Here is a 110,516-nt window from a genome sequence, read left to right on the forward strand (position 1 = left end):
CGCCGGCGGTCGCCGCGGCGGTGACCGTCACGGCTTCCCAGGCGCAGGAGCCCGCCATACCCACGGACTTCGTGGACCTGCCCACGAGCCCCCTCCGGGCCGACGCCCCCCAGGAGTTCACCGTCACCTACCGCAACAACACGCCGACGCCCACGACCGTCGCCCCGCAGCTCCTGGTGACGTCCCCGGACGCCGGGCCGTACCTGGCGCCGTCGGACGTCAAGGTCGAGCGGCGCACGGGACATGACTGCTGGATGGCCGTGCAGCCGGGCAGCCAGACGGGGACGCTGTTCACGGATCTCGTGGGCGCGCAGCGGACGTTGGGGGCGGGGGAGCAGCTCAAGGAGCGGTACCGGGTCACGGTGGTGAACCCCGAGGCCCGGGGGACCGTGTTGCCGAGGGTGGCCTTGTACGGCTGAGTCGCACCAGCGCCATACGACAGCCGGTGCACCGCGCCCTACTCCCAGGTCGCGGTGTCGGGGTCGATGCCGTGGGCGCGAGCATCGGCGTCGATGATTCGACGGAACCACGTGGCAAGGCCGGGGCGGATGCCGTCGTAGTGGGCGGCGAATCCCGGATCGGCCTCATGCATGCGGCCGAGACAGACCTGCATCTGCCTGGTGAGGGGAAAGTACGAAGCAAAGACTTCGCGGTGCCACTCGACGAGTCGATTCGCTTCCGGGCTGCCAGGTGTGACGCCGGCGTCCACCGCCTCCCCGAGGGCGCGCTCGAAGCCGGCAATGGCGTCGGCGACGGCCTGCCATTCCTCCGGACCACGAGAGGCCGAGCGCTCGGCGTACTGCCGCCATTGCGTCGTGTCCCCGTAGCGCTGACGGGCTTCGGCGGGCCAGTCCGGGTTCCACTGGGGGCCGAAGATCGCGGCCTGCTGCTCGGCGGTCAGCAGCAGGCCGCGCTCGTGGGCGTCGATCATCCGGTCCAGTCCGGCGCTGAGCTGCTGGAGGCGGTCGATCCGTTCGGCGACCTGGGCGCGCTGCGCGCGCAACGCGCCGGGCACGTCTGCCGCCGAGTCGTCCAGGATGGCCTGGATCCTGTCCAGGCCGAGACCGACCTCACGGTAGACGACGATGCGGTGCAGGCGTTCCAGATCGCCGGCGGTGTAGAGCCGGTATCCGGCGGCCGTGCGCAGCGAGGGTCGCGCCAGACCGATCTCGTCCCAGTGGTGCAGCGCGCGGACCGTCACGCCCAGACGCCCCGAGACCTGACCGACGGTCAGGCCATCGGCATCAGTGACATCAGGCATGCTCCTCATTGTCGCCGCGATCGAAACCGGGTGGGGTGATCCCGACGGCTGCAAGGTCCCGCGCCTCCTGACTGGCCGGATCGAGGGGCTTGGCCGCGGTGAAAACGATCCGTGCGTTCTCCGGGGTGATCACCTCCACGTCGCGGGTGGTCCAGGGAGTGTCCCGTGGACCGTCGACCGAGTCCGGGCGCAAGGCACGACAGGCCTCGACAAGGGAATCGACCTGGCTGAGCACGCACGAGAAACTGACGCTCATCTGCGGTGCCTGCTCCGGAACGCTCGGTGCCGGGACGAGGAGTACGTCCTGGAACGCCCACCGGCGCAGGTGCACAACCCTGCCGGGGATGCTGAACAGCTCGATGAACCCGAGCCCGCGAACCCAGAAGTCCACCGACGCCGCCAGATCGCTCGTGGGGATCGTCACGAACGCGGGCATTCCATAGATGCCACGGAGCGGCTCCGGCGGAACCGCATCCGGGCCGGGAGGGGGCACGGGACTCATCTCGAACGCGTCGTAGTAGTCGCTCATGCACCCCACCTTCCGGCCTGACGCAACGTGAGGGTCAAGCCGGATCCGTGAATCTCCCCCAATGCGGCCCCGTCACGACGGAGGACCGCCCCCTCGGCCCCGATACGCCGCCGCGACCCGCTCCCGGAACGGCCGCCGGCCCACCGCCTGCGCCACCTCCCTCAGCAGCTCCCCCAACGGCATCGACAGCTCCGCGTCCAGCTCCGCCATCGCCGCCACCGTGGCCTCCCACTCCGCCTCGATCCGCGGCAGCAGGGCGTGGGCCTTCGGTGTGAGGCCGACCAGGCGGCGGCGGGCGTCCAGCGGGTCGGGGGTGTGGGTGACCAGGCCCGCCCGGGCCATCTGCGCCGCCGTCTGACTCGCGGCCGAGTGCGTGACACCGACCGTCGCGGCCAAGTCGCGCACCGACAGCGGGCCTTCGGCCAGGAGTGCCCGTACGACGGGGGAGAAGCGGGGCCGGTACTCGGTGAGGCCCTGCTCCTCGTAGACCTTGGCCACGTCGCCGTCGAGCAGCTCCAGGACGTGGCGGAGCAGAGTGCCTACGGCGACCGGATCAGGCTGATTCCTCACGCTGTTCACACTGCTAATCTAACAGCGCTGTTATATCTGCGGACGCCCCCCGGGGCCCCGAGGGCCGAGGAGAGTGCGTCTGGCATGACCGAGCTCTATCCCCCCATCGAGCCGTACGAGCACGGCATGCTCGACGTCGGCGACGGCAACCGCGTGTACTGGGAGAGTTGCGGGAATCCGGCAGGCAAGCCCGCCCTCGTGCTCCACGGCGGGCCCGGGTCCGGGGCGGGGCCGTTCTGGCGTCGGCTGTTCGACCCGGCGGCGTACCGCATCGTCCTCTTCGACCAGCGCGGGTGCGGGCGCAGCACACCCGACGCCGCCGATCCGCGGACCTCGCTCGACGCCAACACCACCCCGCATCTGATCGCCGACATCGAACTGCTCCGGCGGCACCTCGGCATCGGGGAATGGCTCGTCATCGGCGGTTCCTGGGGCGTGACCCTCGCGCTGGCCTACGCCGAGCAGCACCCGGGACGCGTGTCCGAGCTGGTCCTCTTCAGCGTCACCAACACCACCCGCCGCGAAGTGGAGTGGGTCACGCGGGACATGGGCCGGATCTTCCCCGAGGAATGGGCCCGGTTCCGCGACGCCGTCCCCGAGGGGGAGCGCGACGGCAGTCTGGTGGAGGCGTACGCCCGGATGCTCGCCGACCCCGATCCGGCCGTACGGGAGCGGGCCGCGCGGGAGTGGTGCCGGTGGGAGGACGTCCACGTGTCCACGCACCCCGGGCACAAGCCCGATCCCCGTTACGAGGACCCGCACTTCCGGCTGCGCTTCGCCCGCCTCGTCACGCACTACTGGCGGCACGCCGGCTTCCTGGAGGACGGGGCGCTGCTGCGCGACGCCGGGAAGCTCGCCGGCGTCCCGGGCGTGCTGGTCCACGGGCGGATGGACATCAGCGGCCCTCCGGACGTCGCGTGGCGGCTGGCCCGGGTGTGGCCGGACGCGGAGCTCGTGCTGATCGGCGAGGAGGGGCACGGGCTGTCGGGCGATGCCCTGACGGAGGCGGTGCTGGCGGCTACGGACCGGTTCCGGTTCCGGCCGGGCCGCATCCCATGAGGAGTGCTGCCGGTTCGGTGCGGACGCCGGTGCCGAAGCGACCCGTCACCGGCTGCCTGTCATCCGCCGCCTGTCATCGGCCGCCTGTCATCCGCGCCTGTAACCGGCCCCCGCCCGACCGCTTGGCGCCGCACGTCGCCAGACTGCACCACCGCCGCCGCCCGCTCTCGTCGAGGAACAGCCAGCCGCAGTCCCGGCTGGGGCAGCCGCGGACGGTGAAGCGCCTCGGGTCGGCGAGCAGTTCGCCCGCGCTGCGGGCCACCGCGCAGACGGGCAGGCGCAGACCGGCGGAGGGCGACGGCTGCCAGCGTCCGAGACCGTCCTCGCCACGGCTGAAGACCGACAGCCGGGCGGCGTCCTCCACGACCCCGGCCACCGCCTTGAACGCCCGGCCGTCCTGCGGATCGGTCAGGCAGGCGTACAGGTCCGTACGCAACCGCCGGGCCTCGTCGAGAACGGCGGCGGCCTCGGCCGGTTGCCGCAGGGCCTGTTCGCGCAGGCGGGTGACCTGCCGGTCCTCGATCAGGTCGAGGTGACCGGCCCACACGGCGAGCGTGGCGTAGCCGCGCAGCCAGTCCGACCCGGGCAGCCGCTCCCCGCCCCACCCGGCGTAGGTGTTGCAGAACTCCAGCGCCGGGTGTCCGCTCGTACTCCACGGCAGCCACTGGTCGCCGACCCGGGCCGCGTAGACGGGCCCGGGGGGCCGGTCCAGACGGGGATCGCCGAGCAGCATGCGCTCGTGGAGCGTGCGCAGTTCGCGCCCTGGCTCGATGCCGAGTTCGTCCGCCAGCAGGTCGCGGGTGCGGCCGTACAACTGGAGCGCATCGGCCTGGCGGCCCGCGCGGTACAGGGCGGTCATCTGGGCGCCGACCAGCCGCTCCCGGGTCGGGTGCTCGTCCAGCAGTGGCGTCAGGTCCGCCACGACACGATCGTGCAGACCCATGGCGAGCTGGGCCTCAGCTCGCCGCTCCCCGGTGGTCAGGCGCAGTTCGCCCAGCCCGCCGCCGAGGCGCGAGCGCAGCCGGTCGTCGGCCACGTCCGCGAGCAGCGGGCCGCGCCACAGCCCGAGGGCCTGGTCGTACAGGCGGATCCGCTCCGCCGGGTCACCGGCATCGGCCGCCTGCCCGACGAGCCCGACGAACTCCTGGGCGTCGATCCGGTGGGGGCCCTGCTCCACGCCGTAACCGTCGTGCCGGGTCTCGAGGGACACCCCGTGTGGCCTGAGCGCGGCGCGCAGGCGGCCGACGTAGGTGTGGACGGTGGCACGGGCGGAGGCGGGCGGCTCGTCGTCCCACAGCAGGTCGATGAGGCGGTCCGTCGGGACGGCGCGGCCCGCGTGCAGCAGCAGCACCGCCAGCAGGCACCGCTCCTGGCGGCGGCCGCCCACCGGCACCTGCCGCCCCTCGTGGCGGGCGGCGAACGGACCGAGCAGTTGGAACTCCATGACTGTCCGGCAGCCTAACGGGACGTCGATGGTCAGGCTTTGGTCAGAGGCCGGGGAGAGACTGGCATACGCCACCTCCTTCCACACCTCTGCCCAGGGAGAACCATGCGCCGAACCGCCCTCGCGACGCTGACACTTGCCGCCGTGCTCCTCGGGACGCACCCCGCGTCCGCGGAGACGGTCGCCGCGCCGGCGAAGGGCTGGGAACCGGCACCCGCCGCGCCGTGGGACGTCGGCGCCGGCGTGCGGTGCGACTTCCCCGTCCACGGCGAACCGGTCGTCGACGAGGTGGTGCGGCGCGTGCTGAGCACCTACCCCGACGGCTCCGTGCGACGGGTCGCCTACAAGGGCGATCTGGTCGTACGCGTCACGAACACCGGGACCGGCGCCTCCTACGACGCCGACGCGAGCGGCTCGGCCGTCGTCGAGCACCGGCCCGACGGCTCCCAACTCTGGGCCGTGCACGGGCCGGTGCTCGTCGGGGTCGGCCAGGACCAGGGCAGTCTGCCGCGCGGCCTGTACCTCGTCGACGGCGTCTACACGATGGAGATCAGCCCCACCGGATACAAGTCCGTACGACTCCTCCACGGGACGACGGACGACCTGTGTGCGCGCATCGACTGAACGGGCCTGCCCTCCCCGACGACCGACAGGGCTCAGTGCGCGTCGTAGATGCCCTGGTAGTGGGCCAGCGCCGTCTCGCGGACCTTCTGGTGACTCCAGGAGGAGAAGCGGTCGGGGGCCAGCCGGTCGGGGTCGACGAACAGGTCGCCGGTCTCCAGCAGCATGTTCGCGAGCTGGCGGCCGACACCGCCGACGTGCGTGACCCAGGACGCCTCCGCGAACCACAGTCCGGCCAGGCCAGAGGCGGGGCCGACCAGCGGGAGTTCGTCGGGGGTCATGGCGAACACGCCGTTGAGGTGGCGGCCCCTCGGCGCGGTGCGGAAGGCGGGTACGAGGCTGGTGGCCTCTTCGAGGGCGGCACCGAAGTCGGTCTTGGAGAAGGGGAGTTCCGCCGAGACGAGCGCGGCCGACGGGGTCAGCGGGAGGGGCGTGTGGGCGTAGCTGCCCAGTCCGTAGCGGCGGCCGTGGCGGCGGGTGCAGACGGTGTGCTCGGGGTAGCGGACGATCGGTGCGTCGATGGGGGTGTCGTAGAGACCGGGCAGTTCCTCGGTGAACAGGTACGGGTGCTGGACGGCCACCATGGGCAGTCGCAGCCCGGCCTCCGCCGCCAGCACCGGCCCCCAGATCCCGGTGGCCAGCACGACCCGGTCGGCCCGCAGCAGCCTGCCGTCCTCGCCCGCTCGCACGCCGACGACCCGGCCGGCCTCGGTCTCCAGCGCCCGTACCGGCGTGCCGAAGTGGAAGCGCGCTCCGGCCTTCTCCGCGGCCTCGACGAGGACGTGGGTGAGGCGGCGGGGTCGGCGGCGCCGTCGGACGGCATGAACAGCCCGCCCAAGGCGCGGTTGGGGTCGACCAGCGCGGGATCCAGGGCGACGGTCTCGGCGGCATCGAGGACCCGCGCCTCCAGCCCTGCCCGCCTGCCCTGCTCGACGTCCTGGTGAGCCTGTTCCAGGCGGGCCAGGCCGGTGGCGACCTCCAGGCAGCCGACCTGCCAGAAGACCGGTGCGGGTGCGGGCTCCGAGAGCGCGCGGTAGGCGGCGACGCTGTCCTTGGCCAGCACCGTCAGCTCCGGGGTGGTGCTGAGCTGGCCCACGAAGCCGGGCGTCAGGCCGGTCGATCCGGAGAGTACGGCACGCTCGCGGGCGTCGAGCACCGTCACGCGGTCGTGTCCCAGCCGGGTGAGGTGATAGGCGACCGAGGCCCCCACCACACCGGCCCCGACGATCAGGATCTCTTCGCCGATTCGCTTCCCCGTGCTCGAACTCACCTCTAACCCCTCCGACTTGACTGCACCACGGCCCCGGCATCTCCGGCCCTGAGCATCCTCGGAGACAGGACGACGAACGACCAAGCTGGCAGCGAACCCGACGACAGACGGCCGACCCGCCCGGCCCGTCCGACCGCGCGTCCATCGGCGTGCCGGGCTGGACGGGCGGGGCGGGACGAATGGCCGCTGTTACCGTCTGCCGCCCGCGTCATGGTGCCGCCGGTCTCCTCGCCGGCGACGGTGGCAGCGTGGCAAGCGAAGAGTGCCTGTGCGCTGCGGAAAACCCCCGTTTCTGCCTGGAGGCCTCCCCCACCTCAGGTCGGCGGTCAACCGCATGGTTTCCGTGGCCGCGCGGCAGGAGCCTTGGATCATGACACGGCATCGGACCGCCATCGCTCTGACCTTGCTCGTCACACTCGGCGCCGTCGCGGTCGGCGTCCCGGCCGTGGCTGTGCCGGCCGGCCCGGCAGTCACGACCAGCGCACTGACCAGCGCACCGACCACCGCACATGTCACCGAATCCGCCACCACCGTCGTCGACGCCCTCGATCGCGCCTCCCACCGGTTGCGCACCGTCGAACCGGGTGGGGACACCCGCGACCTGCGCCGCCTCGACCGCATGATCGGTGACGCTCGGGTCGTCGGCCTGGGCGAGGCCACCCACAGCTCGCACGAGTTCTTCGCCCTCAGACACCGCGTCTTCCGCCACCTCGTCGAGGAACAGGGCTTCCGTACCTTCGCCCTGGAAGCCCCCTGGAGCACCGGCCTGCGCCTCAACGCCTACGTGCTGCGCGGCGAGGGGGACCCGCGGCGCATCATGCGCGAGGAGTTCCAGCGGGACTACCTGTGGTGGAACAACGCCGAGTATCTGGCCCTCGTGGAATGGATGCGGTCGTACAACCGCCGACACCCCGACGACCCGGTCCAATTCATGGGCGACGACTTCGCGTGGGCCGGCCCCGAGCTGTACGACGAGGTCACCGGCTACGTGGCCCGCGCCCACCCCGGCCTCCTCGCCCGCTTCACCTCGCTGTACCGAGGACTGCGGCCCACGATGGCGGCGGGCGCGTACATCGAGCAGTACCTGCACATGCCGTACGCCGAACGAAAGGAAAGGGCGGACCGGACCGGTCAGGCTCTGAAGCTGCTGAAGCAGCAGGCGCCGGGTGCCGACCGGGCAGCGTATGACTGGGCGGTGCGGCACGCCACGGCCGTCGACCAGACCGCGCGCGGCTACGCCTTCGACTTCGAGGACTCGGAGCAGCTCCGGGCCGCCAGGCGCTTCCGTGACTCGGTCATGGCTGACAACGTGGCCTGGTGGGCGGAGCACACGGGGGACAAGGTCCTGCTGGCGGCGCACAACGCACACATCGCCTACGTTCCGGACGACCCCGTCCACTACCCGAAGATGCAGGGCGCGTTCCTGCGCGATCGGTTCGGCGACGCGTACGTCAGCATCGGTCTCACCTTTGCCCGCGGCTCGTTCAACGCGACCGGACCCGAGGACGAGGTGCGGCAGTTCACCCTCGGCCCGGCGGGGCCCGGCACCAACGAACGGACACTCGACCGGGTGCGCCACCGGGACTACGTCGTCGACTTGCGGAGCGCGCCGCAACCGGCCCGGAGCTGGCTGCGGGAGGCCCGGCCGACCCGTAGCATCGGCACCGCATACCCGGAGCCGGAGCACGACGTAGCACTTGCCCGCAGCCATGACGTGCTGATCCACCTGCACCGCGTGGAGGCGGCCCGCCTGCACGACCGGTGACCGGCGTCCGGCTCGGCGGCCGGAGTCCGGCCCTGGGCAGTAACACCGCTCCCACTCCCACACAGGCCCGGGTGACGGATCCCTCACGCGCCCCTCGCGCAAAGGAGTGGACTCGTCCCCGCCCCCGGCGCGATCGTGGGCGACATGGACGATCACCGCATGGCAGCTGCCGCGCCCACTGACGGTGACGCGTCCACGATCGCGGAGGCCGGTGAGGTCCGCCGTTTCCGGGAGCGGCTCGGGCTTCCCGGGCTGGTCGACGTGCACACGCACTTCATGCCCGAGCGGGTGCTGCGCAAGGTGTGGGGCTACTTCGACTCGCTCGGGCCGATGACCGGCGGGCTGGAGTGGCCGATCACCTACCGGAAGGAGGAGGCGGAACGGGCCGCCATCCTACGGGAGTTCGGCGTGCGGGCCTTCACCGCGATGGTGTACCCCCACAAGCCGGGCATGGCCCGCTGGCTGAACGGCTGGGCGGTCGACTTCGCCCGTCGCACTCCCGACTGTCTGCACACCGCGACCCTCTACCCCGAACCGGGCGTCGAGGCGTACGTCCGGGAGGCCGTCGAGGCGGGTGCGCGGGTCTTCAAGGCGCATGTGCAGGTGGGGGCGTACGACCCGGCCGACGAACTCCTCCAGCCGGCGTGGGGGCTGCTGGCCGAGGCCCAGATCCCCGTGGTGATCCACTGCGGCTCCGGGCCCGCGCCCGGCAAGCACACCGGGCCCGAGCCGATCGCACGGGTGCTGGCCCGGCACCCCCGGCTGCGGCTGGTCGTCGCGCACCTGGGGATGCCCGAGTACGAGGAGTTCTTCGGCCTGGCCGAGCGGTACGGGGAGGTCCGGCTGGACACGACGATGGCGTTCACCGACTTCACCGAGGGCCTCATGCCGTTCCCCCGCCGGGCCCTGCCCCGGCTGGCCGACCTCGGCGACCGCGTCCTGCTCGGCTCCGACTTCCCCAACATCCCCTATCCGTACGTGGAGCAACTCCACGCCCTGGAACGGCTGGACCTCGGAGAGGACTGGCTGCGGGCGGTGTGCCACGACAACGCGGCGGAGTTGTTCGGGGTGTGAGGGCCGCCTGCGCCTGACCGGCCGAGGTCAGGAGGACAACGCGGCTCGCTCCGATTCCGCCAGCAGCACGCAGAACTCGTTGCCCTCCGGGTCGGCGAGAATGACCCAGCCCCGGCCGTCGGGCTTGCGGAGATCGTCGACCAGCGAGGCGCCGAGCCCTAGCAGCCGCTCGACCTCCGGTTCCCGCGAGGTGTCCGGGCGCAGGCAGAGGTGAATCCTGTTCTTCCCCGACTTCGGCTCCGGAACCTCGTTGAAGTACAAGGCCGGGCCGCCGGGCAGCATGACCTCGGTCTCCTTGTCACCCGGCTGATCCTCGGGATGCAGCGGCTGTCCGGTCACCTCGCTCCAGAAGAGTGCCAGCCGATAGGCGTTGGCACAGTCGATCGCAATGTTCTCCACCGTTGAGGTCATGCGAGCGATCATCGACGAGAGGCACCCCGCCCGCCACCGGAATAGGGCCCTGGCTGCGGAGTGCTCCCAGCGCAACGCCCCCGGCCCTGCCGGCACCGTGCGGCGGCGGCAGGCGGGGGCGTCGGACAGGGCGTACGCCTCGCGAAGTGCTAGCTGCCCGTCACATCCGTGACCTTCCAGCGCTGGTTGGACCCGGAGTTCGGCTGCCAGAGGCCGACCCGGGCGCCTTCGTTCGTGGACTGTCCCGCGACGTCCGGGAGCTGGCCGGTGGCGGCGTTGACGAGGGTCCAGGTGCCGTCGCCGGTCGTGGACGTGATCCACTCGGTGGCCTTGTCGCGGCGGCCCTCGTCGGGCTCGGCGACCAGGGCGCCGTCGCGGACGGCCAGGCGCTTGTCCGAGGCGGCCTCGGTGAAGACGTACCGCTTGCGGTTGTCCGTGCCGCGGATCTGCTCCACCCGCCACTGCTGACCGCCGGGGTCGGAGGCGTTGGCACTCTTGATGACCAGACCCGTGCCGTTGTCGGCGAGGGAGAGGTCCTTGCCGCTCTGGACGCCGGTCAGCCGGTAGGTGTGGCCCTTCTTCAGCTCGGCCGCGTCCTTGGCGACGCCGGACACGCCCTTGACGAGGAGGGACGTCACCGACTGGGCGGGCACGGTGACCGTGGCCTGCCTGCCGGAGACCCGGACCGCCTTCTGCTTCTCCAGCTTGCCGTCGGCGCTGGTCACCACGGGGGTGACGGTGGCGTGGGAGGAGACCCGGCCGAACTTCGACAGGTCGAGGGTGACCTCGCGGGACTCGGTGGTGCTGTTGACGTGGACGACCGTCGCCGCGTCGCCCTTGCGGGAGATCGCCGCGGTGCTGGAGGTGTCGTCCGTCTTGATCAGCCGGTCGCCGGGCTTGATGAAGTGCGTGAAGTTGCGGGCCGTGTCGAACTTGGTGTTGGTGTAGATCGGGCAGGTTTCGAGGGTGTCCTTGGAGGTGCAGCTGAACGGGAGCTGGATCTCGCCCCAGTTGCCGCCCTTCGCGGACTCGCCGCCCGGCTTCATGTTGTCGTAGTCCTCGACGGGCTGCCAGAACACCCAGGCACGGGGCTCCAGTTCACGCAGGTCGTCGACGATGCGCTGGGCGAGGCCCAGACCGGGCCGCATGTCCGTGAAGCTCTGGCCGTCGCCCCAGTCGCCCTCGACCTCGCTCATCCACAGCGGCTTGTCGGCGGCCTTGGCCAGGTCGCGGACGGTGGTGCGCTGGCCGGTGCCGTAGGTGTGGACGTTCATCTGGGCGACCAGGTCGCGGACCTCCTGGGGGTAGGAGTTCCAGTTGGTGGCGAAGGTGCCGGGGTTGGTCTCGTCCATCGCGGATATCTCCGCGCCGCTCCTGGACTTCTCCAGGACCGGGGCGAGCGCGCGCAGCACCTTCTGCTGGAGCTCGGGGCCCATGTGGGCGCCCTCCTGGCGGCCGCCGGTCGGCTCGCCGTCCGGGCCGAGCTTGGTGCCCCAGTAGTTGGTGTTCGGCTCGTTGAACGGGTCGAGTGTGTCGACCTTGATGCCGTGCGCCTTCTCCAGCCGCTCGGTGGCCCCCACCAGGTACTTGGCGAAGTCCTCGACGGACTCCGGCTTCAGCTGGTCCTTGGCCGCGTCGAAGTTGCCGGAGACGTAGCCGCTCTCGGTCATGAACCAGGGCGGGGAGTTGCTGAAGGTCTCCCAGTGGGTGATGTCCTTCTTGATGCGGTCGACCCACCAGCGCTGCGTCTTGTCGGCGTGTCTGTTCCAGTCGGCCGGGTCCTCGGCGTCCCACCAGTCGACGTCCTCGCGGGTGGTGCCCGCCGGGGCCTTCCACCAGCCCTCGACCGCCCCGCCGGCCCGCAGGTAGTCCTTGACGTCCGGGGCGTTGCCGCCGCCGATGTTGTAGCGGGCGATGTTCAGCGCGAGGCCCTCGTCGCCGAAGAGGAGCTTGTAGAGCTTCTCGCGGACCGCGGGCGGGTAGTCGCCGGTGGCGTTGGCGAACCAGACCAGGCTCGTGCCCCAGCCCTCGAACTTCTCCTGCTGGTAGGAGGGGTCGGGGCGGACGGTGACCCCGGCCGCCTGAGCGGTGGGCTCGGCGTGCGCGGCGGGCAGGGTGGTGGTGGCCAGGATGGTTCCGGTCGCCACGGCGGTGACGCCGATGGCCCCGAGGAGCCTCCTCTTGCGGGTGCGGTGTGCCATCTCGAGTACTCCAGCTCTTCTGCGTCCGCGCGTCCCGGCGGGGGGCAGAGATCGGGGCCTACGGGTGCGAGTTGTACTGGTTAGCGGCCTTCTCGTGCGATTTCGACTAGGCAATGTTTACGTAAACATCCACTGGCGGGATGTCTACACTGTCCGAATCTCAGGGGTCAAGGAGTCGTTCCGGACCGAATTCTGCGCCGGTCGCGCAGCGAGGGAAACGAGGGGCAGGTGGGCACAGTGGACGGTGAGAGACAAGCCATGGGCACGAGCCGTACGAGAAGGCGTCCGGCCCGCCCCCGCCAGGGCGCGTCCATGGCGGACGTCGCCCGGCTCGCCGGTGTCTCCTCCCAGACGGTCTCCCGTGTCTCCAACGGCTTCCCGGGCGTCACGGAGGACACCCGCCGGCAGGTCCTGGCCGCGATGCGGGAGCTGGGCTACCGCCCCAACAGCGCCGCACGGGCGCTCAAGCGCGGCGAGTTCCGCACCCTCGGCGTGATCACCTTCTCCCTCTCCACCATGGGCAACATCCGCACCCTGGAGGCCATCGCCACCTCCGCGGCCCAGCACGGCTACGCCGTCACGCTGCTGCCCGTCGCCGTGCCCACCCAGGACGAGGTGAACGGCGCCTTCTCCCGCCTGGGCGAACTCGCCGTGGACGCCGTCATCGTCATCATGGAGATCCATCTGCTGGACGCGGCTACGGTCTCGCTCCCGCCCGGCGTGCAGGTCGTCGTGGCCGACTCGGACGCCGGCGACCGCTACACCGTGGTCGACACCGACCAGGCGGGCGGAGCCCGGGACGCCGTACGGCACCTCCTGGACCTCGGCCACGACACCGTGTGGCACCTGGCAGGGCCGGAGGGCTCCTTCGCCGCCCAGCGCCGCGCCAACGCCTGGCGCGACACGCTCACCGCGGCCGGCCGTGTCCCGCCGCCCCCGGTCCGGGGCGACTGGTCGGCCGAATCCGGCTACCGGGCCGGGCTGCGACTGGCCGACGAGCCGGACTGCACGGCGGTGTTCGCGGCCAACGACCAGATGGCCCTGGGTCTGCTCCGGGCCCTGCACGAACGCGGCCTGCGCGTCCCGGGCGACATCAGCGTCGTCGGCTTCGACGACATCCCCGAGTCCGCGTCCTTCCTCCCGCCCCTCACCACCATCCACCAGGATTTCGCCGAGGTGGGGCGGCTGTGCGTGGAGGGCGTCCTGAGCAAGATGCGGCAGGACGGGGAGGAGCACGGGACGACGCTGGTGCCTACGCGGTTGGTGCGGCGGGAGAGTACGGGGGCGCCGCGGACTCGGGCGTGAGCCCGGCCGCGGTGGGCCCCTGCGGTTCCGGTTCCGGTGGGCAGGCGGGCGGCCGTATCTCCGTGGCAGGAGAGACGCCGCTCCGGCAGCCGGCCGACCGGATCGGTTCACCGACCGGCGAAGTCGTCGGCTCGGCCGTCGCCCGGGCGGTCACACTCCGCGAGAGTCTGACGGCGCAGACCGATACCTGACAGACCCTGCCGAGGCGGATGTTCCGCCCGTACCGTCGGGCGGTATGAGCCGAAGTCGGGTGCTGGCGTATCTGCTCGCAGGCGCGGTGGCCGCGGTGATCGTCGTTCTCGCAGTCACCCAGGGGCCGTCGGACACAAAGGGCACGGACACGCCGGGCACGGGCGGGGAGAAGGGGACGGGACCCTTCACCATCGCCGTCGTCACCCGCGACACCGGCCAGGACCGTGCCGGTGCGGCCCGCGTCGCGCTCGCCCAGTTGCGGGACCTGCTGCGCACGAACAAGGCGGAGGGCGAGCTGCCGCTGGAGTTCGTCGGTGTGGCTCCGCGGGACGGCCTGACCATCGACACGCTGCGGCGGGACCATCCGCGGCTCGTGGCGGCCATCGCGGACGACCCCGGCCTGGACGGCATGGACGCGCTCAGCGAGCAGGTGCCGGTGGTCGGGACCTGCCGCTGGGAGAACCCGCCCGGTCTCAGCCGCAGCTTCCGGTGGACCGTCGCCCCGGAGATCACCGAAGTGGGCTGGCAGGTGCGGGCCTACCTGGGAAAGAAGCACCGCACGCAGCAGCTGGTCGTCTTCGGCGCCTACGGAACCGACGCCGCCGAGGCAGAGCAGCTGGGGAAGGGCAAGGCCGGCCCGGAGTGGGACGGCATGCACTCGCCCCCGACGTCGGTGCACATCGACAGGCCGGGCCAGATGTCCGCCCGGGAACTGCGCTCGGCCCTCTCCGGCGGGCGTGGTGACGCCGTGTATCTCGCCGGCTCGCGCTCCTCTCTCACGGACGACCTGAGGGCCCTGGCCCGCGCCGGCTTCCGCGGCCCCGTACTGCACACCCCCGGGGTGCTCAACACCTGCCTGAGGGCGGAGCGTGAGGATCCGGGCCAGGTCCCGGACGGCATCACCCTGTACCGCGTCGGCACGGCCGGGCCCGGCGCCGTACGCGCCGAGGACTGCCGCACAGGAGACACGGAGCACTGCCCGTATTTCCTGCGGCTGCCCGACGGGCCCGGCGCCCTGGAGGAGTACGAGGCGGCGCAGACGCTGATCCGGGTGTACCGGACCGTGTGGGTCGAGGGCCGTGGAACGGTGCCGTCCGACCCGGAGGAGGTGGCCTCGGCGCTCCGGAACAGCCTCAGCGGGCAGATCGTGCGCGGCATTTCGGGCTGGTTCGAGGTGGGCGGCCCGCCCGTATACAGCTACACGTTCGGTTTCGGACACGACATATGGCTGGAGCGGTGGGCGGCCGGCAACGGGCGCTGGACCGTCCTCGGACCCGTCTCCGCGGAGTACGCGTAGCGGCGGGCGTCGCGATCGGCTGGATGATCAGTTGACCGTGTGCGTGCCCACGTTCGGCGCGGGACTGGGCGGGCCCATCGAGGACGAGTACGCCGGCTTTGGCGACACCACGGACACCAGGGTGCCGGCCGAGCGGCTGGACGAGGGCCTGGAGCTGCTCCGGCGTTACTGGTCGGGCGAGCCGGCGCACCACGACGGACGGCACGGGACCCGTGCTGTGATCGGCCCGTTGGCCGAGGCGGGAGCCACCTGGTGGGACGTGCGGCAGATCCAGACCAGCGAGGCGATCGACCGGCTCGCACCGGTGCTGCGCCGGATCGAGCAGGGCCCGCCGAACCTGTGGCAGATCACCTCAGCCGCTCTCCCCCGGCGTCACCAGCCCCGCCTCGTACGCCACGATCACCGCCTGGGCCCGGTCACGGAGTTCCAGCTTGGTGAACAGGCGGTTGATGTGGGTCTTGACCGTGTGGTCGGTGATGGTCAGGCGTTCGGCGATGTCGGCGTTGGAGAGGCCTTGGGCGATGAGGAGGAGGACCTCCGTCTCGCGGGCGGTGAGGCGGTCGAGGAAGGACTTGGGGGCGGTGGCGGGGCGGCGGGGGGCGAACTCGGCGATGAGGCGGCGGGTGATGCCGGGGGCCAGCATGGCGTCGCCGGCGGCCACCACCCTGACGGCGTGCAGGAGTTCGGGGAAGGTGGCGTCCTTCAGGAGGAAGCCGCTGGCACCGGCCGCGAGCGCGTCGAAGACGTAACTGTCGAGGTCGAAGGTGGTGAGCATCAGCGCCTTGGTGGCACCGTCGGTCTCCCGGAGGATCGTGCGCGCGGCCTGGATGCCGTCCAGCCTGGGCATCCTGATGTCCAGCAGGGCCACGTCCGGGCGGTGGGCCAGGGCGAGGGCGACGGCCTGTTCGCCGTCCTCCGCCTCGCCCACGACGTCGATGTCGTCCTGGGTGGACAGCAGGTTCACGAAACCGGTGCGTACCACCGCCTGGTCGTCGGCCACGATCGCCCGGATCGGTTGCCCCGCAGTCACTCGTACACACCCTCCGCGAAACTCTTCGCGCCCGCCCGCAGCGGGAGTTCGGCCTCGATCAGGAATCCGCCCCCGGGACCGGCAGACCCCCAGGTCAGACGTCCGCCGACCAGGTTCGCACGCTCCCGCATGCCGCTCAACCCGTGCCCGGCCGAACCGAGTCGGGGGGTGCGAGGGCCCGGGCCGTCGTCGGTGATGCGCAGTCGGACTTCGTCCTCGGCGTAGGTGAGACGGATGTCCACCGCGGCGCCTCGTGCGTGGCGGCGGGCGTTGGTCAGGGCCTCCTGGACGATGCGGTAGACCGTGAGTTCGAGGGAGGGTGGGAGCGCCGGGGGGCGGGTGCCCGTCGTGTGCAGGGTCACCTCTGCGCCGCCCGACCGGTGGGCTTCCAGCAGCGCCTCCAGGGAGTCGAGCGTCGGTTGCGGCACGACGGGTGCCGCCTGCTCGGCTCCGGCCTCGTCCGCGCGCAGCACGCCGAGCAACTGGCGCAGTTCGGTCAGGGCCGAGCGGGCCGAGGCGGCGATCTGCTGGAAGCCGTCGCGCGCGGGCGGGGACAGGTCGGGTGTGGTGTACGTGGCGCTCTCCGCCTGGACGGCGATCACGGACACCGAGTGCGCCACGATGTCGTGCAACTCCCGTGCTATGGCCGTTCGTTCCTGGGCCGCGGCATGCCTGCGCTCCATGGCGATCAGTTCCCGCTGGGCCGCCTCGCGCGCCTGCCGGGACTCCTCCCGGCTGCGGGTGGCGTCCGCGACACCGACCGTCGCCACCACGCCCACGGCCAGGACGAACGACTCCGTGAAGTACGACAGCGAGCCGTCGGCGCCGACGGCGGGCGCCCGGCCGCCGAGGTCGTACACGCCCATCGCCACATGGCCCGCGTTGACGAGCAGCGAGCCGGTGATCGCGCCCGCGCTGAGCAGCGCGGGGTGCAGCACGCGGTGGCGGGCGAGCGTGTAGAGGCCCATGACCCCCGCCACCGCCGCCGTCATCAGCAGCTCGGGCCGGAACAGGAAGTTCAGCAGCGCCGCCGGCACCACCAGGAGCCCGATGCGGGGCTCGCGTTGCCGCAACAGCAGGGGGAGCACCACGAAGGGCAGTGTGGCCAGGACCGTCGTCGAGGTGATGCGGGCGTGCAGGGCCTCGGCCGCGGCCAGGACGACCAGCAGGACGCCGCTGACGTAGGGGTAGTGGGGGGAGCGCGGCCAGGCGGTGGGGCGCAGGGACGACTGACGCATCCCCGCATTGTCGGCCGCAGCCGTCCGGGCCCGCGTCACCGTACGGGTTGATCCGGGTGCCGGACGAGTACCAGGGGTTGACTCCCAGGATCGGTGCCCGGTGTGACGCTTCCCGTCCGCCCCTTGCGAAGACTTGCCGGAAGGACGGAAGGAAGGCCGGCCGACCGGCGGTGGACAGGGGGAGCGGGATGCGGGGGCGTTCACGGGGGCCGCTGTTCGGCTCGCTGGTGCCGGACTCGGCGGCGGCCGTGCGTAGCGCCGCACCGGTAGGCCTCACCGTCCCCGTCTCCCTTCCGCCGTCGGGGCCGAGCACCGGCCGCCGCTGGGAGACCCTGTGCTGGGCCGCCTGTGCCGTCTTCGCAACTCTGCTGTGTCTGCGTACGACGATCGCCCCGCACCAGGTGTGGGGCGCCTGCGCCACCGGCGGATACGGTCTCGCCGCGCTCATCGCCCGCCTCTGCGCGCGGCCCTGGGGCCTGGCGAGCGCGGCGGTGGCCGCCGTCGGGTCCGTCCCGGTGCCGCTGGTGCTCCTGGTCGCCGACGGAGCAAGGCAGTTGGAGGTCACGGTCGTCGAGCGGTCCGGCAGGCTGCTGCTGGACTCCGGCACGCCGTACGTCCCGGACCCGGCCGAACTGCGGGACTACAACCCGTACCTGCCCGGCATGGCGCTCTTCGGGCTCCCCCGGGCCGTCCTCGGCGACGTCCCGCTCGCGGACGCCCGGCTGTGGTTCGCGCTGGTGTCGCTCGGGGCCATGGGGGTGTCCGCCGTGCCGGGCAGGGGCTCCTGGTCGTCTCGGCACGGCACCGCACGGCCCCTCCTCTGGCTCGCCGCCACCCCAGCCGTCGCCCTCCCGCTCGCCGTCGGCGGTGTCGACCTGCCCGTCATCGCCCTGATGTGTCTCGCGCTCGCCCTCGCGGGCCGCGGCCGCCCCGTCGCCGCCGGGCTCGCGCTCGGCGCCGCAGCGTCGCTGAAGTGGACGGCCTGGCCGCTGCTGCCCGTCGGACTCGCCCTGCTCGTGGTGACCACCGGGCGGCGGGCCGCCGTACGGGCCGGTGCCACGGCACTCGCGCCTGCCGCACTCGCGGTGCTGCCGGTCGCGCTCACCGATCCGCGGGCGTTCGCCGAGCACGTGCTGCTCTTCCCGCTCGGTGAGGGAGGCACCGGGTCCCCGGCGGCCAGCCCTTTGCCCGGGCATCTGCTGGCGACGTACGTGCCGGGGGGCTTCGCGCTCGCCGTGGCCGCGCTGGCGCTGAGCGCGGTCGCGGTGGCCGTGTCCCTCGTGACACGCCCGCCGCGCACCACCGTCGCCGCCGCCGACCGGCTCGCGCTGGGCCTCGGGATCGCCATGTGCCTGATCCCCGCCACCCGCTTCGGATACGTCGTCTACCCGCTGGTGCTGCTCGGCTGGTTCCGGCTCGGGTCGGCGGGCCGATGGTGGCCCGTGGACCGGGTCGCCGAGGCGCACCGCACCTACCCGCTCACCGTGAAGCCGCCGGAGGACTGACCGACCATGCCGCGCACGCTCGTCGTCACCAACGACTTCCCGCCCCGGCAGGGCGGCATCGAGACCTTCGTCCACGCCATGACGGTCCGCTTCCCGCCCGACCGGGTCGCCGTCTACACCTCCGGCACGCCGGGCGACCGGGCCTACGACGCCCGGCTGCCGTTCCCCGTGGTCCGGGACCGTGCCCACATGCTGCTGCCGACCCCGCGGGTCACCGCCCGGGCGGTGGAACTGGCCCGCCGGTTCGACTGCGACAGCGTCTGGTTCGGGGCCGCGGCCCCGCTCGGGCTGATGGCGGGTGAGCTGCGGCGCCGTACGGACGCCCGGCGGCTGGTCGCCACGACGCACGGGCACGAGGTGTGGTGGGCACGCACGCCGGGGGCTCGCGCGCTGCTGCGCCGCATCGGCGCCGGGGTGGACGGCGTCACGTATCTCGGCCCCTACACACGGGCCCGGATCGCCGCCGCCGTCGGACCGGAGGCGGCGGCGCGCATGCGGCGGCTGGCGCCGGGCGTCGACCCCGAGGTGTTCCGGGGCTCGGCGGCGGGGGCGGCGCGGGTGCGTGAGCGGTACGGCCTGGGCGACAGGCCGGTCGTGCTGTGTGCGGCGCGGCTCGTCCCGCGCAAGGGGCAGGACACGCTGATACGGGCCTTACGCCTGGTGCGCCGCAGCGTGCCCGACGCGGCTCTGCTGCTGGTGGGGGACGGGCCGCACGCCCGTGCCCTGCGCCGGCTTGCGTTTGCCGAGGGACTGGCCGGCGCGGTGGTCTTCGCGGGCGGGCACCCGCACGAGGAGATGCCCGGCTTCTACGCCGCCGCGCAGGTGTTCGCGATGCCGTGCCGGACCCGCAGGGCGGGCATGGAGGTGGAGGGCCTCGGGATCGTGTTCCTGGAGGCGGCCGCCGCCGGACTGCCGGTCGTCGTCGGCGACTCGGGCGGGGCGCCGGACACCGTACGGGACGGGGAGAGCGGGTTCGTGGTCGACGGCCGTGACGTGCGGGCACTCGCCGACCGGCTCACCCTGCTGCTGGACGATGCCGAACTGGCCCGGGACATGGGCCGCAAGGGCCGCGAGTGGGTGGGCGGGGAATGGGGATGGGACAAGGCCTACGGGCACTTGACGTCCCTGCTCGGGGTGGGCTGAGGCCGGGAGGGGCCGACGGGCGGGGCACAGGGGTCGCCCGCCCGGCGCCGACGGGCGCTGCTACGTCAGCGACGACCGGCGCGGGGAGTTACTGCGCATCGGCGACGGCGAGTCGGTGCCGGTCGCGGACGATCTCGGTGCCCCTCAGGGCCTGTCGGCTCACGGCGACGAACTCTTCACCGTCGACACCGCGAACCACCGGCCCTGGTCGGTCTCCCTGACGACCGGCGGCACCCGCGTCGAGGCCGAAGACCTGGCGGTCGGGATTCCCCCGGGCAGCACGCCGCGCCAGGACCCCGCCCTCTTCACCCACGGACTCCCCGGTGTGGCCCCGGTTCGCGGGTCTCACCGCCGCCCCGGACGGCTCCCTGCTCCTGTCGTCGAACGGGGAGGGGACGGTGGTGCGGCTGTCCCCGGCGCGGCCCGGCACATGACGCGGACCGCGCGGCTCCGCCCGGCGAGAGCGGGTCAGCGGCGGCGGCCCCGGGCGGGCCTGCCGCGCCGTGCGCGCGGGGCGGAACCCGTACGCGCCGGGCCGCTCTCCGAGGGCGGCGGCGTGAGGACGACGGGCACGCCCGACGGCGCCTGGGCGCCGGTGATGCGGCTCAGTTCGGCCTCGCCCGAGCGGACCCGGGTGATGCGCGGGGAGATGCCGGCGTCGGCCATCAGGCGGGCCGTCTCGCGGCGCTGGTGTGGCAGGACCAGCGTGACGACGGTGCCCGACTCGCCGGCCCGGGCGGTACGGCCGCCCCGGTGCAGATAGTCCTTGTGGTCGGCGGGCGGGTCCACGTTGACGACGAGGTCGAGGTTGTCGACGTGGATGCCGCGGGCGGCGACGTTGGTGGCCACCAGGACCGTGACCTCGCCGTCCTTGAACCGGGCCAGGGTCCGGGTGCGCTGGGACTGGGACTTCCCGCCGTGCAGGGCCGAGGCGCGCACTCCGACGGCCAGCAGCTTCTTGGCCAGCCGGTCGGCGGCGTGCTTGGTGTCCAGGAACATGATCACGCGGCCGTCGCGGGCGGCGATCTCCGTCGTGGTGGCGTGCTTGTCGGCGTCGTCCACGTGCAGCAGGTGATGCTCCATCGTGGTGACCGCACCCGCGGACGGATCGACGGAGTGGACCACGGGGTCGTGGAGGTAGGTGCGGACCAGGCGGTCGACGTTGCGGTCCAGCGTGGCCGAGAACAGCAGCCGCTGGCCCCCGGGGCGCACCTGGTCGAGCAGTGCGGTCACCTGCGGCATGAAGCCCATGTCCGTCATCTGGTCGGCCTCGTCCAGGACCGTGACGGTGACGCGGTCCAGCCGGCAGTCACCGCGGTCTATGAGGTCCTTGAGCCGGCCGGGCGTCGCGACGACGACCTCGGCCCCGGCGCGCAGTGCGCTCGCCTGGCGGCCGATCGACATACCGCCGACCACCGTGGTGAGCCGCAGGCGCAACGCCTTCGCGTAGGGGGTGAGCGCGTCGGTGACCTGCTGGGCCAGTTCCCTGGTGGGGACGAGGACGAGGGCCACCGGCTGCCGGGGCTCGGCCCGCTGCCCGTCGATGCGGGCCAGCATGGCGAGGCCGAAGGCGAGCGTCTTGCCCGACCCCGTGCGCCCGCGGCCCAGCACGTCCCGGCCGGCCAGGGAGTTCGGCAGCGTCGCCGCCTGGATCGGGAACGGCACGGTCATGCCTTCGGCCTGCAGCGTGGTCAGCAGCCGCTCGGGCAGGCCGAGACCGGCGAAGTCCTCCACGGCGGGCAGTGCCGGGGTGATGGTGGCCGGCGGTGCGAACTCCCCGCCGGGCGCGGTGCGGCGCCCGTGGCCGCCGCGGCCCGCGCCGGCGTTACGGGCCGACGTGCCTCGGCCCCCGGCCTTACGGGAGTGGGGGGAGCCGTTGTTCTTGCGAGCGGTGCGATCCAAGGGGATCCTTCCTCGATGCGGCACGTATCGGGGAATTCCCGGCGGCTGTGAACGGGCCGCACCAGGATTCGCAGACTGAGCCGGGTGTTGGATGAAAACAAGGCTGGGGCCCGCACCTCACGGTGCGGGCCCCGGTCACGTCGGACGCGTCAGCGTCAGGCAGGGACGATGTTCTCGGCCTGCGGGCCCTTCTGGCCCTGCGTGACGTCGAAGGTAACCTTCTGGCCTTCCTGAAGCTCGCGGAAGCCGGAGGTGGCGATGTTCGAGTAGTGGGCGAACACGTCCGGACCGCCACCCTCCTGCTCGATGAAGCCGAAGCCCTTTTCCGCGTTGAACCACTTCACAGTGCCAGATGCCATGCTGAATCTCCCTTGGGGGGACAAACCCGAGACCCGCACTTTACGGACTCGGAGTCGCTGAAATGATCACCCTTGGAGAGATCCGAAAATCCTCGGCAACTAAAAAGAGTGCTCGTCGACGAAGGTCGATAGAGCACTCGAAGTCTCTGGGAACCAAAACTGCAACAACGACGACGGTAGCACAGGACTCGGCGCATGGCTCGGGAATCTCGTACCCGAGGTGGACCGAGGGCCCGCTCGCCGCATGCCCGGCACCGACGGCCTCACCGCCACCGCCACGCTCTGCGCCGACCCGGACCTGTCCGCCACCCGCGTCCTCATCCTGACCGCCTTCGAGACCGAGGACTCGTCGCCCGGGCACTGCGCGCCGGTGCCAGCGGCTTCCTCGGCAAGGACGTCACCGCCGACACGCTGCTGGACGGCCTGGCGCACGGTGGCCTCCGGCGACGCCCTCCTCTCACCCGGCGCCACCCGCTCCCTCATCACCCGCTTCCTCATGGCCCCCGCCCCCGGCACCCACCTGGCACCACCACAGCGTCTCGCCGACCTCACGGTCCGCGAACGCGAGGTGATGGCCCTGGCCGCGGAGGGCAGGTCCAACACCGAGATCGCCGAGGACCTCACACTCAGCCCGCTGACCGTACGCACCCACATCCACCGGGCCATGACCAAGCTGAACGCTCGCGACCGTGCGCAGCTGGTCGTCACGGTCACGGCCGCCCGTACACCGCCACCATGATGTTCTCCGCCACCTTGTTCATGCCCTGGCCCTTGGCGTCAGTGGAGTTGACGCTGTAGACGAGGGTGCGCGAGCCGTCGCGGGTGGAGGCGATGGCCGTGTTGTACCCCCAGCGCCCGCCCGTCTTGCCCCAGACCTCGCGGCCGCCCAGCACCTTCATCGACAGGCCGATGGAGTACGCGGCCGGCTTCCCGGTCCTGAAGTCGGCCACCTCCGGCAGCGTGAACATCTCCTCCAGGAGCGGTCCGCGCACGACCCGGCCCTGGAACAGGGCGTTGGTGAACCGTTCGAGATCCGCAGTGGTCGAGACGATGTCCCCGGCCGCCCAGCCGTCCGTCGTCCCCCACACGGACACATCGCGCAGCCCGGTCGTGCCGTCGTCCAGCCGCATGGTCTGGTAGCCGTGGTTGTGCCGGCCGGTGATGCGCGGGTTCTTCCCCGGGAGGTAGGTGTCGCGCAGCCCGAGCGGGTGCAGGATCCGCCGGGCGACCTGACGCTCGTAGGAGTCACCGGTGACGCGCTCGATCAGCAGGCCGGTGATCGTGTACCCGATGTTGAGGTAGTGCTGCCGCTCGCCCGGCGCGAACTCGCGCTTCTTCGACGTCGCCGAGCGGACCATGTCCCGGGGGTCGTGGATCCGGAATCGGTCGGCGTACGACTCCTCGACCGTGGTGCCGGGGAAGTCGGGGGCCGGGATGCCGTGCGTGTGGTCGAGGAGCTGCCGGACGGTGACGCCCTCGTACGACGCCGGGATCAGCTCGGGCAGGTACGAGCGGGCACTGCGGTCCAGGTCCAGTCTGCCCTCGGCGGCCAGTTGCAGGGCGACCGCCGCGGTGAAGACCTTGGTCACGGAACCGGCGCGGAAGCGGGCACCCGGATCGGCCGGCCGGCCGGTCCGCAGGTCGTGCACGCCCGAGCTGCCCCGCCAGACGCCCTCGTCGCCTCCGACGCGCACGAGAGCGGCGGTCGCGTCGGCGCTGGGGAGGCCGGCGATGGCGGCGGCGAGGGCGGGGTTCCGGTGCTGGGTGGCCATGTGGGCAGGGGCCCGGTCGGGAGGCGTGGCTGCGGCGGCCGGGAGGGCGGACGGCCCCGCCACGACGCCCACGAGGAGCACGGCGGCCAGTAGGGAAGCGGTACGGGGCATGGTCAACTCCGTTGATGTGAGCCGTTGTTCCGGACGGACGGCTCCATCCTCCGGACCTGCGGCGTCGCGTGGATCGCCCGCGCAGGGGGTCCCGGGCGGTCAGTTCCTCGCCGACGTGGGGGAGGGGCCGGCCCGGTCGGCTCCCCCGGGCGGGGGGCCCCCGGCCGTGACGAGCCCGGTCTCGTACGCGCAGATCACGGCCTGGATCCGGTCCCGCAGCCCCAGCTTCGCGAGCACGTTGCCGACGTGCGTCTTGACCGTGTGGTCGCTGACCACCAGCTGCGCGGCGATCTCGGCGTTCGACAGGCCCCGGGCGAGCAGCAGCAGCGTCTCGCGCTCCCGCCCGGTCAGCACGTCCAGCCGGGCGGCGGGCTGCGGGTACCTCGTGGTTCGCGTGTACTGCTCCACCAGACGCCGGGCCACGGACGGCGCGAGCAGCGAGTCGCCCCGGGCGACCACCCGTACCGCGTGCACGAGGTCGTCCCGGCGGACGTCCTTGAGCAGGAAGCCGCTCGCGCCCGCGTGCAGCGCGTCGTACACGTACTCGTCGGAGTCGAAGGTCGTGAGCATCACCGTCCGGCAGTCGCTCGCGGCACTGATCGCACGGCAGGCATCGATCCCGTCCATGCGCGGCATGCGCACATCGAGCAGCGCCACATCGGGGGCGTGCCGCCGCACCGCCTCGACGGCCTCGGCTCCGTCGCCCACCTCCGCGACGACCTCGATGTCCGGCTGGACGTCCAGGATCAGCGCGAAGCCGCTGCGTACCAGCTCCTGGTCGTCGGCGACCACCACACGGACCGTCATCGCCCGGCCTCCACCTCGGCCGGTACGGGAATCCGCACCCGCACCTCGAACCCCCGCCCGTCCTCGCCCCGCCCGGTCACCGCGCTCCCCCCGAGCGCCGCCGCCCGCTCCCGGATCCCGACGAGCCCGTGCCCGCCCCGGCGTCCGACGCCCCCGGCCTGCGGGCCACGCCCGTCATCAGTCACTCGCACACACAAGTGGCTGTCTCCGTAGGTCAGTTGTACGGTCACGGTACGGGCGCCGGCGTGCCTGACGGTGTTGGTGAGGGCCTCCTGGACCACCCGGAAGACGGTCGCGGCGACCGACCCCGACAGCGGCCGGACGCGTCCCGCCGTCCGGTACACGACATCAAGCTCACTGCCGGCCCGCACGCGGTCGAGCAGAGCGGGCAACTCGGCGAGCCCAGGCTGCGGCTCGCGCAGGGGGACACCATCGTTCTCATGCAGCACGCCCAGCATCCGGCGCAACTGCACCATGGCGTCCCGCCCGGTCGCGGAGATGGCGTCGAAGGCGGCCTCGGCCCGCTCCGGCGCGGCACGCACGGCCACCGGCCCGGCCTCCGCCTGCACGATCATCAGGCTCACGGCGTGGGAGAGGATGTCGTGCATCTCCCGTGCGATCCGGCCGCGTTCGCGCGCGGCGGCCTGCTCGGCCTCGACGCGGTGGGCCCGCTGACGGGCGTCGGTGAGCCGTCCGAAGACATAGGCGGCCGCGAGCACGAAGACGGAGAAGGTCAGTTCACGAGCCGACCGGGTGTTGAACCACACTCCCACCGGAACGGCGACCAGCAACACGACCCCGGCGACGAGCCGCCCCCGCGCGGGCGACAGCGCGGCAATCGTGTAGATGACCACAAGCCCGGTGTACGGCAACGGCTGCCCGGGCCCGTCGACGGTCAGCCGGTACAGCGCGCCCGCAGCCAGCACCGCGAACAGCACGGCGACGGGGGCGCGTCGCCGCCAGACCAGGGGCACCACGGTGAGCGTGCTGAGCCCGTACGCGGCCCAGGTCGCCGGCGGCAACTCGGCCGCCCGCGGTACGACGAACGGCATGGTCATCGCGCCCTGGACCAGGAGCGCGACACCGATGTCGACGACGAGCGGGTTGGCCGCCGCCAACGCCCGACCGCGCTCCCACCACTCCCGTATGTCCCCGCGTATGCCCCCCACGCCTCGACACGGTAGCGGCCCGACGCGACACGTGACTCCAGCGGAACCATGCATGGTCTTCGTCGCGATCACACACAGCCGTTCCCGGCAGGCCGGCCAGGCGGCATCCGCAGTGCCGGTGGGGTGAAGCCGAGGCGGCATCGGCGCGGCGACAGTGCCCCACTGAGATCTGATCGGAGACGCTGTCCGCCGGAGAGTGGGTGCAGACGAAAACGGAGCGCATCCCATGGGACTGACAGGGAGATGGCGACGTGTCCGCCGAGACCAATAAGGCGCTGGTACGCCGGTTGTTCGAGGAAGTGCTCAACGGTCGGCGCATGGAGATCATCGACGAGCTGGCCGCGACGGACTACCAGGAGCACGACCCGCTGCCCGGGCAGCGTGAGGGGCGTGAGGGACTGAAGGATCGAGTGACCATGCTCGTGGAGGGGCTGGCACCCACCTTCAGCATCGACGACATCATCGCCGAGGGGGACCGCGTCGTCGTCCGTTGGACCAACAGCGCCACCCACTCGGGAACCTTCCTGGGCATCCCTCCGACGGGACGATCATGCCGCTTCGCCGGAGTCGACATCTTCCGGCTGGACGGCGGCCGGCTTGTCGAGCACTGGCACGTTGTCGATCAGCTCTCCATGCTCCAGCAACTGGAGTTGCTCCCGTCAGCCTGAGCCCGAGCCGGCCCCGACGTTGCCGGCGAGGTTGTGGACGCGTCCGCTGCCGAGCTCGCGTCCCTGGTGAATGCGGGTCTCGCTAACCGACCCGCTGCATCGCCTTCCGGTGCCGTTCCGCCATCGCGGCCCCGGACTCGCGGCGGGCCATCCTGCGCAGGACGGACGGTGCGAGGAGCAGCCCGGCGACGGCCCAGGCGCCCAGCACGCCCGCTGTCTCCAGGTGCCGCCAGGAGGCGCCGATCTCGGCGGCGACCGCTTGGGTCGGCAGCAGCGCGGCCCGCAGGCCGAGGCCGAGCCAGTACACGGGGAAGATCTGCCCGACGGTCTGCAGCCACTCGGGCAGCTTCGACAGGGGGGTGTAGATCCCGGAGATCACGACGAGTCCCATCACCGGGAGCATCAGCAACCCGATGGTGCGCGGACTGCTGACGAGCGAGCCGATGACGGCGCCGATCGGCAGGGTCGCCAGGAGACCCAGCGGGATCACCCACAGCAGCGTCAGCAGCGCCCCGCCGCCCTGCCGGGCCACCCCGTCGACCAGGAACACGCCAACGGCGAAGGGGAGGGCCATGGAGACGAGAGCCGTCCCCGACACCATGACGATCTTGCCGACGAGGTGGCCGACCATGCCGTGCGGCACGGCCTTGGCCCGCAGCAGGGTGCCGTCCTCGCGTTCGGTCGCGAGGAGTTGCGCCGTGGTCGTCATCCCGGTGAACGCGAGCGTCATGCCCAGCAAGCTCGGCAGTATGAACGCGCCGGTCGAGATGCCGGCGCCCTTCAGCGGGTCGTCCCCGGCCAGGAACAGCGGCACCATGATCAGGACCGTCCAGAGCACGTAACCGAACACGTCCTGGCCGGTGGTGAAGGTCTGCCGGAGTTCCGTCCAGCCGCGCCGCACCCCTATTCCCGCCGCGTACCACACCGGACTCATCGCTTGTCCTCCCCGAAGGCGTGTGCCGCCCGCTCCTCGGGGACGCTCCCCGCCTCCAGCTCCCGCACCATCGTCAGGTAGGTGTCCTCCAGGCTCGCCCGGCGCACCTCCAGACCGCCGACCGCATCGCCGTGCTCCTCGAACAGCCGGCGGACGAACCGGGTCGGCTCGGCCGTCGACTCCTCGAACGGCCGCCCGTCCAGCGTCCAGCGCACGGTGGCCTCGGCCGATGCCTGCCGGGACAGCTCCTCGGCCGGGCCGTCGGCCACGATCCGGCCACCCGCCAGGATGAGGATCCGGTCGGCGAGCTTCTCGGCCTCGGCGAGGTCGTGCGTGGTCAGCAGGACGGTGGTGTTCTCGTCCGCGAGCCCGCGGACCAGGCCGTGGAACTCGCTCCTGGCCTCCGGGTCCAGACCCGCCGTCGGCTCGTCCAGGAACAGCAGCTCGGGCCTGCCCACGATGCCGACGGCCACGTCGAAACGCCTGCGCTGCCCGCCGGACAGGGTTCCGATCCGTTTGCCCGCCTGCTCGGTCAGGCCCACGGCGGCGATCAGCTCGTCGACGTCCCAGGGCCGCCGTACGAGGGGGGTGGAGTACGGCGCGTAGTACGAGCCGAGATGGGTCAGCAGTTCCCGCACCCGCCACTTGCCGTGGTCGCGCCAGGACTGCAGCACGATGCCCAGGCGCGCTCGCCACCGCTCGTCCCCGTGAGCCGGATCCGTGCCGAGGACGCTCACGTCACCGGCCGAGCGCATCCGGAAGCCTTCCAGGACTTCGATCGTGGTCGTCTTGCCCGCCCCGTTCGGTCCGAGCAGCACGACGACTTCGCCTCGCCGTGCCGTGAAGCCGACCCCCTTCAGGACGTCCTGGCTGCGGTAGCGCATCCGCAGGTCCCGCACGTCGATAACCCTGTCGCTCTCAGGCGGTCGGCTGCTCCCGGCCTCGGATAAGGCGTGAGCGGTTGTCATCGGTGTTCCCCCGTTCGTCTGGCAGCAGCCGGTCGGGCTGCCCCGGCCGAACACATTACCGAAGGGTTCAGCGCCGGGCCGGTCCCCGCGGCTGGCTCTTCTCGTCGGCCGGTGCGCCCTCCGCCCTGTACAGCCTGGCCGACGCGGGTGCCGTCCTCGCGCCCGGTCGCGAGCAGCTCGCCGCGGCGATGGAGAAGATGAGCAGAGCTTCCGGCTCATGTGCGTGCTGCCCGGGCCCTGTGTCGGGGCCCGGGCAGCAACGTCACACTCCGACGAGCTTGGCCAGGAAGTCGGCGTTGGCGGTCACGTCGTGCCCGAGAACCACGGCGTGGTGCGGCAGCGCGGCCAAGCGCCGGGTGACCTCCTGGCGGGCCCGGTCGGATCCCCCGCCGTCCATCCCGACGAGACCGAAGACGTCCGGGTACCGGTCCTCCGTCTCGCCGCTCATGAAGTCGCCCTGTTCCAGCGTCCGGACGACGTTCTCCTCGGCCGGGGCGGTGCCTGCTTCCACGCGCGGGAAGATGAGCGCGGCGGCCTCGCCGCCAGCGGCCAGCGGCACGCTGAACCAGCGCTCGAACTGGTCAGGGAAGACCTGCGTCTTCAGTTCCTTGTTCTTCGCCCACAGCGGTGTGCGGTCGCCGGCGAGGAGGGCGGCCGTCACGCGCTCGTGCTGCGTCGGGTGCAGCTGCTCGCCACCACGCAGCCGCTCCCGGACGACCTCGAACCAGTTCAGCGCTTCGAGCAGGCCCAGCCCGATCGCGGCGGCCGACGGCCACGGCAGCACGTCGACGCAGCCGTCTTCGTCGGGCCGGACGAACACGCGGTCGTTGGCGAGCAGGCGGAGTCCGTGCATGGCGGCCAGGGCGAGGGCGGTGGACGTCTTGCCCGCGCCCTTGTCGCCGAGCGTCAGAGTGGCCAGTCCGGCGGTCACCAGCGCACCGCCGACGGCCTGCCCGACGGCGCCGGTGCCGACGATGCCGACCGCCACGTCCCGGGCCGTCATGACGTCACCGCCATGGCCTCGCCGAGGGCACGGTCCCACTCGTCGCGCCGGGCCGGCCCGTTGACGAGCTCGGCGCTGACGGAGTCCACCAGACGGCAGACCGGCACAGCCCGCTCGACGAGCGCCAGGCCGAGGGGCGGCAGCGGCAGCGTGGCCGGGGCCGACAGATAGGTCGTCAGGATGTTCAGGGTGTCCATCAGCCACAGCGTCAGCAGGTGCCGCAGCGACGACCGGCGTCCTTCGCCGGACATCCCGACGGTGCGGGCCAACGCGAAGGTGCCGAAGCCGTCGAGGACCTGGCGGGCCGTCGCCGCGTCGGGCTGACGGGCGGCAAGGAGCAGGACCGTGCGGCTCAGCAACTTGGCCACGTCGACCATGGGGGCCGCGCGCGTCAGGCCGGGGTCCAGCAGCACCGGCCGTCCGTCCGCACCGTCGGAGAAGACGACGTGCTCCGGTTTCAGGTCGCCGTACGCCAGCGTCGTGCCCACGGGGGCGGGCAGCATCATCCGCAGCCGCCGCAGCCGCTCCACACTGCCGCGCAGCAGCTCGGCCAGCTCCTTGCAGGTCTGCGACTCGCGGCGCTCCGCGCCGACCCGCTCAACGTAGGTGGCCCCGGACAGGCCGTTGAACTTCCGCAGGAATGTGCCTGAGATGCTCCGCTCGCCGATGACGCCGGCCGGGTCCAGGCGGAGGGCGGCGCCGGCCCGGTGCAGCGGGCGCAACTCGTCGAACGCCAGGGTCAGCAGCTCGGCCGTATCTCCCGGCCGTACGAACAGCAGGTCGCCCAGGGAGGGCCCGGCGACGGGCTCGGTGAAGATGACGCCTTCGGCGAGGCCGGCGACCGCGCACACGCGGGGCTGGTCAAGGTCGGCGAGGGTCCGCAGTTGTGCGGCCTCCCGTTGGAGCAGCCCGTCGGGTTGCTGCACGTACTCCCGCTGCTTCTCCAGCACCGCGGGCCACGGTCCGCAGGCGCCGCGAAGGAGGGAGACGAGGGAGACGCCGAGCAGCGACGTCTTCGCGTACAGGGTGCGCTCACCAACTCGGGTGCGGTGCACGTACCCGGTGACGCTCGGCACGTGGCACTGCAATTCGACCGGCACGCCAGGCCATATCTCGGCGGCAGCCCGGTGGATCTGCGTGGCGGCGTAGACGAAGACGTCGACCACGCGGGGCGGCGTCTCCACGCCTTGTGCCGGAACAGCTGGAACGGTGACGGTCACGGGCGCCTCCCTGGGCTGCCAGTTGTCCATGAAGTAGCAACCTCCGGCCGCCCAGGAGGGAGCGAACGGTCGGAGGTCGAGACCCGCCTGTGCGGTCGCGTCACGCACCGGCGGGAGACCTGCGTATGCGCGTTACCGCTGAGCAACGGTGGCGGCGATGATGAGCGCGGCGACCGCGAGGACTATCAGGACGTAGATCACCTGGGTCTGGGGGCTCGGGTGTATCGGGACGTAGCAGTCGGGCGGCTTGGGCACCGCCAAGTCGGCCCACACTTTCTTGCCCTTCTGCGTGCCCCACCACATGGGCTCGGCGCCCCACCTCTGCGACAGAGCGTCGACGATGGCCAGGCCCCGGCCGTGGTCGTCGTCGCCGCCCGGGTCGGCCTTTCTGGGGAGAGCGGAACTACGGTCTATGACCGCGACTTGCACCTGGTCGTCGCTGAGGCGGCGCAGGGTCACCCGAAACGAGGCGTGGCGCGCGTGCAGGATCGCGTTGGAGGCGAGTTCGGAGGTAACCAGCTCGGCAGGGTCGGCGAGTTCCGGGAGCCCCCAGTCCTCGACAGCGGCGCGCGCGAACCGGCGTGCCTCGGGGACCGACTGCGCTTCGCGCCGGAAGCACTTCGTCACGACGGGGGCGCCGTCCTCAGCCTGGAGTCGGCGGCCCGCCAGCACGTCAATCATCGCTCTGCGCGGCGCGAAGAGCCGTACGTGACGCTCATGGTCAACCCCGCGGCCGGCGACGGGAAGGTCCACGCCCTCTACAGGGAGTGGGGATACGAGGACATCGGGCACAGCCAGCCGTCGCCGGCATCTCCGCTCCTCACGGTGATGATCCGCCCAGTCGGCTGACCATCATCTACCTCGGGCTCAGGGCGTCTGAGCATCCTCGATCTCGTTCTCGACGGCTGGGCTCAGCCCTCAGTCACGGACTGGTCAACGGGCGCCGACTGCCGAGGGAACCGGGTCATGCCGGTCATCTTCACACGCGCGTTCCACCCCGCGCTTGACCTCGTCAGAGTTCGGTGTCGCGCACGAGGCCGCCGGGTATCGGGACGCAGTCAGCCGCGTCATCGCACGCGATAAACCCGGTTACGTCGGGGATCATCCCCGGGATACTGGTCGCCCATGGATGAGGTCAAAGTCGTTGTCGCCCATTCCGAGCGCGCGACTCTGCGCGTCGGTGACGTGTTCCTGAAGGTGGACGCCGATCAGGCGCGCATCGACGTCGAGGTCGAGGCGATGTCCCTCGCGCCGGTCCCGACCCCGGAGGTCCTGTGGCGCCAGCCGCCCGTGCTCGCGATCGCCGCACTCCCGGGGACGACGCTTGGGCGCCTCGGCGGGCCGTCGACCGGGTCGCCGGCGGCGTGGGCCGCGGCGGGCGCCGCCATCCGGAAGCTGCACGACGCGCCGCTGCCGCCCCGGCCCGGCCGGGCCGGCCGGAGCATCGTCGCGCTGGCGGCGGAACTCGACGACGAGTGCGAGTTGCTCGTGACGAACGGCGTCCCGCCAGCCGACCTGGTCACCCACAACCGCCAGGTCGCCGAGGCTGCGCTCCGGCCGTGGACTCCGGCGTTCACACACGGCGATCTGCAGATCGCGCACGTCTTCGTCGACGGCGACGAGGTCACCGGCTTCATCGACTGGTCCGAGGCGGGCCAGGGTGATGCCCTGTACGACCTTGCCACCTTCACGCTCGGACACGAGGAGCACCTCGACGACGTCGTCGCGGGCTATGGCACCGACATCGACCTCGACGTGATCCACGCGTGGTGGTCGTTGCGAAGCCTGCTGGCAGTTCGCTGGCTGATCGAGCACGGCTTCGACCCGTTCCTGCCGGGCTGTGAGGTCGACGTGCTGAGACCCCGGATGTGATGCTGCGCGGGCCCGACTGCTACGTATGCGTTCTGACGCATCGAGCAGGCCATCCCCTGGGACCGCTGCTGGTTCTTGCCCTCGACCGGCGGGCCGGTGGGGAGTCAGGCGCGCAGGTAGGCCAGTACCGCCAGTACGCGGCGGTGGTCGTCGGGGGCCGACGGTGGCAGGTCCAGTTTCTGGAGGATGCTCGCGATGTGCTTGGCCACGGCCGCGTCCGTGACGACCAGGCGGCGGGCGATCGCCGCGTTGGAGCGGCCCTCGGCCATGAGGGCGAGGACCTCGCGTTCGCGGGGTGTGAGCCGGTCCAGGGGGTCGCGGCGGCGGGCGAGGAGCTGGCGTACGACTTCGGGGTCGACGACCGTCGCCCCGGCGGCGACGCGGGCGACGGCGTCGGCGAACTCCTCGACGTCGCCGATGCGTTCCTTGAGGAGGTAGCCCGTTCCGACGCTGGCGCGGCGGTCGTCCAGGAGCTCGTCGGCGAAGGTCTGCTCGACGTACTGGCTGAGCACGAGGACCGCCAGCCCGGGCTGTTCGGCCTGGAGCCGGCGGGCCGTGCGCAGGCCTTCGTCCGTCTGGGCCGGTGGCATACGGACGTCGGTGATCACCAGGTCGGGGCGGTGTTCCCGGGCGGCGGCGAGCAGGGCCGGGCCGTCGCCCACGGCGGCGAGCACCCGGTGGCCGAAGCGCTCCAGCAGATGGACGAGACCTTCCCGCAGGAGGACGGCGTCTTCCGCGAGCACTATGCGGAGGGACTGCCGCATCAGATCTCCGCTCTCAGGAGGATGGGCCGGCGCACGGGATCTCCGCTCTCAGCAGTGTGGGTCCGCCGGGCGGGCTGGACAGGAGCATTCTGCCGTCGGCGGCGGCGATCCGGTCGGCGAGGCCGACGAGGCCCGTGCCGCGAGCGGGGTCGGCGTCGCCGGAGCCGTTGTCCTCGATGTCGAGGCGGAGCACGCCGTCGCGGCAGCGGGCGGTGACGCGGCAGCGGTCGGCACCGCTGTGCCGGGCGATGTTGGTGAGGGCCTCGGCGGTCACGTAGTACGCCGTCTGCTCGACGGCGGCCGGCAGCCGGCCCGGGAGGTCGAGGTCGAGGTCCGTGGGGACCGGGCAGCGCCCGGCGATGTCCCGTGCGGCTGCGGGCAGTCCGCGTTCCGTCAGGATCTGCGGGTGGATGCCCCGGATCAGTTCGCGCAGCTCGGTGAGGGCCTCCTTGGCGAGGGCGTGGGCCTCGCCGACCTGCTGCGCCGCCGCGCTGCCGGGCGGCAGGTCGAGGGTGGCCAGGCCCAGCTTCATCGTGAGGGCGACGAGCCGCTGCTGGGCACCGTCGTGCAGGTCGCGTTCGATGCGGCGGCGTTCCGTCTCGAAGGCGTCGACGAGGCGGGCCCGGGACCGTACGACCTCGCGCAGTTCGCGGTCCTTCGGAAAGAGCACGGCACGGCCCACCGCGGCACGGACGGCGGCCCACGCCCCGATGGGATACGCGGCCACGGGCAGCAGCAGCGCGCCCGCGACCGGGCCCGCCACGGTCTGCCAGGGCAGGGCGGTGGGCTGGAAGGGCGTCAGGAGGAGGAAGCCCGGAATGCCGAGCGAAACCAGGGCGACGGCGAGGTCCAGCCAGCCGACCGCCAGGACGGACACGGCGCCGTAACCCGCGGTGCGCGTACTGTGCCGCGGCCGCTGCCGGTCGCCACTGCCGCCGCCGTCACCGCCGTCACGGTCGCCCCGGTCGACGAGAGCGAGGCGGCGGCGTTCCAGGGGACCGGCGAGGGCGACGGCGAAGACCACCAGCGCCCCGGCGCAGAGCACCCTGGCGAACGAGCCGATGGGCGCGGTGAACAGCCCGGCCACACCGAGATAGACACCGGTCGCGAACACCCCGCCGGACAGCAGGTACCCCAGTGCGCGCCACGGCCAGGCGGTACGGAGAAACCCCAACGGGCTGCGGGTGAGGGCCTCCAGGACCGTTCGAGGGCTGACGGCTGCCGCGCGATCCATCAGTACGTCTCAGCCCCTCTCGGCTTGTGGCGTGACGGCGTGAAGCTCTCCGACAGAGACCGTGCGTCATGGCGTGCCCTGCCTTGTAGTGGCCCTGGTCTTTGCCCCGTGGACGGAAACGAGTGTTCCCTCATCGAATGCGTGACCTTTGCGGGCGCTGTGCGTTGGATGCGGTGAGGGATTCTTCGAACCGGGGGGAGGCTGCCGAGTGGGCGGGAAGTTCAGGGCGCGGCCCGGCTGCGTGGTGCAGGCCTACAAGTTCGCTCTCGATCCGAACGCCGGGCAGGAGCGGGCGCTGCGCTCGCACTGCGGTGCCGCTCGTGCCGCCTACAACTGGGCCGTGTCGTGGGTGACCGCCTCGTGGTGGCAGCGCAGGGCCGAAGCCACCTATGGCATCGGTGAAGAGGAGCTGACGTCGTGGCGGCCGTGGTCGCTGCCCGCGCTGCGCAAGGAGTTCAACCGGGTCAAGTCCACCGATGCGAGATTCGCCGACTGGTGGCAGGAGAACTCCAAGGAGGCCTACAACACCGGCCTCGCGAACGCGGCAGCCGCGTTCGACAACTACGCCAAGGCCAGGCAGGGCAAACGCAAGGGGTGCCGGGTGGGTGTCCCGCGCCGGAAGCCGAAACGCAAGGCCCGACTGGCCTGCCGGTTCACCACCGGCACGATCCGCGTCGAAGCGGACGGCCGGCACGTCACTCTGCCCCGCCTGGGCACGATCCGCACCCACGAACCCACCGTCAGGCTCCTGGACCGCATCCAGGCCGGCACGGCGCGCATCCTGTCCGCGACCGTCCGGCATGAGCGCGGGCGCTGGTTCGTCTCCCTCCAGATCGAGACCGCCCGGGAGATCACCCGCGTTGCCCGCCCGGATGCGGCGGTCGGGATCGACCTGGGCGTCAAGCACCTCGCCGTCCTGGCCGACAGCTCCGGCGAGATCCGCTACGAGCCGAACCCGAAGCACCTGGACGGCACCTTCAAGCTGCTGAGGTTCCACTCCCGCCGTGTCTCCCGTCGGCAGGGACCGGACCGCAGGACCGGCCAGAAGCCGTCGAAGCGGTGGGAGAAGGCCAACCGCGAGCGCAACAAGCTCCACCACCGGGTGGTGAACCTGCGCACCGACGCCCTGCACAAACTCACCACCCGCGTGCGCGCCGAGTACGGCACCGTAGTGGTCGAAGACCTCAACGTCGCCGGAATGCTCCGCAACAAACGACTCGCCCGCCACGTGGCCGATGCCGGATTCGGGGAGATCCGGCGCCAGCTCACTTACAAGGGCAGGCGCAACGCCTGCCCCACCATCGTGGCCGACCGCTGGTACCCCAGCTCCAAGACCTGCTCGAACTGCGGCGCAACGAAAGCCAAGCTGCTGCTGCACGTGAGAGTCTTCGACTGCGACGAGTGCCCGCTGGTGATGGACCGGGACGAGAACGCAGCGCGCAACCTGGTCGCCCTCGCGGCGGCCTGCACCACTGGTACCGGAGTGGCCGGAGACCAGGGCGCCGACACGGCGCCGAAGCCCCATGGAGCCGACCGTAAGACCCGCCGCCAACGCCCCGACCGGAACACCGGCCGAGGCGGGCGGGCAGGTGGCGCAAGCCTGCCGCACCAGCGGCGGAAGGAAACGGGAGACCGTCGTCAGGACACCGAAGCGCCACTCGCGCTCTGGTGACACCGTCACGGACCTTCCAGACGGAAACGCCTGGATTGCTGAGAGACGCTGAGGCTCTGAGTAACGGGTGGTCACGCGGTCGACCGTAGCGGCGCCGGGGAACGGAGGCAGTAGTGCCAGGTGGAGTATCGGCTCTCGCCCAGGCGGCAATGTGCCGGGCGGGGCCCCCGTCGTTGTCTTGAGGGCATGACCACAACGAACACCACTACGGGACAAGGCGCTTCGGCCCCGCTTCCCGTCCAACTCCGGTCGCTGACCAAGTACTACGGCACCGGCGACCGCGCCGTCACCGCACTCGACGACGTCACCCTGGACTTCGCGGCCGGGACGATGACAGCCGTCATGGGCCCCTCCGGCTCCGGCAAGTCCACCCTGCTGCACTGCGCGGCGGGCATCGACCGGCCGAGCGCCGGCGAGGTGCTGATCGGTGGTACGGAACTGGGCGGGCTGGACGAGAACGCGCTCACGGTGCTGCGCCGGGACCGGATCGGAATCGTCTTCCAGGCGTTCAACCTGGTCTCGGCCCTGACCGCCGCGCAGAACGTCGAACTGCCCCTGAGACTGGCCGGGTCACGCCCCTCGGCGGACGAAGTGCACGCGGCACTCGCCGCGGTCGGGCTCGCGGACCGTCACGGACACCGGCCGAGCGAGCTGTCCGGCGGCCAGCAGCAGCGCGTAGCGATCGCCCGGGCGATGATCGCCCGGCCCGCCGTCCTCTTCGCCGACGAGCCGACCGGCGCACTGGACAGCACGGCCTCCCGGGTCGTGCTGCGGCTGCTGCGGGACCTGGTGGACAGCCGCGGACAGACGGTCGTGATGGTGACGCACGATCCGGCTGCCGCCGCGTACGCGGACCGGGTGCTGCTGCTGGCCGACGGCCGGCTCGCTGACGAACTGCCGGGCGCCGAGGGCGCCGAGGCGATCGCCGCGCGGACGGCCGCCCTGGAGGTGCGGCCGTGATCAGCCTGGCGACCGCGAGGGAGCGGTGGACCTCCTTCCTGGGATCCTTCGTGGCCGTGGCGCTGGGCGTCGCGGTCGTCACCATGAGCGCGCTGGTGCTGCTGTCGGACGGTACGGGAGTGCCGCAGCGGCTCGCGGGGGCGCCGGTGCTGGTGCGGAGCCCGGCGGGGGCGCCGACCGCGGGGGTGTTCACGGAGAACCCGCCGTGGGCGCCGGAACGTGCCGAGGAACTGCGGCGGGAGCTCGGCCGGCTGCCGGGAGTGGCCGCCGCGGTGGCCGACCGGTCCTTCTACGCGCAGGCGCCCGGCAGCGATCAGCGCACGGGGGAACGGCAGGGCCACCCCTGGTCGGCCGCGGCGCTCGCCGCGTACGGCCTGAGCGGGGGCACGCCGCCGGCGGCAGACGGCGAGATCGTCGTGGACGACTCCCTCGGGCACCGGCCGGGCGAGCCCCTCACGGTGCTGACGGCGCGCGGACCGCAGCGCTTCTCGGTGTCCGGCACGATCGACGGCCCCGGCTACTACGTCACCGACCGGCGGGCCGCCGAACTGGCGGGCGGGGTACGGACCATCGGGCTGGTCCTCGACCCCGGCACCGACCCCACCCGGGTGGCGTCCGCCGCCCGGAGCGCCGTCGGCGACGACGGCACCGTCCTGACCGGAGTCTCCCGTGACGCTCTCGCGCCGAAGCAGGACGAGATGACCCGCTGGATCGGCGGCCAGGTGCTCACCGCCATGGCGCTGCTCTCCGCCTTCGTCACCGTCTTCAACGTGTCCTCGACGTTCGCGTTCGCCGTCGCCCAGCGGCGCCGCGAGTTCGGCCTGCTGCGCACGATCGGCGCGACACCCCGGCAGGTGCGGCGGCTGGTGTACGGGGAGGCCCTGGCGGTGGGCGTCGTCGGCGCCGGGGCGGGGGCGGTCGCGGGAGTGGCGCTGGCGCCCGCGATGACCAGGTTGCTGATCGACGCGGGCTTCCAGCCGGCCGGCTTCGAGGTGGGCATCCGGTGGTGGGTACCGGCCGCCGCCTGGGCCCTGGGCGTGGCCGTGGCACTGGCCGGAGCGGGTGCGGCGGCGCGGCGGGCCTCCCGGGTGAAGCCGCTGGAGGCGATGCGGGAGGCCGAGGTGGACAGCCGGCCGATGACCCGCCGCCGGTGGGTCACGGGGCTGGCGGCGACGGGCCTGGGCGCGGCCTGCTCGGCGGGTACGGCCGTCGCGGGGGCCGACGCCATGGTCCTGCTGGTCCTGGGCGCGGCCATGGGCCTGACCGCCGGACTCACCCTCCTTCTGCCGGTGTTGACCCGGCCCGTGATCGGGGCGCTGACCCGGCCGCTCGCCCGGCGCCCCGGTGCCACGGCCGTGCTCGTACGCGAGAACATGCTCACCTCGGTGCGCCGCACCTCCGCCACGATCGCCCCGGTGCTGGCGACCGTCGCCTTCGCCGTGCTGATCACCAGCGCCGTGCAGACCACCCAGAGCGCCGACACCACCCGGCAGGCCGCGGCCGTACGGGCAAAGGCGGCCGTCGTGCCCCGGGGCACACCGGGCCTGTCGGACGCCGTGGTCGACCGGGTCGAGGGCACGGCGCTGCTGTCGACGACGGTCTACGGCGGCGAGGGCAGGGCGGCCCTGTCGGCGGCCGGCGTGACGCCCGGGTTCGGGCAGACGTACCGGGCGCGGGCACCCCGTGGGAACACCGTCGTCGTCACCGCCGCCGTGGCCGCCGCGCACGGCTGGCGGGAGGGCGGTACCGCCACCCTCACCTTCGAGGACGGCCGCACCCGGCACCTGCGCGTGAGAGCCGTGCTGGACGACTCGATGCCGTACCAGGTGTTCCTGCCACGTGAGCTGGTACGCGCCCACGACCCGTCGGCCCTCGCGGACGTCGTCTACCGCACCACCGCCGCGCCGACGCCGTCCCTCTCAGGACTCGGCGCCAAGGAGGTCCCGGTGGCGGTCCACGCGGCCTCGGACGACGCCGAGGAGGACCGGTTGGTGTGGCTGTTCACCCTGATCCTCGTCGCCATCACGGCCGGTTACACCATGATCGCCGTCGCCTCCACCGTGCTGACGGCGACCGCGGGCCGGGTGCGGGACCTCCGCGTCCTGCGCCTGTCCGGTGCGACACCGCGCCAGGTGCTGCTGACGCTCGCGGCCGAGACCTGCTGCGTCGTCGCCCTGGGCGCCGCCCTGGGCCTGGCGGTGGCCGCACCCGCCCTGTTCGGCACGGCCCGGGGACTGCGCCGGGAACTGGGACTGCCGGTCGAGCTGTCGGTGGCCTGGCCCTGGGGCGCGGGCGTGGTGGCCGGCTGTCTGCTGCTCGGCACGGCGGCCACCGTTCTCCCGGCCCGGGCCGCGCTGCGGCGGATGCGGCGGGCGTGACGTGACGGGCCGGGAGTCCGGACGGTCACCGTCGGACGACCGGGCGGAACGCGTCCCGTACGCCCGACTTGGACGTGGAGACGAACTGGTCGCCCGGTCCGAAGTCGTGCATGTAGTACTCGTAGCGCAGGACGCTCGGGCAGCTTCCGCCGCCTATCTGGACCGAGCGCGGGTCGAGGCGCTTGCCGGTGCGCAGTTCGTAGACCTTCAGGGGGATCTTGACCTTGTGGAAGGTCACCTGGTGGGGCAGGTACTTCGACTTGTCGTTCTCGTAGTAGCAGCTCTCCACGGCGGCTCCGTTCTCCGCCGCGTCCGCGCAGACCACGAGCGCGGCCTTGGCCGGGTCGCCGGTTCGCCAGGAGCCGGGGAGCTTGTCGGTGTACTCGGAGTCGCCGAGGAACAGGGCGCGGTTGGCGCCCTTGCGGTACGGCGGGGCTCCGCTGTACTTGGCGGGCTTGGAGCAGTAGCCGGAGTCGGCGCCGTACGTGTTGTCGACCAGGCCGCGCACGTGGTCCAGTTCGATGGCGAGGGTGGCCTTGCGCACGCCGTCGCGGGCCTCGTCCGTGCGGGCGTCGTCCGGGTAGGCGTCGAGGAGTTGCCGGTAGTGCGTCCGCGCCTGCTGCCAGGCGTCCTCGGTCATCAGGTGGTCGCCGCATCCCACCAGGGCGGCGGGTTCCGTGCGTGCCGCCGTGTCGGCGGAGCGGTCCAGGACGTCGCGGGTGGGGCCGCGGTCGCGCAGCCAGGCGGTGAGGGCGGCGGTGTCGCAGGAGTCGTCGGTGGGCAGGCCGTCGAGGAAGGTGTCCAGGACCGTCCTGACGGTCTGCTCGTTGCCGGGCTCGTTGAGGACACCGGCGAGCGTGCCGAAGCCCCGCCCCAGGTCCTCGGTGCTGCCCCTGCGCGCGGCGCGGGCCAGGGTGGCCGCCGCCCCGTCCAGCCGGTGGCACGCCTGCACCACCGCGTCGCCGGGTTCCACCACCGGCGCGCCCGCCAGACGGTGGCCCCACCAAACCTCGCCCTGCGCGGCGACGGCCGCCTCGCAGTCACCGCCCTCGCGGGCCTCGGTCACGCGGCCCGCGATGCCGTACGCGTCGGCACGGAGCAGTACGGCGGTCAGCACCACCACGAGCGCGAGGGCGAGCGTGCCCGCGCGCTGCCCGCGTCGTACCGCCTGCTCCGGGCGGCGACGCGCCAGGAACCAGCCGTGGGCGATGCCGGCCGCCCACCACAGGAGCAGCAGGATCTCGTACCCGGTCTCGGCGGTGGAGGCGGTGAGGTCGAGGAGTACGGCCGTGCCGAGCACGGCGATGGCCGCCAGGCGCCACCGGCGCAGCAGCAGATAGCCGATGCCGAGCAGCGTGGCGTTGCCGAGGGCCACGGCCGGCGGGTCGGCGGGGGACGCCGGGGAGCCGGCCGGGGACGCCGGCGGGCCGGCGGGGGCCGGGGGCCGCGGTGGGTCGTACGCCGGGTAGGTCATGTGGTGGTCACCCCCGGAGCCGGAGCGCGTACCGAGAAGTACCGGCGGCCCGTCTCGCCGCTCACCGTCCACAGGGCCGCCAGGTCCGCGAACGCGATCAGGAACGCCGGGAGGCCGGGTGCCCCGGCGACCAGCGAGCCGAGGAAGGCGAGGACCATCCCCAGGGCCGCGAAGGACAGGCACACGATGAGCACCACACGGACCCAGAGGCGGCGGCCCCGCGCCAGGACGACACAGACGACCTGGAGTGCCGCCAGGCCCCAGCAGAACAGCGCCACGAACCAGGCCAGGGCCATCGGCATCAGCAGGTCCTGCCCGTGGTCCAGCTTGCTCTGGTTCTCGTCGATGACCGCCCAGCCGCCGAAGACGTTGCCGAGCGCGTGTCCGGCGGCCAGGACGAGGACGAAGATCAGGGATTTCGGCATACGCGTCGTCGTGGAGTCCGGCATCGCGGTCACCTCACGCCCTCGTCGTCCGGCAGGTCGTAGACCCGCGCCCAGTCCACTTCGTAGACGGCGCCCTGGAGGCCGTCCCCGTGGAAGTTGTCGAGCTGGATGGTCTGGTGCATCGACGGGGCGCACTGGATGCAGTCGCGGTTCGCGTTCGCGCCGTCGGAGAAGCGGAACCACTCCTCGCCGTCGATGAAGCCGCGCAGGTGGTCCGGGGTCCACTCGACGGCCACGTTGTGCCACTGCGACAGGTCCACCCCGCACTTGCGGGCGTGCTCCTGCTGTACGGGCACGTCCCGCGGGTGCGGATAGTGCAGGAACGCCTCGGCGCAACTCTCGCCGGGGGCGCCGTTCTCCAGGTAGTCGTACTCGCCGTCCTCGGGATGCTCGTTCGAGTCCGGCCACAGGATCAGCAGCGGGTGGTACGGCCGGCCGTTGTCGGGAGCGGTGGCCCGGGAGCGCACCCGGGCCTCCCATCTGCCGTACTTCTGGCCGTACTGCGAGGCGAGCCAGCCGGTGTCGCCGTCCGCCTCGCCGGTCATGCGCAGGACTCCGCCGACGACGCGGGTGTTGGCGTCGCAGCGGCGGCCGTTGTCGCTGTGGCCCGGCCAGCACTTGCCGGGGCCGCCGCCGGCCAGGCGCCACTTGGCGCGGTCCGGTACGGCGGGGCCGGCCTCGGAGCCGTAGCCGAACTCGTCCGACCACGCGGGGAGCGGGTCCCCCCAGCCATACCGCTGTGCCGCGGTGCTCGCGGACCGGGGTGCCGTCGTCGCCGTGAGCGTCATCGTGAGTGCCGCCGCGCCCAGCCCCACGGCGAGGTGACGGGTGCGATGTCGTCCGTACATGGCTCTCCTCCAGCTTGTCGCGGGTGTGTGCGGACGCGGTGCGGCCCGAACCCTCCCCTCGCAGGGTTCGGACCGCCGCCCCGTGGCCGTCCCGGCCGTCCTTCGGCCATTCGACCGCCGTGCGCCGTTGTTCGGCTGGCCCTCTCCCGGCACCGAACAACCCGGAGGCGTGAACCGGACCGTGTGACCTGGAGGAAGCGTGAGGATCAGGTGAACGCCCGTGTCACGGACGCCGATACGGTCGAAGGTCGTGGAGGGCGTACGAGGTGAGGGGGCGGGGGGTGCCGGGACGAACAGGGCCGGGTCGCGCCGAGGGTGAGCTGGATCCGGAGGCCGGGCCGGTGCAGCGGTTCGCCGCCGGGCTGCGTGCGCTGCGCGAGGCCGCGGGCCGGCCCACCTACCGGGAGATGGCCCGGCGGGCGGGGTACGGGGTGACCACGCTGTCGCAGGCGGCGGCGGGCAAACAGCTGCCCACCCGCGCGGTGACGCTCGCCTACGTCAAGGCGTGCGGCGGTGACCTCGCCGAGTGGGAGCGGCGCTGGCGCGAGGCGTCGGGCGAACTGGCCGCCGAGACCGCCGCCGACGACACCGCCCGGCCGCCCTACCGCGGCCTGACGCGGTTCGAGCCGGGCGACGCCGAACTGTTCTTCGGCCGCGACCGGCTCGTGGAGCGGCTCACCGAGCTGAACCGCAAGCGCCGCTTCACCGCCGTCTTCGGCCCCTCCGGCAGCGGCAAGTCGTCGCTGCTGCGGGCGGGCCTGATCCCCCGGCTGCGGGCGGCCGGCGACGATGACGTGCCGCCCGCGGCCGTACGGATCCTCACCCCCGGCGCGGACCCGCTGCGCACGCACGCCGAGCGGCTGCAACCCGTACCGGACACCGACGCCGACACCTGGCTGATCGTCGACCAGTTCGAGGAGCTGTACACCCTCGGCGCCGACCCGGCCGACCGCGCCGCCTTCATCGACCGCCTCGTCGCCGCCACCGCCGCGGACAGCAGGCTGCGCGTCGTCATCGCGGTGCGGGCCGACTTCCTCGGCCGGTGCGCCGAACACCCCGGGCTCACCGCCGCGTTGCAGGACGCCACGCTGCTCGCCGGGCCGATGAGCCGGGCGGAACTGCGGGAGGCCATCGTCCGCCCGGCCGCCGCGGCCGGCCTGATCGTCGAACGCGCCCTGACCGAGCGCCTCCTGGACGAGGTCGAGGACGCCCCCGGCGGACTGCCCCTGATGTCGCACGCCCTACTGGAGACCTGGCGCCACCGCAGCGGCCGGGCCCTGACCGAGACCGCGTACGAGGCGGCAGGCTCACTGCACGGCGCCGTCGTCCGGACGGCCGAGCAGGTGTACGGGGAACTGACAGCGGAACAAGCCGAGTTGGCCCGCCGTATCCTGCTGCGCCTCATCGCGCCCGGATGGGGGTCCCCCCTGCTCGAGCGAAGCCGAGAGCTTGGGGGAGGGACCGCCGACACCCGCCGCCCCACCGACCACGCGGAACTCGACTTCGGCGACCCCACCGACACCCGGGTCGTCCTGGAACGCCTGGCCCGGGCCCGCCTCATCACCTTCGACGACGGCACCGTCGACCTCGCCCACGAGGCCCTCATCACAGCCTGGCCCCGCCTGCGCGCCTGGATCGACGCCGAACGCGACCGGCTGCGCGTCCACCGCGCGCTCTCCGAGGCGGCCCGCACCTGGCAGGACCTCGGGCAGGAGAACGCCGCGCTCTACGCCGGCTCCCGGCTGTCCGCCGCCCGCGACGCCTTCCCGGCGGACGGCGCCGCCCCCGGCACCGACGAACTGACCCCGCTGGAACGGCGGTTCCTCACCACCTCCCTTCGCCGCCGGCAGCGCGCCGTGCTGCTGCGCCGCACGGTCGTGGCCGTGCTCGCCGCGCTCGCCCTGCTCGCCACCGGCACCGCCGTCGTCGCCCTCCAGGCCCGCGAGAGCGCGCAGGCCGAACGGGACGACGCGGTGTTCGGGCAGCTCACCGCCGAGGCCGACCGGGTCCGCGACACCCACGCCGGGCTGGCCGCCCGGCTCGACGTGGCCGCCTACCGCATGCGCTCCACCCCGGACCTGCGGACCCGCCTGGCCTCGGACGCGGGCCGGGTCCTGGCCACGCGGCTGCCCGGCCACTTCGGGACCGGCAGCTCCGTGGCGTACGCGCCCGACGGCCGCACCCTGGCCGCCGGCGGCCACGACGGCACGGTCCTGCTGTGGGACACCGGCGGCAAGCCCCTGGGGGAACCGCTGCGGCTCGGGACGGACCGGGTCGGCGCGGTCGCCTTCGCACCGGCGGGCCGCGACCTGCTGGCGGCCACCGGCGAAGGCGGCGCCATCCGGCTGTGGGACGTGCGCGACCGGGAGCACCCCCGCCCCCTCGGCCGGCCGCTGGCGAGCCACGACGAGGAGAACATCGTCTCCGCCGCCTTCGCCCCCGACGGCCGAGCCCTGGCCACGGCCGGCGACGACGGCACCGTACGCCTGTGGGACCTGACCGACCCGGCCCGCCCCACGCCCCTCGGCAAGCCCGCCGCGGCCGACGACTCGGAGGACCGCAGCGTCCGCGCGGTCGCGTTCGCCCCGGACGGGAACACCCTGGCGACGGCGGGCTATGACGGCACAGTCCGGATGTGGCGGTACGGCGAGAACGACGGGATAGCACCGCTCGGCAAGCCCCTGCGCGCCCATACCGCCCCGGTGTGGACCCTGGCCTTCTCGCCGGACGGCCGCACGCTGGCCACCGCCGGCTTCGACGAGACCGTACGGCTGTGGGACGCGTCCGACGCCGGCCGGCTCACGTCACTGGGCGAACCGCTGACCGGGCACACCGCGCCCGTCATGTCGGTCGCGTTCAGCCCCGACGGGGAGACGCTGGCGAGCGCGGGCGAGGACGACGCGCCCCTGTTGTGGAACGTGGCCAACCCCGCCTATCCACAGCGGCTCGGGGAGCCGCTGACCGGGCACACGGAGCCCGTGTGGGAGGTCGCCTTCAGCCCCGACGGCCGCTCCCTCGCCAGCACCGGCGCCGACGGCGGCGTCCTGCTCTGGCACCGGCCGCCGACCGTCCTCACCGACTTCACCAACCCGGTGACCGCCGTCGCCTACAGCCCCGACGGCCGCCTGCTCGCCGCCGCAAGCACCGACGACGGGCTGGTCCGCCTGTGGGACGTACGCCGCCCGGACCGCCCGCGCCGGCTGCCGCGGACCCTCACCCACGAAGACCGGGTGCTGGCCGTCGCGTTCGCACCGGACGGCCGTACGGCGGCCAGCGGCTCCGCGGACGGCACCGTACGCCTGTGGGACGTCTCCACGCCCGACCGCCCCGCGCCGCTCGGGGAACCCCTGCGCGCACACGACGGGGGAGTCGACGCCGTCGCGTTCGCGCCGGACGGCCGCACCCTGGCCACCGGCGGTGAGGACGACACGGTCCGGCTGTGGGACGTACGGCGACCGGACCGGGCACGGCCGCTCGGCGCACCGCTGCGCGGCCACACGGACGCCGTCACCTCGGTGGCCTTTGCCCGCAGCGGCCGCCTCCTGGCCAGTGGCGCCGAGGACGCCACGGCCCGCCTGTGGCACGTGGCCGGCGACAGGACGCGGGCCCGGCCCGCGGGCGCCGCCCTCACCGGACACGACGAGTCGGTCGAAGCGGTGGCCTTCGCCCCGGACGGGAGGACACTGGCGACGGGCAGCGACGACCGTACCGTGCGGCTGTGGGACGTATGGGACGTCGAACGACGGGACCGCGCACGCCCGTTGGGAGAGGAACTGGCCGGACACCGCGCGGCTGTCCGAGCCCTGTCCTTCGCCCCGGACGGCGACACGCTCGCGACCGGCAGCGGCGACCACACGGTCCGCCTGTGGGACGTGTCCGACCCGGCCCGGGCCGAGCCGTCCGGCCAGGAACTCACCGGCCACCTCGACACCGTCACCACCGTCGTGTTCAGCCCGCGCGGCGACGCCCTCGCCTCCGCCGGCTACGACCTGACGGCCCGGGTGTGGACGCTGGACGAGGACCGCGCGGCCAAGTACGTCTGCGAGCACACCGGCGGGATTCTCACCCGGGCCGACTGGGAGGAGCATCTGCCGCAACTCCCCTACAGGGAGGTCTGCGAAGACCGGTAGCGGTGCTTACGAGCGGGAGAACTTCAGCACGGCACCGTCCTTGTCGTGGGCGACGACGGTCGCCTTCAGGCCGTTGCCGAACCCGGCCTCACCGCCCGCGCCGCCGAACTGCATCAGGCCGCCCCCCGACTGGAAGGTGACGGAGTCGTCCGCCACGATGACGTGCACCTTCGTGCCCTTCGCCGTGATGTCCGCCGTGGAGGTCACCAGGACCTCGCACGCACCGTCCGAGCAGGCCGCGTAGTTCTTGCCGTCCGCCGCCTTCGGCAGCGGGCCGGTGGGGTCGGGCGCGGCCGAGTCCCCCTCCCCGGACGACCCGTCGGACTTCCAGCCCGGCGCGCAACTCCCGGCCTGCTGGTACGCCGCCGCGAGCCGCGGAACCTTCTTGGTCAGCGCGGGCAGGTCCGGCTCGGGCGGGGTGAGGGACTGGACCCGCTTGTCGACGTCCGCGACAGTGCTCTCGGCGTACTCGAGGCCCACCGCCGGTGACCGGGCTTCGAGCTCGTTCGCGACACTCCTCACCTTCTTCCGCAGGGCGTCGCGCAGCCGGTCGGCCGCGGGAACGCCCGACGGACCGAAGGCCTCCAGGTCGCCGGCCACGGTCTCCACGTCCGCCGGTGTCGTGGAGAGGTAACTGAGGGCGCGGGCGTGGGCGAGCATCCCGGTTTTGTCGTCCGAGTTCCGGATCTCCTTCAGATCCGCGGCGCTCTCCTTCCGCAGGTTCTCGAGCGCGACCGTCGACTCGCACATGTCGCCGACCCACTCCACGAGTTCGGCCGACGGCGACGGCGACGATGACGGCGACCGGGTCGGCTTCGGCTCACCCGACGCCTTGGCGGCCTTCTCGTCCGTCCCGCCGTCCCCGCAACCCCCAACGGCCAGCACCAGCCCGGCGACCACGACCGCGATGCCCCTGCTCCTGCCCATCCGACGACCCCTCTCCATGCTGCGGCCCTTCCCGGCGAGCCCAGTTCAGTCGCGGCACGGATTGTTCGGCCACCCGGCCCGCGGGCTGAACAACGCGTCCGGGCGGTCGTCGGTGGCGGCTCTCGCGTCGGCTCAGGGCGTGTCCGGGGTCCACGCCGCCACCAGATCCAACAAGCCGGGGAAGCGGGCGTTGAGATCTGCGACGCGGACGTGGCTGCGGCGTTCCAGGCCGTACTGGCGCTGACGGGTGATGCCGGCCTCGCGCAGGGCCTTGAAGTGGTGGGTGAGCGAGGACTTGGGGCGGTCGAGGCCGAACCAGCCGCAGGTGTGGTCGAACGCCTCCGACTCAAGGAGGAGCTTGCGCACGATCGTCAGGCGAAGTGGGTCGCTCAGCGCGCCCAGCACCGTCTCCAGGCGCAGCTCCTCGACCGCCGGCTCGGGCAGCGGTTCCGGCAGGTTCTCCGGCTCCGGCACCACCTTGATGACCGGCACGTCGTGAGCCGTCGCGGGCATGGGCAGCTCCCTGTCATCCGAATCGCTTGTACGAGTTTCATCGTACTGCATGCTAGGTTCGAAAAAACTCGTACTGAGCTCGTCGGAGGGACCAACCATGTCGGAAAGTCAGGCCGCACCCCGTACCCCCACCTGGTGGGTGTGGCTGGCGGCGTGGCCGGTCACCGCCGTCTTCGTGCTGTCCAACGCGGCGACCCCGCTGTACGTGCTGTGGCAGCGCGACATCGGGTTCTCCAAGGGCACCCTGACCGTCGTCTTCGCCTTCTACATCGTCGGGCTGCTCGGCTCGCTGCTCGTCTCGGGCGTGGTCTCGGACCGGCTGGGACGCAAGCCCGTGCTGCTGCCCGCCCTCGCCCTGGCGCTCACCGCCTGTGCGATCTTCGCGACGGCCACGACGGTCACCGCGCTGATCGTCGCCCGGCTGTTCACCGGGATCGCCGTCGGCGCCGTCGTCTCCGCGGGCATGGCCGCCGTGACGGACGTGGCGGGCCCGGAGCGCGGGCGACTGGCCGCGCTGCTCGCGTCCTGCGCGATGGTCTTCGGGGCCGGCCTCGGTCCGCTGCTCGCCGGCCTGCTGTCCGAGACGCTGCCGGCGCCCACCGTGACCGTCTTCGCCGTCGAGGCGGTGCTGCTGGCCACGGCCGTCCTCGCCGTGCTGCGCATGCCCGTACGCCGTCCCGCCGCGCCCGGTGAGGGCGCCTGGGTGCGCCTGCCCGGCGTGCCGCGCGGCAACGGCGTCCCTCTGACCCTGGGCATCGCGGTGTTCGCGCCCGGCATCACCGCCACGTCCTTCGTGCTGTCGCTCGGGCCCACCCTGCTGACCGAACTGCTCGGCACCACCAGCCGGATCGTCTCCGGGGCGATGGCGTTCGCGATGTTCCTCGCCGCCACCGGCGTCCAGTTCGCCGTGCGGAAGCTGCCCCGGCGCACCATCCTGACCGCCGGCGCGATCAGCACCACCCTCGGCATGGCCGCGCTGATCGTCGCCGTGCGCGGCTCCTCGGTCGACCTGCTCGCCGCCTCCGCCCTGCTCGCCGGGGCCGGCCAGGGCATGGGCCAGCTCGGCGGCCTGTCCCTGCTCAACTCCACCGTCCCGCCGCGGCGCCTCGCCGAGGCCAACGCCGCGCTGAACGTGGGCGGTTACCTCCCGGCCGGTCTCCTGCCCGTGTCCACGGGCTACCTCATGGACGCGGTGGGACTGCCCGCCGGGGCGACCGTCTTCGGCAGCGTCCTGGCGGGCCTTGCTTTCGTCGGCGCACTCGTAGTCTTCGCGGGCCACCGCCGGGTTCCCGAACCCGCGTGACCGTCCGGAGGGCCCCAGGCCCTCAGGATTTCCGTATTCCGCAAGTGAATTGGTGATGGGGGTCTTTTCGCGCTCCTTTACCTTCCGTCCCTGGCGAATCTCCCGTATTTCGCAAAGAAATTCGAGCAAGGTAAAATTCCGTCAGGCAATGCGATCGCTGATTTCCGGACTTTATGTGCGAGAGAAACCACGGAATCGTTCCGGCATATCTACGATCGCTGACTATGACCGACTTACCTCGGGACGACTCGGCCACCCGTGCCCGCTGGCAGACCTGCCTCAGGCTCGCCCGTGAACTCCTCCTCGTCGGGCCGGATGGCACCGACCTCAAACTCGGCTACCTGCACACCCTGATAGACACGGGCCGCCTCGGCCCCACCCACCACCCGCGCAAGAAGATCCTCGTCATCGGCGCCGGCATCACCGGCCTCGTCGCCGGCCGGCTGCTCAAGGACGCCGGACACGACGTCACCATTCTGGAGGCCAACGCCAGCCGGGTCGGCGGGCGCATCAAGACCTTCCGGGCCACCAAACACCACCAGCCGTTCGACGACCCGGCCCAGTACGCCGAGGCCGGTGCCATGCGGCTGCCTGACTTCCACCCCCTGGTCCTCGCCCTGGTCGACAAACTCGGGCTCGGCCGCCGCCAGTTCTACAACGTGGACGTGGCCCCCGGCACCGGCAGCGGCCCCGACGTCCCCGTGCCCCCGGTGACGTACACCTCGTTCACCGGCCGGACCTGGAGCTACGGCGACGACAGCCCCGACTTCCGCGAACCCGACAAGCGGGGCAACTCCTGGATCCGCGCCAACCGCACCCAGGTGCGGCGGGCCGACTACGCCGCCGGCCCCGAGCGGATCAACGAGGGTTTCCACCTCACCGGCGACGAGGTCCGCGCCCCCGTCGTGAAGATGGTCGACGACGCGCTGGAGAGCGTGCGCGACTACTACTCCGACGTCGTCGACGGCAAGCGCGTCAACAAGCCCCTCGAGGAGTGGGTCGAGGGCTGGGCGCGGGTGATCCGCGACTTCGACGGCTACTCGATGGGCGGCTTCCTGCGCGACCACGCCGGACTCAGCGACGAGGCGATCGAGGCCGTCGGCACGCTGGAGAACATGTCCTCGCGGCTGCATCTCTCGTTCTTCCACAGCTTCCTGAGCCGCAGCGACATCAACCCGGGCGTCCGCTACTGGGAGATACCCGGCGGCAGCTGGCGCCTGCCGCACGCCCTCCACCAGGGCCTGCGCGACGAGGTGCGGCTCGGCCACCGCATGATCCGCCTGGAGTTCCACGACCCCAGCCGCGACACCGACCCCGAGGGTACCGGCGCGGTCGGACCCGACGGTTGGGGCGTGGCCGTGCAGACCGTTACCGAGAACGATCCACAGGCCCTGCCGCGCCTGTGGACGGCCGACCTGGCGATCGTCACGATCCCGTTCTCCGCCCTGCGCTTCGTGGAGATCGTCCCGTCGATGTCGTACAAGAAGCGCCGCGCGATCATCGAGACCCACTACGACCAGGCCACCAAGGTGCTGCTGGAGTTCAGCCACCGGTGGTGGGAGTTCACCGAGGACGACTGGCGCGACGAACTCGACCGCATCGCACCCGGCCTGTACGAGTACTACCAACTGGGCGGCGAGCAGGGCACCGGCGAGGCCCTCTCGCTCGCCGAGGCGGGGGCTGCCCCGGCGGGCAGCGGCCTGCTCGGTGCCGCGGTCAAGGACAGCAGCGTCACCGAGGAGATGCGGCAGCTCAACAGCACCATGCCGCTGCGCGGTCCCGCGCTCCGCCCCGCCACCCACTGCTTCGGAGGCGGCTCGGCCACCGACAACCCCAACAGGTTCATGTACTACCCCTCGCACCGGGTCGAGGGCAGCACCGGCGGTGTCGTGCTCGCCTCGTACTGCTGGTCCGACGACGCCGCCCGCTGGGACTCCATGCGCGACGCGGAACGCTACGTCTACGCCCTGCGCAACCTCCAGGCGCTGCACGGCCCCCGCATCGAGGTGTTCTTCACCGGACGCGGCGCCACCAAGAGCTGGGCCCGCGACCCGTACGCCTTCGGCGAGGCCGCCATCTACACCGCGCACCAGATGACCAGCTTCCACCTGGACGTCTCCCGGCCCGAAGGCCCCGTGCACTTCGCCGGAGAGCACACCTCCCTCAAGCACGCCTGGATCGAGGGCGCCCTGGAGAGCGCCGTGCGTGCGGCCCTCGCCGTCCACCAGGCCCCGCCGGTCACCACCCCGGGCGCGGACCGGGAAGGGGGCCGCTCGTGAGCGCGATCGACCCCGGGTGCACGGTCGCCCGCTATCTCGCCCGGCGCCTGGCCGAACTGGGCATCACCCACCTCTTCGGCGTCCCCGGCAACCACCTCGGCCCGTTCCTGACCACCCTGCGGGCCGAGGGCGACATCGAGTGGGTCGGCACCCCCACCGAGGGCGGCGCGGGCCAGGCCGCCGACGCCTACGCCCGTATCCACGGCATCGGCGCGGCCGCCGTCACCTACAGCGTCGGCGCCTTCAACCTGCTCAACGCGTGCGGCGGCGCCTACGTCGAACAGGTCCCGCTCGTCGCCGTCAACGCCTCCCCGCCCTACGAGCAGTGGCAGAACTACCGGGCGGTCGGCCTGCTCACCTCGCACATGAGCCCCCGCCCGGAGAGCAACCTGGACGTCTACCGGCAGGTCACCGTGGACGCGCAGGTCATCTCCAACCCGGGTCTCGCCCCCGGCCAGATCGACGCCGCGCTCACCGCGTGCCTGTCCGAGCGCCGGCCGGTCTACCTGGAGGTCATGGAGGACCTCTGGGACGAGCCCTGCCCCGAGCCGGAGGCACCGATCGTCCCCCGGGAGCGGCCGTTCAGCGCGCGCAACCAGCCCATGCTGGACAAGGCCGTGCAGGCGGTCCTCACCCTGGTCGAGGAGCACCCCGGCCCGGACGGCAGGCCCCGACCGATCGTCTGGGCCGGCGAGGAGATCGACCGGTTCCGCCTGGGCGGGCAGCTCATCGATCTGGTCGAGGCGACGGGCGTGCCGTTCTGCACCACCGTCGGCGCCAAGGCCGTCGTCGACGAGGACCTGCCGCAGTTCCACGGCGTCTACAACGGCGGCGCCAGCCACCCGGACGTGCATGCCGTATTCAAGGACTGGGCCACCTGCCGCATCGGGCTCGGCGCATGGTCCACGTCGAAGAACCTCGGCGGGGAGCAGTGCGTCGGCGAGGACTGGGTGATGGCCGCGCACGGCGGAGTCAGCGTCGGCACCTCCTACTTCCCCGACGTCCAGCTCACACAGTTGCTGCCCGCCCTCCAGGACGCGCTGGTGAAGGCGTACGGCTCGGGGGGCCTGGCCGCCGACTACTACGCGGAGGCCTACGCCCACCACGGCTCGCGCGAGGACCGTCCGGCGGGCCTGGAACACCACCGAGCCTCACTGCACAGCAGCCGCTCGCCCCACCGGCGTGCCGAACGCCTCACCTACGACGCCGTGTTCGACCGGCTCAACCACTTCCTGAACCACGAGACGCGAGAGGACTGGACGGTCGTCTCCGACGCCGCGTTCTCCCTCATCGGCTCGATGAACCTGTCCCTGCCGGCGGGCGGGTTCCTGTCGCAGGTCAGCTGGCTGTCCATCGGCTGGTCGGTCGGCGCGGCCACCGGCGCCGCACTCGCCCCCGAGCGCGGCGACGCCCGCCCGATGGTGTTCGTCGGCGACGGCGCCTTCCAGGAGACCTGCCAGGAACTCTCCACGCACACCAGGCACGGGCTGCGGTCGGTGGTGTTCGTCATGGACAACGGCCACTTCTACGGCGTCGAGCAGATGCTGGTGCACCCGGCGTACTACGCGGACCAGGACGCGGCCGACCCGGACTTCTACAACGTCCTCCACCCCTGGCACTACGACCGCCTCGCGGCCGTCTTCGCCGGCAAGCACACCCCGGCGAACGGTGTCACCGTCGCGCACACCGCGGAACTCGACGACCTCCTGGACCGCCTCACCGACCCGGCCGACCCGCTCAACGCCGGACCGCTCCTGGTCCGCGTCCGACTGCACCGCCACGACTACCCACGGGCGATGGCATACAAGGTGCCGAAGCCCTCCCACACCAGGTGAATCCCGTACTTGAAGGGGGCAAGACATGGCTGAACTCAACGTACTGATCTCGTTCGACGCGGCCACGATCGTCGAACAGAACCCCAACGCGTCACTCAACCCCGACGCGCCTACGCAGGTCGACCCGCGCCTGATCTACATGACCACCCGCCACGACCACATCGTCGGCACGTCGGGCGCCGAGCTGAACCTGCGCGCCGAACCCGGGGACAGCATCAAGTGGCGGGAGACGACCCTGTCGCTCGGCAGCGAGTACAAGGCACTGCTCTACCGGTACGTGAGCAGCGACAGCCAGCACCGGCTCATCAGGACGCCGGAGATCGAGGTGGTCAGCGGCATCTACCCGCTGCCGAAGGAGGGCACCGAGGGCAGGCCGGAGTTCGAGACCCAGCGGTACCAGGACCACTACTGGCGCACGACCGTCAAACAGCCCGGCAAGGTCGTCTACCACTTCTACTTCCAGATCCTGGACCGCCACCGCCAGTTGAAGGGGTACTTCCAGTGGGACCCCTTCATCACCATCGAGGACTCCTGACCCACGCGCGGGCGGCGGTCACACCGACCGCCGCCCGCGCGAGCGGCACGTCAGCAGACCCGGACCCCGTCGATCATGTTGTCCCAGGGGGTAGGAGGGGACCAGCAGCAGGCCGCGCCCTTGCAGGTGCAGGTCCCGTTCGACCGGGTAGTCCACCTCCAGGACGGGCGGACGCCCTCGGCAGGCGGGGTCAGGAAATCGGCGAAGGCGTCGCGCGTGGACGCAGGACCATGAGCGAGCCTTCCAAGGTCGCCACCATGGCGAAGGGGAACCGGTCGACCTCGAGACAGAGCGCAATGTCATCAGGATGGACTCCTTGACGCACCCCCTCCGCCAGTTCCGCGGCGGCGCGCGACTCGGCGGCGCGGCTGAGGAACTCGGCGGCATCCGTCCCAGCCTCGGTGGCCCTGCGGGCGATGTACTGAGCACACGCCAGGTCTTCATCGGCCTGCCCGTCCTCGCCCGTGACCACGAACGTGACACTGTCACTCCCGTGCGTCCGCAAGAGCTGGGCCGTCGCCTCCGCCACCACGAAGCCGGCGCACAGCACCAGCGGCGCCTCCTTGACCGCGAGGGCGCCGACCGTCCCTGCCGTGGTCTTCTGCACAACGGTCCGTCCGCCGAGGTCGACAGACCGCAGCAGGCCCGGGGAGTTGACGGTGTCGAACCCGGGCGCGGGCGGACCGTCCTTGATCGCCACCCAGTCCGGGTGGCGAGCCTTGAGCGCCAGGGCTTCGTCCAGCGACCCGGCAAGAACGATCTTCTCCGCCCCCTGGGCAAAGGCCCAGGCAGCCACGGTGAAAGCACGCATGACGTCGACCACGACCGCCACGGACGGGGTTTCGGCCAGATCAGGTATGCCAAGGAAGCGAGCGTCCATGCCGATCATGATCGTGCACGCCCGACCCAAAGCACCCGGAAGGTGATGGGCGTCATAGCGACGGTCCCGGAACGCAACACCTCCGGCAACGCACCGTTAGGGTGAGCCGAGTGGAGCTCCTGCACCTGCGTTATTTCGTCGCCGTCGCCCAAGAACTGAACTTCTCCACCGCGGCCCGCAAACTGCACATGGCGGCATCCCCGTTGAGCCGTCGGATCAAGGATCTCGAGAGCGAACTCGGACACCGGCTGTTCGACCGCGACACCCATCATGTGCGGCTCACCCCGGCCGGCAGCGCGCTGCTGCCGATCGCCCGCGGTGTCCTGGAGCAGGTCGACTCCATCCAGTGGCGGCTGGACGAGACGACCCGGCCGCGGCGGACCACCCTGCTGCTCGGCGTCCCCAGTGGCATCCATCCGGACCTGCGGGAACGGATGGACGCCCTCGCCGAGCGGGTCGGCGACCGGTTCGAGATCAAACGCTGGCCGGGCGGCACCGAGCGTCTGGTCGACGCGGTGTGCGACGGCAGACTGGCGCTCACCCTCGCCCGGCTCCCGGTCGGCGGCGACCCGGCCCTGGAGCAGCTGCCGGTGATGTCGGAGCGGCTCGGCGCGGTCGTGCCCAGGGACCGGTTCCCGGGGCGGGAGTCGATCTCCTTGGCGGAACTGTCCGGACTCGCCTACGCGGGCTCGCCCACGGCCGTGACCAACGCGTATTTCCGCGGTCTCGACCAGCAGCTGGCCGAGCTCGGCATCAAGAAACGGATCGAAATCGGCAGCGCGACTTTCGACGGTGTTTCCGAGATAGTGTCCAGTGGTCTGGCGTTCTCCATTTCCATGCTGGATCCGCGAAGCCCCGTGCAGAATTACCGTCTCGACAATGTGACCGTCCTGCCCTTCTCGGATTTCCATCCCCGGCTTGAGACCGGTCTGCTGTGGCGCAAGGACCGAGCGCACGGCGGTGACCTGGAGGAAGTCGTGGCCGCGGCCCGCGAGGTATTCGCCGAGCTGCTCCGCTCCTGATTCTCCGAAAACCTCTTGAAGACCTCTTGAAGAGGCGGTATGACCACTGTGGTCATACCGCTTTTCGTTATTCGGTCATTCCACTCTCCGGTCATGCTTGCTAACTTAGTTGCCAGATACACGTACATGGCGAAGCGAGGAGTGAAGGAAAACGATGACCGACACCGAGGACACCGTCGCCGGCCCCCTGGAAGGCGTCCGCGTGATCGACCTCTCGACCGTGGTGATGGGCCCCTACGCGGCACAGATCCTCGGCGACCTGGGCGCCGACGTGATCAAGATCGAATCGCCCGCCGACACCGTGCGCGTGGGCCACTACCGCACCACGCCGGGCATGACCCCGCTGAACCTCAACGTCAACCGCAACAAGCGCAGCGTGGCCCTCAACCTCAAGGAGGAGGCGGACCGGGAGCGGGCGCTCAAGCTGATCGACACCGCGGACGTGCTGATCACCAACATGCGGCCGGGCGCACTGCACCGCCTCGGCCTGTCCCACGACGACATCGCCGCCCGCAACCCGGGCCTCGTCTACGCGCACGCCCAGGGCTTCCGCAGCGACTCCGACCGCGCCGGAAACGCCGCCTACGACGAGACCGTGCAGGCCGCGTCCGGCCTGGTCGACATCGCCGACCGCGCGCTGGGCGAGCCCGTCTACCTGCCGACCATCATCGGCGACAAGGTCTCCTCCCTGACCATCGCCTACAGCGTGCTCGCCGCCCTGCTGCACCGGAACAGGACCGGGCAGGGCCAGCTCGTCGAGATCCCGATGACGGACACCCTGATCGCCTTCAACCTCGTCGAGCACCTGGCGGGACACACCCACGTGCCCGAGACCGGCTCCACCGGCTTCCCGCTGTCGATGCTGAAGGGCCACAAGGCGGTGCGCACCAAGGACGGCCTGGCCTGCGTCATCCCGTACAACCCGCGCAACTACCGGGACTTCTTCACCGCCGCCGGACGCCCGGACCTCGCCGAGGACCCGCGCGTGAACGGGGACGCCATCGACAGCGCCGACCACGAGGACCTGGCCGCGCTCCTGGAGACCTGCGCCCCGGCGCTGACCACCGAGGAGTGGGCGGAGGTGTGCGCCAAGCACAGCATCCCGATGGCCCCGGTGCTGGAACTGGACCGCGCCCACGAGGACCCCTACGTCCGCGACGGCCACCTGCTCGACACCGTCGAACACCCGACCGAGGGCACGATCCGCACGATCGGCGTCCCGCTGCGCTTCTCCGCCACGCCCGGCTCGATCCGCCGTCTGGCGCCGGTCGCCGGTCAGGACACCGAGGACGTCCTCGCCGAGCTCGACGCCGCCGACCGCTGACCGTCACAGGAGGACAGCCATGAGCACCCCCGCAACTCCCGTACGCACCGAACGGATCGGCTCCACCCTGCTGATCACCCTCGACCGACCCGAGGCCCGCAACGCCGTGAACGCCGCGGTCACCACGGGCCTGGCCGCCGCACTGGACGAACTGGAGGCCGATCCCGAGCTGAGGGTCGGGGTCCTGACCGGCGAGGGCGGCACGTTCAGCGCCGGCATGGACCTCAAGGCCGCGCTGCGCGGCGAGTCGCCCGAGGTCGAAGGCCGCGGCTTCGGCGGCCTGACCGAGGCCGAACCGGTCAAGCCCCTGATCGCCGCCGTGGAGGGCTGGGCCATGGGCGGTGGCTTCGAACTGGCCCTGGCCTGCGACCTGATCGTCGCGGCCGAGGACGCCCGGTTCGGGCTGCCCGAGGTCAAGCGCGGGCTGATCGCCGCGGGCGGCGGCGTGATCCGGCTGCCCAAGCGCGTCCCGCACCACCTGGCCATGGAACTGCTGCTGACCGGCGAGCCCGTCGACGGCCGCCGCGCCGGCGAACTGGGCCTGGCGGGCCGGGTCACCGCCACCGGCCAGGCCGTCACCGAGGCGCTCCGCCTCGCCGAACGGCTCGCGGAGAACGCCCCGCTCGCGCTGGCGGCCGTCAAGCGCGTCGTCCGCGCCGCCGACGGTGCGCCCGACGCCGACGCCTTCGCCTTCCAGCGCGGGGAGATGAAGACCCTGATGGCCTCCGCCGACGTACGCGAGGGCATGACCGCCTTCGCCGAGCGCCGCCCCGCGCGGTGGACGGGGCGGTGAGGCGCCATGCAGACCGAGGACGTACGGCAGCACCTCACCACCCCGCTCACCAGCCCGGCGTACGCGCCGACGGTCCCGCGGTTCACCGACCGGGAGTACCTCAACGTCGTCTACCGCACCGACCCCGAGGCGCTGCGGGCCGTCGTCCCCGAACCGCTGCGGATCGGTGAACCCCTGGTCCGGTTCGAGGTCATGAAGATGGGTGACGTCAGCGGATACGGCCCCTACACGGAGGCCGGCCAGGCGATCCCCGTCAGCTTCGAGGGCGAGCAGGGCGAGTACCTGCACGCGATGTACCTCGACAACTTCCCGGCGACCGCCTCCGGCCGTGAGGTCTCCGCCTACCCGAAGGTGCTCGGCTCCCCGGCGCTCACCGTCGACTCCGGCGCGCTCGTCGGCACCCTCGACCACGGCAGCCTGCGGGTCGCCACCGCGACCATGGGCTACAAGCACCACGAGCTGGACCGGCGCGAGGCCCGGGCGCAGATCACCGTGCCGACCTTCATGCTCAAGACCGTCCCCGGCTACGACGGTTCGCCGCGGGTGCAGGAACTCGTCCGCACGCGCATCACCGACGTCACCGTCAAGGAGGCGTGGACCGGCCCCGCCCGGCTCCAGCTGTTCCAGCACGTGCTCGCCCCGCTGGCCGACCTGCCGGTGCTCCAGGTCGTCTCCGCGAGCCACATCCTCACCGACCTGACGCTGTCCGGCGCCGAGCCGGTCCACGACTACCTGAAGGGAGCCGCGTCATGACCCGCGCCTTCCGTACGGCCGCGGTGATCGGCGCCGGGACCATCGGACTGTCCTGGACGGCGCTGTTCGCCGCGCACGGCCTGACGGTCAAGGTGAGCGATCCGCGACCGGACCTCGCCGAGGCCGTGGACGAGGCCCTGGCGCGGTCCGCCCCGCAGCTGGCCGCCCGCGGCCTGGACGTGACGGGCCTCGCCGGCCGGGTGCACATCGCCGCCGGCGTCACCGAGGCGGTCCGGGAGGCGGACGTCGTACAGGAGAACGGCCCCGAGCGGATCGAGTTCAAGCAGGACCTGTTCGCCGTCCTGGCCCGCGAAGCACCCGATCACGCGCTGCTACTCAGCTCCTCGTCGGCCATCCCGTCGACCGAGTTCACCAAGGAGCTGGCGGACGACGCCGCCGCCCGCGTGCTGATCGGCCACCCCTTCAACCCGCCGCACCTCGTCCCGCTCGTCGAGGTCGTGCCCGGCGAGCGCACCGGCGAGGACGCCGTACAGGCCGCCGTCGACTTCTACACCTCGGTCGGCCGAACCCCGGTCGTCGAGCGCAAGGAGATCCCCGGCTTCGTCGGGAACCGGCTGCAGAACGCGCTCAGCCGCGAGGCCGTGTACCTCGTCGAGCAGGGCGTGGTGACGCCCGAGGAGCTCGACACGGTGATGACCAACTCGCTGGGGCTGCGCTGGGCCACGGTCGGGCCGTTCCTCGGCTCGCACCTGGGCGGCGGCCCCGGCGGCTACCGGCACATGGCCGAGCACATCGGCGCCTCGATGAAGCGGATGTGGGCGGACCTCGGCACCCCGTCCCAGAACCACGACCAGCAGGAACGGCTCGTCGCAGCCGTGGAACAGGCCTACGGCTCCTCCACGTACCCGGAACTCACCGGGACGCGCGACCGCAGGCAACTCGCCGTCCTGTCCGCCCTGGACAGCGCCGACAAGGAGGAGAACTGAGATGACCACCACCATGCAGCCGCTGGAAGACCAGCTCACCGCGGACTTCTACGCCTACGAGACGCTGCTGCCGGACGAGGAGCGGGGGATCCTCCTCAAGGCCCGCGCCCTCATGCGCGACGAGATCAAGCCGCTGGTCAACGGCAACTGGGCCAAGGGCGAGTTCCCCCGGGAGCTCGTCGGCATCTTCCGCGGCAGCGGCCTGGCCGGTCTGCCCTACGAGGGCTACGGCGAGCACCGGCCCGCCGTCAGCAACCTGCTCAGCGGCATGCTGGCGATGGAACTGAGCCGCACCGACGCCTCGGTGGCCACCTTCTTCGGCGTCCACAACGGCCTCGCCATGTACTCGGTCCACTCCGGCGGCGACCAGGAGCAGCGCGACCGCTGGCTCCCGGAGATGGCCGCGATGGACAAGATCGGCGCGTTCGCCATGACCGAGCCGCTCGGCGGCTCCGACGTCGCGGGCGGCATGCGCACCACGGCCAAGCGGGAGGGCGACAGCTGGATCCTGAACGGCGCCAAGAAGTGGATCGGCAACGCGACCTTCGCCGACTACGTCGTGGTGTGGGCGCGGGACGTCGACGACAATCACGTCAAGGGCTTCGTCGTCGAGAAGGGCACGCCCGGCTTCGAACCGGCGAAGATCGAGGGCAAGATCGCCTTCCGCATCGTCGAGAACGCCGAGATCACCCTGACCGACGTCCGGGTGCCGGAGGCGAACCGCCTCCAGAACATCAACTCCTTCCGCGACGTCGCCGAGATCCTGCGCGCCACGCGCAGCGGGGTGGCCTGGCAGGCGCTGGGCGTCATGGCCGGCGCCTACGAACTGGCCCTCGACTACGCCCGCGAGCGGCGGCAGTTCGGCCGCCCGATCGGCGGCTTCCAGCTCGTGCAGGACCTGCTGGTCAAGAGCCTCGGCGACATCACCGCGTCCTGGGGCATGCTGACGCAGCTCGCCCGGCTGCAGGACGCCGGTGTCTTCCGCGACGAACACTCCGCCCTGGCCAAGGCGTTCGTCACCGCGCGGATGCGGGACGTCGTGGCCCGGAGCCGGGAGATCTTCGGCGGCAACGGAATCCTCCTGGACCACGACATCGCCAGGTTCTTCGCCGACGCCGAGGCGATCTACTCCTTCGAGGGCACCCGCGAGATGAACACCCTGATCGTCGGCAAGGCGATCACGGGCCAGAGCGCCTTCGTATGACCCCCGTCGGGCGTCGTCCGGCTGTCCGGTTCGGCTGTTCCACTGAACAGGTGTTGATGGGACCCTGACGATCATCCTCGGGGAAGGAGAAGCGTCGGCGTGATCGAGTGGAGGCCGCTGGGCACCGGAGCCAGGCCCGTTCCACAGCCTGTGGCGACGCCGCTGGTCTGGGCCGGGGCCTTCGGCGGCGCACTGCTGCTGGTGGCACTCCTCAACGCCGTGGTGGGGCCCGACCGTCCGCAACTGGCCCTGCTCGCGCTGTGCCTGCTGGCCGCCGTGCTGGGCCTGTGCGCACGGTTCACAGCGGCCCCCGGCACGGCCGTCCTCTGCTGGCTGTTCCTCAACGGCTTCGCCATTCCGCCCGCGGGCACCCTCACCTGGGCCGTCCCCCGCGACACCACATGGCTCGCCTGTCTGCTCACCGCCACCCTCGTCGGCACGTCCCTGGCCCGCCTCACCCACGCCCGCGCCGCCTACCGCCGCCTCGCACCCGGGCGCACCCGGCGCGACGGCGGCTGCGGCGACGGACCGTACGGCTCCTGACCGTCCGGTTCCGCCGCCTCAGGCCGACGGAACCGAACCGCCCACCACCTACTGCCCGTTACGGTTCACCGCGCCGGGCGCTGCCACCACGCGGCCGTCGCGTCGCGCAGGGTGTTGGTGCCGCAGTGCACCTCGCCCATGCCGAGGTGGTACGTGTACCAGTCGTCGATGTACGACACCTTCAGGCCGACCCGCTGGTAAGCGGCGGTGACGGCCTGCGTGAAGATGTCCTTGCCGCCGATGACGGGCCCCCACTGGCGCGGGGCGAGGTAGCGGTCGCGCGCCAGGAGCACGCCGTTGACCGCTCCGGGAACGTACGCGCTGGTCATCACCGTCGCCGGAGCCGCCGGAGCCGCCGCACGCGAGCCGGCCGGGTTCTCGGCGAGCCACTTCTGCTGGCCGTGGTCCCCGAGGCTGTCCACGAGGTCGGAGCCGGCGCCCATGCGCGTCAGACGCGGCACGGGAATCTCCTGACCCTCGGCGGTCAGAGCCTCCGAGTCACGGGTGTACAGCGCGGGCACCCGCACGATCTCCCCGTCGGTGACCCCCGTCTCGCGCTTGAGGATCTCCAGGTTGGCCGCGATGCGCCGCGCCGCCATCTCGTTGTCGGCCACCAGGTGACGGGAGGCGAGCGCCTGGTCGATGGTCTCCTTGGGTGCCGGACTGTCCTTCCGGCCCGGGACGGAGAACATCTTCGTCTTGCCGTGGCCGTCGCGCTTGGCGTCGCGCAGCAGCCGCAGCCCCGCCTGAGGGTCGGCGACGCCGATGCGCCAGCCGCGCGGGGTGTCGGCGGGCAGGAACTGCACGAACTCGTCGACGTGCCCCACGCCCAGCCAGGAGGTGTCCAGCAGCAGCGGGTCCTGCAACCCCTGCGACTTCAGCAGCGTCCGCACCACCTTCGACGGGCGTGCCCCGCTGTCCTTGCGCTCGCCCATGATGATCCGCCCGGCCGGGAACGAGCGCCCGCCGTGCGCGTAGGGCGGGATGGTCTCCAGGTTCCCCATGGAGTTGAGCGACCAGTCGTCGGGCTCGGCCCGGTCGGTCACCTGCACGACACCGACGTCCCGGCCGCGCACCCTCTCGAACAGCTCCCGGCCCGCGTCCCGGTCCGGCTGGGCCGAACGCAGCATCACGCGCATCACCTGCCGATGACCGCCCGGCCCGGTCATGCTGACGTAGGCCGGTTCGACGAAGTCCTGGGCCCAGGGGTCGGCGTACTTCTCGAAGGTGACCAGCGGCTTGGTGATCCCGGCCTTCTTGACCTCCTTCCCGAGTTCGGCGACGAACTTCTGCTGAAGACGGCTGTACTCGCCCTCACCCTGGACCTCGGTCACCATCACCTGCTGGGTGTTCTGCAGGTGATGGTGGGTCAGGAGCGGCGCGACGCGCAGGGTCACGGCGTCGGAGGTGGACTTCTGCCCGGACGTCACCGCCAGCCGGACCACCGCACGGCCGTCCCACTTCGCGCTGTCCCGGACGACATCGGTGCCCTCGACACCGAACTCCACACCGGAACGCAGCTCGGCGGCGGTCAGCCGGGTCTTGGACGTGACCAGGACCCACTTCCCGGAACGCTTGACGAAGAGACGAGCGTGCTTGCCTCCCGTGGTGACCTTCAGACTGCCCTGGGCGTCCTTGCGCAGACCCGGCATGGGAACGGAACGGACCCGGGCGAGGTCGGCGGCGTCCGCGCTGCCGTTGACCAACGCGTCGGAGCCGTCGTTGCACGCGGCCAGCTTGGCGTCGGACAGCGGCTTGCCGCCCGGCCCGGTCACCGGGCACCGTTTGCTGTCGTCGTCGATGTTGGGCAGGTACACCGCTCCACGCCCGACGGACCAGCTGTCCTCCCCCCTCTTGTCGCTGCCACCGGTGACGTCGACCCGCCCGTCGCGGTTCACATCCGCCCGCAGGTCGGCGCGGCTGCCCGTCTCGGCGGCGACGGCCGGACCGGCCAGTACGGATCCCGCTGCGGCGAGGGCCAGGACGACGGACCCGGCCGGGTACAGGCGCGAAGGTCTACGTGTACGTATACGGGTTCGTGAACGCACCGCACGTTCCTCTCGGTTGGGGGGTTTCGCCGTGCAAGAGGGGGAACTGCGGCTGTGCGTTCACTGTGTGGCCGGAGTTGCTCCACGGCCGCCCGGCCGGGCGGCTCCGGGCGCCGCGGGAAGGTCCGGCGGTAGGTGTCCGGGTTCAGTCCAGTGCGGCTCGTACTGCGGCGAGGACGGCTGTCTCGTCGGCACCGGTCGCGCGGGCGGCAGCGACGTATCCGGTGAGCGAGCTGGGTGAGCCGAGCGGCGTCGGGATCTGCCACCGGGGGACCGAGAGCGGGGCGGCAAGGACGAAGAGGGACCACGCGGCCGTGCGTTCCGGTCCGCACAAGCTGGACGTCCTGAGGAGGCCAACCCAGACGACCGTCGCTCACCAGCAGTGATCGATGCGGTGCTTGTAGCGGACGCCAGCTGCGGGGCGGCGCTGACTAGAAGAGCGTCGACAAAAAATCTTGGTCGGAGGTGATCGGAACTGCGGCTCTGCTCCGTCCTGTCTTACAAGCCCGGGGTTTCCCGCCCTGGGCCCATCGGACTCGGTGCCCTCTGGGACCACGGGCCCGAGCCGGCCTACGGGAAGGAGGGGCCGTCGGTGCATATCGGCGACCACTTCGAAGACTCTCAGGAGGACGGGGCGCTGGAAGCGTCTCTTCCTGCTGGTGAGTCGGCAGACTCGGTAGCCACACCGAATCTGAACTCTGGACATGAGTCAGCCACTCGTGCCGCAGAGGCGATATCTCTGGAAAATCGCGCCAACTTCGTAAAGCACTGCGAAGAGAACACGGCGCGTCTCACCGGAGCCGCTTACCGTGTCACTGGCAACCATTGCGACGCACAGGACACGGTCCAGAACGTTTGGATGAAGTTCTGGGAAGCCTGGTCTGATGCAGATTTCAGGGATCGCGTTCTGAACAATCGAGGCTACTCCTACAGTGCCGTCGTTCGCGCAGCGATAGACGTAATCCGTAGTGAAAAGTCTCGGTCCGAACGAGAAGAAAAGGAGGCCAGGAAAGTAGTTGTCAAGGGTGGCGACTACTTGTGCGTCGAGGACGATGACAGCTTTCGCGGGATGCTCGACGTCCTGCAGAGCCTGAATCCGACTTGGCGTCTGGTCATCCACCTGCGTTACTCGCGGGAGTTCAAAATCGCAGAGGTAGCAGCCCTCCTTCGGATTTCGGAGGCAACTGCACGCCGCTACGAGAAGAGGGCCCTCAAGGCTCTTGAGGAAGCCTACAAGGGGAACTAAGAAGGGAGGAAGCCATTGTGAACGTTGCTGAACGGCTCACCCTGGCGCTCAACTCCCGATCTTCCTCAGGCGACCGGCCCGACCCCGAGCAATTCCTTGACGAGTTCTTCTCGGAAATAGGGATTGCTCGGGGCGCGGCAGACTGCGGCGCAGCCGATTCCGGTGGCTGCCCGCAGTCGGCCGGGGTCGAGGAAGACGACCAGGAGGTATGGATCACTCACCCGACGCGGGAGGACCTCCTGGAGGAGCTGCGGCACCTACTGCCCGCAGCTACGAAGGAGAAGGGAGGTGTACTTACAAGGATTGCAGAGATCGTCGAGCAGGTTGACGACGAAACGGCAGCGTTCGTGTGGTGGCTCCACGCGGCACATGCTGGTGACGAAGTGGCCGTCGCAATCGTCGATGAACTTGCCCTCGATCCGTCTGCCGAACGGCCCAGCGTTTCGCAGACCATCCACCAGCTTCACCATACGATTCGCTGAACATTTTCAGCGTATCCAGTCCGACTTGCGGCTCGTCGCATGTGCCGCAGTCTCAATAGTAGAAAGTTGATCAGTGATCAATACAGCTGTCTTAATCGGCAGCGAAGCTAGCTACTCTCACCGGTAGCTGTCGAAGTAGTTCACGGGGTACATCAATCTCATGTTTCTGGCCGGGGGAGGGTCGCGCCTTCGAGGGGAAAGCGTGACCATGCCAGACTGCACCCTTAGAGGTTGATGTAGCAGTTGGAGGGCCTGGATGCGCGGGGGAGCGCGTCCGGGCCCTTCATCCTGTTCAACCCTGCGCTGCAAGTTTTGGGTCCGTGGCTCCGTCCTTACATCGAGACCAAGGAGGAACCACATGCGTTATCTATTCAATGTTTCCCAGCAGGAGCAGAGGCCGCAGCGATGACTATGCCCCTTATCGTTGCTCTCGCGCTTGCAGGCGTCGGTGTACATATCGTCTATCGAAATCCGCAGCTGGGCGCCGCCATCGTGGTAGGCCTCGGGATCTTCACTGCGCTGTACCTTGTTTGGGAGAACGACCCGACCGTCTTCCAGACCAGCGTGCCGTCGGTTTCGTCCACGGCCCCGGCGCAGATTCCCCCAGCCAGCCAGACTGGACCGCCGGCCTCCGGGGCATCACCATCTGCCGCTACGGCTGCACCGAACGCCTCACCGCCCGGGCCGTGAGCGTGTGATCGTCGGTCCCCGTCGGCGCTGGGCAGGCGTGCGTGCCCTCGGACGCTGTGGTAGAGGGCCTATTCAGTCGTGTTCTCGTAGTGCGGCGACCAGTTGGTGTCCTTCCCTGGCCCTGTGACGAAGGAGAACGGCTGCTGTGGTGTGGAGTTCGTTCCAGGAGTGGGGGCGGCCGATGGCTGCGGCGTCGGAGACGGTTGTCGCGGCTACTGAGAGGGCCTGAGCTGTTTCACCGGCGCTGGCGAAAGCGTGTGCGAGGCACGCGCGGTACCAGGTTCTGTCGCGCCGGTACTCCTGCGGCAGGGCGTCCAGTCCGGTCGTGAGGTGGTCGATGGCTGTCTGCCAGTGGCGTAGGTGTAGTGCGGCCATGCCGCGTTGCAGGGTGAACCAGGTTTCGCCGTAGAAGTACATCCACGGTGGTTCGTCCTCTGGATGTTCGGTGGCCCGGTTGATGAGGGCCTGTGCTTCGTCGAGAAGGCGTTGGGCGTCGTCGGCGTCCCCGTTGAGGGCGTGGCCTCGGGCGGCCATCTGGGCGGCCATGCCCTGGACGCCGAGCGAGGTACCCGGTGCGGACCAGCGGGCGGCTTCGGCGAGTCGTACGCATCGGGTGCCGCGTCCACCGGACCAGGCCATGTGGGCCTTCATGCTGAGGGTGGTTGCGGCCATGTTGGGGTCGCCGGCTTCCAGGGCCCATTCGTGGCTGCGGTCGTACCAGGCCAGTGCTGCTGCCGTCTGGCCCTGGTCCTGGGCCATCCAGGCGAGGAACTGGGCGTGTTCGGAGGCGAGGCGGACCACGCGGTCGGCGAGGGGGCCTCGGGCGCCCGCGTAGAGGTCGACGACGGTGTGGAGCTGGTTGCGCATGACACCGACGAGGGGGCGGGAGCCGATCACGTCCTCGGCGCGGCGGTGTTCGGCGAGCAGGCGATCCAGCCAGTCCAGGGTGGGCACGTCCACGCGGTGCGTTGTGTCGACGACGCTCGTCACGCGGGCCAGGAGGTCCTCGTCGGGGCCGGGGCCGGTAAGCGCGAGTGCGGGGACCGGTGCCGTCTTCGCTTGTGCCCCTGGGGTGTGAAGGGACGGTGGGATACCGAGCCCGGCGGCGATGCGCTGCCGTACTGCTCGCGAGCTCACTCGGCGTCGGCCGCGTTCGATGTCGGAGACGTCGGGTTGGACCAGGCCGACGAGTTCGCCGAGCTTGGTCTGGCTCAGACCGGTGAGCTTCCGGTAGGTGCGGAAGACCTGGCCCCAGTCTTCGTCGGTGACCGCTGTGGCGAGTACGGGATGGGACCAGAGGTCCGTGCGGAAGTCCCCCATAGCTCCAATATAGGGCGGCCCTATAAGGGTTGGGATGGGAGTAAGCGGCGCTTGGCGCAAGGGTCTTCCTGCAAGGACCCCGGCGACCGTGCGACCGGTCCCGGGGCGTGGCCAACGCTGCTGAGGAGCGTCGACATGAGAGAGATTAGGTTCCCGGGGGCTTCTTGCCCATCCTCGGCGAGTGCGCCGGAGTGGGGGAGTGTTGAGCGGTGGGTGGCATCCGCCCATCCGTCACCCGACACCGCGCGTGGAGAGTGGAGCGGCGCCGCGAAACTCGCCGTGATCCCGTTGGGGAAGGTCTTCGAGGCGGTTCGTCTGCCCGAGCGGATCGTGCATCGAGCTGTCGCCAGCGCTGAGCGGTACACCGTGAGCGATCGGCTGGCTCGGTGCCTCGGCGATGCTCCGGTCATTCATGACCCGGGGTTCCGCCGCTACTACGCCCTCGTACCGCCCGGCACCGCACGGACGTGGTGCGAGCCGATCGCGGAGTGCCTGGGCGAGGGCACCTATCTCGGTGTGCCGCGAGGCGACCGCACGGAGTTCGACGAGCAGACGCAAGCGTCGTACTGGGCTCTCCCCATGCTCCGGCCGGGCAGGCTGTGCGCGGCAGCCGACGTGCAGGCGCTGGTTGTGGCCGGCTGCTGCCCGGGCGAAGAGGACGACTCGTGACCGGATCCGCGAGCAAAGTCGTACCGCTCGGCCTTGAGACGATGCGTGCCTGTGCGGACCGCACGCTCGCCAACGACGCCGAGGTGCTCTCGCCGGACGTGCTGGAGACGCTCACGCTCCAGTTGCGTGGGCACCTCGTGCTGGCCATTCCCGAGGTCGAGACGGTCGTGCATGCACTGCCCGAGGACAGCGTGGCGCGGGTTTGTGCGCTCTTCTGCGTCGGGGATGCCCGGCTGCGGCTGAGTGCCCAGCCTGGCCGCACCCTGTCCGCTCATACGCAACGTCTTGCCCGATCCGTCCGCGCCCTGTGCGACCACTACGAGAACGACGACCACCAGTGCCCGAACGCCCCCGAGCGAGCCGCCTACCTGCGCATGCTCCTGCACTTCCCCGGGTGTCCGGACTGCCGGACCGTGGACGGCAACGGCGAGGCCATCGGCAGATGCCTGACCGGCGACCGGCTCTACGAGGAGTACCGACGGGCACGGCGGCGCCCCGCCCTCGCACCGCCGTTGACCGAGGCTGCCCGCTCTCAAGGGCGCCGGTTCACGACGTACAGGACAGGGTCACCACCCCGTCAGCAGCAAATGGTTGAGCAGCAGCGCGAGCACCGCCTGGGCGGCCAGCCACGCGCGTGGATGGGATAGGAGCGCGCAGGAAGGGAAGAGCCACAGCGCGAAGGGCAGCCAGATGCGTTCCGTTTCCGCCTTGCTCATGCCGGACAGGTCGGCGACCAGCAGGGCGAGGAGGGCGGCGGAGACGAGGAGTGCGAGGCGGGTCTCGGCGGCGCGGCCGGGGGTGTCGGCGCGGCGGTGGCGCAGCACCGTGCCCGCCCGGCGCAGGCCCGCCGCCGTCGCCAGGCCCGTGATCAGCACGGTGCAGGCCAGGTTGGCCCACACCCAGTAGCCGTAGGGACGGATGCCGCCCGCGCCCTGGTGGTAGCGCGTCACCAGCAGGTGGTACGCCTCCCACCAGTCGAACCCGGCGAGCGTGAACGCCGCCGGGACCACGGCCAGTCCGGCGAGCAGCGGCACCAGCAGGGCCGGGCGCTCCCGGATCCCGTGCCGGCCGAGCACCAGCACCGCCGCCGCGATCAGAGCGATGAGCGTGAGGCCGTAGGAGAGGTAGCAGGTCAGACCGAAGAGGAGGCCGGACGCCCCCGCCCACCACAGCGAGCGTCTCGTGACCGCCAGGGCCAGCAGCGCCACCGACCACGCCGCCACCGCCGCGAAGTAGGCGTCGGCCGAGGTGCCCATCCACACGGCGGCCGGGGCCAGCACGAGGAAGGGGGCCGCCCTGCGCGCGAGGGACTCGTCGGCCAGGGCGCGGATCGTGACCAGCACGGCGACGCAGGCCGTCGCCCCGACGGTGATGCACCACATGCCCGCCCAGCCGCCGCCCCGCAGCCCGATCCGGTCGAGCAGGACGAAGGTGAGCGTGGCCGCGGGCGGGTGGCCGGCGATGTGGGCGGGCCAGTTGTCGGGCGACTCCAGGAGGATGTGCTGGGTGAAGTCCCGTAGCGCTGCCGGGATGTCGTCGAAGCGGTCGATGACCTGGAGGTACTCGTAGCGGGTGGTGAGCCGGCGCGCGATGCCCCGGTCCCAGCCGTCGATCAGGGCCAGGGAGCAGATCCACGCCATGGCCGTGCCCCAGGTCAGGGGGAGGAGGGTCCGCCAGGGGAGCCTGGCCGCGAGGGCGGGGCCGTACGCCACGGTGGCGGTGGCCAGGAGTAGCGCCGCCGGAGTGCCGGGGCCCAGGTGGGGGCCCCAGGACGCCAGCAGCGGGGGCCAGTCGACGAACAGCGTACGGCTGGTGTCCTCGATGCGGCGGCCGACCAGGACGGCCGCCGTCACGAGCAGCACGGCGGCCCCGGCGGCGTACAGGTCACGGCGCAGGTCAGGGCGCAGGTCAGGGCGGAGGGAGCGGGTCACAGCCGGAACGCTAGGCCGACGGGGCGGGCGCGCGCCGCCGTCCGGGCCGGACGTCAGCGTTTCGTCATGGGTTGCGCACCCTTTCCCGGGGTGTTCCGGGCCTACGGTCGGGCCATGCGAGACGACCCACGGCTTCCCTCCTCGCCCGGCTTCTGGCGCAGCCCCCTGCGCGGCCCCCGGTTCACCTCGGTGCTGGGCCTCGTCCTGCTCGCCGGCATCACCGTGCTGTTCGTGACGGGCCTGGTCTCGTACGCCGCCTACAACCCGGGCCTGTCGCCGGTGAACGACAAGACCCCGGACAAGGGGATCCTCGGCCTCTACCTCTTCGCCTGGCCGACGAACCCGCACTGGCTGTACCGGCTCAACCAGGGCGTCCACGTCACCCTCGGCATCACCCTGATCCCCGTCCTGCTCGCCAAGCTGTGGTCCGTGATCCCGAGGCTGTTCGCGCTGCCGCCGGCCCGCTCGCTCGCGCACGCCCTGGAGCGGATCTCGCTGCTGCTCCTGGTGGGCGGTGCGCTGTTCGAGTTCGTGACGGGTGTGCTCAACGTCCAGCTCGACTACGTCTTCCCCGGTTCCTTCTACCCGCTGCACTTCTACGGAGCGTGGGTGTTCTTCGCCGCCTTCGTCGCCCACGTGCTGCTGAAGATGCCCACGGCGCTGCGCAACCTGCGGCACCTGCGGGAGGAGCGGAACGACCTCGTGCCGCCCCGCCCCGCCGAGCCGACCGTCTCCCGCCGGGGTGCCCTGTGGTTCGTCGGGGGCGGCTCGCTGCTGCTGTTCGCGACGACGGCGGGGCAGAACTTCGACGGGCCCCTGCGGCGCACCGCCCTCCTCGCACCGCACGGCGGCGGCGATCCCGGCAGCGGCCCGAACGGCTTCCAGATCAACAAGACCGCCGCGTACGCCGGGATCGACACGGCCGAGACGGGCGAGGACGCCTGGCGGCTCGTCGTCACGGGGCCTGCGGGCACCGTCCGCCTCAGCCGGGCCCGGCTTGCCGAACTCCCTTTGTACAGCGCGGCGTTGCCCATCGCCTGTGTGGAGGGCTGGTCGACGTCGGACCAGTGGTGGCGCGGGGTGCGGCTGCGCGATCTCGCGGCGCTCGTCGGGTACGACGACGACCCGCCGGACGTGTTCGTCGAGTCCCTCCAGCGGCGCGGCGCCTTCCGCAGCGCCGCCCTGCGCGCCAACCAGGTGGCCGACCCGCGTTCCCTGCTCGCCCTGTACGTCAACGGCGAGGAGCTGTCCCCCGACCACGGCCACCCGGCTCGGATCATCGTGCCCGCTGCGCCCGGTGTGCTGAACACCAAGTGGGTGGCCCGGATGACGTTCGGAGACCTGTGATGCGACGGCCTGTGATGCGCAAGCCGCGGATCCCCGTCGGAAGCCCCTTCCAGCTTCTCCTCCTCGCCGGCTCGTTCGTGCTCGCCGCCTACGCGGGCGTACGGCTGCTCGCCGGTGACTGGCTCGGCGTGGCACTGTGGTTCGTGGGCGCGGCGCTGCTGCACGACCTGGTGCTGCTGCCGTTGTACGCGGCCCTGGACCGGGCGGTCGTACGGGGGCTCGGCGCGGTCCGGCGCCGGGAGTGGGTGCCGTACGTGCGCGTACCGGCGGCCCTCTCCGGGCTGCTGCTCCTGGTGTGGTTCCCGCTGATCAGCGGCATGGTGGAGCGGCGCTACCGGTCCGGCACCGGGCTGCCGGCGGACGTGTTCCTCGCCCGCTGGCTGCTGATCACCGCCGTCCTCTTCGGCGGCTCGGCGCTGCTGCTGGCGGTGCGCCTGCTGCGGGTGCGCAGGGCGGCGAAGCGGCGCCCGTCGGCCGTCCACTGACCGGCCCGCGTCCAGCTGTGTGCGTACCGGAGCAGGGCGGGCGTGCCGAGCCGGGCCCAGGGGAAGGGATCGCCGGCACCGCGCGCGTCCGTGAGGCCGACGACCCGCACCTGGGCGCGTTCGTCGATGTCCACCGGCGCGGTCTCGGCGATCAACAGGCCGCCGGGGCGCAGGAGCCCGGCCACCCGGTCCAGCAGGGCGCGCGGGTCGCCGCCGATGCCGATGTTGCCGTCCATGAGCAGGACGGTGTCCCAGCGGCCCTCGCCGGGCAGCGGCTCGAACACAGAGCGCCGCAGCGCCTGGCCTCCCATCCGCACGGTGTGGTCGACGGCGGCGGCGCTGACGTCGATGCCGAGGACCGCCCGGCCCCGGGCGGCGAGCTCGGCCACCAGCCGGCCGGGCCCGCATCCCACGTCCAGCACGGTCCCCTCACACCGGTCCAGCACGTCCCGGTCCACCGCATCCGCCCGAGCACACCACCGCTCCACCTCCAGCGGCAGCAGCCAGCCGTCGGCCCGCCGCAGGAACAGCGGCCCGTGGCCGGCACGCAGGGCATCGGCGTAGGGATCGGCGGCTGCCCAGGCGACGGCGGTCGCGGGCGGGGCGCTCATCGGGGCACGGCCGGGCGAGAGGCAGGCGCGGTGGCCGGCCGGGAGTCGGCGACGGTGCCGGTCTCCGGCGTGTCCGCACCGGCTGACCGATCGGTCTGCGGCTCGGGGTGCGGACCGGTTGACCGCCCGGTCTCCGGCTCGGGGTGCGGACCGGCTGACCGCCCGGTCTCCGGCTCGGGTTCCGGACCGGCTGACCGATCGGGCTTCGGCCCGAGTTCCGCACCGGCCGGCGGCCCGGGTTCCGCACCGGCCGACCGACCCGACTCCCCACCGGCCCACCCCCTCGCCGTACACCGAGCCAGCCGCGCCGCGAACCGCCCGCCCGGGGCCAGCGCGGCGACAGCGTGGGCGTCGGCCTCCGTGTCGACGTCGCGCAGGCGGGGCAGGTCGCGGACGCGCAGGCCCGCCGCGACGAGCCGGTCCCGTTGGACCGCCCCCGTCGCGGAGGTCGACATGGGCACGCCCCGCAGCAGGGCGGGGTCCGGGCGGGCCAGGCCGAGGGCCCAGAAGCCGCCGTCCTCGGCCGGGCCGAACCAGGCGTCGCAGCCGGCGAAGTCCACGGTGAGCAGCTCCGGCGTCACCTGCGGGGTGTCCATGCCGATGAGCAGCGCCGGGCCGGCGCAGCGCGCGAAGGCGTCCGCCAGCCGCTCGTCGAGACCGCCCGCGCACTGCGGTACGACGTCGAAGCCGGGCGGCAGCCAGGGGCCTGGCGTGCCGTCGAGGACGAGGACCCTGCGGCCGGCCGGGGTCGCCGCGACCGCGTCCAGGGTGTCGGCGAGGGACGCCTCGGCGAGGGACGCGGCCTGGCGGGGCGTGAACGGCGGGGTGAGCCGGGTCTTGACCCGGCCGGGGCGCGGCTCCTTGGCGATGACGAGGAGTGCGGTCACCATACGCCCCTCTCGACGGCCGGAGCAGCCTCGCCGGGGGCTTCGCCCAGCACGCGGCCCATGTCCCGTACGGCCTGGAAGGTGCCGCGCCACGTGCCCGTCACCTTCGAGGCCCCGGTGCGCGGCAGATACGGCACGTCGTGCTCGGCGATCCGCCAGCCGGCGTCGGCCGCGCGCACCACCATCTGGAGCGGATAGCCGCTGCGCCGGTCGGTGAGGCCGAGGGCGAGCAGCGGCTCGCGGCGGGCGGCGCGCAGGGGGCCGAGGTCGTGCAGCCGCAGCCCGGTGCGGCGGCGCAGCATCCGCGCGAGCGCGAGGTTCCCGGCACGGGCGTGCGCGGGCCACGCGCCCCGCCCCTGCGGACGTCGCCGCCCGAGGACCAGGTCGGCCTCGCCGTCGCGCACCTCGCGCACGAAGGGGACGAGGAGCGACGGATCGAGGGAGGCGTCGCAGTCGCAGAAGCACACCACGTCGGCGGTGGCTGCGGTCAGCCCGGCGTGGCAGGCCGCGCCGAAGCCCCGGCGCGGCTCGTGCACGACGGTCGCGCCGAACGCACGGGCGACCTGGGCCGAGCCGTCGGTGGAACCGTTGTCGACGACGAGTGCGCGCCAGCCCGGCGGGATCCGTTCGAGCACCCAGGGCAGGGCCTCGGCCTCGTTCAGGCAGGGCAGCACCACGTCGACGTCGGAAGAAGTCGTCGTCACGGTTTCACCCTACGAACGCGAATCAGGCATAACGGACTTCGGCTCCTTACGAAACGCGGACGTCGGCGGCAACGGAGGCGCCCGGACGGGGCATCGCCGGCGGCCCGGTGCGAGGCTGGAGCCATGCAGCAGCCCCATCAGTACGAGGAGACCCCCGACGGGTCCCCGCGGATCCTGGTCGTCGACGACGATCCGACGGTCGCCGAGGTCGTCGCCGGGTACCTGGACCGCGCCGGTTACGTCGTCGACCGCGCCGACGACGGTCCGACCGCCCTCACCCGTGCCGCCGCGCACTGGCCGGACCTGGTCGTCCTCGACCTGATGCTGCCCGGGATGGACGGCCTGGAGGTGTGCCGGCGGATGCGGGGACAGGGGCCGGTCCCGGTCATCATGCTCACCGCCCGCGGTGACGAGGACGACCGCATCCTGGGCCTGGAGGTCGGCGCCGACGACTACGTCACCAAGCCCTTCAGCCCCCGCGAACTGGTGCTGCGCGTGGAGTCGGTGCTGCGCCGCAGCCGGCCCGCCGCCCCCGGGCACCAGCTCGGAGCGGCCGGTCTGACCGTCGATCCGGAAGCCCGCCGGGCCACCAAGAACGGCACCGAACTCGCCCTCACCCTCCGCGAGTTCGACCTGCTCTCCTTCTTCCTGCGCCACCCTGGGCGGGCCTTCGGCCGCGAGGACCTGATGCGCGAGGTGTGGGGGTGGGACTTCGGCGACCTGTCGACCGTCACCGTCCACGTCCGCCGCCTGCGGGGCAAGGTCGAGGACGACCCGGCCCGCCCTCGCCTGATCCAGACCGTGTGGGGCGTGGGCTACCGCTTCGACCCCACGGGAGAGGAGGCCCGATCGTGAACGACACCCTCCTCATCGCCCTGTACGCCTTCGCCGGTGCCGCGGCCACCGGCCTGGCCGGGGCCGGTGCGCTGCGCCTGATCCGGCGCCGCTCGCTCACCGCCTCGCTCGCCGTCGTCGCGGCGGTCGGCGTCGTCGCGATGCTCGCGGGCACGCTCGCCGTCGCCTGGGCGATGTTCCTGTCGCCGCACGACCTGACCGTCGTCACGACCGTCGTCGCCATGGCGGCCGTCGTCTCCCTGGTGACCGCGCTGCTGCTGGGCCGCTGGGTCGTCGCCCGCAGCCGTGAACTCGCCGTGGCCGCACGCTCCTTCGGCGACGGCGGGGACTTCGCCGCCCCCGACGGCCCGACGACCGCCGAACTGCACCACCTGAGCCGCGAACTGGCTGCCACCAGCGCCAGACTCGCCGAATCCCGCGAGCGGGAACGCGCGCTGGAGACCTCCCGGCGCGAACTCGTCGCCTGGATCTCGCACGACCTGCGCACCCCGCTGGCCGGCCTGCGCGCCATGTCGGAGGCCCTGGAGGACGGCGTCGCAGCCGATCCCGACCGCTACCTCAGACAGATCCGCACCGAGGTCGAACGCCTCAACGACATGGTCGGCGACCTCTTCGAACTCTCCCGCATCCACGCCGGCACGCTGCCCCTGGCCCCCACCCGGATCTCCCTGTACGACCTGGTCGGCGACGCGCTGGCGGGAGCCGACCCGCTCGCCCGGGAACACGGGGTGCGGCTGGTGGGCGGCCGTATCGAGCCGGTGCCGGTGGAGGTGGACGGCAAGGAGATGAGCCGGGTGCTGGGCAACCTGCTGGTCAACGCCATCCGCCGGACCCCGGCCGACGGCACGGTCGCCGTGACCGCGGAGCGCTCCACCGAGGGCGTGGTGCTGTCGGTGACGGACGGCTGCGGCGGCATCCCCGAGGAGGACCTGCCGCGCGTCTTCGACACCGGCTGGCGCGGCACGCACGCCCGGACGCCCCCCGCCGGAGCGGGCCTCGGCCTCGCCATCGTCCGGGGCATCGTGGAGGCGCACCAGGGCCGGGCCACCGTACGGAACATCCCCGGCGGCTGCCGTTTCGAGGTGGTGCTGCCCGCCGCCGCTTCGTAACGCGGGCAGCACCACCGGTCTTTCGCGAGCCGGACCCAGGGGAGGGCGAGAGCTCCTACGCGTCCCGCATCCCGGCCCGCGCGAACTCCGCCATGCCTTCCTCGAACCCGACCTCCGGCTTCCACCCCGACTCACTGCGCAGCCGCGCGGAGTCGGCGGTGATGTGCCGTACGTCCCCGAGCCGGTACTCGCCGGTGACGACGGGGTCGGGCCCGCCGTACGCGGCGGCCAGCGCCCGGGCCATCTCGCCGACGGTGTGCGGGTCGCCGCTGCCGGTGTTGTACGCCGTGAGCACACCCGGGGCGGCCTCCGCCTCCAGCGCCACGGCATTGGCCTGAGCCACGTCCCGGACGTGCACGAAGTCCCTGCGCTGCCGCCCGTCCTCGAACACGCGCGGTGCCTCGCCCCGGGCGAGCGCCGAGCGGAAGAAGGAGGCGACACCGGCGTACGGGGTGTCGCGGGGCATGCCGGGCCCGTACACGTTGTGGTAGCGCAGCGACACCGCCGAACCGCCCGTGCAGCGGGCCCAGGCGGCGGCCAGGTGCTCCTGGGCCAGCTTGGTCGTCGCGTACACGTTCCGTGGATCGGCCGGGGCGTCCTCGCCGACCAGCCCGGGGACGAGGTCGGCCCCGCACACCGGGCACGGCGGCTCGAACCGGCCGGCGTCGAGGTCGGTGACGGCACGCGGCCCGGGCCGTACGACCCCGTGCCGGGGGCACTCGTACCGCCCCTCCCCGTAGATCACCATCGACCCGGCCAGCACGAGACGCGGTACCCCCGCCTCCGCCATGGCGGTGAGCAGCACGGCGGCCCCGAGGTCGTTGTGGGAGACGTACTCCGCCGCGTCGGCGACCCCGTCGCCGAGCCCGACCCGCGCGGCCTGGTGACACACGGCGTCCACACCGGCCAGGGCACGTCCGACGGCCGCCGGGTCCCGCACGTCGGCGCCGGCGTCCTCCCGGACGTCGAACACGACCGCCTCGTGCCCGCGCTCGCGCAGGGCGGCGACCACATGGGACCCGATGAACCCGGCACCGCCGGTGACCAGTACGCGCATACGGTCACGCTAGGCCCGCGACCTCGCCGCGCCACGGGATGGCGCCCGCACGTCACGACTCCGTAAGATCGCGCCCGCTCACAACGACGCGGTCTGCGACGCGGTCGCCCACGCGAACCCGTCCGGGTCGGTGAAGGGCCCGGCGTCACCGTTGATCGTGAGCCGGTGCGATCCGGTGCCGTCGGGAGATACACCGACGAGCTTGGCCAGGCCCCGGCGCTTGTACAGCGCCGGCTTGACGGAGCCCGACCCGGTGTCGAACTCGACGTACTTGCTGCCGAAGCTCTTCGCCACGGGGAGGTCGTGCTCGACGTAGAACCGCTTGCTCCCGGCCATGTCCGCGACGCCCAGCAGGAGCACGATCTCGTCGATCCGCCGGGTGGCCGGCCCGGTGTCCTTCTTCGACGACGACGCGATCTGCCAGATCGTCCCGTCCGGCGCCCGCACGACACCCCCGTAGCCCCACAGCGACTTGGCGGCGGGCTTCAGCGTCGCGGCACCGGCTTCCACGGCGGCGCCGACGAGGGCGTCGACATCTGCCGGCTGGGACACCACGAGCGACAGCGTGAACCCCCGAAAGCCGGTTGTCGGCGTCTTTGAGGGCTGCACGCGCACCTGACCGCCCAGTCCGAACGCGCTGGTGTAGAAGCGGCGGGCGGCGGCGGGGTCGTCCACCTCGAGGGTGACGGATTCGATGGAAGTCATGATGCTGACGCTAGGCGCGGCACGAGACATGCGCTTCTCGAATCCTGACCGGAACGAGGACACCCCCGGCCGGGGAGACCCACCGTCAGCGCACGGGCCGCCGCCCCGCATGTCGGGACAGCCGTACCGCGAAGAAGATCACGTCGAAGCCGAGGAGCACGATGCCGATGGCCAGGAGATAACCGAGGCCCTCCGCTGCCACACCGATGATTCCCAGGACGACGGCCACGAGGACGACCAGAAGGAAGAGTGCCATCACCGCGGACCACCTCTCCTGCGCCACGTGCCTACGGTCACCGGCGGGCGAGCCGGCGCTCGCCCCCTGCTCCCGGCCGGTACGTCATGCCGTAGTGCTGGAAGACCTCCTCCTCCTGCTCGGCCGGCAGGACGTCGTCGGTCCCGATCGACGGGGCTTTGCGCACCTGTCCCCTGGTGTAGGAGACCTTGACGTAGCCCGGTCCGAGAACGGCGTCGTCGAGGGGGACGAAGATCAGGCGCCGGCGCGTGGGCAGCCCGGTCCGGACGGTGGCCATGGCCGGTTCGTCGGTGGCCGTGTCCACATAGACCGCTTCGAGCATGCCGATCCTGCGCTGCTTCGGATCGACCACGTCACGGTCGCGCCATTCGCGGATGTCGGCTGAACGGATCATGCCGTGCTCCCTGTTTGGTCCCGCCATTTCACCGTACTCCGGCCCGGCCGGAGTACGGTGGGAGGACGAGGACTTTCCGTATGCCGGAATATCTGACCGGCTCCGGACATCGCGCACCACCCACCCGTCCTCGCATGGGCAGCCCGTGACCCCGGCCGCGCCATCCGCATCCAGGCCGAGGAGCCACGTATGCCACCGCCTCGCATTCCGGACACGTCCACGACGGTCGCACCGTCGGGCCCCGCCCCGCCGCCCCCGTCGCCCCAGGGCTACGACGGGACGTCCCCCTTCCCGCCGGACGGCCCGGCGCCCGCCCGCGACGGCGGTGAGCGGCTGTACGTCGCGGTGACGGGCGTGATCGTCGTCCTGCCGTTCGTGGCGATCGCGCTCGCCGGCTGGCTGCTGTGGGGGAGTCTCATCCATCCCACCGACATCGTGCTCGCCATCGTCATGTACACGATCACCGGTCTCGGTGTCACCGTCGGCTTCCACCGCGGCCTCACCCACGGCGGCTACCGGGCCGCCCGCCCCGTGCGCATCGCGCTCGCGGTGGCCGGGTCGATGAGTTTCCAGGGCGACGTCATCGGCTGGGTAGCCACCCACCGCCGCCACCACGCCTTCACCGACCGGCCGGGCGACCCGCACTCCCCGTACCGCTACGGCACGCATCTGCGCGGCCAGCTGCGCGGGTTGCTGCACGCGCACGTCGGCTGGCTGTTCCGCAACGACCGTACGCCGCCGGAGCGCTATGCCCCCGATCTGCTGGCCGACCGCGACATCCGGGCCGTCGCCCGCGCCTTCCCGGTGCTGTGCGTCCTCACGCTCGCCCTGCCGTTCGCGGTGGGCTGGGCCATCGGCGGCACGTGGCTGTACGGCGTGACCGCCCTGCTGTGGGCGGGACTCGTGCGCATCGCGCTGCTCCACCACGTCACCTGGAGCGTGAACTCCCTCTGCCACCTGATCGGTGAGCGCCCGTTCCGCACCCGGCGCCACGACCGGGCCACCAACCTGTGGCCGCTGGCCCTGCTCTCGTTCGGCGAGAGCTGGCACAACCTCCACCACGCCGACCCCACCAGCGCCCGCCACGGCGTCGACCGAGGTCAGGTGGACCCCTCCGCCGCCGTCATCCGCCTCCTCGAACGCCTCGGCTGGGTGTACGACGTGCGCTGGCCGACCGCTGAGCGGGTCGCGGCCCGTCGCGTCTGACACCGACCACCCGACCCTCACGACCGTCGGCAGGAGCCCTCATGAGCACCGCGCTACAGCCCCCGCTTCCCTCCGCCCCGGTGCTCCGGATGCGTCTCGCACCCCGCAGCGGCATGCCCCGGCCCATCGACGGAGCGTGGTGGCCCCGCTCGTACGACCTGCCGGCGGAACTCCCGACGCTGCTGGCCGGGTTGCCGCGGGCGTGGGGCCACATCACCAGCGTCACCGTCAACGGGGCGATGTGGTCCGCGGCACCCGGCCGGATGCTCGTCTTCAACCAGGTCGTACAACTGCACAGGGCTCTCGCGGCGTCCGCCCCGCACACCGTCGTCCTGCTCGCCCCCGGCCGGGGGCGCTGGGACCTGCTGGTCGTGCCGCCGGATACGACCGAGGAGGCCGCGGAACCGCTGATGGCGGCCGCGGCGAGCGATCAGGTGTGACCGCGACACCGGGCATCGTCACACTTCCGTCGAGCACTCACCGGGCACCGTCTCACTGCCGCCGGTGGCCGTCCTCCATGGACTGGCTGGTCTCCAGCCAGGACCGTGCGGGTTCTGCCGCGCGGGTGGTGTCCACGGTGAGGTCGAGGCGGGTTCCTCCGTCGGGGCCCGCAGGATAGCTGCGCTGCTCGGTGGCGGCGAAGCAATGGCGGAGAACCTCCGCGACCCGGCGGGCGACCTCGGGCGAGGCGGCGACGATGCGGACCTCGGCGTGTCCGTCCGAGGGTGGTTCCGTGAACTGCATGGCGACCTCAGAGTTCGATGTCCCGGTGTGAGATGGGCCGGATCTCTCACTTCCGGAGAGTACCGTGAAACGAGGAAGCCACTCGGCTTCCTCATTCCCCGGCCGGATTCCCAGCAAGCAGGCGAGAGCGATGTCCGACTCCGACTCCCCGCGTGTGACCAGGCTCCTGCCGGACGCCGTCCACCAGGCCGTGCGGCCCGGAACGGCTGTCGTACGGCTGGAGACGACCCACGACCGGCAGGGCGTGCTCGACGGGGCGTGGTGGCCGCGCTCCCGCGACATCGCCGCCGAGCTCCCCGGCCTGATCACCGCGCTGACGGAGTACCTCGGGCCCATCACCCGTGTCGGCCTGGACGCCGGCGCCTGGGAAGAGCTGCCGACGCGGATGACCATCGACGACCGTGTCGTCCACATCGACTCCTCCCCGATCGGCGACGACACCGTCCTCGTCACCCGGGGCGGGCAGGATCTCTTCTCCCTCCTCGTTGTCCCGCCGCACGCGACGCCCGACGCCGCGCGCGCCGCCATGGCCGAGGCCGTCCGCGCCGACAGCGTGACGCAGGCCGAACAGATCCTCATCGACACCGGCACCGAGCGCGAGTCCGGGCGCCACGGAACTCCCGAGCGCCCCCGGTGAACGGCCGGGAAGCATCGCCGGTCAGCGGCGGCGGTCCTCGGGGCTGACCGGCGCCGGTACCGGGATGTCGGAGGTGTCGAAGTCACCCGAGACGATCCGCGTGGCCAGATCCGACAGGCGCAGGTGACGGGCGCGCGCGTACGACCGGAACGCGGCGAAGGCGTCGTCGACGGACGTGCTCCAGCGCTCCGCCAGCACGCCCTTGGCCTGCTCGACCAGGACGCGGCTGGTCAGCGCGGTCTCCAGCTGGCTGTTGACGACCTGCGACTGTTCCAGCGTGCGCTGCTGGAGGATCGCGATGGTGGCCACGTCGGCGAGTGCCTGGGCGAGCGCGATGTCGTCGTCGCCGAGGCGGTGCGGTGCGGTCTGGAACAGGTTGAGCGCGCCGATGACGCGGCTGCGCAAACGGAGCGGGAGGGCGTGCGTGCTCACGTATCCCGTCTCGCGGGCCCGTGCGGCGAAGTGCGGCCGGCCGTCGGCGGGCTCCGGCCGCGTCAGCTCGATGTTCGTCCGGGCGGCGCCGGTGCGGTAGCACTCCACGCATGGCCCCTGGTGGTGCTGGAGCGCGAAGAGTTCCAGCAGGCGGGTGCGCTCGTCCGAGGCGGCGATGATCCGCAGTTGGCCGTGCGCGTCCGCGAGCAGGATCCCGGCCGCCGACACGTCGAGCAGCTCGACGCAGCGCTCGGACAGCCGGTGCAGCAGGTCGATGACGTCGAAGTCCTCGACGAGGAAGTCCGCCACTTCCACGAAGATCTCGGCCAGACGACGTTCGCGGGGCATGCCGGTCATCCCTTTCCCCTTCCCGTTGTTGCCGCAGGGACACGGCTCCGGGCAGGGGCGAATGGGGCCGTTCCCCCCTGTCCGTACGGTCCGTTGGGCCTGTTCGAGGAGTACGCTGGAACCACCGAGGATATTTCGCGCACCGGCTTCCAGGCTCGTGTCGTTTTCGGCGATCGAATATGCCGGGCCGGTCGCGATCGGTCCGGAGCAGGGTTCGCGCCATGACTGCGACCTTTTCCCACCCGCTGACAGCCGAAGCCGATGACCGGCTCTCCTCGTCCTCTCTGCGTCTGTCGCTCGCTCCCGTCGGTCCGGTACCGGCTCTGCTGGACGGCGCCTGGTGGCCCCGTTCCCGCGATCTCGCGGCGGAACTCCCCTCCCTGACCGCCGTACTGGATCCGCTGTGGGGGCGGATCACCCGGGTCACGGTGAATCCCACCCACTGGCCGGTCGTTCCCCGCAAGGTGCCCGTCGCCGGGCACGTGGTGAAGGTGGGCTGGTTCCTGCCCGAGCAGGACGCGCACGAACTGCTGCTGCTCTCGTACTACGTGGGCCGCTGGAACCTCCTGGTGATCCCGCCGCAGACGACTCCCGAGTCGGCCGCCCGGCTGATGGCCGCCGCGAGCGACCCACTCGGCACATCGACCGGGAGCCGGTTGATGGCGCAGGAGGCGCGCTCGCGGGCGGCGAACGAGGCCGACCGGGCCGTCGAGGCGGTCTGGGACTCCGCAGGAGGACATGAGGCCCGCGATGCGGCCGCACGTCCGTGGGCCCCGGCCGTGACCGCGTCGGTGCCGCATCAGCCGATGGGAAGGTGAGACCAGTGGAGACATTCGTGTCCGTGGCTGTGATCCTGGGGATGATCGTTCTCGGTGTGTTCCTCATCCACCAGCTGAACTCACAGCACAACGACCGCATCGCCGCCTTCCACTACGGCCACTCCGGGCTGCCTGTGGCGGGACCGGCTCGGCACAAGGCCAGAGGCCGGGCGGGGACGAGCGGCACCGGCCGCCGCCACGACCATGGAGGGCCCGGCGGACGCGGGCGGTTCTCCTGGCGCCGCCCCCGTAAGCAGGTCTGAGCCCCACCGTTCCGGCCGGCTCTCCAAGCTCGTCACCGAACGGGCCGAACCGACCGGACGGACAGCACGGCCCGCAGCCCGGGACCCCGGCCGCAGCACCGCACCTGACAGGCCGGGGTTCCCCCGCGTCCTGTACCCCGGATGCCCACCGGGCGCGGATCCGTCCGGTTCTCGGCGCGTCCCCGGACGGCCGGTCCAGCACGGCGCTCGCCAACTCAGGCCTGTGGACCGGCCGTTCCTCCGCCCCACGATCACCCCGTATCGGTGGCACGCCGCGAGGGCCGGGCCCGGTCCGCCCACGCGGCACGCTCCGACGGGCATTCCCGCGAGGGCCGGGCCCGGTCCGCCCACGCGGCACGCTCCGACGGGCATTCCGAACCGAGGAGCCATGGCCCTGCAACGGCTGAACGCCCACCGTCACGACCGCACCACCCACGTCGATGCCCAGGGGGAGGCAAGCACACCGACTCCCGCCCACGCCGTACGTCTGCGCCGGCTGAACCGCTGGCAGGCCGAGACCCTGCGGGAGGACCTGGCCGACCTGTACGTGGAGTCCTCACGCGCGCAGGAAGGCGAGGAGTACCGGGCCCGGGAGGCATTCCTGCGGCGGCTCACCGGCGCCGTCCGGCGGTCCGGATTCGCGCTGCTGATCGGGGAGGACACGGCCTTCGCCGGGTGCGCCTACGGATTCCCCGTACCGCGCGACGGGACGTGGTGGAGGGGCTTCGAGGGGACCCTTCCGCAGAGCGTCGAACAGCTCACCGCATCCGGACACGTCTTCGCGATCACCGAGATCCTGGTGCACCCCCGTACGGACGAACGGGGCCTCGCCCGCAGGCTCACGTGGAAGGCGACGTCCGCCATCCCATGACCCCGCCCGTCGGCGGAGCCCATGACAAAACGTGGATGACCTGCGACGGCACCGTCTACACCGAGACGATCCGCGACGAGAACGCCGTGCACTGCCTGGAGCTACACGCTGATGAGCCCCGTCACCCGGCAGTCCGGGACGATCATGCTGTCGCGTGCGGCCACCAACTCAGTGTGGAAACGGCATCCGACCCGCGCGTCCGGAACAGGGCGCTCCCTGCACCGGGGGCCTCACCGCGCCCAGGTGATCAGCCGGAATCGGCGACGGAACCCTCGGGCGCCTCGTGCCCGGCACGGCGGCGGTACTCGGCGTTGATGCGCTGAGCTTCCTCGAGCTGGTCCTCGAGGATGACGATGCGGCACGCGGCCTCGATCGGCGTGCCCCTGTCGACGAGTTCGCGGGCGCGCGCCGCGATGCGCAGCTGGTAGCGGGAGTACCGGCGGTGTCCGCCCTCCGAGCGCAGCGGAGTGATCAGACGAGCCTCACCGATGGCTCGAAGGAAGGCCGGGGTGGTGCCGAGCATCTCGGCGGCCCGCCCCATCGTGTACGCGGGGTAGTCGTCGTCGTCCAGACGATCGCTGAGCGGGGTATCTGCTGTCATGTCACCTCGTAGTGCAACGCGTCGAGGGGCCCTGGCGCCGTACGGCACCAGGGCCCCGAAGGAAATTGAACACCATCTGTCGGCCCTAATGCTCTGCCGACCTTCTGTTTCCGCTCCCGGTCCTGCAGACGGGGGGATGCGGGGATCGCGGCTGCGTGACCGGGGACCACCTTCCAATCCGGGGTCTTGCGGTACCCGGGCCGAGCGCTGCTCGGGCCGGGCGATCCTGATGGCGTCTGCTCCTCCGTCCTCCTCTGCTCACTGATCTGTGTCAACGAGAAAAAGGCTAACTGGGACGGAGCTCAATGTCTACTCTGGCAAGAGTAGATTTTATTCTCTGGGCAAGACGGCGAGACGACGACGAGGGCCCTGCCGACGCGCGTCGGCAGGGCCCTCATCGGGATCGGGTGGGCGGTTGTCCGCCCTTCCTCATGCGTCCAGGGGCGCGGCGCCGAGCAGTTCCGACGCGGTCTGGAGCGGAGTGGGGACGCGCACGGGCGCGGCCTCGGGGTGGGCGTGGCAGGTGAAGCCGAGGCGGGTCATGGCCCGGATGACTTCGCTGCCGGTGAAGTCGCGGCGGTCCTGTCGGGTGACGACCTGGCCCACCTGCTTGACGGGGTAGCGACGGCGGCCGATGGTCACGGACTCACCCGTGACGATCTCGGGCGTGACGCCCTTCATCGAGGCCAGCACCCCGCTCTTGGTCAGGTCGAACGGGTACCGGGCGATGACACAGCGCATGATGCCCCCACAGGGAGAAGGAGAACGGCTGACCGGGCGAGGCGGATCAGCAGGAGAGGGCGAGGACGCCCGGGGCCCGGCCGTGCTCGCCGACGGCGGCGGTCCGGGGGACGGGTGAGGCGAACGGTCCGTCGAGGACGTCCCGCAGCCGGGTCCGGTCCGTGTACGTGGAACTGCCGCGGTGAACGGCGAGTTCGGCCCGGGTGACCGAGCCCGTGCACTGGTCGTCCCCGTCACACAGGAGGAGGTACTCGACACGGGCACTGGCCATGACGGACAGGGCCACCTCGACGGTCATGTCGTCCCGGACCCGGGGGCCGGACGTGTCCATGGCGTCCACCATGGACACGAGGGAAGGAGCCGCCTGCTGGCACTGCGTCTGGACCGGTGTCAAAGCTGCCTCCGCGGAGATGGGTGAGCTGAGGATCGACGCAACAGGCCTAGGCCGCCGGGTCGTAGGCGGGCCGCTGCGCCCTGCGCCGTCCCGCCTGTCCGGTGGGGCGCCCCTGGACGGGGCGGCTGCGGCGGCCCCGGGACGAGGGGGCCCCGGAAGACCCGGCGCGGCGGGGATGCGCCGGGGCCGGTGCGGTGATGACGACAGGCACACCGGACGGGGTCTGGGCGCCTGTGATGCGGCTCAGTTCCGCCTCTCCCGAACGCACCGGGGTGACCTGGGGGGTGATGGCGGCCGAAGCCATCAGCCGGTTCATGCCGCGGCGCTGGCCGGGTGTCACGAGGGTGACGACGCTGCCGGACTCGCCGGCGCGGGCGGTACGGCCGCCGCGGTGCAGGTAGTCCTTGTGGTCGGTGGGCGGATCGACGTTGACGACGAGGTCGAGGTTGTCGACGTGGATGCCGCGGGCCGCGACGTTGGTCGCCACCAGCACCGTCACATGGCCGGTCTTGAACTGGGCGAGGGTGCGCGTGCGCTGGGGCTGGGACTTGCCGCCGTGCAGAGCCGCGGCGCGGACGCCGTTGTTCAGCAGGTGCTCGGTCAGCCGGTCCACGGCGCGCTTGGTGTCCAGGAACATGATCACCCGGCCGTCCCGCGCCGCGATCTCGGTCGTCGTGCGGTGCTTGTCCGCTTCGTGCACGTGCAGCACGTGGTGCTCCATCGTGGTGACCGCACCCGCCGACGGGTCGACGGAGTGGACCACCGGGTCCGTCAGGTAGCGGCGGACGAGCAGGTCGACGTTGCGGTCCAGGGTGGCCGAGAAGAGCATCCGCTGCCCCTCGGGGCGCACCTGGTCGAGCAGGGCGGTGACCTGGGGCATGAAGCCCATGTCGGCCATCTGGTCGGCCTCGTCGAGGACGGTGATGGCGACGTCGTCCAGTCGGCAGTCACCACGGTCGATGAGGTCCTTGAGCCGCCCCGGCGTCGCGACGACGACCTCGGCACCGGACCGCAGCGCACTCGCCTGCCGGCCGATCGACATGCCGCCGACCACGGTGGCCAGCTTCAGCCGCACGGAGCGGGCGTACGGGGTGAGCGCGTCGGTCACCTGCTGGGCGAGCTCGCGGGTGGGGACCAGGATCAGGGCGAGCGGCTGCCGTGCCGCCGCGCGCCGGCCTGCCGTACGGGCCAGCAGTGCGAGGCCGAAGGCGAGGGTCTTGCCCGACCCGGTACGGCCGCGGCCGAGCACGTCACGCCCGGCGAGGGAGTTCGGCAGGGTCGCCCCCTGGATGGGGAACGGCACGGTCACGCCCTCGTGGCCGAGCGCGGCCAGCAGCGGCGCAGGCAGGGCGAGGTCGGCGAACGCCTCGACGGCGGGCAGCGCGGGCGTGGTCGTCACCGGCAGCGCGAACTCCCCCTGGGGAGCGGCCGGTCGGCGCTCGTAGCCCTTGGAGCGTCGCGGAGCCCCCGAGCCCTTGGCGACAGACCCGCGGGAGCGGTCGTAGGTGCGGGTCGGGCGGGCGGTGCGTGCGCGGTTCAAGCGGAACCTTCCTCGATGTGAGCTGGTAGGCACGTAGCAAGGAATTTCCGCAGCAAAATGAACGGCGCAGAGAATCGCGAGAACGAGCCTGAGATGTTGGGCGCGGCCTTATTGTCACGCGCCCTGAAAAGCAGCGAGCTGGGGCCCGCACCCCAAGGTGCGGGCCCCAGCTGCGAAATATGCGTTGGTGCCGCGATGTCAGGCGGGAACGATGTTCTCGGCCGTCGGGCCCTTCTGGCCCTGCGCGATGTCGAAGGACACCTTCTGGCCTTCCAGCAGCTCACGGAAGCCCTGGGCAGCGATGTTGGAGTAGTGGGCGAAGACGTCGGCGCCGCCGCCGTCCTGCTCGATGAAGCCGAAGCCCTTTTCCGCGTTGAACCACTTCACGGTGCCAGTAGCCATGTCAATTCTCCTTCGGAGACGATGTTCGGAATTCGCCCTGTGCGGATTCCGCGTCGCCGTGCTGATTACCCCGTAGGAAAATGAACCTTTTGGCAACCACACCTGCAACTGAGATCGACAGTAGCATGGCGCGGCCGGCGCCGTGCGGATCGATAATTCCGCCCCGGCGGGCGGTCGAGGAATACTCGCCGTGTGCCGCGCCAATTTCTCATCTCACAAAAACAGATATTGGTCCCGCGCGGACGCACTGTTCCTGCCGGTGCTTCCGGCCGCAGCGCCATGACCTCCCGTGATGATCCCTGCGCCGCGGCCGTCGCCACCAGCCGACGGGACCACGACGAACGCGCCGGGACCCCGCGATCGCGATGAAGGTCACATCGGCAAACGGGTGATCCGCCGGAGGACCCGGCGGCGGAGAAGGGGGCGGGACGGTCAGCGAGTGCCGTCCAGCAGATCGCTGATCTGTTCGTGGAGTTCGTGCGGCAGGCGGATGCTCCAGCGATCGGCCGCCTCGGCGGCCAGATCCCGGCTCCAGCGCCGGCTGTTGGAAGCCGCCGTTCGCACCTCGGGCCGACGGGCGGCGGCGGTGGTGGCGGTGTAGCGGTCCCGGTCGGCGGCGGGCAAGTCCTGTTCCAGCGTGGAGCTGGTCCGCGCGGTGCTGCCGGCAACGGAGCCGTCCTGATGGCCACCGGCTACTCGGCGTCCAGCCCTTGCCCCACGCCGGCGGCCCCGGGCCGGTCATGTCCGCCGCCCGCAACCATCTCCACTCCCTCAACGCCGAACTCGCCGAGCACTACTGGACTTCCGCCCGGATCGAGGCGCTGCCGAAGTCAGTCGAGGACGGCCAGATGATCGGCATCGCCGCCTCGCCACTCGACGAGGAAGATGGTCGCGTCGTCGCTGGTGGTGCCGCCACGCTCGTGTTTCAGGGCGTGGGAGAGCGCTCGCACCACCGCCCGTGCATCGGTGCGGTCGCGGAGGATCCGGTCGGTCCACTCGATGAGCTGCTCCTCACCGAACTGTTCCCCGCCGGGCTGGCGCTCCTCGATCAGGCCGTCAGTGAAGCACAGCAACCGGTCCCCGGGCCGCAGCATCCGCTCGCTGACCACCGGCTCCTCACCGCCGAAGCCGACCGGCAACGTGGTCGGGCTCTCCAGCCGGTCCACCACGGCGCGGTCGCGGATCAGGAGCGGAGCCGGGTGGCCGGCGTTGACCCACTGCAGCCGGCCTGTGGCGATGTTCAGCACCATCATCTGCGCGGTGACGAAGTGGTCGTGGCCGAACTGCTCGTTGATGGCCCTGTCCATGAACGCGTACACCTGCGACAGATCGGTCTGGGCCCGTCGCGTGTGGCGATAGGCACCGACGGCCACCGTCGCCATGGTCGCCGCATCCAGCCCGTGGCCCATCGCGTCGAGCATGGCCACGTGAAGGGTGTCGCCGTTGAGGGCGTAGTCGAAGCTGTCGCCTGCCACGTCGTAGGCGGGCTCCAGGATTCCGGCCACCTCGACCTGCGGAACAGTCATCGACAGCGGGGGCAGCAACGACCACTGGATCTCCGCGGCCACGCTCATCGGGGCGCTGCGGCGGGCCTGGAAGAACTGGTCGGTGTAGGCGTCCTTGGTGACGATCATGTCCGCGACCAGACCGGCGAGTCTGCGGAGCAACCGCCGGTCGTCGTCATCGACCCTGTCCAGGGTGACGGCCATCACCCCGATCTGGTCGCTGCCGTCCAGCAGCGGCAGGTACATCCGCACACTGTCACCCTGCGGCACCTCTACCGCTGTGCGGCTGAGGAACGCCTCGCCGGCGGGGGACTCCTCGACCGGCTCGGGGCCACCGACCTTCAGCCTCCGGCCCGGCAGTGGCACCAGCAGTACCTGTTCGTAGTCCTGCAGGAGGATGGAGACCTCCCGCCCACCGACCCTGGCCACCTCTTCCGCGATCAGCGGGGCGATCAACTCCGCCGGCATCTCGTGGGCCCGGTCCAGCAGCACCCCCAGCAGCCGTTCGCCGAATCCCTCCGACCGGTCCACCCCGGTCCTGTCCCGCCCCCGCCCACCGTCCGTCATCACCGTTCGCTGACGCGGGCGTCAGGCAGCGCCGCTGACGCCCGGAGCGACGAAGCGCCTGTGGAGAGGGAAGAACTCCGGCTGGGGGTCGCTCTTCACCCCAAGCTCGCCCTTGAGCACAGGTTCGATCCTGCCGGCGATGAACCGGGCGAAGTGCTCCTCCGATTCCCAGATGTCGAGCACGTTCAGGCCGTCGGCGGTGAACCACGCCGCGTGCAGCGCGCACCCGTCCGGGGACTCCTCTTCCCAGCGCACCCTCTGGCGCACCGCGTCGTACAACTCGGGCGTGATCTCGGGCCAGACGAAGGTCATCACGACTGCCATGAACGTGCCTCTCAATCGCCTCGGCGCGACGCGGCGCGGTCTGCGCGGGGTACGTACGACGACGCTAAGCAGCCCGGGCCTACGAGGCACTTCGGGGCGGGCCATTCGGCGGTCGTCACTCGACGACGACCATGGCTTGGATGTCCGGGTCTGTGGCAGGCGGGAAAGTCCATGCGGCCCCGGACACGCAGTCCATGTACAGGGCGGCGTGCGTGAGGGAGACGCAGGTCAGCCCCGTTTCGACGTCCATGTTGACGGCGCCGGCGACTCGGCGCACTCGCGGGGCAGGGCCGACGCGTCGGCGGCCGTTGACGGCGCCGTCGGCCGAGGGGACACGGGCGCTGGCGTCGTGGGCTCGGGTGCAGGCGTCGTGGGCTCGTGTGTACGCGTCGTTGGCGTCGGCATTGGCATCGGTGGCTCAACGGTGACGGTATTGGTCACTGTGGCCCGGTCCTGCGCGGGCGGTGCATCGGTGCCCTCACAGCGCAGAGGGTGACCGCTCCTAACCGGCGCGTGCGGCGGTCCAGGTGATGTCAGGGGGCTCGACGCGTGCGCACAGAGGTCCGCCTTGCGCATCGGTCAGGCCGAGGCGTCCGACCAGCAGCCCGTCGCGTGCGGCGGTGGTGAGTACGTCGGCGGGGATGACGTCGAGCATCAGCTTGGCGCGGCGGAACATCGTGAAGAGGCCCGACTCGTCGACCGTGCCCCACGACAGGTAGATGAACCGCCGGCCCAGACGGTCCTGCACGTAGGGGCCTTTGATCTCGATGCCGGTCGGCGAGGTGCTGGTGGTGCACTCCAGCGTCCATGTCGCGGACGGTGCGTCGCCGGCTTGTGGCTCCAGGAGTTCGGCCGGGCGGTCGCGGCGTTGTACGGCGACGTGGAGGTCGCCGTACGCGGGGAGCTTGCCGGGCAGGTCGACGGCGTCGATGCGGATGCGCATGGCAGCCATCATGCCGCCATCGTCCGAGCTGGGGTCATGCGGCTCAGTGGTCGTCGCGGAGGGTGGTCGCGATGCCGTTGCGCTGACTCCCTTGCCCTTGTTGATGCCTCGACGACGGTCTCGCAGGAGCTGGAACCGGAGCCGGCCTCCTGCTGAGCGGCACGCCGCTCGGTCACCAGCGTCGCGGTGCCGTTCTTCATCTCCACGTCGGCGCCCACGGCGCCCTTCTTCGTGGCCGCCTCCAGCTGGTCCAGCGTGCACGGCGCGTGCACCTTGGACGCTGACGCCCTTCGCCTTCTCCGAGCCCGGCTTGGAGTCCGACGCCTTCTCCGCGACCGCCGCCGCGCCCGTTGCGCTCTTGCCCGACGAGCTGTCGCCGGTGCCGTTCTGGCACGCCGTCATCAGCAGCCCGGCGGTGATCGAGGCGGTGGCGACGGCGGCCTTGCGTCAGTCGGCCGTGTGTCCCGTCACCGGCCGTTGCCCGGGCTGTAGGGCTGGAGGAGCTGGTCGACGGGTGCGTAGTCGTCGGTGAGCGGTTGGGCGTCGCCGATCCAGGACGTGAGGTCGTCACCGGTGGCGATCTTCCAGCCGGTCTGCCGGGCGTCCAGCGCTTCCTGGGCCGCGCCCAGGTCGACCGGTCGGTCGGAGGCGATCACCACCAGATTGCCGCCCTGGGGAGTGGCGGTCGGGTCGAGGCCGATATCGGTGGCTTCGCCGACGAGGGCGACGTGCTCGAAGATCTCGCTGAGGGTGGCTGCTTCGGCACGTGCGAAGGCCAGGCCGCCGTGGTCGATGAGGTTGGCGACGTACAGGCCGTCCTCGTCGAGCACCCGCCGTACGTCCGTCATCGCTTCCACCGTGGTGAGGTGCCACGGCACGCTGACGCCCCCGAAGGCGTCGCCGACGACGAGGTCACGGCTGCCGGCCCCCAGTCGCCGCAGGCCGAGCCTGCCGTCCTCGACGCGTACGTCGATACCGGATCCCGCTCTCAGGCCGAGTTGGTCGCGGTCGATGCGCACGACCCCGCTGTCGATCTCGGATACGAGGCTGCGTGTCCCGGGCCGCGTGGCCGCGAGGTAACGGGGAAAGGTGAGCCCGCCGCCGCCCACGTGGTGAGCAGCTAGTGGCTCACCTTCGGGAAAGGCGGCATCGACCACCGACGCGATGGCGCGCACGTACTCGAACTCGAGGAAGGTCGGGTCGTCGATGTCGACGTAGGAGTGCCGCAGGCCGTCCAGGACGAGGGTGCGGCCGCTGTCCCGGTCGGGGTCCGCCACGACCCCTGCGCAGTGGTACCTGGTCTCCGTGTCGCAGCCACCGGGCGCGACCGTGGTGGCGAGGCCGCCGGCGACGACCACGAGTGTCAGGGCAGGGGTGCCGCTCCACCCGCGCCTGCGCCACTCGACCAGCGCCGAGCCGGCCACCAGCAGCGTGCCGAGGCCGATCAGTATGCCGCTGACCGGCAACCGCGATACGAGGACGAAGCCGGTGAGCACGGTGCCGACGATCGCTCCGACGGTGCCGACACCGGACAGCCGGCCGACAACCGTTCCGGTCTCGGCGAGGCTGGTGAGCCGCAACTTGGTCACGATCGGCGTCACCGCCGAGAGCAGCGCGCCCGGCACGAGGATGGTCAGCGACGCGATCAGCAAGAGCAACGCCGGCGCCCACTCCGCGGTGCTGCGCAGTACGGCGGGGGTGAGCGCCACGACCGCTCCCGACACCCCGAGCGAGGGGCCCAGGAGCCGGCGTGGATCGACCTGGTCGGCGATGCGCCCACCCATCCAGGAGCCGACGGCGATCGCGGTGAGGGCGATGCCGATCACCATGGTGCTGGTCTCGAGGGTGAGGCCGAGGTAGGGAGCCAGCAGCCGCAGAGCGACGATCTCCACCACCAGGACCGCGGCCGAGGACCCGAACACCAGCACTGCGGCGGTACGGGGACCCAGGCCGTCGTTGTGCGGCGTGCCCTCGGCGACAGGCGAGGAAGACGATCCGGTCACGGCGACATCCTTGCATGCGGCTCATCGGTCCGGTCAGGCCGAGGGAGGAGTCCCTGGCCCTGTCGGCGACGGCCGACCCGGCGCCCCCACTCATGAGCGGCGGGAAAGCAAGGGGGGACAAAAATCTCCCAGTCACAGGCGCTACTCGCGATGCCGGACTCCCCACATGGACGGCCGCGGCAAGGCGTGCGGTCGCCCCGGTCTGCGGTGACAACGTCGACCAGCGTCTCGGGGCGCTCGACGGTCTCGCGCATCAGGTCGACGAGCGTGGTGCCGCCTGCGATGTAACGGCCGCCGCGGCGACCGGCGTCGAGGGCCTCGCGGGTGTCGGAGACGCGGGTGTAGGAGAAGGGATGCATGGTGGGCCGCTCCTCTCCGGCGTCGGCTGCATCCAGGAGGGCCACACCGGTTCGCCGGAGGAGATCCGGAGTGGATGAGCGGCAACATCTGCCGCTGCGGAGCGCGGTCTTCAAGCCACCGGCCGCCGCGTCCGCGAACTGCCCGTCACTGCACAGGCGTTGCTCTGAGGCACCGAGCCGTCTGCGTGGCGGCGGCCCGCCCCACACCCTTTGCACGAAGGACCGGTTCATGCTGAACATCGCGGACGCACTGCACCGTTGGTGCCGCGACGCGCGTCCCTTCGCGTTGGCCACCGTCGCCGAGGTACGCGGCAGCGCGACCCTGCCCGTCGGCACGTCGGTCGCGGTGGACGAGGACGGCAACGTGGTCGGCAGCATCTCCGGCGGCTGCGTCGAGGGCGCGGTCCACGAACTCTGCCGACAGGTGTGCCACGACCTCAGCGCGCCTGGTTCGGCTACTCCGACGACGACGCCTTCGCCGTCGGCCTGACCTGCGGCGGCGAACTCGACATCCTCGTCCAGCGCGTCGACCCCGCGACTCGCCCGCACCTCGCCACGGCCCTCGCCGACATCGTGGAGGGCCGGCCCGCTGCCGTGGCCCAGGTCGTCGAGGGCCCGGAGGAACTGCTGGGCGGGACGCTGTACGTCGACGCGGCGGGAGGCATCCGTCACGGCCCGCTGACCGGAGCGCTGCGCCGGGAGATCGGCGCCCAGGCGTGGGCGCTGCTGCGGGCGGGACGCACGGCCCGGGCGGAGCTCGGCGGGGATGCCGGCACCTGCCCGGAACGGCTGTCCGTGCTGGTCCACGTCCACGCGTCCCGCCCCCGCATGCTGATCTTCGGCGCGATCGACTTCGCGGCCGCGCTCAGCCGGGCCGGCCGCTTCCTCGGCCACCACGTCACCGTCTGCGACGCCCCCCCGTCTTCGCCACAGCCGCCCGCTTCCCGCACGCCGACGAGATCGTGGCCGACTGGCCCCACCGCTATCCGGAACGCACGTACGTGGACGTCCGTACCGCCGTCTGCGTCCTCACTCACGACGCCAAGTTCGACATCTCCCTGCTCCGCCTGGCCCTCACCCTCCCCGTCGGCTACATCGGCGCGACGGGCTCCCGACGCACCCACGACGAACGCCTGCGCCTCCTGAGCAAGGCAGGCGCGACCGAGGACCAGCCGGCCCGGCTGCGCTCCCCGATCGGCCTCGACCTCGGCGCCCGCACCCTCGAGGAGACAGCGATCTTCCATCACCGCGGAGATCATCGCCCACACCAACCAGGGAACGGGCCTGCCCTTGTCCCACCTGTCCGGCCCGATCCACCGGGACCGGGTGCCGGCGCCCTGAGACATCTGCCCCAGCTGCCGGCGCAGCCGTTTCACGCCCGCGGAGGGTTCCGGGACAGGCATCCGAATAAGATGTGGACTCATGTCGAACCCTGATGAGCTGCTCGTCGCCATTTCCGCCGCGGTGGAATCCGAGCGAAGCAATCAGATGTCACTGACCGTGGTCGTCGGCGGCGCCGTCATCACCGGCCGGCTGGCTCCCGAGGCCGTGTGGAGGGAGCGGGTGGCGGAGGTCCTGAAGGACTCGGACCGGCTCGGCCCGTTCTCCGACGTCTTCACCCGCGGCCCACGCCAGAACCGGCCCGGCCACGGCGAGACGCCCACGCACCTGCACTTCCATCTCGCCCGGATCCTGCAGGGCAGCCTCGGGATCCCGGAGACGGGCGGCATGTACCGAGTGGCGATCAAGGACGTCAGCGCATGGACCGTGGGCGATTTCAGCTACATCGACCGGTGAGTCGCCCGCCGCGGGACTGGTACGCCGGGGAGGGGCCATCGCACCCTCCGGTTCCCGGTCGGCCTGTGCCGCGCCGTCGCCCCGGCCCCGCGGTACCCGGCCGGGGCGACTCCGCTACTGCAGGGCCGCAAGGCCCCTTTGCAGAGTGACTTGGGCATCGCTCCGCCCTCCTGCGGTACGCCCGGGGCCCTGGTTCTGCACGGTGACCACGGGGGCGGTCGTGCGGGCCTGCGCGAGATGGCCGACGTCGACGTTGCTGATGCCGAGGTGGCGGATCAGCCCCTCTTCGCGCAGCGCCGCCAGCGCGGACGTATGCCATCTCGGGGACGGCACCTGCACCATGAGTGCCTCACCGGCCGAGCCGGTGCACAGAGAGCAGCACCCGTATTCAGGCCGTATGAATGGATAGTAGTGTAAATGTCGCCCCGCCCAGCGGGACGGTGAGTGTGATCATATGGCCACAAACGAACAGCTCGGTCAGACTCCGCCGACAGCGACGGAGGCGCCGGAAGCCGCCCGGATGCGCGTACTCAGAAGCATGGGCGACGGGCAGACCCAGGCAGAGGCGCTCCAGCTCGCTTTGCATCACGCGGTGGCCGATCTCGGCGGGCTGGGTGGCATGGTGCACCTGCGCATACCCGGGGACAGCCAGCCGTTGCACCTGGCGGCGACGGGTGGCCTGCCCCGGGAATTCGCCCAGGAGTGGGAGTCCGTCGGCTGGCAGGACGAGAGCGCACCGGTCCGGGCCCTGCGGGACGGCGAGCTCGTGTGGCTGCCCACGACCGAGACGCGGGCCCGCGCCCTTTCCGGCGGCACCGGGATCGTGGCTGTCCCGCTGCTCGCCGCAGAGGGCGGCTCGCTCGGAGTGCTTTCGGTGGTGACCGTGTGCGCAGTGCCCTCGGTCGCGCAGCGGGACTTTCTCGAGGTGCTCGCACGGTGGGTGTGCGAGCGTCTGACACATCCCGCTCCCTCCACAGGCAGCCTCGGCCCCGCATGGTGGAACGCGGAACATCTGGCGGGGCCCCGGCTCCAGCACGCGCGCGAGGCGGTCCGCGTCGGCAACTGGGACCAGAACCTCCGTACCGGCGACGTGGTCTACGACGAGGCGACGCTGACCATACTCGGCATAGACCCGGAGACCTTCGACGGACGGGTCGACACCGTTGTGGGGCTCGTCCACCCGAACGACCTGCCGCGCGTCGTGGCCGCAGTCGAGCAGGCCATCCGACAGCGCAGCGAGTACGCGGCGGAGTACCGGCTGTGCCGGCCGGACGGCACTGTCGTCTGGGTGGAGGCCCACGCCGAGGTCGTCCTCGGGGAGGACGGCGAGCCGGCTCGCTTCGTGGGCACCGTGTGGGACACGACGCAGAAGCGCGCGGCGCTGGACTCGGTCGCCCATTCCCTGCTGCATATGAGCGACGGTTTCCTCACGGTGGACGCCGACTGGCGGATCGAGTTCGTCAACCTCCACGCCGAGCGCCTCCTCGGCCCTTCGCAGCAACTGTTCGGCCGCGTCCTGTGGGACGTTCCCGGAGCCGAGGTGCCCGGTCTGGAGGACCGTTGCCGGCAGGTGGCTGCCGCTGGCGCTCCGACGGGCTTCGACGTCCAGTGGCCGACACACCGGCGTTGGTACCACCTACGTCTGGTCCCGGCGCCGGACGGTGCGACGGTGTACCTCACCGACGTGACCGAGAAGCGCCTGGCGGATGAGCAGCGCAAGGCCGCACAGCGCGCGGCCGCCCAGCGCACCACGCACATCGGGCGCCTCAACACGGCGCTGGCCGAGGCGGTCGCTGTGAGCGACGTCGTGGCTACCGTCGCAGAGCGTGTCCTGCCCCTCTTCGGCGCCACCGGCCTCCTGGTGCAGCTCGTGGACGGCGAGAGCCTCCGGGTCGCGGGGAGCGCCGGGTACTCGCAGGAGTTTCTGAGCAACATCCCCGACACGATCAGCCTGTCCGATCACAGCCCGTTCACCGACGCCGTCCACCACCGCGCCCCGCAGTACCTCGTCTCCAGGCGGGAGTTCCGCGAGCGCTACCCGGAGGTCGCCGACCTCGCATTCACGGATGGGAAGCATGCCTGGGCGTACGTGCCCCTGATCGTCTCCGGTGGTCCCATCGGTTGCCTGGTCATCTCCTTCTCACGGCCGCGCCGGTTCGGTGAGGAGGACCAAGCCCTGCTGACCGCGCTCAGCGGGCTGGTCGCCCAAGCACTGGAACGCGCCCGCCTGTACGACGCCGAGCACACCCGCTCCCAGGAGCTGCAGCGGGGCCTGCTCCCGCTGTTTGTGCCCTCCCTGCCGGCCGTCACCACCGCGGCCCACTACGTGCCGGCCACCGAGGGCCTGGAGGTCGGCGGCGACTGGTACGACGTCATCCCCCTGTCCGCCGAACGAGTCGCGCTCGTCATCGGAGACGTCATGGGCCACGGACTGTCCGAAGCCGCCACCATGGGGCGCCTGCGCACCGCGGTACACACCCTCGTGGGACTCGAACTGCCCCCCGATGAACTGCTCTCCCACCTCAACGACCTGGTCAGCGACCTTGGCGATGACTTCTACGCCACCTGCCTGTACGCGGTCTACGACCCCACCGACCAGGTGTGCACCATCGTCCGGGCCGGACACCCTCCACCCGCCCTCGTCCAGCCCGACGGCGCCGTCCACTTCCCGCAGCTGCCTCAGAACCCACCGCTCGGCGCGGCCACGCCGCCCTTCGAGACCGTGGAGCTGAAGGTGCCTGAAGGAAGCCTGCTCGTGCTCTACACCGACGGCCTGGTCGAGTCCTCGTTCCGCGACATCGACACCGGCATGGCCAAACTGGCCGGAACGCTCACCAACACCCACAAGTCCGACGGGCGCGATCCGGGCGCCACGATCGCCGACCCGGACGCCGACGCCCGGCATCTCGACCAGCTGTGCACCGCGCTCACCTCCGCTCTCCTGCCCGCCAAGGAGCAGACCAGCGACGACACCGCCGTGCTCGTGGCCCGCACCCACGCTCTCGCCGCCGGGGACGTGGCGTTCTGGGAGCTTCCCGAGGATCCGATCGCCGCAGGCGAGGCCCGTGACCACATACGACAGCAGCTCACCGACTGGCAGCTGGAGGACCTCATGTGGACCACAGAGCTGATAGCCAGCGAGCTCGTCGGCAATGTCATCCGCCACGCGAGAGGCCCGATCCGGCTGCGCCTCATCCGCAGCCGCTCGCTCATCTGCGAGGTCACCGACGGCAGCCTGACCACCCCTCACGTTCGCCGCGCGCTCGAGACCGACGAGGGCGGCCGCGGCCTCCAGCTGATCGCCGCACTTTCCCAACGCTGGGGAACGCGCTACACCTCCCACGGCAAATGCATCTGGACGGAGCAGCTCCTGCCGTAGTACGGCCGCCCCCGCCCGCGCTCAGCCGGCCCACCAGGCCGACTCGAGGGCCGTCCGGTTGGTGCGCAGGAGATCGTCCAGGTCCGTCTCGTAGAGCGAGTCCGGCACGTTGTCGGAGAAGATCTCCAGGACGCAGGGGCCGCGGTAGCCGGCGTTGTGGGCGGCGTGCAGAAGTTGGCCGACCGGGATGTCGCCGGTGCCGACGGTGCGCCGGTCCATCCGCGAGCGGGGCGTGCGCCAGTCGCTGACCTGGAGCAGGAACAGGCGGTCGGGAGCGTCGGCGAGGCCGGGGACCAGGTCCGGGTCCTGCCACAGATTCCACAGGTCGAGGCAGACGCCCACGTTCTCGCGGTCGACCTCCTGGACGACGTCGAGCGCCTGCCGGTAGGTCCAGATGGCGGTCTCCGCGTTGAGCAGGACGGGATTGAGGGGTTCCAGCGCGATCCGTACGCCGTGGTCGGCGGCGATGTCCGCCAGTTCGCGGTGATGGGTGACGACCTGGCGGACCGCCTCGTGCAGGTTTCCGTCGGGCGCCGGCCCGGTGTTGGTGACGAAGACCGCGCCCGGGGCGAACGGTGCGATCAGCTCCACGCTGCGGCGGAGGCGGGCCAGCCGGTCACGCCGACCGGCGGGGCCGGCTGGGTCTCGCTTGGGAACACGGTCCGTACGAGGGGCTGGACCGAGCTGATCGGCAGTCCCGTCCCGGCAACCGAGGCTAGTTGGGTCTTGGCACGGTCGTGGTCGTCGTGGAGCTTGGTCTCGCACAGCTCCATCGCTTCGATGCCGAGGCGGGCGTAGTGCGCCAGGTCCTCGTCGAAGGACCAGGGCATGGTGGTGAACTGGTTGACGCCGTAGGGGAAGGGGAACGTCGACGGTGCCGGGCTGTTCACACGCGTACCTCCGTGTCGTTCCTGCTGTCGGTCAGGAAACCCGTGACCGTGTCGTGGAACTTCTCCGGCTCGTCGAAGAACAGCGCGTGGCCGCTGTGCTCGAAGAAGACGGTCCGGGCGCCCGGGAGCGCCTGGCCTACCCAGGCGGGCCCCTGCCAGGGCAACACCTGGTCCTGCCGTGCCACCAGGACCAGGCTGGGCAGCCGGAGTGTGGGCAGCAGGTCGCGCCAGTCGTGGCGGGTGTGGTCGGTCATCAGGGCGTTGCGTGCGTACGCGGGTGACTTGGCCATCTCGGCCAGGAGCAACTCCCTTTCCTGCGGGGTGGGTTCGCCCGAGAGGATGGTGTCGATCTGGTCCTCGTCGAAGGCCGGCGGGGCACAGGTGAGCTGGGTCTGCAGGGCGGCCAGGGAGGGTTCGTCGTAACAGGTGGCGTGTGCGTGCGGCCAGTCCGGTGCGTAGTACTGGCGGGGTGCCTGCTGGACGTACACCGCGCGGGCCAGACGGTGGCTGCCGAACAGTTCCAGATAGCTCCAGATGACCGGGCAGCCCAGTGACCAGCCCAGGACGGTGACCTCGCGCAGGTCGAGTTCTTCGAGGAGGTCGAACAGGTCCTTGGCCAGCCTCGACACGCGATAGCCGTGGCGGGGCTTGCCGGAGTCGCCGTGGCCGCGCAGATCGACGGTGATGACGCGGGCGTGTCCGGCGAGGGCGTCCAGGTTGCGGGTGAAGAAGCGGCCGCTGAAGCCCCAGCCGTGGATCAGGACGAGGGGAGGGCCGGTGCCCTGTTCCTCGTAGTGGATGGTGACGTCGTCGCTGGTGGTGATGGTGCCCATGGATCTCCTTCTACGTGAGTGGGTCGGTGAGGCCCTCACCGAGGGCGGCCACGGCGGCGGCCCCGTGCCCCGCGGCGAGCAGGGGCGTGCGGATGTCCCGCTCCAGGTCGGGCAGGTAGCCGAGGAGGACGTCGGCGGGCCCCTGGATCCGCACACGGCCCAGCGCGGCCGGCAGCAACAGGCTCCGGGCCCGACCGAGCCGCTCGGACCGGCCACCGGACTCCACGGTGACCGGGGCACCGGCGTTGCAAGCGCCCGAGGTTGGTGTGCCACTCCTCGTCGTCCAGTTCCGAGCCGTCCTCCATGTGCCGGCGCATGGCGTGCTGCTGGATGTCGGAGGTCTGCTCGATCTCGTAGACCAGGGTGCCGGGGCCGAAACTGTGCAGGGTGCCGCCAGGCACGTAGACGGTCTGCCCGGCCCGCACCGGAAGCCGGCGCATGACCGCGTCGAAGTCCTGTGCGAGCAGAGCCTGGTGCAGCGTCTCCCGGTCCACACCGGCTTTCACCCCCACCAGGGCGCAGGCGCCCGGGGCCGCGTCGAGGACGTGCCACGCCTCGGTCTTGCCGTGGGGCTCGTCCTCCAGCCGGCGTGCGGTGTCGTCGTCGGCGTGCAGATGGACCGGGAGGGCACCGGTGCCGTCGATGAACTTGGTCAGCACCGGGAAGCGCGGGCCGCGCCGGCCGCGCCCCACGAGTTCGTCGGGGTGATCCTCGACGAGCCGGCGCAGCGTGCGGCCGGCCAGCGAGCCGTCCGCGACCCGTGCTCCCTCGCCGTCCACATCGCTGACCTCCCAGGTCTCGGCGACCCGGCCGTCGGGCAGGCCGGTACGGCCCAGCCGTTCGGCGAGGGCCCGGCCGCCGAAGACGTGCTGCTTGACCGGGGTGGTCAACCGCAAGGGGTACCAGTCCACGGGCACTCCTGGTCTCTGAGGGCAAGGGTCCTGACGCGAGGTCACAGGATGGGCTGGCCGCCCGTGACGGCGATGCGCGCACCCGAGACGTACGCGGACTCGTCCGAGGCGAGCAGGACGTACACGGGGGCGAGTTCGGCCGGCTGCCCGGCCCGTCCCAGTGGCGTCTGTCCGCCGAAGTCCTCGACCTGCTCGGGCGGCATGGTGGCGGGGATCAGCGGCGTCCAGATCGGCCCGGGGGCGACGCTGTTGGCCCGGATGCCCCGGTCTGCGAGCGACTGGGACAGCGAGCCGACCATGTTGGCCAGGCCCGCCTTCGTCGCGTTGTACGCCAGCAGGCCCGGCGGCGGCGTGTCGGAGTTCACCGAGCTGGACGCGATGATCGACGCACCTGGCTTCATGTGCGGCACCGCCGCCTTGCAGAGGTGGAACATGGCGCTGAGGTTGGTCGCCAGCGTGTGGTCCCACTCCACGTCGGGGATCTCCTCGATCGATTCGCGGAACATCTGGAACGCCGCGTTGCTGACCAGGACGTCGATGCGGCCGAACGCCTCCACGGCCCGTGCCACCACCTCTCGGCAGTGGGCGGGGTCGGACAGGTCGCCCGGCACCAGGACTGCCTCGCGGCCGGCCTCCTCCACCCAGCGCGCCGTGTCGCGGGCGTCGTCCTCCTCCTCGTCCAGGTACGAGATGAGCACATCGGCGCCCTCGCGGGCGTAGGCGATCGCGACGGCCTTGCCGATGCCGCTGTCGCCACCGGTGACCACGGCGGCCTTCCCGGCCAGTCGCTCCGATCCGCGGTAGCCGTGCTCACCGTGGTCGGCCTGGGGCCGCAGGGCCGCCTCGGTACCCGGAGGCCGTTGCTGCTGGGCGGGCTTGTGCATGGGGTAATCCCCCTCTTCTCTCTCATCGCGGGGATCGCTGCACCGGCTGGAGGCGGTAGCGCCGCCGTACCCGAACGAAGGGCCGCGTCAGAGTGCGGCAAAAGGGATGGGCGCCGATGCGCCTGTCACGCCGACCGGGGTACCCGGGGCGCCTGGCAGGAAACGAGCCCCTACGGCAGTCGTGCGACGTAAGGAGAGCCGATGGCCCCGCCCCGCAACCGTGCACAGGACGACCACCAGGGGAGGGGGAAGGGCCGCACCGGCCGCGGGCAACCGGACGGCCGCGCGCTGCTCACGGACCCGCTGAGCAACAAGGGCGTCGCCTTCACCCAGGAGGAGCGGGAACGCCACGGCCTGGTCGGGATGCTGCCGCCCGCGGTGCTGTCCCTGGAGCTCCAGGCGCGGCGAGCCTGGGAACAACTGCGCGCGCAGCCAGACGACTTGGCGAAGAACGTGTATCTGGAGCAGCTCCACGACCGCAATGAGGTCCTCTATTTCCGCCTGCTCTGCGACCACCTCACCGAGCTGCTGCCGATCGTGTACGACCCGACCGTGGGCGAGGCGGTCAAGCGCTACAGCCACGAATACCGGCGGCCGCGCGGTGTCTACCTGTCCATCGACCGCCCCCAGGACATCCGCCCGGCGTTCCAGGCGCTCGGCCTGGGCCCCGACGACGTCGACCTGCTGGTGGCCACCGACGCGGAGCAACTCCTCGGCATCGGCGGCATGCAGCTCGCGGTCGGCAAGCTGGCGGTCTACACCGCCGCCGCGGGCATCCACCCGGGGCGGGCCATCCCGGTGATGCTCGACGTCGGCACCGGAAACCAGGCGCTGCTCAACGGCCCGCTGTACGTCGGCAACCGGCACAACAGGGTGCGCGGCGAGGCGTACGACTCGTTCGTCGCCGCCTTCGTGGAGGCGGTGGGCGAGCTGTTCCCGCAGGCGCTGCTGCACTGGGAGGACTTCGGCCCCGGCAACGGCCGCCGCATCCTCCAGCAGTACGGCGAGAAGATCTGCACCTTCAACGACGACATGCAGGGCACCGGTGCGATCACGCTGGCCTGCGTCATGAACGCGGCACGGGTCACCGGCACGCCCATGCGGGATCAGCGCATCGTGGTCTTCGGCGCCGGGACGGCGGGCGTGGGCATCGCCGACCAGCTGCGCGACGCCATGGTCCGCGACGGACTCGACCGCGGAATGCACGGCTCACCCGTACTCCTGGCCGACGGAGCTGATCCGTTCACCCCACCCGGTCAGCCACCGAGCCGTGACTGACGCGTTCCGGCAAGGTGAGCGCCCGAGGACGCACGAGGCATGATCAGTGGATGCATGGTGTGGAGGGCAAGTCCGGTGGGGGGAACATGGAAGAGCCGACGGAGATCTCGTCGCCGAAGGAGGCCGCGAACAATGCGCTGGTGCTGGCGTTCGGGCGGTTGCAGGGGGCGGCGAACCGGCTGGAGTACATCCTCGGGCGGTCTCTGGAGCTGGAGTGCGGCATCAGCCATCTGATGTTCGAGGTGCTGCTCATCCTCGGGCGGGCGGGCGATCCCGGGCTGTCGATGCGGGCCATCGCCCAGGAGCAGGTGCTGACCACGGGCGGGGCGACGCGTCTGGTGGACCGGATGGAGGCGGCCGGACTGGTGGAGCGCGCCGAGGATCCCGGTGACAGGCGCGGGCGGCTGGTACGGCTGACCCGGTTGGGGGAGGAGACCACTGTGCGGGCGTCCCGGGTGCACGTGGAGAACATCCGGCGTTACTTCCTGGCGCCGCTGCCGCCCGAGGACCGGGAGCGGTTCGCCGAGGACCTGCGGATCCTGAGCCACTCCGCCCGGGACGAGCTGCCCCGCCTGCCCTGAACGGCCCCTCCGGGCCGCGGCCGTGCGGCTTCAGTGATGCGCTGACAGCGGGTTTGCCGGTGTGGCTGCCGTCACACTGACGAGGGAATGTCTGACTAGTCAGTTACTGTTTTCTCAGACGAACTGCTCGTGTTCGGCGGGCGCCACACCTTTGCTGGGATCTTCGATGAAGCTCGTCTACGTCTTCGACGCCTACTGCGGCTGGTCGCACGGGTTCTCCGGAACTCTGCGCGAGACCGTCTTCCGTCATCCCGAGCTGCCGTTCGAGGTGGTCTCCGGCGGCCTGTTCACCGGGCCACGCCGGGTGCCGATCCGCGAGTTCGGCTACGTCCAGGGCGCCAACGCCCAGATCGCCGAGCTGACCGGCGCCGAGTTCGGCGAGGGCTACGAGCGGCTGATCGCCGATGGATCGTTCGTGATGGACTCCGAGGCCGCCGCGCGCGGCGTCGTCGCCCTGCGCCGGGCGGCCCCCGACCGCGCGGCGGAACTGGCCGGCGCCCTCCAGCGGGCCTTCTACGTCGACGGCCTCAGCCTCTCCGACCCCGCGACCTACAGGAAGGTCGCCGAGGAGGCCGGTCTGGATGCCGACGCCGTCGTCGCCGCCTTCGACGCGCCCGAGGCGCACAGCGCGGCGGCGGACGACTTCCACCGCTGTGCCGAGCTGGGGGGCACCGGCTTCCCCACCCTGCTCGCCGTCGACGGCGACCGAGTCGCCGCCCTGGCCCATGGCCACGCCACCGCCGACGAGATCGACCGGCGACTGGCCGCCCTGACCACCGCGTCCTGACCGCTGCTCCCACCCACTGAATTTCCATCCCCTCCAGGAGGTTCCGCATGAGCACCCTCTCCTTCAAGGTCCTCGACCTCGACTTCCCGGCCGGCAGCAAGAACAAGACCGCCACGCTCGTCACCGGTGAGCAGGAGGCGCTGCTGGTCGACGCCGGCTTCACCCGCGCCGACGGCCACCGCCTCGCCGCCGAGATCCTCGACTCCGGCAAGAAGCTGACCACCGTCTTCGTCAGCCACGGCGACCCCGACTTCTACTTCGGCGCCGAGGTCCTCGCCGACGCCTTCCCCGACGCCGTCTTCGTCGCCACCCCGATCGTCATCGAGCACATCAAGCACTCCTACGAGGGCAAGCTCAAGGCGTGGGCGGCCCTCGGCCCGAACCTGCCCACCCGCCTGGTCGACCTCACCCCGCTGACCGGCGACCTCACCCTGGAAGGCCACCGCTTCGAGCTCAAGGGCGGCCCGGCCGGCCTGCCCGACCGCCACTACCTGTGGCAGGCCGAGCACCGCGCCATCCTCGGAGGCGTCCTGCTCTTCCAGCAGGAGCACGTCTGGGTCGCCGACACTCCCACCCCCGAGCACCGCTCCGTCTGGATCGAGCTGCTGGACGAGATGGCCTCCCTTCAGCCGGAGCTGGTCGTCCCCGGCCACCGCCTGCCCGGCACGGCGGCCGACGCCTCGGCCATCACCGCCACCCGCGACTACCTCGTCGCCTTCGAGGAGGAGCTCGGCAAGGCGGCCGACGGCGCCGCGCTGACCGCGGCGCTCGTCAAGCGTTACCCCGACAACGGCATGCTGATCGCCGCCCAGCTCGGGGCGAAGGTCGCCAAGGGCGAGATGAAGTGGGGCTGAGTGTCATGACGTACGAGCACACCGACTTCGCGACCTCCACGGCCCCGGCCGACGTGGTCCGCCGCCAGTACCTGGCCTCCGCGGCCGGCGACCTGGAGGCCCTGCGCGCCACCCTCGCCCCGGACGTGGAGTGGAAGGAGATGGCGGGCTTCCCTCTCGCCGGCACCTACCGCACCCCCGACGGGGTCACCTCCCACGTCATGGAGCAGCTGGGCAAGGAGTGGGACGGCTGGACCGCGCACGACGACACCTATGTCGTCGAAGGGGAGAACGTCGTCGTCCTCGCCCGCTACACCGCGACCAACAAGGCCACCGGCAAGCCGATCGACGTGTGCGTCGCCCACCACTTCGTGGTCCGCGGCGGCCTGATCGTCCGCTTCGAGCAGTTCGTCGACACCGCCAAGGTTCGCGACGCCATGACGTAGTCGGGGCAGCACCTCACAGGCGAACTCACACAAGCGACGAGACGATCCTGGTGGCGGGTGCTACGGGAAAGACGGGCCGAGCCACCGAAACGCTAATGGTGCGCCAGCGGCACGCACTCCGCCCACCGGTCTGGGCAGCAAGAACCCCCAGGTCTCTGACCTGGGGGTGGAGCGGGTGACGAGAATCGAACTCGCGCTCCTGCGCAGATGCCTTCCTTCTGGGAGAGTTGGCGCCGCGGATCAAGCGTCGGATCCGGGCGTGTTCGCTCCGCGCCCGCGACGGCGGAGCAGGAGCAGACCCCCGAGGAGGGCCGAGGCCCCGGCGGCGGACCAGGCAAGGACGCCGTCCGCCCCGGTGGCGGCCAGATCGTGGGGGGCGCCGCCCTGCGGGCGCGTCCCGCCGCCTGCCGCGCTGCCCGAGGCGTCGTCCGCCGTCTTGGTTTCGCGTGCGGCGCCCAGCGCGGACGCGCCGACGTCCTCCGGGTCCCGGGTGTAGGTCAGCGTGCCGTAGCCGAGGTGGTCGTAGCTCCAGCCGGCCCCACCGCGGAGCCCGCCGCCGCCCTCGGGCGTGAGCTTGTCCTTGTAGGCCGTGATGTTCGGTACGTCCAGCCCGCGGCGCACCGCGTAGTGATTGTGGATCAGGGCCCAGATGGGACGGGTGCTGCCCCGGCCCTGCTCGCTGATCTCCGGTTCGGTGTGCAGGGCTCCGAGCTGGCCCGCCACGCGCCGGCCCATGCGGCGTGAGTACGAGGTGTAGGGAACGTCCTTGCCGAGGTTGTAGCGGGCGACGTACTCACAGCCCTTCATGAACCGGTTGTCGTCGTACCCGTACAGATCCTCGCCCAGGTTCCAGGCCATCTCGCAGAGCGCGCCCATCCAGCCGACACCGGCCATGGTGTGCTCCTGGTCCCGGCCGCTCTCCTCCCACTGTCCGAGGACGACGCCGTCCGCCTCCTCGTGCAGGACGGGGATGGCCCGTTTGACACAGCCGTTGCCGTCGCCGTTCTTGAAGTACTCCACCGCCCGGTCGATCTTGGCCTGGTCCTCGGTGAGCCCGCCGATGGCGATGATGGACGCCAGGGTGCACAGTTCCCAGTTGGCCCGGTAGTTGCTGGGGACGGCGTCGTTGTGGTTGACCAGGAAGGAGTCGTTCATCGGGTAGAAGATGTCGACCAGCATGGACTGGAACCGGCCGAGGTCGAATCCGTCGTAGTCGCGCATGATCTCGCCGGCGTTGGCCAGCTGATATCCCTGGATGCCCGCCAGCAGGTACCGGTCGGCGTTCCCGCCGAGCTCCTTGAGGGTGGCCGACCAGGCGTTGAGGATGTCCCGCGCCTTGTCCCCGTGCCCGGCGTCCCCGGTGATCTTCCAGCGCAGGGCGTTCTGGTAGGCCGCGGCGGCGTCCCGGAACAGCAGGTGGAAGTTCGCTCCCTCGCCACCGCGGATGACGGTCGCGACGGGCCGTGGCTGGTAGTCGGTCGCCGAGTCCCGGCTGCTCAGCAGCCGCTTCCAGCCGTCCGTCCAGGGCTGCGCACCCGCCTTGACCTTCTCGGCCATCCGGTCGAAGTCGGCCTGCGTGTGCAGCAGCGCCGGGTGGGCGAACCCGCCCTTCGGGGCCGTCGGCACGGCTGACGCGGTCCCCGTGGCCGCCCCGATCGCACCGGCGCCGGCACCGGCCGCGCCGGCGAGCTTCAGCATCCCGCGACGGCTGAGCGAACGGTCTGTGGTGGCCTGCTCCATCGAACTGTCTCCTGGTTCTTCTCCGGTCCTGTACCAAGGAGACGCGCGCCGCACCGGTGCATAACAAAAACTGTCCGGCGGCCCGGTGGGCGAGCGGTGTCGTAGGTGCGGGCGCGTTCGCCGAGCCCTGCGGACGGCGACTCGCCCCCGCACAAGGGGCCGTATCGGAGGAATCCGATACGGCCCCTTGATCATTTACGGCGAACGCGCGGGGCCCGCAGGCCCCGGGCACCTACTGGGCGGCGGTGCCGTCCTTGCGCACCAGCCGGTCGTGAGCCTCTTCGAGCCGGTCCGTGATCTGCTCGACGCCGATGGCGTCAAGGCCCTTCTGCCGTCCCGACACGGCAGCCTTCGCCGCCGACGACGCGGAGGCGAACAAGGCCCAGGAGTCGGTCGTGTAGTCCGCCCGCTCCGGACGTCCGATCCTCTCCAGGGCGTCCCGGATCGGTGTCGTGTCCACAGTGCGGTCCACGTCCCCGGAGATGGCGTTGAACGCGTCGAGAACGATCTTTCCGGACTTGAGGACGAACCTCGCCGTGTGCGCGCCGTCGGGCAGACCGCGGAGCGCGTACGTCGCGAGGCGCTTGTCGGTCGCGGCCGTCTTCGCGTCCCGTGCGATCAACTTTCCGTCGACGTAGACGTCGAGGACGGCGGTGCCGTCGTTGCCGCCGATGATGTCGATGCCCGTGCCGGTGAACGGGACGGTGAACGACGAGCCGGCGGTCGTGCCGGTCGACGTCGACCGGTACCAGTCCATCGCGTCGCCGAAGGAGGCTTTCCGGCTCCACGTGCCGGCGTAGGTGACCGAGCTGTCCATGTTGTCGAGCTGCGCGCGGGCGTAGGGCGTGTACCCGTCGATCTTCTCGACCTTTAGGTTGTCGAACGCCGTCTTGTGGAAGTCGGATCCGAGCTTGACGCGTCCTTCGGTCTGCGGAGTCGGGTCCTGGTACGTGGAGACGGCCTTGCCGTCGATGTAGGTCGTGATCGTCGCGCCCTTCGCCTCGATGGCGAGGCGGTAGCCGTCGGAGGCCGCGACCGTTCCCGACTTGACGGCCGTGCCGTATTCGTAGAACGTCCAGGCGCCGGTCGGTGCGATGCGCACGTTGTAGGCGGCGTCGCTGATCGCCATGCCCTTCTGCTGACGGACGCCCAGTGAGGCGAGTCCGCCGGCCGGGTCAGGGAACGAGACGTCGACCGTGGCCCGGTAGTTCTCCCAGCGGAAGTCGCCGACCGTCGTGTTCGGGGTGTGGCGGTTCCAGGCGCCGGTGTCCTTCATGGACTGGTCCATGTACTGGTACAGGACGTTGTCGCCGCTCGCGTCCGCACCGACCTCCCAGGCGCCGGTCTGGTCGACCATGTAGCGAGGCTGATTGCCGCGCGACCTCAGGTAGGGCTGGGACGTCTTGTGCGCGCCGTTGCCGGTGCCGACCTGGACCCTGCCCTCCTCCTCGTACCCGAAGTCGTCGGCGTACAGGACGTTGTCGCGGGTGTTGTGCTTCTTGCCGGTCGCGTCGGTGTCCAGCACCGTGCGGTCCCGGGACTCGGGCAGGCGTTGCTTCGTCGCCTTGTCGTGGCTCTTGTCGAGCGTCGTCAGGGTCACGATCGACCTCGGCTTGACCGTGTGGGTGTAGTACCCATCGCTGCCGGGCCGGATCTCGTCGACGAGGTGCTTGAAGTTCGCGTCGTAGGGCCGGCCCGCGTCCGGTGCACGGGTTTCCCAGATCTCCATGGTCGGGTCGGAACCGAGTCGCATGTTCTCGGCTTTGATCCGGTAGGTCTTGGGCTGGTCGCTGTCGTTGACGACGATCGTGGAGAAGTCCTTCTTACGGGGGTCCGCGAGCGTCATGTAACTCGGGGCCCCGTTCGAGCCGTCGACGTTCTCGGTGCCGCTCACCCCGCTGTAACTGGCCTCCGGCACGGTGCGCCAGATGCCCGCCGTGTTCGTGTCGTTCTCCCAGCCGGTCTTCGCGAACTGGGTGAAGTGCTGCATCACATAGAAGGCCGCGTCGTAGTGGAGGTGGCCCGACCACGGGTCACGCGCGCTGACGAGTTCCTTGTGGCTGTACTGCGCGCCTTCGTAGAAGGAGCCGATGGCCGGCTGGAAGACGTAGTGCGTCCGCTTCGAGTTGGCGTAGCCCTTGACGGAGCGGTTCGCGAGATCGAGGGCGCTCTGGACGCCGCCGATACCGGTGCTCGTTCCGTTCGGGCCCTCGGTGTTGTTGACGCGGTAGTCGGTGTAGCCGAAGGAGCCGACTCCCTCGCTGTACCAGACTTCCTTGTCCTCGTTGTACTTGTTCTCACCGGTCGCCAGCCTGGTGTACGGCAGATGGGTGTCGCTGCCGACGGGCCCGTCGCGCCGGTCATCGGTGTTGTAGTGGTAGCCGACCGCGTCGACCATGCCGAAGAGTTCCGCGTCGCTGAGCATCGACGGCCCGAAATTGTGGGTGGTGTTCTCGTCGGCGGCGATGATCTTTATGCCGCGGTAGGCCTTCTCGGCCTGCTCCCGCTTTTTCGCCGGGATGCCGTAGCGAGGGTCGGCGAAGTCCGTGTCGGCCACAATCGCCTTCTTGTACCACTTGATGAAGGCCTCGTCCGGATCATGCGTCTCGTTCGTGTCCGGGTTCACGTAGTCGACCATGTACCCGTATTTCTCGTACGCGTCGAGAATCGTCTCCTTGTACCACTTGTACATCTCGTCGGAGCCGGTGCCCTTGTTCCATTCGTTCTGGACCCATCGGGGCATGACCCAGCGGAGAATCGAGACCTTGAGCTTCGGGTTGACCGTCTTGGCGTCCGCTGCCAGTTGGAAGCCCGGGGAGCGCGACGCGTCGGCGAGTTCGTCCGCGGTGCGCATGGTCGCCGGGTCGGAACCGGTCGACGTGTTCGTGTCCGAACCCATCTCGACCTTGACATGGTTGATCAGGGGGTTCTTCCCGCCGAACAGCACGCGGATGAGCTCCCAGTACCGGCCGGGTTGCTCCGCCTTGTAGTCCATCAGCAGGTTGCTCGTGCTGTTGCAGCTGAGCACGCCGAGGCCCTTGTAGGTCAAACCGTTCACGTTGTCGGCGCGAACGTCGTCCCCGTTGACCACGACCTCCACGGGATCGTCCGCGGTGTGGGCGGCGGGGGCGGTGATCACTCCGGCCGCGAGTGCCATGGTGGTTGCCGCGGCAAGCGACATCCAGCCGAGTCTTCGCTG

At 71.5% G+C, this 110,516-nt stretch carries 105 protein-coding genes and 10 pseudogenes (2 of these 115 cut by a window edge); 52 read left to right on the forward strand and 63 right to left on the reverse strand.

Annotation, left to right across the window (positions count from 1 at the left end; all coding sequences use genetic code 11):
• A protein-coding gene (locus ACIBNA_RS14780) for a signal peptide protein (RefSeq protein ID WP_399165599.1) crosses the window boundary here: on the forward strand, positions 1-419 show its 3' portion. Its footprint begins 94 nt before the window's first position; 419 of the gene's 513 nt are visible here — the last part of the coding sequence; its start codon lies beyond the left edge, outside the window; the stop codon is at positions 417-419.
• 38 nt (positions 420-457) lie between these two features.
• On the opposite strand, the gene ACIBNA_RS14785 is transcribed toward ACIBNA_RS14780, so the two are convergent.
• The 3 genes from ACIBNA_RS14785 to ACIBNA_RS14795 form a co-directional block, all read right to left on the reverse strand.
• Positions 458-1,261 carry a MerR family transcriptional regulator gene (locus tag ACIBNA_RS14785; RefSeq protein WP_399165600.1) on the reverse strand — a complete coding sequence of 268 codons (804 nt, stop codon included), beginning with the start codon at positions 1,259-1,261 and terminating at the stop codon, positions 458-460.
• The gene (locus tag ACIBNA_RS14790) at positions 1,254-1,790 is read right to left on the reverse strand and encodes a VOC family protein (protein WP_399165601.1); all 537 of its coding nucleotides are present in this window, start codon (positions 1,788-1,790) and stop codon (positions 1,254-1,256) included. Before ACIBNA_RS14790 ends, ACIBNA_RS14785 begins: the two co-directional genes overlap by 8 nt.
• Positions 1,791-1,862: 72 nt before the next feature.
• Positions 1,863-2,360, reverse strand: a complete 498-nt coding sequence (locus ACIBNA_RS14795; protein WP_399165602.1) for a MarR family winged helix-turn-helix transcriptional regulator — start codon at positions 2,358-2,360, stop codon at positions 1,863-1,865.
• An 84-nt stretch (positions 2,361-2,444) separates the two neighbouring features.
• On the opposite strand from ACIBNA_RS14795, the gene pip reads away from it, so the two are divergent.
• Entirely contained in the window at positions 2,445-3,419 is a 975-nt protein-coding gene (gene pip, locus ACIBNA_RS14800; RefSeq protein ID WP_399165603.1) for a prolyl aminopeptidase, read from the forward strand.
• Positions 3,420-3,492: 73 nt separating this feature from the next.
• Here the strand turns inward: pip and ACIBNA_RS14805 are convergent, their stop codons facing one another.
• Positions 3,493-4,863 carry a BTAD domain-containing putative transcriptional regulator gene (locus ACIBNA_RS14805; RefSeq protein WP_399165604.1) on the reverse strand — a complete coding sequence of 457 codons (1,371 nt, stop codon included), beginning with the start codon at positions 4,861-4,863 and terminating at the stop codon, positions 3,493-3,495.
• Positions 4,864-4,968: 105 nt separating this feature from the next.
• Here ACIBNA_RS14805 and ACIBNA_RS14810 point away from each other — a divergent pair, with 105 nt between their 5' ends.
• Positions 4,969-5,487 carry a hypothetical protein gene (locus ACIBNA_RS14810; protein WP_399165605.1) on the forward strand — a complete coding sequence of 173 codons (519 nt, stop codon included), beginning with the start codon at positions 4,969-4,971 and terminating at the stop codon, positions 5,485-5,487.
• A 32-nt stretch (positions 5,488-5,519) separates the two neighbouring features.
• Here the strand turns inward: ACIBNA_RS14810 and ACIBNA_RS14815 are convergent.
• Together ACIBNA_RS14815 and ACIBNA_RS14820 are read right to left on the reverse strand one after the other, a co-directional pair.
• A pseudogene (locus ACIBNA_RS14815) lies at positions 5,520-6,338 on the reverse strand (NAD(P)/FAD-dependent oxidoreductase); the annotation flags it as partial.
• Positions 6,335-6,754: pseudogene (locus tag ACIBNA_RS14820) on the reverse strand (NAD(P)/FAD-dependent oxidoreductase); the annotation flags it as partial. The pseudogenes ACIBNA_RS14820 and ACIBNA_RS14815, both read right to left, overlap by 4 nt.
• Before the next feature lie 370 nt (positions 6,755-7,124).
• Here ACIBNA_RS14820 and ACIBNA_RS14825 point away from each other — a divergent pair.
• Complete coding sequence (locus ACIBNA_RS14825) at positions 7,125-8,519, forward strand: erythromycin esterase family protein (RefSeq protein ID WP_399165606.1); 1,395 nt, start codon at positions 7,125-7,127, stop codon at positions 8,517-8,519.
• 144 nt (positions 8,520-8,663) lie between these two features.
• Complete coding sequence (locus ACIBNA_RS14830; protein ID WP_399165607.1) at positions 8,664-9,593, forward strand: amidohydrolase family protein; 930 nt, start codon at positions 8,664-8,666, stop codon at positions 9,591-9,593.
• Between the two features lie 27 nt (positions 9,594-9,620).
• On the opposite strand, the gene ACIBNA_RS14835 is transcribed toward ACIBNA_RS14830, so the two are convergent.
• Complete coding sequence (locus ACIBNA_RS14835; RefSeq protein WP_399165608.1) at positions 9,621-10,004, reverse strand: VOC family protein; 384 nt, start codon at positions 10,002-10,004, stop codon at positions 9,621-9,623.
• Between the two features lie 149 nt (positions 10,005-10,153).
• On the reverse strand, positions 10,154-12,205 hold the full coding sequence (locus ACIBNA_RS14840) for a glycoside hydrolase (RefSeq protein ID WP_399165609.1): 2,052 nt from the start codon (positions 12,203-12,205) through the stop codon (positions 10,154-10,156).
• Positions 12,206-12,517: 312 nt separating this feature from the next.
• On the opposite strand from ACIBNA_RS14840, the gene ACIBNA_RS14845 reads away from it, so the two are divergent.
• The 3 genes and pseudogenes from ACIBNA_RS14845 to ACIBNA_RS14855 all read left to right on the forward strand — a co-directional run.
• Positions 12,518-13,510: a LacI family DNA-binding transcriptional regulator gene (locus tag ACIBNA_RS14845; protein ID WP_399165610.1), complete on the forward strand. Its 993-nt coding sequence runs from the start codon at positions 12,518-12,520 to the stop codon at positions 13,508-13,510.
• Between the two features lie 235 nt (positions 13,511-13,745).
• On the forward strand, positions 13,746-14,999 hold the full coding sequence (locus tag ACIBNA_RS14850) for a hypothetical protein (protein ID WP_399165611.1): 1,254 nt from the start codon (positions 13,746-13,748) through the stop codon (positions 14,997-14,999).
• A 52-nt stretch (positions 15,000-15,051) separates the two neighbouring features.
• Positions 15,052-15,333: pseudogene (locus tag ACIBNA_RS14855) on the forward strand (hypothetical protein); the annotation flags it as partial.
• Positions 15,334-15,351: 18 nt separating this feature from the next.
• On the opposite strand, the gene ACIBNA_RS14860 reads toward ACIBNA_RS14855, so the two are convergent.
• Positions 15,352-16,029 (reverse strand): response regulator, encoded by a 678-nt coding sequence (locus ACIBNA_RS14860; protein ID WP_399165612.1) that lies wholly within the window; start codon positions 16,027-16,029, stop codon positions 15,352-15,354.
• Complete coding sequence (locus ACIBNA_RS14865) at positions 16,026-17,267, reverse strand: sensor histidine kinase (RefSeq protein ID WP_399165613.1); 1,242 nt, start codon at positions 17,265-17,267, stop codon at positions 16,026-16,028. The genes ACIBNA_RS14860 and ACIBNA_RS14865 overlap by 4 nt, the downstream gene beginning before the upstream one ends.
• A 188-nt stretch (positions 17,268-17,455) precedes the next feature.
• Between ACIBNA_RS14865 and ACIBNA_RS14870 the strand changes: the two genes are divergently transcribed.
• Both ACIBNA_RS14870 and ACIBNA_RS14875 read left to right on the forward strand, forming a co-directional pair.
• Positions 17,456-18,772 carry a glycosyltransferase 87 family protein gene (locus ACIBNA_RS14870; protein ID WP_399165614.1) on the forward strand — a complete coding sequence of 439 codons (1,317 nt, stop codon included), beginning with the start codon at positions 17,456-17,458 and terminating at the stop codon, positions 18,770-18,772.
• 6 nt (positions 18,773-18,778) lie between these two features.
• Entirely contained in the window at positions 18,779-19,915 is a 1,137-nt protein-coding gene (locus ACIBNA_RS14875) for a glycosyltransferase family 4 protein (RefSeq protein WP_399165615.1), read from the forward strand.
• A gap of 468 nt (positions 19,916-20,383) precedes the next feature.
• Here the strand turns inward: ACIBNA_RS14875 and ACIBNA_RS14880 are convergent, their stop codons facing one another.
• Positions 20,384-21,817 (reverse strand): DEAD/DEAH box helicase, encoded by a 1,434-nt coding sequence (locus ACIBNA_RS14880; protein WP_399165616.1) that lies wholly within the window; start codon positions 21,815-21,817, stop codon positions 20,384-20,386.
• 155 nt (positions 21,818-21,972) lie between these two features.
• Positions 21,973-22,176, reverse strand: coding sequence for a cold-shock protein (locus ACIBNA_RS14885; protein ID WP_010032345.1), 204 nt, complete (start codon positions 22,174-22,176; stop codon positions 21,973-21,975).
• A gap of 241 nt (positions 22,177-22,417) precedes the next feature.
• Between ACIBNA_RS14885 and ACIBNA_RS14890 the strand changes: the two are divergent.
• Positions 22,418-22,915, forward strand: a pseudogene (locus tag ACIBNA_RS14890) (response regulator transcription factor); the annotation flags it as partial.
• Here the strand turns inward: ACIBNA_RS14890 and ACIBNA_RS14895 are convergent.
• The 3 genes from ACIBNA_RS14895 to ACIBNA_RS14905 all read right to left on the reverse strand — a co-directional run bounded on the left by ACIBNA_RS14895 (position 22,887) and on the right by ACIBNA_RS14905 (position 26,035).
• Complete coding sequence (locus ACIBNA_RS14895; protein WP_399165617.1) at positions 22,887-24,059, reverse strand: serine hydrolase domain-containing protein; 1,173 nt, start codon at positions 24,057-24,059, stop codon at positions 22,887-22,889. The pseudogene ACIBNA_RS14890 and the gene ACIBNA_RS14895 overlap by 29 nt on opposite strands.
• Positions 24,060-24,158: 99 nt before the next feature.
• Complete coding sequence (locus ACIBNA_RS14900) at positions 24,159-24,866, reverse strand: response regulator (RefSeq protein WP_399165618.1); 708 nt, start codon at positions 24,864-24,866, stop codon at positions 24,159-24,161.
• A complete protein-coding gene (locus ACIBNA_RS14905) occupies positions 24,863-26,035 on the reverse strand; it encodes a sensor histidine kinase (protein WP_399165619.1) in 1,173 nt (390 codons plus the stop codon). Before ACIBNA_RS14905 ends, ACIBNA_RS14900 begins: the two co-directional genes overlap by 4 nt.
• A gap of 251 nt (positions 26,036-26,286) precedes the next feature.
• On the opposite strand from ACIBNA_RS14905, the gene ACIBNA_RS14910 reads away from it, so the two are divergent.
• Positions 26,287-26,703 carry an ester cyclase gene (locus ACIBNA_RS14910; protein ID WP_399165620.1) on the forward strand — a complete coding sequence of 139 codons (417 nt, stop codon included), beginning with the start codon at positions 26,287-26,289 and terminating at the stop codon, positions 26,701-26,703.
• 82 nt (positions 26,704-26,785) lie between these two features.
• Here ACIBNA_RS14910 and ACIBNA_RS14915 read toward each other — a convergent pair whose 3' ends face one another.
• From ACIBNA_RS14915 to ACIBNA_RS14935, 5 genes are all read right to left on the reverse strand, one after another.
• Positions 26,786-27,637 (reverse strand): ABC transporter permease, encoded by an 852-nt coding sequence (locus ACIBNA_RS14915; RefSeq protein WP_399165621.1) that lies wholly within the window; start codon positions 27,635-27,637, stop codon positions 26,786-26,788.
• Positions 27,634-28,605: an ABC transporter ATP-binding protein gene (locus tag ACIBNA_RS14920; protein WP_399165622.1), complete on the reverse strand. Its 972-nt coding sequence runs from the start codon at positions 28,603-28,605 to the stop codon at positions 27,634-27,636. The genes ACIBNA_RS14915 and ACIBNA_RS14920 overlap by 4 nt, the downstream gene beginning before the upstream one ends.
• Before the next feature lie 262 nt (positions 28,606-28,867).
• A complete protein-coding gene (locus tag ACIBNA_RS14925; protein ID WP_399165623.1) occupies positions 28,868-29,608 on the reverse strand; it encodes a hypothetical protein in 741 nt (246 codons plus the stop codon).
• Complete coding sequence (locus ACIBNA_RS14930) at positions 29,605-30,858, reverse strand: phosphotransferase (protein ID WP_399165624.1); 1,254 nt, start codon at positions 30,856-30,858, stop codon at positions 29,605-29,607. Before ACIBNA_RS14930 ends, ACIBNA_RS14925 begins: the two co-directional genes overlap by 4 nt.
• A gap of 102 nt (positions 30,859-30,960) precedes the next feature.
• Positions 30,961-31,509 (reverse strand): ATP-binding protein, encoded by a 549-nt coding sequence (locus ACIBNA_RS14935; protein WP_399165625.1) that lies wholly within the window; start codon positions 31,507-31,509, stop codon positions 30,961-30,963.
• A gap of 6 nt (positions 31,510-31,515) precedes the next feature.
• Here ACIBNA_RS14935 and ACIBNA_RS14940 point away from each other — a divergent pair.
• Together ACIBNA_RS14940 and ACIBNA_RS14945 are read left to right on the forward strand one after the other, a co-directional pair.
• Positions 31,516-31,677: pseudogene (locus ACIBNA_RS14940) on the forward strand (GNAT family N-acetyltransferase); the annotation flags it as partial.
• A 276-nt stretch (positions 31,678-31,953) separates the two neighbouring features.
• Positions 31,954-32,700, forward strand: coding sequence for a phosphotransferase family protein (locus ACIBNA_RS14945; protein ID WP_399165626.1), 747 nt, complete (start codon positions 31,954-31,956; stop codon positions 32,698-32,700).
• Positions 32,701-32,804: 104 nt separating this feature from the next.
• Here the strand turns inward: ACIBNA_RS14945 and ACIBNA_RS14950 are convergent, their stop codons facing one another.
• Both ACIBNA_RS14950 and ACIBNA_RS14955 read right to left on the reverse strand, forming a co-directional pair.
• Positions 32,805-33,464 (reverse strand): response regulator, encoded by a 660-nt coding sequence (locus ACIBNA_RS14950; protein WP_399165627.1) that lies wholly within the window; start codon positions 33,462-33,464, stop codon positions 32,805-32,807.
• A gap of 13 nt (positions 33,465-33,477) precedes the next feature.
• Positions 33,478-34,698, reverse strand: coding sequence for a sensor histidine kinase (locus ACIBNA_RS14955; protein WP_399165628.1), 1,221 nt, complete (start codon positions 34,696-34,698; stop codon positions 33,478-33,480).
• A gap of 208 nt (positions 34,699-34,906) precedes the next feature.
• Here ACIBNA_RS14955 and tnpB point away from each other — a divergent pair, with 208 nt between their 5' ends.
• From tnpB to ACIBNA_RS14970, 3 genes are all read left to right on the forward strand, one after another.
• Positions 34,907-36,370 (forward strand): IS607 family element RNA-guided endonuclease TnpB, encoded by a 1,464-nt coding sequence (tnpB, locus tag ACIBNA_RS14960; protein WP_399165629.1) that lies wholly within the window; start codon positions 34,907-34,909, stop codon positions 36,368-36,370.
• Positions 36,371-36,556: 186 nt separating this feature from the next.
• On the forward strand, positions 36,557-37,330 hold the full coding sequence (locus ACIBNA_RS14965) for an ABC transporter ATP-binding protein (protein WP_399165630.1): 774 nt from the start codon (positions 36,557-36,559) through the stop codon (positions 37,328-37,330).
• Complete coding sequence (locus ACIBNA_RS14970) at positions 37,327-39,708, forward strand: FtsX-like permease family protein (protein ID WP_399165631.1); 2,382 nt, start codon at positions 37,327-37,329, stop codon at positions 39,706-39,708. The genes ACIBNA_RS14965 and ACIBNA_RS14970 overlap by 4 nt, the downstream gene beginning before the upstream one ends.
• Positions 39,709-39,733: 25 nt before the next feature.
• Here ACIBNA_RS14970 and ACIBNA_RS14975 read toward each other — a convergent pair whose 3' ends face one another.
• Genes ACIBNA_RS14975 through ACIBNA_RS14985 form a run of 3 tightly spaced genes read right to left on the reverse strand, consistent with a single transcriptional unit; the run spans position 39,734 to position 42,476 of the window.
• Positions 39,734-41,182: a hypothetical protein gene (locus ACIBNA_RS14975; RefSeq protein WP_399165632.1), complete on the reverse strand. Its 1,449-nt coding sequence runs from the start codon at positions 41,180-41,182 to the stop codon at positions 39,734-39,736.
• Positions 41,179-41,631 (reverse strand): hypothetical protein, encoded by a 453-nt coding sequence (locus ACIBNA_RS14980; RefSeq protein WP_399165633.1) that lies wholly within the window; start codon positions 41,629-41,631, stop codon positions 41,179-41,181. Before ACIBNA_RS14980 ends, ACIBNA_RS14975 begins: the two co-directional genes overlap by 4 nt.
• A 5-nt stretch (positions 41,632-41,636) precedes the next feature.
• A complete protein-coding gene (locus ACIBNA_RS14985) occupies positions 41,637-42,476 on the reverse strand; it encodes a glycoside hydrolase family 16 protein (RefSeq protein WP_399165634.1) in 840 nt (279 codons plus the stop codon).
• A gap of 281 nt (positions 42,477-42,757) precedes the next feature.
• On the opposite strand from ACIBNA_RS14985, the gene ACIBNA_RS14990 reads away from it, so the two are divergent.
• Entirely contained in the window at positions 42,758-46,606 is a 3,849-nt protein-coding gene (locus ACIBNA_RS14990; RefSeq protein WP_399165635.1) for a WD40 repeat domain-containing protein, read from the forward strand.
• 6 nt (positions 46,607-46,612) lie between these two features.
• On the opposite strand, the gene ACIBNA_RS14995 is transcribed toward ACIBNA_RS14990, so the two are convergent.
• Positions 46,613-47,533, reverse strand: coding sequence for a hypothetical protein (locus tag ACIBNA_RS14995; protein WP_399165636.1), 921 nt, complete (start codon positions 47,531-47,533; stop codon positions 46,613-46,615).
• 132 nt (positions 47,534-47,665) lie between these two features.
• Positions 47,666-48,046 carry an ArsR/SmtB family transcription factor gene (locus tag ACIBNA_RS15000; protein WP_399165637.1) on the reverse strand — a complete coding sequence of 127 codons (381 nt, stop codon included), beginning with the start codon at positions 48,044-48,046 and terminating at the stop codon, positions 47,666-47,668.
• A gap of 97 nt (positions 48,047-48,143) precedes the next feature.
• On the opposite strand from ACIBNA_RS15000, the gene ACIBNA_RS15005 reads away from it, so the two are divergent.
• From ACIBNA_RS15005 to ACIBNA_RS15020, 4 genes are all read left to right on the forward strand, one after another.
• Entirely contained in the window at positions 48,144-49,349 is a 1,206-nt protein-coding gene (locus tag ACIBNA_RS15005) for an MFS transporter (RefSeq protein WP_399165638.1), read from the forward strand.
• Positions 49,350-49,573: 224 nt separating this feature from the next.
• Positions 49,574-51,628: a flavin monoamine oxidase family protein gene (locus ACIBNA_RS15010; protein ID WP_399165639.1), complete on the forward strand. Its 2,055-nt coding sequence runs from the start codon at positions 49,574-49,576 to the stop codon at positions 51,626-51,628.
• Complete coding sequence (locus tag ACIBNA_RS15015) at positions 51,625-53,463, forward strand: thiamine pyrophosphate-binding protein (RefSeq protein ID WP_399165640.1); 1,839 nt, start codon at positions 51,625-51,627, stop codon at positions 53,461-53,463. The genes ACIBNA_RS15010 and ACIBNA_RS15015 overlap by 4 nt, the downstream gene beginning before the upstream one ends.
• A 25-nt stretch (positions 53,464-53,488) precedes the next feature.
• The gene (locus tag ACIBNA_RS15020; protein WP_399165641.1) at positions 53,489-53,998 is read left to right on the forward strand and encodes an inclusion body family protein; all 510 of its coding nucleotides are present in this window, start codon (positions 53,489-53,491) and stop codon (positions 53,996-53,998) included.
• 90 nt (positions 53,999-54,088) lie between these two features.
• On the opposite strand, the pseudogene ACIBNA_RS15025 reads toward ACIBNA_RS15020, so the two are convergent.
• Positions 54,089-54,178 (reverse strand): annotated as a pseudogene (locus ACIBNA_RS15025) (transcriptional regulator); the annotation flags it as partial.
• A 10-nt stretch (positions 54,179-54,188) separates the two neighbouring features.
• Entirely contained in the window at positions 54,189-54,878 is a 690-nt protein-coding gene (locus tag ACIBNA_RS15030) for a 2-phosphosulfolactate phosphatase (RefSeq protein ID WP_399165642.1), read from the reverse strand.
• 110 nt (positions 54,879-54,988) lie between these two features.
• Here ACIBNA_RS15030 and ACIBNA_RS15035 point away from each other — a divergent pair, with 110 nt between their 5' ends.
• The 7 genes from ACIBNA_RS15035 to ACIBNA_RS15065 all read left to right on the forward strand — a co-directional run bounded on the left by ACIBNA_RS15035 (position 54,989) and on the right by ACIBNA_RS15065 (position 61,464).
• Complete coding sequence (locus ACIBNA_RS15035) at positions 54,989-55,900, forward strand: LysR family transcriptional regulator (protein ID WP_399165643.1); 912 nt, start codon at positions 54,989-54,991, stop codon at positions 55,898-55,900.
• Positions 55,901-56,054: 154 nt separating this feature from the next.
• Positions 56,055-57,224: a CaiB/BaiF CoA transferase family protein gene (locus ACIBNA_RS15040; protein WP_399165644.1), complete on the forward strand. Its 1,170-nt coding sequence runs from the start codon at positions 56,055-56,057 to the stop codon at positions 57,222-57,224.
• 19 nt (positions 57,225-57,243) lie between these two features.
• Positions 57,244-58,017, forward strand: coding sequence for a crotonase/enoyl-CoA hydratase family protein (locus tag ACIBNA_RS15045; protein WP_399165645.1), 774 nt, complete (start codon positions 57,244-57,246; stop codon positions 58,015-58,017).
• A gap of 6 nt (positions 58,018-58,023) precedes the next feature.
• Positions 58,024-58,770, forward strand: a complete 747-nt coding sequence (locus ACIBNA_RS15050) for an acetoacetate decarboxylase (RefSeq protein ID WP_399165646.1) — start codon at positions 58,024-58,026, stop codon at positions 58,768-58,770.
• Positions 58,767-59,717, forward strand: a complete 951-nt coding sequence (locus ACIBNA_RS15055) for a 3-hydroxyacyl-CoA dehydrogenase NAD-binding domain-containing protein (protein ID WP_399165647.1) — start codon at positions 58,767-58,769, stop codon at positions 59,715-59,717. Before ACIBNA_RS15050 ends, ACIBNA_RS15055 begins: the two co-directional genes overlap by 4 nt.
• 1 nt (position 59,718) lies before the next feature.
• Positions 59,719-60,921 (forward strand): acyl-CoA dehydrogenase family protein, encoded by a 1,203-nt coding sequence (locus ACIBNA_RS15060; RefSeq protein WP_399165648.1) that lies wholly within the window; start codon positions 59,719-59,721, stop codon positions 60,919-60,921.
• A gap of 99 nt (positions 60,922-61,020) precedes the next feature.
• Entirely contained in the window at positions 61,021-61,464 is a 444-nt protein-coding gene (locus ACIBNA_RS15065; protein ID WP_399165649.1) for a hypothetical protein, read from the forward strand.
• Positions 61,465-61,529: 65 nt separating this feature from the next.
• Here ACIBNA_RS15065 and ACIBNA_RS15070 read toward each other — a convergent pair whose 3' ends face one another.
• Both ACIBNA_RS15070 and ACIBNA_RS15075 read right to left on the reverse strand, forming a co-directional pair.
• Positions 61,530-63,512, reverse strand: a complete 1,983-nt coding sequence (locus tag ACIBNA_RS15070) for a protein-arginine deiminase domain-containing protein (protein WP_399165650.1) — start codon at positions 63,510-63,512, stop codon at positions 61,530-61,532.
• Between the two features lie 145 nt (positions 63,513-63,657).
• Positions 63,658-63,846, reverse strand: coding sequence for a hypothetical protein (locus ACIBNA_RS15075; protein WP_399165651.1), 189 nt, complete (start codon positions 63,844-63,846; stop codon positions 63,658-63,660).
• Positions 63,847-64,104: 258 nt separating this feature from the next.
• Between ACIBNA_RS15075 and ACIBNA_RS15080 the strand changes: the two genes are divergently transcribed.
• Entirely contained in the window at positions 64,105-64,758 is a 654-nt protein-coding gene (locus tag ACIBNA_RS15080; RefSeq protein ID WP_399165652.1) for an RNA polymerase sigma factor, read from the forward strand.
• 17 nt (positions 64,759-64,775) lie between these two features.
• Positions 64,776-65,240: a hypothetical protein gene (locus ACIBNA_RS15085; protein ID WP_399165653.1), complete on the forward strand. Its 465-nt coding sequence runs from the start codon at positions 64,776-64,778 to the stop codon at positions 65,238-65,240.
• A gap of 762 nt (positions 65,241-66,002) precedes the next feature.
• Here ACIBNA_RS15085 and ACIBNA_RS15090 read toward each other — a convergent pair.
• Positions 66,003-67,250, reverse strand: a complete 1,248-nt coding sequence (locus tag ACIBNA_RS15090) for a helix-turn-helix domain-containing protein (protein ID WP_399165654.1) — start codon at positions 67,248-67,250, stop codon at positions 66,003-66,005.
• A gap of 213 nt (positions 67,251-67,463) precedes the next feature.
• Here ACIBNA_RS15090 and ACIBNA_RS15095 point away from each other — a divergent pair, with 213 nt between their 5' ends.
• Together ACIBNA_RS15095 and ACIBNA_RS15100 are read left to right on the forward strand one after the other, a co-directional pair.
• A complete protein-coding gene (locus ACIBNA_RS15095) occupies positions 67,464-67,919 on the forward strand; it encodes a hypothetical protein (RefSeq protein WP_399165655.1) in 456 nt (151 codons plus the stop codon).
• Complete coding sequence (locus ACIBNA_RS15100) at positions 67,916-68,566, forward strand: DUF6415 family natural product biosynthesis protein (RefSeq protein WP_399165656.1); 651 nt, start codon at positions 67,916-67,918, stop codon at positions 68,564-68,566. Before ACIBNA_RS15095 ends, ACIBNA_RS15100 begins: the two co-directional genes overlap by 4 nt.
• Here the strand turns inward: ACIBNA_RS15100 and ACIBNA_RS15105 are convergent.
• Entirely contained in the window at positions 68,486-69,850 is a 1,365-nt protein-coding gene (locus tag ACIBNA_RS15105; protein ID WP_399165657.1) for a hypothetical protein, read from the reverse strand. The genes ACIBNA_RS15100 and ACIBNA_RS15105 overlap by 81 nt on opposite strands.
• Positions 69,851-69,964: 114 nt before the next feature.
• Between ACIBNA_RS15105 and ACIBNA_RS15110 the strand changes: the two genes are divergently transcribed.
• Positions 69,965-71,197 carry a molybdopterin-dependent oxidoreductase gene (locus ACIBNA_RS15110; protein WP_399165658.1) on the forward strand — a complete coding sequence of 411 codons (1,233 nt, stop codon included), beginning with the start codon at positions 69,965-69,967 and terminating at the stop codon, positions 71,195-71,197.
• 331 nt (positions 71,198-71,528) lie between these two features.
• Here the strand turns inward: ACIBNA_RS15110 and ACIBNA_RS15115 are convergent, their stop codons facing one another.
• The 3 genes and pseudogenes from ACIBNA_RS15115 to ACIBNA_RS15125 form a co-directional block, all read right to left on the reverse strand.
• A complete protein-coding gene (locus ACIBNA_RS15115) occupies positions 71,529-72,293 on the reverse strand; it encodes a class I SAM-dependent methyltransferase (protein ID WP_399165659.1) in 765 nt (254 codons plus the stop codon).
• A gap of 284 nt (positions 72,294-72,577) precedes the next feature.
• Positions 72,578-73,180: pseudogene (locus ACIBNA_RS15120) on the reverse strand (DUF2064 domain-containing protein); the annotation flags it as partial.
• Positions 73,177-73,884 (reverse strand): glycosyltransferase family 2 protein, encoded by a 708-nt coding sequence (locus ACIBNA_RS15125; protein ID WP_399165660.1) that lies wholly within the window; start codon positions 73,882-73,884, stop codon positions 73,177-73,179. The pseudogene ACIBNA_RS15120 and the gene ACIBNA_RS15125, both read right to left, overlap by 4 nt.
• Positions 73,885-74,007: 123 nt before the next feature.
• Between ACIBNA_RS15125 and ACIBNA_RS15130 the strand changes: the two genes are divergently transcribed.
• Both ACIBNA_RS15130 and ACIBNA_RS15135 read left to right on the forward strand, forming a co-directional pair.
• Positions 74,008-74,739, forward strand: coding sequence for a response regulator transcription factor (locus ACIBNA_RS15130; protein WP_399165661.1), 732 nt, complete (start codon positions 74,008-74,010; stop codon positions 74,737-74,739).
• Entirely contained in the window at positions 74,736-75,848 is a 1,113-nt protein-coding gene (locus ACIBNA_RS15135; RefSeq protein WP_399165662.1) for a sensor histidine kinase, read from the forward strand. The genes ACIBNA_RS15130 and ACIBNA_RS15135 overlap by 4 nt, the downstream gene beginning before the upstream one ends.
• 55 nt (positions 75,849-75,903) lie before the next feature.
• Here the strand turns inward: ACIBNA_RS15135 and ACIBNA_RS15140 are convergent, their stop codons facing one another.
• The 4 genes from ACIBNA_RS15140 to ACIBNA_RS15155 form a co-directional block, all read right to left on the reverse strand.
• Positions 75,904-76,905 (reverse strand): NAD-dependent epimerase/dehydratase family protein, encoded by a 1,002-nt coding sequence (locus ACIBNA_RS15140; protein ID WP_399165663.1) that lies wholly within the window; start codon positions 76,903-76,905, stop codon positions 75,904-75,906.
• Between the two features lie 78 nt (positions 76,906-76,983).
• Complete coding sequence (locus ACIBNA_RS15145) at positions 76,984-77,610, reverse strand: glyoxalase (RefSeq protein ID WP_399165664.1); 627 nt, start codon at positions 77,608-77,610, stop codon at positions 76,984-76,986.
• A gap of 85 nt (positions 77,611-77,695) precedes the next feature.
• On the reverse strand, positions 77,696-77,866 hold the full coding sequence (locus ACIBNA_RS15150) for a hypothetical protein (protein WP_399165665.1): 171 nt from the start codon (positions 77,864-77,866) through the stop codon (positions 77,696-77,698).
• Between the two features lie 37 nt (positions 77,867-77,903).
• The gene (locus ACIBNA_RS15155; protein WP_399165666.1) at positions 77,904-78,260 is read right to left on the reverse strand and encodes a PRC-barrel domain-containing protein; all 357 of its coding nucleotides are present in this window, start codon (positions 78,258-78,260) and stop codon (positions 77,904-77,906) included.
• Positions 78,261-78,449: 189 nt separating this feature from the next.
• Here ACIBNA_RS15155 and ACIBNA_RS15160 point away from each other — a divergent pair, with 189 nt between their 5' ends.
• Both ACIBNA_RS15160 and ACIBNA_RS15165 read left to right on the forward strand, forming a co-directional pair.
• Positions 78,450-79,466, forward strand: a complete 1,017-nt coding sequence (locus ACIBNA_RS15160) for an acyl-CoA desaturase (RefSeq protein ID WP_399165667.1) — start codon at positions 78,450-78,452, stop codon at positions 79,464-79,466.
• A 41-nt stretch (positions 79,467-79,507) separates the two neighbouring features.
• Positions 79,508-79,906 (forward strand): DUF5994 family protein, encoded by a 399-nt coding sequence (locus ACIBNA_RS15165; protein ID WP_399165668.1) that lies wholly within the window; start codon positions 79,508-79,510, stop codon positions 79,904-79,906.
• Between the two features lie 52 nt (positions 79,907-79,958).
• Here the strand turns inward: ACIBNA_RS15165 and ACIBNA_RS15170 are convergent, their stop codons facing one another.
• Positions 79,959-80,210: a hypothetical protein gene (locus tag ACIBNA_RS15170; protein ID WP_274817833.1), complete on the reverse strand. Its 252-nt coding sequence runs from the start codon at positions 80,208-80,210 to the stop codon at positions 79,959-79,961.
• Positions 80,211-80,340: 130 nt separating this feature from the next.
• Between ACIBNA_RS15170 and ACIBNA_RS15175 the strand changes: the two genes are divergently transcribed.
• Entirely contained in the window at positions 80,341-80,847 is a 507-nt protein-coding gene (locus tag ACIBNA_RS15175; RefSeq protein ID WP_399165669.1) for a DUF5994 family protein, read from the forward strand.
• Between the two features lie 21 nt (positions 80,848-80,868).
• Here the strand turns inward: ACIBNA_RS15175 and ACIBNA_RS15180 are convergent, their stop codons facing one another.
• A complete protein-coding gene (locus ACIBNA_RS15180; RefSeq protein ID WP_399165670.1) occupies positions 80,869-81,636 on the reverse strand; it encodes an ANTAR domain-containing protein in 768 nt (255 codons plus the stop codon).
• 212 nt (positions 81,637-81,848) lie between these two features.
• Here ACIBNA_RS15180 and ACIBNA_RS15185 point away from each other — a divergent pair, with 212 nt between their 5' ends.
• From ACIBNA_RS15185 to ACIBNA_RS15200, 4 genes are all read left to right on the forward strand, one after another.
• Positions 81,849-82,445: a DUF5994 family protein gene (locus ACIBNA_RS15185; protein ID WP_399165671.1), complete on the forward strand. Its 597-nt coding sequence runs from the start codon at positions 81,849-81,851 to the stop codon at positions 82,443-82,445.
• 23 nt (positions 82,446-82,468) lie between these two features.
• The gene (locus tag ACIBNA_RS15190; RefSeq protein ID WP_399165672.1) at positions 82,469-82,708 is read left to right on the forward strand and encodes a hypothetical protein; all 240 of its coding nucleotides are present in this window, start codon (positions 82,469-82,471) and stop codon (positions 82,706-82,708) included.
• A gap of 388 nt (positions 82,709-83,096) precedes the next feature.
• Complete coding sequence (locus ACIBNA_RS15195) at positions 83,097-83,579, forward strand: hypothetical protein (RefSeq protein WP_399165673.1); 483 nt, start codon at positions 83,097-83,099, stop codon at positions 83,577-83,579.
• A complete protein-coding gene (locus tag ACIBNA_RS15200; RefSeq protein ID WP_399165674.1) occupies positions 83,576-83,902 on the forward strand; it encodes a DUF3105 domain-containing protein in 327 nt (108 codons plus the stop codon). The genes ACIBNA_RS15195 and ACIBNA_RS15200 overlap by 4 nt, the downstream gene beginning before the upstream one ends.
• On the opposite strand, the gene ACIBNA_RS15205 is transcribed toward ACIBNA_RS15200, so the two are convergent.
• The 13 genes and pseudogenes from ACIBNA_RS15205 to ACIBNA_RS15265 form a co-directional block, all read right to left on the reverse strand.
• Positions 83,827-84,180, reverse strand: a complete 354-nt coding sequence (locus tag ACIBNA_RS15205; protein WP_399165675.1) for a MerR family transcriptional regulator — start codon at positions 84,178-84,180, stop codon at positions 83,827-83,829. The genes ACIBNA_RS15200 and ACIBNA_RS15205 overlap by 76 nt on opposite strands.
• A gap of 429 nt (positions 84,181-84,609) precedes the next feature.
• Positions 84,610-84,921 carry an SCO5918 family protein gene (locus tag ACIBNA_RS15210; RefSeq protein WP_274817840.1) on the reverse strand — a complete coding sequence of 104 codons (312 nt, stop codon included), beginning with the start codon at positions 84,919-84,921 and terminating at the stop codon, positions 84,610-84,612.
• A 46-nt stretch (positions 84,922-84,967) separates the two neighbouring features.
• Positions 84,968-85,264: a hypothetical protein gene (locus ACIBNA_RS15215; protein WP_399165676.1), complete on the reverse strand. Its 297-nt coding sequence runs from the start codon at positions 85,262-85,264 to the stop codon at positions 84,968-84,970.
• 97 nt (positions 85,265-85,361) lie between these two features.
• A complete protein-coding gene (locus ACIBNA_RS15220; RefSeq protein WP_399165677.1) occupies positions 85,362-86,855 on the reverse strand; it encodes a DEAD/DEAH box helicase in 1,494 nt (497 codons plus the stop codon).
• Positions 86,856-87,053: 198 nt separating this feature from the next.
• Positions 87,054-87,257 (reverse strand): cold-shock protein, encoded by a 204-nt coding sequence (locus ACIBNA_RS15225; RefSeq protein ID WP_004986771.1) that lies wholly within the window; start codon positions 87,255-87,257, stop codon positions 87,054-87,056.
• Positions 87,258-87,689: 432 nt separating this feature from the next.
• A complete protein-coding gene (locus ACIBNA_RS15230; protein WP_399165678.1) occupies positions 87,690-87,881 on the reverse strand; it encodes a hypothetical protein in 192 nt (63 codons plus the stop codon).
• Positions 87,882-88,087: 206 nt separating this feature from the next.
• Positions 88,088-89,329, reverse strand: a complete 1,242-nt coding sequence (locus ACIBNA_RS15235; protein ID WP_399165679.1) for a PP2C family protein-serine/threonine phosphatase — start codon at positions 89,327-89,329, stop codon at positions 88,088-88,090.
• 21 nt (positions 89,330-89,350) lie between these two features.
• Complete coding sequence (locus ACIBNA_RS15240; protein WP_399165680.1) at positions 89,351-89,653, reverse strand: hypothetical protein; 303 nt, start codon at positions 89,651-89,653, stop codon at positions 89,351-89,353.
• A 115-nt stretch (positions 89,654-89,768) separates the two neighbouring features.
• A complete protein-coding gene (locus ACIBNA_RS15245; protein WP_399165681.1) occupies positions 89,769-89,903 on the reverse strand; it encodes a hypothetical protein in 135 nt (44 codons plus the stop codon).
• A gap of 252 nt (positions 89,904-90,155) precedes the next feature.
• Positions 90,156-90,608 carry a DUF5990 family protein gene (locus tag ACIBNA_RS15250; RefSeq protein WP_399165682.1) on the reverse strand — a complete coding sequence of 151 codons (453 nt, stop codon included), beginning with the start codon at positions 90,606-90,608 and terminating at the stop codon, positions 90,156-90,158.
• Positions 90,605-90,868 carry a hypothetical protein gene (locus ACIBNA_RS15255; RefSeq protein ID WP_399165683.1) on the reverse strand — a complete coding sequence of 88 codons (264 nt, stop codon included), beginning with the start codon at positions 90,866-90,868 and terminating at the stop codon, positions 90,605-90,607. Before ACIBNA_RS15255 ends, ACIBNA_RS15250 begins: the two co-directional genes overlap by 4 nt.
• Positions 90,869-91,063: 195 nt before the next feature.
• Entirely contained in the window at positions 91,064-92,599 is a 1,536-nt protein-coding gene (locus tag ACIBNA_RS15260) for a fused MFS/spermidine synthase (RefSeq protein WP_399165684.1), read from the reverse strand.
• A gap of 212 nt (positions 92,600-92,811) precedes the next feature.
• Positions 92,812-92,958: pseudogene (locus tag ACIBNA_RS15265) on the reverse strand (xanthine dehydrogenase family protein subunit M); the annotation flags it as partial.
• 3 nt (positions 92,959-92,961) lie between these two features.
• On the opposite strand from ACIBNA_RS15265, the pseudogene ACIBNA_RS15270 reads away from it, so the two are divergent.
• From ACIBNA_RS15270 to ACIBNA_RS15280, 3 genes and pseudogenes are all read left to right on the forward strand, one after another.
• Positions 92,962-93,059: pseudogene (locus ACIBNA_RS15270) on the forward strand (carbon monoxide dehydrogenase); the annotation flags it as partial.
• Positions 93,060-93,187: 128 nt separating this feature from the next.
• Positions 93,188-94,299: pseudogene (locus tag ACIBNA_RS15275) on the forward strand (XdhC family protein).
• A gap of 81 nt (positions 94,300-94,380) precedes the next feature.
• Positions 94,381-94,755, forward strand: a complete 375-nt coding sequence (locus tag ACIBNA_RS15280; protein ID WP_274817853.1) for a hypothetical protein — start codon at positions 94,381-94,383, stop codon at positions 94,753-94,755.
• Between the two features lie 114 nt (positions 94,756-94,869).
• On the opposite strand, the gene ACIBNA_RS15285 is transcribed toward ACIBNA_RS15280, so the two are convergent.
• Positions 94,870-95,088, reverse strand: a complete 219-nt coding sequence (locus ACIBNA_RS15285; RefSeq protein ID WP_399165685.1) for an aldo/keto reductase — start codon at positions 95,086-95,088, stop codon at positions 94,870-94,872.
• Between the two features lie 187 nt (positions 95,089-95,275).
• Between ACIBNA_RS15285 and ACIBNA_RS15290 the strand changes: the two genes are divergently transcribed.
• On the forward strand, positions 95,276-98,134 hold the full coding sequence (locus tag ACIBNA_RS15290) for a SpoIIE family protein phosphatase (RefSeq protein ID WP_399165686.1): 2,859 nt from the start codon (positions 95,276-95,278) through the stop codon (positions 98,132-98,134).
• Between the two features lie 21 nt (positions 98,135-98,155).
• Here ACIBNA_RS15290 and ACIBNA_RS15295 read toward each other — a convergent pair whose 3' ends face one another.
• Genes ACIBNA_RS15295 through ACIBNA_RS15315 form a run of 5 tightly spaced genes read right to left on the reverse strand, consistent with a single transcriptional unit; the run spans position 98,156 to position 101,652 of the window.
• Positions 98,156-98,725, reverse strand: coding sequence for a sugar phosphate isomerase/epimerase family protein (locus ACIBNA_RS15295; RefSeq protein WP_399165687.1), 570 nt, complete (start codon positions 98,723-98,725; stop codon positions 98,156-98,158).
• Positions 98,716-99,024: a hypothetical protein gene (locus ACIBNA_RS15300; RefSeq protein ID WP_399165688.1), complete on the reverse strand. Its 309-nt coding sequence runs from the start codon at positions 99,022-99,024 to the stop codon at positions 98,716-98,718. Before ACIBNA_RS15300 ends, ACIBNA_RS15295 begins: the two co-directional genes overlap by 10 nt.
• On the reverse strand, positions 99,021-99,857 hold the full coding sequence (locus ACIBNA_RS15305; protein WP_399165689.1) for an alpha/beta fold hydrolase: 837 nt from the start codon (positions 99,855-99,857) through the stop codon (positions 99,021-99,023). Before ACIBNA_RS15305 ends, ACIBNA_RS15300 begins: the two co-directional genes overlap by 4 nt.
• A gap of 35 nt (positions 99,858-99,892) precedes the next feature.
• Positions 99,893-100,768, reverse strand: a complete 876-nt coding sequence (locus ACIBNA_RS15310; protein WP_399165690.1) for a class I mannose-6-phosphate isomerase — start codon at positions 100,766-100,768, stop codon at positions 99,893-99,895.
• 41 nt (positions 100,769-100,809) lie between these two features.
• The gene (locus ACIBNA_RS15315; protein WP_399165691.1) at positions 100,810-101,652 is read right to left on the reverse strand and encodes an SDR family oxidoreductase; all 843 of its coding nucleotides are present in this window, start codon (positions 101,650-101,652) and stop codon (positions 100,810-100,812) included.
• Positions 101,653-101,853: 201 nt separating this feature from the next.
• Between ACIBNA_RS15315 and maeA the strand changes: the two genes are divergently transcribed.
• The 5 genes from maeA to ACIBNA_RS15340 all read left to right on the forward strand — a co-directional run bounded on the left by maeA (position 101,854) and on the right by ACIBNA_RS15340 (position 105,577).
• Positions 101,854-102,930 carry an oxaloacetate-decarboxylating malate dehydrogenase gene (gene maeA / locus ACIBNA_RS15320; protein ID WP_399165692.1) on the forward strand — a complete coding sequence of 359 codons (1,077 nt, stop codon included), beginning with the start codon at positions 101,854-101,856 and terminating at the stop codon, positions 102,928-102,930.
• 86 nt (positions 102,931-103,016) lie between these two features.
• Entirely contained in the window at positions 103,017-103,511 is a 495-nt protein-coding gene (locus ACIBNA_RS15325; RefSeq protein WP_399165705.1) for a MarR family winged helix-turn-helix transcriptional regulator, read from the forward strand.
• Between the two features lie 166 nt (positions 103,512-103,677).
• The gene (locus ACIBNA_RS15330) at positions 103,678-104,298 is read left to right on the forward strand and encodes a DsbA family protein (protein ID WP_399165693.1); all 621 of its coding nucleotides are present in this window, start codon (positions 103,678-103,680) and stop codon (positions 104,296-104,298) included.
• 47 nt (positions 104,299-104,345) lie between these two features.
• Positions 104,346-105,152 (forward strand): MBL fold metallo-hydrolase, encoded by an 807-nt coding sequence (locus ACIBNA_RS15335; RefSeq protein ID WP_399165694.1) that lies wholly within the window; start codon positions 104,346-104,348, stop codon positions 105,150-105,152.
• Positions 105,153-105,157: 5 nt separating this feature from the next.
• Entirely contained in the window at positions 105,158-105,577 is a 420-nt protein-coding gene (locus tag ACIBNA_RS15340; protein WP_399165695.1) for a nuclear transport factor 2 family protein, read from the forward strand.
• Positions 105,578-105,817: 240 nt separating this feature from the next.
• Here ACIBNA_RS15340 and ACIBNA_RS15345 read toward each other — a convergent pair whose 3' ends face one another.
• Together ACIBNA_RS15345 and ACIBNA_RS15350 are read right to left on the reverse strand one after the other, a co-directional pair.
• Positions 105,818-107,317, reverse strand: coding sequence for an alginate lyase family protein (locus ACIBNA_RS15345; RefSeq protein ID WP_399165696.1), 1,500 nt, complete (start codon positions 107,315-107,317; stop codon positions 105,818-105,820).
• A gap of 232 nt (positions 107,318-107,549) precedes the next feature.
• Positions 107,550-110,516, reverse strand: the 3' portion of a protein-coding gene (locus ACIBNA_RS15350; RefSeq protein ID WP_399165697.1) for a GH59 galactosidase. Its footprint extends 9 nt past the window's final position; only the last 2,967 of its 2,976 coding nucleotides appear in the window; its start codon lies beyond the right edge, outside the window — the gene reads right to left on this strand; its stop codon occupies positions 107,550-107,552.

The sequence above is a fragment of the Streptomyces sp. NPDC050164 genome, from assembly GCF_044459945.1.
Classification (GTDB): domain Bacteria; phylum Actinomycetota; class Actinomycetes; order Streptomycetales; family Streptomycetaceae; genus Streptomyces; species Streptomyces coeruleorubidus_A.

What these genes read in the sequence shown, in the direction of transcription:
- ACIBNA_RS14785 (WP_399165600.1), bottom strand. Translation starts at nt 1,261, where the DNA reads ATGCCTGATGTCACTGATGCCGATGGCCTGACCGTCGGTCAGGTCTCG.
- ACIBNA_RS14790 (WP_399165601.1), bottom strand. Translation starts at nt 1,790, where the DNA reads ATGAGCGACTACTACGACGCGTTCGAGATGAGTCCCGTGCCCCCTCCC.
- pip (WP_399165603.1), top strand. Translation starts at nt 2,445, where the DNA reads ATGACCGAGCTCTATCCCCCCATCGAGCCGTACGAGCACGGCATGCTC.
- ACIBNA_RS14805 (WP_399165604.1), bottom strand. Translation starts at nt 4,863, where the DNA reads ATGGAGTTCCAACTGCTCGGTCCGTTCGCCGCCCGCCACGAGGGGCGG.
- ACIBNA_RS14810 (WP_399165605.1), top strand. Translation starts at nt 4,969, where the DNA reads ATGCGCCGAACCGCCCTCGCGACGCTGACACTTGCCGCCGTGCTCCTC.
- ACIBNA_RS14825 (WP_399165606.1), top strand. Translation starts at nt 7,125, where the DNA reads ATGACACGGCATCGGACCGCCATCGCTCTGACCTTGCTCGTCACACTC.
- ACIBNA_RS14830 (WP_399165607.1), top strand. Translation starts at nt 8,664, where the DNA reads ATGGACGATCACCGCATGGCAGCTGCCGCGCCCACTGACGGTGACGCG.
- ACIBNA_RS14835 (WP_399165608.1), bottom strand. Translation starts at nt 10,004, where the DNA reads ATGACCTCAACGGTGGAGAACATTGCGATCGACTGTGCCAACGCCTAT.
- ACIBNA_RS14840 (WP_399165609.1), bottom strand. Translation starts at nt 12,205, where the DNA reads ATGGCACACCGCACCCGCAAGAGGAGGCTCCTCGGGGCCATCGGCGTC.
- ACIBNA_RS14845 (WP_399165610.1), top strand. Translation starts at nt 12,518, where the DNA reads ATGGCGGACGTCGCCCGGCTCGCCGGTGTCTCCTCCCAGACGGTCTCC.
- ACIBNA_RS14850 (WP_399165611.1), top strand. Translation starts at nt 13,746, where the DNA reads ATGAGCCGAAGTCGGGTGCTGGCGTATCTGCTCGCAGGCGCGGTGGCC.
- ACIBNA_RS14865 (WP_399165613.1), bottom strand. Translation starts at nt 17,267, where the DNA reads ATGCGTCAGTCGTCCCTGCGCCCCACCGCCTGGCCGCGCTCCCCCCAC.
- ACIBNA_RS14870 (WP_399165614.1), top strand. Translation starts at nt 17,456, where the DNA reads ATGCGGGGGCGTTCACGGGGGCCGCTGTTCGGCTCGCTGGTGCCGGAC.
- ACIBNA_RS14875 (WP_399165615.1), top strand. Translation starts at nt 18,779, where the DNA reads ATGCCGCGCACGCTCGTCGTCACCAACGACTTCCCGCCCCGGCAGGGC.
- ACIBNA_RS14885 (WP_010032345.1), bottom strand. Translation starts at nt 22,176, where the DNA reads ATGGCATCTGGCACTGTGAAGTGGTTCAACGCGGAAAAGGGCTTCGGC.
- ACIBNA_RS14895 (WP_399165617.1), bottom strand. Translation starts at nt 24,059, where the DNA reads ATGCCCCGTACCGCTTCCCTACTGGCCGCCGTGCTCCTCGTGGGCGTC.
- ACIBNA_RS14900 (WP_399165618.1), bottom strand. Translation starts at nt 24,866, where the DNA reads ATGACGGTCCGTGTGGTGGTCGCCGACGACCAGGAGCTGGTACGCAGC.
- ACIBNA_RS14915 (WP_399165621.1), bottom strand. Translation starts at nt 27,637, where the DNA reads ATGAGTCCGGTGTGGTACGCGGCGGGAATAGGGGTGCGGCGCGGCTGG.
- ACIBNA_RS14920 (WP_399165622.1), bottom strand. Translation starts at nt 28,605, where the DNA reads ATGACAACCGCTCACGCCTTATCCGAGGCCGGGAGCAGCCGACCGCCT.
- ACIBNA_RS14925 (WP_399165623.1), bottom strand. Translation starts at nt 29,608, where the DNA reads ATGACGGCCCGGGACGTGGCGGTCGGCATCGTCGGCACCGGCGCCGTC.
- ACIBNA_RS14930 (WP_399165624.1), bottom strand. Translation starts at nt 30,858, where the DNA reads ATGGACAACTGGCAGCCCAGGGAGGCGCCCGTGACCGTCACCGTTCCA.
- ACIBNA_RS14935 (WP_399165625.1), bottom strand. Translation starts at nt 31,509, where the DNA reads ATGATTGACGTGCTGGCGGGCCGCCGACTCCAGGCTGAGGACGGCGCC.
- ACIBNA_RS14945 (WP_399165626.1), top strand. Translation starts at nt 31,954, where the DNA reads ATGGATGAGGTCAAAGTCGTTGTCGCCCATTCCGAGCGCGCGACTCTG.
- ACIBNA_RS14950 (WP_399165627.1), bottom strand. Translation starts at nt 33,464, where the DNA reads ATGCGGCAGTCCCTCCGCATAGTGCTCGCGGAAGACGCCGTCCTCCTG.
- ACIBNA_RS14955 (WP_399165628.1), bottom strand. Translation starts at nt 34,698, where the DNA reads ATGGATCGCGCGGCAGCCGTCAGCCCTCGAACGGTCCTGGAGGCCCTC.
- ACIBNA_RS14965 (WP_399165630.1), top strand. Translation starts at nt 36,557, where the DNA reads ATGACCACAACGAACACCACTACGGGACAAGGCGCTTCGGCCCCGCTT.
- ACIBNA_RS14975 (WP_399165632.1), bottom strand. Translation starts at nt 41,182, where the DNA reads ATGACCTACCCGGCGTACGACCCACCGCGGCCCCCGGCCCCCGCCGGC.
- ACIBNA_RS14980 (WP_399165633.1), bottom strand. Translation starts at nt 41,631, where the DNA reads ATGCCGGACTCCACGACGACGCGTATGCCGAAATCCCTGATCTTCGTC.
- ACIBNA_RS14985 (WP_399165634.1), bottom strand. Translation starts at nt 42,476, where the DNA reads ATGTACGGACGACATCGCACCCGTCACCTCGCCGTGGGGCTGGGCGCG.
- ACIBNA_RS14995 (WP_399165636.1), bottom strand. Translation starts at nt 47,533, where the DNA reads ATGGGCAGGAGCAGGGGCATCGCGGTCGTGGTCGCCGGGCTGGTGCTG.
- ACIBNA_RS15000 (WP_399165637.1), bottom strand. Translation starts at nt 48,046, where the DNA reads ATGCCCGCGACGGCTCACGACGTGCCGGTCATCAAGGTGGTGCCGGAG.
- ACIBNA_RS15005 (WP_399165638.1), top strand. Translation starts at nt 48,144, where the DNA reads ATGTCGGAAAGTCAGGCCGCACCCCGTACCCCCACCTGGTGGGTGTGG.
- ACIBNA_RS15010 (WP_399165639.1), top strand. Translation starts at nt 49,574, where the DNA reads ATGACCGACTTACCTCGGGACGACTCGGCCACCCGTGCCCGCTGGCAG.
- ACIBNA_RS15020 (WP_399165641.1), top strand. Translation starts at nt 53,489, where the DNA reads ATGGCTGAACTCAACGTACTGATCTCGTTCGACGCGGCCACGATCGTC.
- ACIBNA_RS15030 (WP_399165642.1), bottom strand. Translation starts at nt 54,878, where the DNA reads ATGGACGCTCGCTTCCTTGGCATACCTGATCTGGCCGAAACCCCGTCC.
- ACIBNA_RS15040 (WP_399165644.1), top strand. Translation starts at nt 56,055, where the DNA reads ATGACCGACACCGAGGACACCGTCGCCGGCCCCCTGGAAGGCGTCCGC.
- ACIBNA_RS15045 (WP_399165645.1), top strand. Translation starts at nt 57,244, where the DNA reads ATGAGCACCCCCGCAACTCCCGTACGCACCGAACGGATCGGCTCCACC.
- ACIBNA_RS15050 (WP_399165646.1), top strand. Translation starts at nt 58,024, where the DNA reads ATGCAGACCGAGGACGTACGGCAGCACCTCACCACCCCGCTCACCAGC.
- ACIBNA_RS15055 (WP_399165647.1), top strand. Translation starts at nt 58,767, where the DNA reads ATGACCCGCGCCTTCCGTACGGCCGCGGTGATCGGCGCCGGGACCATC.
- ACIBNA_RS15060 (WP_399165648.1), top strand. Translation starts at nt 59,719, where the DNA reads ATGACCACCACCATGCAGCCGCTGGAAGACCAGCTCACCGCGGACTTC.
- ACIBNA_RS15090 (WP_399165654.1), bottom strand. Translation starts at nt 67,250, where the DNA reads ATGGGGGACTTCCGCACGGACCTCTGGTCCCATCCCGTACTCGCCACA.
- ACIBNA_RS15110 (WP_399165658.1), top strand. Translation starts at nt 69,965, where the DNA reads ATGCGAGACGACCCACGGCTTCCCTCCTCGCCCGGCTTCTGGCGCAGC.
- ACIBNA_RS15115 (WP_399165659.1), bottom strand. Translation starts at nt 72,293, where the DNA reads ATGAGCGCCCCGCCCGCGACCGCCGTCGCCTGGGCAGCCGCCGATCCC.
- ACIBNA_RS15130 (WP_399165661.1), top strand. Translation starts at nt 74,008, where the DNA reads ATGCAGCAGCCCCATCAGTACGAGGAGACCCCCGACGGGTCCCCGCGG.
- ACIBNA_RS15140 (WP_399165663.1), bottom strand. Translation starts at nt 76,905, where the DNA reads ATGCGCGTACTGGTCACCGGCGGTGCCGGGTTCATCGGGTCCCATGTG.
- ACIBNA_RS15145 (WP_399165664.1), bottom strand. Translation starts at nt 77,610, where the DNA reads ATGACTTCCATCGAATCCGTCACCCTCGAGGTGGACGACCCCGCCGCC.
- ACIBNA_RS15150 (WP_399165665.1), bottom strand. Translation starts at nt 77,866, where the DNA reads ATGGCACTCTTCCTTCTGGTCGTCCTCGTGGCCGTCGTCCTGGGAATC.
- ACIBNA_RS15155 (WP_399165666.1), bottom strand. Translation starts at nt 78,260, where the DNA reads ATGATCCGTTCAGCCGACATCCGCGAATGGCGCGACCGTGACGTGGTC.
- ACIBNA_RS15160 (WP_399165667.1), top strand. Translation starts at nt 78,450, where the DNA reads ATGCCACCGCCTCGCATTCCGGACACGTCCACGACGGTCGCACCGTCG.
- ACIBNA_RS15165 (WP_399165668.1), top strand. Translation starts at nt 79,508, where the DNA reads ATGAGCACCGCGCTACAGCCCCCGCTTCCCTCCGCCCCGGTGCTCCGG.
- ACIBNA_RS15170 (WP_274817833.1), bottom strand. Translation starts at nt 80,210, where the DNA reads ATGCAGTTCACGGAACCACCCTCGGACGGACACGCCGAGGTCCGCATC.
- ACIBNA_RS15175 (WP_399165669.1), top strand. Translation starts at nt 80,341, where the DNA reads ATGTCCGACTCCGACTCCCCGCGTGTGACCAGGCTCCTGCCGGACGCC.
- ACIBNA_RS15180 (WP_399165670.1), bottom strand. Translation starts at nt 81,636, where the DNA reads ATGACCGGCATGCCCCGCGAACGTCGTCTGGCCGAGATCTTCGTGGAA.
- ACIBNA_RS15185 (WP_399165671.1), top strand. Translation starts at nt 81,849, where the DNA reads ATGACTGCGACCTTTTCCCACCCGCTGACAGCCGAAGCCGATGACCGG.
- ACIBNA_RS15195 (WP_399165673.1), top strand. Translation starts at nt 83,097, where the DNA reads ATGGCCCTGCAACGGCTGAACGCCCACCGTCACGACCGCACCACCCAC.
- ACIBNA_RS15200 (WP_399165674.1), top strand. Translation starts at nt 83,576, where the DNA reads ATGACCCCGCCCGTCGGCGGAGCCCATGACAAAACGTGGATGACCTGC.
- ACIBNA_RS15205 (WP_399165675.1), bottom strand. Translation starts at nt 84,180, where the DNA reads ATGACAGCAGATACCCCGCTCAGCGATCGTCTGGACGACGACGACTAC.
- ACIBNA_RS15210 (WP_274817840.1), bottom strand. Translation starts at nt 84,921, where the DNA reads ATGCGCTGTGTCATCGCCCGGTACCCGTTCGACCTGACCAAGAGCGGG.
- ACIBNA_RS15215 (WP_399165676.1), bottom strand. Translation starts at nt 85,264, where the DNA reads ATGGTGGACGCCATGGACACGTCCGGCCCCCGGGTCCGGGACGACATG.
- ACIBNA_RS15225 (WP_004986771.1), bottom strand. Translation starts at nt 87,257, where the DNA reads ATGGCTACTGGCACCGTGAAGTGGTTCAACGCGGAAAAGGGCTTCGGC.
- ACIBNA_RS15235 (WP_399165679.1), bottom strand. Translation starts at nt 89,329, where the DNA reads ATGACGGACGGTGGGCGGGGGCGGGACAGGACCGGGGTGGACCGGTCG.
- ACIBNA_RS15240 (WP_399165680.1), bottom strand. Translation starts at nt 89,653, where the DNA reads ATGGCAGTCGTGATGACCTTCGTCTGGCCCGAGATCACGCCCGAGTTG.
- ACIBNA_RS15245 (WP_399165681.1), bottom strand. Translation starts at nt 89,903, where the DNA reads ATGGACGTCGAAACGGGGCTGACCTGCGTCTCCCTCACGCACGCCGCC.
- ACIBNA_RS15250 (WP_399165682.1), bottom strand. Translation starts at nt 90,608, where the DNA reads ATGATGGCTGCCATGCGCATCCGCATCGACGCCGTCGACCTGCCCGGC.
- ACIBNA_RS15280 (WP_274817853.1), top strand. Translation starts at nt 94,381, where the DNA reads ATGTCGAACCCTGATGAGCTGCTCGTCGCCATTTCCGCCGCGGTGGAA.
- ACIBNA_RS15290 (WP_399165686.1), top strand. Translation starts at nt 95,276, where the DNA reads ATGCGCGTACTCAGAAGCATGGGCGACGGGCAGACCCAGGCAGAGGCG.
- ACIBNA_RS15305 (WP_399165689.1), bottom strand. Translation starts at nt 99,857, where the DNA reads ATGGGCACCATCACCACCAGCGACGACGTCACCATCCACTACGAGGAA.
- ACIBNA_RS15315 (WP_399165691.1), bottom strand. Translation starts at nt 101,652, where the DNA reads ATGCACAAGCCCGCCCAGCAGCAACGGCCTCCGGGTACCGAGGCGGCC.
- maeA (WP_399165692.1), top strand. Translation starts at nt 101,854, where the DNA reads ATGGCCCCGCCCCGCAACCGTGCACAGGACGACCACCAGGGGAGGGGG.
- ACIBNA_RS15325 (WP_399165705.1), top strand. Translation starts at nt 103,017, where the DNA reads ATGGAAGAGCCGACGGAGATCTCGTCGCCGAAGGAGGCCGCGAACAAT.
- ACIBNA_RS15330 (WP_399165693.1), top strand. Translation starts at nt 103,678, where the DNA reads ATGAAGCTCGTCTACGTCTTCGACGCCTACTGCGGCTGGTCGCACGGG.
- ACIBNA_RS15335 (WP_399165694.1), top strand. Translation starts at nt 104,346, where the DNA reads ATGAGCACCCTCTCCTTCAAGGTCCTCGACCTCGACTTCCCGGCCGGC.
- ACIBNA_RS15340 (WP_399165695.1), top strand. Translation starts at nt 105,158, where the DNA reads ATGACGTACGAGCACACCGACTTCGCGACCTCCACGGCCCCGGCCGAC.
- ACIBNA_RS15345 (WP_399165696.1), bottom strand. Translation starts at nt 107,317, where the DNA reads ATGGAGCAGGCCACCACAGACCGTTCGCTCAGCCGTCGCGGGATGCTG.